Genomic DNA, 115343 nt, shown 5'->3' with positions numbered 1-115343 from the left:
TTATAGGGATATGTTGTTGACGTTTGACAAAAAAATATAGGGGCGAATTGCAATTCGCCCCGACAAAAATTAAAATATTTGCAATTCGCCCCGACAAAAATTAAAAAATATGCCATACAATCCACAAAAACACCACCGCCAATCTATCCGGTTAAAAGGATACGATTATGCGCAGGCTGGATTGTATTTTATAACGCTTTGCTGTCAGGATAGAGCATCCTTATTTGGGCATATTGAAAATGGCAAAATGATTTTAAATTCATTTGGAGAAATTGCCTTGGCAGAATGGTATCATACAGAGCAGGTTCGTGATAATTGCGTGATTCATGAATCGGTAGTAATGCCCAATCACATGCACGGCATTATAGAAATTACCCATAAAAAAGAAACAGAAGATGAAATAGGAAAATTTCAATCGCCATCTCAAACCATCGGCTCCATCATTAGAGGCTATAAAATAGCCACCATAAAAAAGATTAAGGATTTAATTCTAGAAAATAATATCGATAATAGCTCGGGCGAATCGAAATTCGCTCCAAATAAAGGCGAATTGGATTTCGCCTTGAATAAAGGAGAATTGCAATTCGCCCTGAGTACGGGCGAATTGCAATTCCCCCAACCACCGCCCCGACGGCGGAAATAATTAAATCTTTAAATTTTAAAATCTGGCAACGCAATTATTGGGAGCATATCATCCGCAACGAAAACGCTTACCATCGTATTTCTAATTATATTATAAACAACCCACAAAAATGGGAAAACGATAAACTAAAAAAACAAAATGGCAAACTATAAAACTATCGCCGAATCCAACAATTTTATTGTTTTAGATAAATACACCAAATATTCAAAGGTTAATGAGGCACCAACAGCCTACCAATCCGAATCCGCTTTAGAACGTGAGTTCATCCAAGATTTAATCAATCAAGGGTATGAAAATGCTATCGATATTAAATCTATCGATACCATGTTAGCAAATGTACGTGTACAACTGCAAGCATTGAACAACATGACGTTTACCAATAGCGAATGGACACGTTTTGTAGAAGAATATCTCGATAAACCAAGTGATAACCTAGTAGATAAAACAAGAAAAATACACGATAATTATGTACACGATTTTGTGTTTGACGATGGGCATATCCAAAACATCTATTTAGTAGATAAAAGGAACATCACCCGCAATAAAGTGCAAGTCATTTCTCAATTCGAACAAAAAGGCACACATACTAACCGCTACGATGTAACCATTTTAGTAAACGGGTTGCCTTTGGTACATGTCGAACTAAAAAAACGAGGGGTGGCCATTCGTGAAGCCTTCAATCAGGTACACCGTTACTCAAAAGAAAGTTTTAATACCACCAATTCCCTTTTTAAATACATACAACTATTTGTTATTTCCAACGGTACCGATACCCGCTATTTTGCCAATACCACACAACGCAACAAAAACAGTTTCGACTTTACTATGAACTGGGCAAAAGCCGATAACGCTTTAATTACCGACTTAAAAGATTTTACAGTTACCTTCTTTCAAAAAAACACCCTTTTGAATGTATTGTTAACTTATTCGGTTTTTGATACAAGCGATACCTTGTTAATCATGCGTCCTTACCAAATAGCCGCTACCGAACGAATGTTATGGAAAATAGAAAGTGCTTATAACGCTAAAAATTGGTCTAATGTGGAAAGCGGAGGATATATTTGGCATACCACAGGTTCTGGTAAAACCCTAACCAGTTTTAAAGCCGCACGTTTAGCTACCCAACTGGATTTTATAGACAAAGTATTCTTTGTGGTCGATCGGAAAGATTTAGACTTTCAAACCATAAGAGAATACCAACGCTTTTCGCCTGATAGTGTAAATGGTTCTGATAGTACGGCAGGTTTAAAACGCAACATAGAAAAAGACGACAATAAGATTATTGTAACCACCATACAAAAGTTAAATAACTTAATGAAAACCGAAAGTGATTTGGCTATTTATCAAAAACAAGTAGTGTTTATTTTTGATGAAGCCCATCGCTCTCAATTTGGCGAAGCCCAAAAAAACCTAAATAAAAAATTTAAAAAATTCTACCAATTTGGATTTACAGGAACGCCTATTTTTCCGCAAAACGCTCTAGGTGCCGAAACTACCGCAAGTGTTTTTGGTCGTGAGTTGCATTCTTATGTCATTACAGATGCTATAAGAGATGACAAGGTTCTAAAATTCAAAGTAGATTATAACAATGTTCGCCCGCAATTTAAAAATATCGAAGCAGAACAAGACGAAAAAAAATTAACTGCAGCCGAAAACAACACCGCTTTGCTACACCCGAAGCGTATTAAAGAAATTTCGCAATACATTTTACAAAATTTCAGACAAAAAACGCACAGAACCAAAGGAGGCAACGCTGGATTTAACGCCATGTTTGCTGTAAGTAGTGTGGATGCGGCAAAATGTTATTACGAAGAATTAAACAACCTACAAAAAGAAAGCGAAAAACCGCTTAAAATAGCCACTATCTTTTCCTTTGCAGCCAATGAAGAGCAAAGTGCTATTGGTGAAATTTTAGATGAAACGTTTGAGCCAACAGCCTTGGATTTAAGTGCAAAAGAGTTTTTAACAAGGGCAATTCATGATTACAATGCCATGTTTAAAATGAATTTTAACATTGAAAGTGGCTTCCATGATTATTATCGTGACTTGGCAAAACGCGTAAAAAGTAAAGAAATTGACTTGATAATAGTTGTCGGAATGTTTCTTACCGGTTTTGATGCCCCAACCTTGAATACCTTGTTTATAGATAAGAATTTGCGCTACCACGGGTTGATGCAAGCCTTTTCACGTACCAATAGAATTTACGATGCAACCAAAACTTTTGGAAATATTGTAACCTTCCGCGATTTAGAACAAGCCACTATTGATGCTATTACCTTATTTGGCGATAAAAACACCAAAAACGTAGTACTTGAAAAAAGCTACAAAGAATATTTAGAAGGCTTTACCGATATTGTTACAGGGAAAGCACGTAGAGGATATAAGGATGTCGTGCATGAGTTAAATGAAAGATTTCCAAATCCAGAGGAAATCGTTACCGAAAAAGACAAAAAAGAGTTTGTAAAGCTTTTTGGGGAATACTTACGCGTAGAGAATATTTTACAGAATTACGATGAATTTACACATCTAAAAGCTTTACAACATATTGATACAAAGGATGCTGAAGCCATCGAAGCTTTTAAGGAAACCTACTTTGTAACGGATGAAGATATAGCCGTTATGCAAGAAATAAGTGTATTATCAGAAAGAACCGTTCAGGATTATCGTTCTACCTATAATGACATTCGTGATTGGTTACGTCGTGAGAAAAACGGTAGAGAAGCAGAAGAATCTAAAATGGATTGGGATGATGTAGTATTTGAAATTGATTTATTAAAATCACAAGAAATCAACCTTGATTATATTTTGGAATTGATTTTTGAACACAACAAAAAAAACAAAGATAAAGCAACGTTAATAGAAGAAGTGCGCCGTGTGATTCGGGCTAGTATTGGCAATAGAGCAAAAGAAAGTTTAGTTGTTGATTTTATTAACGAAACGGAATTAGACGCTATTGAAGAAAAAGCAAATATTATCGATTCATTTTTTAAGTATGCCCAACAAAAACAAAAAATAGCAATAAGGGAATTAATTGAAGAGGAAAATTTAAATGAAGAAGCTACAAAAAGATATATCAAAGCTTCATTAAAACGAGAATACGCCAGTGAAAACGGTACAGAACTCAATGCTATTTTGCCTAAAATGAGTCCGTTAAATCCTCAGTATTTGACCAAAAAACAAAGTGTGTTTCAAAAAATAAGTGCATTTGTGGAGAAGTTTAAAGAGGTAGGAGGTGAGATATAATATATAAATAAAAAAGGAAAGATGATTTTTTTGGATTTTCAGGAGCTCCCTTGTTTGTGTGTGAAACGAAGTTCTGCGAAGCTAATCCATTCGCGTTCGTTTAGTCAGTTTACAGCAAGATTATAAATATTATTTAAAAAATACCCCAATGTAAATCCAAAAGCTTTGGACATAAAACCAAAAAGGGAAGAAGAAAAATGGTGGAAATAGATTACCAAAGTGTAAAAATTATAAAACAAGTATAAAAGAAAAAAAACTATAAGCTAACATTTAACTAGAAGCGACTTAAAAAATGAAACTAGGACGATTAGAAAAAATAGACTTACGTAGCTACTGGAAAAAAGAAGCTACTGATTTTACTCCTTGGTTAGCAAAACCTGAGAATATTCAGTTATTGGGTGAAACTATTGGTGTTGAATTAGAACTACAAGGACAAGAAGAAAAAGTAGGCCCGTTTAGTGCAGATATATTATGTAAAGACACTCTCAATGATCATTATGTTTTGATTGAAAATCAATTAGAACGCACAGATCATACCCATTTAGGGCAGTTGCTAACCTATGCCGCAGGACTCGATGCGGTAACAATTATTTGGATTGCACAAAAATTTACGGAGGAACATAGAGCGGCATTAGATTGGTTAAATAGAGTAACCGATGAAACGATTAATTTTTTTGGAATTGAAATAGAGTTATACAAAATAGGGGATTCATTACCTGCTCCTAATTTTAAATTAGTTTCAAATCCTAACGATTGGACTAAACAAGTTAAAAAATCAGCATCTAGCCAAAACGTGACTGAAATAAAATTGTTACAGCAAGAATATTGGCAAAGTTTAAAAAACTATATGGAAGAAAACCGCAGTTTTGTTAAAATGCAAAATCCGTTAATGCAACATTGGACGAATATTGCTGTTGGTCGTAGTTATTTTAACATATCTCCTACGGTTAATTCTAGAGATAATTCTATCAATATTTGGCTTTATATTAATGGTGATAAAGCAAAGGAAAACTTTGATAAATTGCATTCTAGCTATTACGAAAAATCTTTATTAGAAATACACCCTGATATTATTTGGGAAAAACTAGAAGGTAAAAAATCTAGTGTCGTGATTTTAAAAACTTCTGGAGATTTTACTGATAGAAATGATTGGACTAATCAATTCAAATGGTTTAAAGAATATATTGAAAAATATTCTACTTTTTTTAGACCTAAAATTGCAAAACTGTAATTTTTTAATAAAGGATTAAGAAACCCCGGATCGAGCGCGAACAAGGACATTAAGTTAAACCTCTCGTTTCATCCCGACGCAAGGAGAAATCACATAAAGTAAACAACACAGCAGGCTCAAAAATTGAATTAGATTATGCGACTCCTCCTTGCGTCGGAGTGACAAACAGAACGGTGATTTATTCAAGAAAATTTTCATAATCTTGTCATTTCGACACAAGGAGAAATCACATAAAGTAAACAACACAGCAGGCTCAAAAATTGAATTAGATTAAGCGACTCCTCCTTGCGTCGGAGTGACAAACAGAACGGTGATTTATTCAAGAAATTTTTCATAATCTTGTCATTTCGACATAAGGAGAAATCACATAAAGTAAACAACACAGCAGGCTCAAAAATTGAATTAGATTAAGCGACTCCTCCTTGCGTCGGAGTGACAAACAGAACGGTGATTTATTCAAGAAAATTTTCATAATCTTGTCATTTCGACATAAGGAGAAATCACATAAAGTAAACAACACAGCACGCTCAAAAATTGAATTAGATTAAGCGACTCCTCCTTACGTCGGAGTGACAAACAGAAGGGTGATTTATTCAAGAAAATTTTCATAATCTTGTCATTTCGACATAAGGAGAAATCACATAAAGTAAACAACACAGCAGGCTCAAAAATTGAATTAGATAATGCGACTCCTCCTTGTGTCGGAGTGACAAACAGAAGGGTGATTTATTCAAGAAAATTTTCATAATCTTGTCATTTCGACATAAGGAGAAATCACCGCTCGTGCGCGAATCCTTTCGCGTTCGTTTGTCAGTAATGAAATATCTAAGAGAAGCTGAAATCAAATATTCAACAAAGTGAAACGAATTTAGCTAGACAGATAAAAAATTAAAAAAGAAACTATCCCATAAAATGTGTAAGTCAAAAAATAAAGGCTCAGATTGAATGTCTGAGCTTTTTTCATATAACCACTCATTTTAAACAGATTATTAGACTGTTTTAGATTCTTTTAGATTCTTTTAGATTCTAATTATACCTTCTGAGGTTCTAATTAATCCCTTTTAGGTTCTAATTAATCCCTCTTAGATTATAATTATACCTTCTGAGGTTCTAATTAATCCCTTTTAGATTCTAATTATACCTTCTGAGGTTCTAATTAATCCCTTTTAGGTTCTAATTAATCCCTCTTAGATTCTAATTATACCTTCTGAGGTTCTAATTAATCCCTTTTAGATTCTAATTATACCTTCTGAGATTATAATTAATCCCTTTTAGATTATAATTATACCTTCTGAGATTCTAATTATACCTTCTGAGGTTCTAATTAATACCTTTTAGGTTCTAATTAATCCCTTTTAGATTATAATTAATCCCTTTTAGATTATAATTAATCTCTTTTAGATTATAATTAATCTCTTTTAGATTATAATTATACCTTCTGAGGTTCTAATTAATCCCTTTTAGGTTATAATTATACCTTCTGAGGTTCTAATAATACCATTTTAGTTTTGAAATTACCTAAACCAAAACTCACTACAGAATATACGAATCAAGAGATATTACACGATATTATTACAGTAAATTTGAACCTTAAATGATATTACTTCGTCTATTCGCTACGCTCGGGTCTAATGCGTAATCTGGGTTTAAAAATAGTACCTCTACAAAAACAACAAAAATGAGTGTTCGTTCTCGATGCGCTTCGCACTCAGTGTCATTAAGTTAAGTCTCTCGTTTCATCCCGACGGAAGGAGAAATCACATAAAGTAAACAACACAGCACGCTCAAAAATTGAATTAGATTAAGCGACTCCTCCTTGCGTCGGAGTGACAAACAGAACGGTGATTTATTCAAGAAAATTTTCATAATCTTGTCATTTCGACATAAGGAGAAATCACATAAAGTAAACAACACAGCACGCTCAAAAATTGAATTAGATAATGCGACTCCTCCTTGCGTCGGAGTGATAAACAGAACGGTGATTTATTCAAGAAAATTTTCATAATCTTGTCATTTCGACGTAAGGAGAAATCACATAAAGTAAACAACACAGCAGGCTCAAAAATTGAATTAGATTATGCGACTCCTCCTTGCGTCGGAGTGACAAAAAGAAGGGTGATTTATTCAAGAAAATTTTCATAATCTTGTCATTTCGACATAAGGAGAAATCACATAAAGTAAACAACAGAGCACGCTCAAAAATTGAATTAGATAATGCGACTCCTCCTTGCGTCGGAGTGACAAACAGAACGGTGATTTATTCAAGAAAATTTTCATAATCTTGTCATTTCGACATAAGGAGAAATCACATAAAGTAAACAACACAGCAGGCTCAAAAATTGAATTAGATTATGCGACTCCTCCTTGCGTCGGAGTGACAAACAGAAGGGTGATTTATTCAAGAAAATTTTCATAATCTTGTCATTTCGACGTAAGGAGAAATCACATAATCTTTTTAAAATCATCAATATAACAAAGTGATTTTTGAATTAAATTTCCTTAACTTAACGACATTGGCTTCGCGCTCAAACTAATGATCATTTCAATTATAGACTCAACCGTCTGTTCGAGTTCTTTTTAAAATAAAAAAAAACGTATCGAGAACTTCCTTTTTAATCCAGTATATTTTAAGTCTAAATGGTATTAATCCCTTTTGAGGTATAGAACAAAAAAAGACCCCATTACTGGCGTCTCTTTCAGTTAATAAATTAAAAAATCAAGAATTATTCGGTTTTCTTTTTACTGGGTCTTTTCATAAAACGCTGACTCAAATCCTCATAAATAGGTTTGGCCGTAGCAATTCCTCTGTTGCTAGCTTCTTTCACCTGACCGTAATACAACATTGAGGCTTGTAGTGCCTCACTACCCGCTAACATCACCGTGTCATTAACATCGGTGGTTAACTGCGAAGCTAAATTGGCAATAGGACTTAAAACAGTCACTAACGCTTCGTCTTTTAAAAATTCCGTTTTGTCCATATAAGCCGGTACAAACTCAGGATTGGTATCTACATACGATTTTGTTTTTTGGACGGTAGCCACCGTTTTGTCCCCCATTTTAAATAAAGAAGAACGCTCCTCAATAGTTAATCCTTGCAAATAAGGTGCTAAAGCGGTTTTGCATTCTTGTAGTTTTTGAGTTACCGATTCAATCACTTCCTGTGGAATCGCGATGCTAATTTGATTTTTTACTGCCATTTTTTAGTTATTATTGTTTACAATTATTTCTACAAGTAAAGTATTTTTTGATTAAAAACCGATTTATTTAACAAATTTTTTAAAATATTTTTGCATATAAGACATAATTTTTGTAAATAACAAATCGATCATACATTACCATTTCAAATAATTTAAAATACCTTCGATGCGATCCAATGATACAATCCTATACAAACCACCGTATCAAATGATATCCGAAATGCAAAGATTAGTTACCGCCGTTTAAAAATCTTATGATCTTGTGGCAAAAGCATTTATTATGTCTTTAAAAAATACGATTATAGCCCGATTATATAACAAAATATTTGTAGCATGATAGCACTTTAGAAATGAATTTGAAAGAAAATAAAAAGGAATAGAGGAGGCTTTGCCAATTTATTTAGAGTCTAATGCTGAATTTGGTTTGAACCATTCGTAAGAACAAAAGGAATAATGAACAAGTTTTAGGGAAAAATACACTACTATTTTAAGGTTACTTAATTGTAACTTTGTAAATAAAATAAGGATTATGGAAAGCAAAGAATTAAATTGGGTAGAGATCATTCGACTGGCTACTAAAGGAAATTTAACGCCCGATAAAAAGATGGAAAGAACGGATGAGGAATGGAAACGTATGCTAACAGAAGAACAATTTCATATAACAAGAAGAAAAGGTACCGAAGCACGTTTTTCGGGAGCGCATTGTGCTCATTACGAACCGGGGATATATAGTTGTATAGGGTGTAATACCCCCCTTTTTGATGCCACAGAAAAATTTGATTCAGGAACAGGATGGCCAAGTTTTACACAACCAATAAAACAAAACACAATTCAATATATAAAAGACAACTCTTTTGGTATGATTCGAGTAGAAGTAATGTGTAATATATGCAATAGTCATTTAGGACATGTTTTTCCTGATGGTCCAGGACCTAGCGGATTGCGCTATTGTATAAATTCTATTTCATTGTATAAAAATCCAAAATAAGAAAAAAATAAAAGATGCGCAAAATAGAAATAGCTACTTTTGGAGGAGGATGTTTTTGGTGTGTTGAAGCAATAATTCAAAGACTAAAAGGGGTACAAAAAGTGGTATCAGGTTATACCGGGGGCAAAATAAAAGATCCTACTTATAAAGAAGTTTGTAGCGGTAGCACAGGTCATGCAGAAGTCGTACAAGTTACTTTTGATGCCGAACAGTTATCTTATACCGAATTATTAAATATTTTTATGACACATCATAATCCAACAACACTCAATTACCAAGGAGCAGATTATGGTACTCAATACAGATCCGTTATTTTTTATCATAATGAACAACAAAAAATAGAGGCAGAAGAAGTTATAAAACAATTAAACCCGATGTTTGAAAATAAGATTGTTACAGAATTAGCTCCTGTTCCTATTTTTTATCCAGCAGAAGATTATCATCAAGACTATTATAATAAAAATCCATACCAAGGATATTGTCAGGTTGTTATTTTACCTAAAATAACAAAATTAAACGAAATGTATACAAATAAACTCAAAAGAGATAATGAAAATGATTAATTAATATTTTAAAAAAAAGTTATATGGAAACACAAAAATGGCATAGCATAAAAACAGAAAGAGAAGTACTTGATATTATTGAAAAATCATACCATAAGCCACAAGTTATTTTTAAAGATAGCGTAACATGCGGTATTAGTGCATTTGCAAAAGAACGATTAACAAATGGTTTTAACTTAATAGAAAATATATGCGATTTTAATTATTTAGACTTGCTTGCTTATAGATCGGTTTCAAACTTTATAGCAACAACATTAGACGTAATTCATCAATCGCCTCAAATCATCGTTCTTATAGATGGAAAAGTAATTTATAGAGACTCGCATCATACTATTGAAGCACAAAAAATAGCCGATAAAATAAGTACATTCATAAAACAATAAGAAAAACGATTACAAATTGAGGCAGAAGTGTATCAAAATGTAAAAGAGACAGTCTTAAAAAAGCATTGAAATAGTTCTTAAAAAAATAAGAAAAAAACCTAAATAAAATATCTTTTTTAAGATAATGAATAACTCAATATGCTTTTAGACTGTCTCTTCATCAAAAAATTATTATAATTTTAGTAACTATAAAATGACAATTCTATAAGGTATAATAAAGACCTACGTTAAATCTATTACCTAAAGAATTAATGTCAAAATTGAAGCTGTTTTTTTCTTCCTTACTATTTGTGTCTTTATTTTTTGAAGTGTGAGATGAAAATCCTAAAACACCTAAAGACCCCACAACAGTCACTTTAGGAGAAAGTGCATAAGCAAATCCAGCATTTAGATTTGTGTTAAGTTCAAACGTATTATTTTTAATTTCAGTATTACCTAAAATTGTTTTTGTAGTATTAGTAGAATTTCCGGTAATAATCCTAAATTAACACCTACAAAAGGTCTAAAAGATTTACTGCCTTCACCAAAGAAATAACGGCTGTAAATAGTACCTCCATATTGATTTTCTTTCACTTCTGTATTTCCATACTCCTTTGTAGAACCTTGCGTTGTAAATCCAACGCCTAATTGTACATTATTAGTTAAGAAAGTACCTACTTCAGGTGAAAAGTTCCATGTAGAACCGTCAAAAGTCGTATTACCTTCTACTTTTGCTTTAGTGCTAGAATACCCCATTTGTCCTCCCACATAGAAACTTCCTTTTTGAGCAAATAAACCAGAAGTAAGTAATAAGGCACTTGCAATTAAAAAATTTTTCATAAAAACGATGTTTTAAAAATTAATAGAAAACCTTTTTTCAAATTTTATTCCAAAAAAAAAGTTAAAATAATCTTATGGTGTTTTTTTATTTGTTTTTTTTATTCTTTTTTAACTTAAATATAACAAAAATTGGTTTTATTAAAAAATAACCTTTATTGATAAAAAAATATTTTAATTATATGTTATTTGTTTTATATATATAACAAAATATGTTTTTTACAGTGTTTAATTTTTTTATTATGTCATAAAGTGATATTTCATGAATAAATGGCAGGAAATTGTGACAGTATAAGTTTTTGTTCTAAAGAGCTAACCCCAAATAGGTATTAGACTGGAAGTAGATGAACGAAACTTGATTTATTGTGTTTTGTTTTTTCAAATTCAAGCAGGTATTCCATTTTAGTTTACCCCAGATTACGCCTTAGACCCGAGCGTAGCGAATAGACGAAGTAAATCTATTCCACTTTATTTTTCTTCCAAATGCAAAAAAGAGGGGTGAAAAAGTTAAAAAGGAATGTAAATAATAATAAAGAGTTACTGATAAAAAGAAATATGAATATAAAATTCCCCTTTATTTAGAACTTAAAAAGACTATTTAAAAAGGAATAAGAATACAGAAAAGAAGGCTAAAAGAGTGTGTAAAATTATGGTTAAACTCCTAAGTAATTTTTTATCTTTGTCATTGGTTTAAAAATTTGATAAATATTCAAAATGAAGATTTCATATAACTGGTTAAAACAATTTATTAAAACAGATTGGAGTTCTGAAAAGACAGCTGAATTATTAACTGATTTAGGTCTTGAAGTAGAAGGAGTTGAAAAGTTTTTTTCAATAAAAGGAGGATTGGAAGGTTTAGTAGTAGGACATGTGTTGACTTGCGAAAAGCATCCAAATGCAGATAAACTTAAAATTACGACAGTAGATTTAGGAAGTGGAGAGCCTGTTCAAATAGTTTGTGGTGCTAGTAATGTAGCAAAAGGGCAAAAAGTAATAGTAGCTACAATAGGCACCCAATTATATGATAAAGAAGGAAATTCTTTTGAAATAAAAAAGGGTAAAATTAGAGGAGAAGAAAGCCATGGAATGATTTGTGCCGAAGATGAAATAGGAGTAGGTGATAGTCATGAAGGAATTATAGTTTTAGATGAAAATATACAAGCAGGTACATTAGCTTCAACTGTTTTTAATGTTGAAATTGATGAGGTTTTTGAAATAGGATTAACTCCTAATCGCGCAGATGCTATGAGCCATTGGGGAGTAGCTAGAGATTTAAGAGCAGGTATGATACAACAAGATATTAATACCGAATTGATTACGCCATCTGTAAGCTCCTATAAAGTTGAAAAAAGGACGTTAAAAATAGATGTAAATGTAGCAAATACAACATTAGTACCAAGATATTGCGGTGTTACTATTTCAGATGTAAAAGTCGGGCCATCCCCTGCATGGTTGCAAAACAGATTAAAGGCAATAGGACTTACCCCTAAAAATAATATTGTAGATATAACGAATTACGTTTTGCACGAATTAGGCCAGCCCCTACATGCTTTTGATGCGTCTAAAATACAAGGCAAAATAATAGTAAAAAATGCTACAGAAGGCGAAAAGTTTGTTACACTAGATGATGTAGAAAGAAATTTACATAAAGAAGACATCATGATTTGTGATGAAAAGGGGCCTTTATGTATTGCGGGAGTAATGGGAGGTAAAAATTCAGGAGTATCCGAAAGAACAACTTCTTTATTTTTAGAAAGTGCTTATTTTAATCCTGTTTCGGTGCGAAAAACAGCCAAACGTCATGCCATTAATTCAGATGCTTCTTTCCGTTTTGAAAGAGGAATAGATCCTACTATTACAGAATATGCTTTAAAACGTGCCGCAATCCTTATATGTCAAATTGCTGGAGGTGAAATGACTTCTGATATCATAGAAGTTTATCCTAAAAAAATAGAAGACTTTCCCGTTTTTTTAAATTTAGAAAAAGTTAAAAAAATTATAGGGCAAGAAATTCCTGATGAAGAAATTAAAAATATTCTTGTTTCATTAGATATAAAAGTAAACAGTATATCAAAAGTTGGTTTAGGTTTAACAGTTCCAGCTTATCGTGTAGACGTCATTCGTGAAATAGATGTAATTGAAGAAATTTTAAGAGTTTATGGTTATAATAATATAGAATTTTCACAAAAATTAAACGCTACAACTGCACATTCATCTAGAACAGAAGATTATAAGGTGCAAAATATTATTGCCAACTTGTTGGTAGGGAATGGGTTTAATGAAATGATGGCCAACTCATTAACAACTCCAAATTATGTGAATTTAAGTGATAGTTTACATGAAAAGAACAATGTTTTGATGCTGAATCCATTAAGTAATGATTTGTCGGCTATGCGTCAATCGATGTTGTTTTCAGCCTTAGAAACCGTTTCTTTTAATGTAAACCGTAAAAATGCAGATTTACGTTTGTTTGAGTTTGGTAAAACATATCACAAACAATTAGCTGGACATGAAGAAAAAATGCACCTAACGTTGACAATGACAGGAAATCGTTCTAAAGAATCTTGGACAAAAAGTCAAAAAGTAACAGACTTCTTTTTGTTTAAAGGTTATATTTTGAATATTTTGGAAAGATTAGGAATCAAAAATATCGTTACTATGCCAATGGAAAATGATATTTTAAGCGAAGGAATGATTTATGAATTAGGCACCTCTCGTTTGGTAGAATTTGGTACTGTAAAAAAATCAATACTAAAACATTTTGATATAAAACAAGAAGTCTTTTTTGCGGACTTTAATTGGAGTGCGATATTAAAGCATTTGTCAACAAATGTAAAATTTGTAGAAATTTCTAAATACCCAGAGGTACGCCGCGATCTTGCTTTATTAGTAGATGAAAAGGTTGAATTTGCAAAAGTTCTGGATTTAGCTAAAAAAACAGAAAAAAATTTATTAAAAGGAGTTGATTTATTTGATGTTTACCAAGGTAAAAACTTACCAGAAGGAAAAAAATCATACGCTATAAGCTTTTTATTACAAGATAGTACCAAAACGCTAACGGATTCACAAATTGATAAAGTGATGAGTAAATTAATGCAAAGTTTTGAAAGTGAATTAGGGGCTACTTTAAGATAATGTAATTAAAAAGTAAGAAATACAATATTAATAAAAAGAGGTTTTAAAACCTCTTTATTTCCCTAGTTAAAACCCCGTTTTAGAGTAAATCTAAAACGGGGTTTATTTTATATATAGCTTTTATAGCGATTACTGTATCAAAAAGTAAAAAAGGATGATTTTATTTTTTAAACTCTGATTATGCGTTAGAGATTTTCAAAAAACACATTTTATTGATTGTTAGTACTATATGGGATTAAGTACTAGAATTATCAAATAAATAAACCCTTTTATTTTAATAAGTTATAAAATTTGTTTTTTCTAATACTGAATTTGGGTTAAAGTGTAAAATAACCATTTGCCTTATAGATTCATAACTTTTTTTTGAAACAAATTTTATTTTTTTACTTCGTTGAGATTTTTCGTTTAATTATTGAGATTGAATGATAAAAAGATTTTATCTTCTAAATTTGTTTGTTGTGATGATGCTTTTTAGTTGATTCTTTAAACTTTCTCCGGAATCATATACCATTTGCTCATTAGTAGGAAAAGGAACGACTCTATGAGTAAAATATTTTAAATAGCTATCATCACAAGCTCTACGATCACCATTATAATTTGCATAAATATTTTCAAATACAAAAGTATTGCTTAAAGGGAAACTGTTTGTTAATTGATTCGTATTTAGATTTATATAATCAATTTTAGCTGTAATATTACATGATTTGTATTGTCTATATTCATAAATAGTGCTTCTAATAGTAATCATATTATCAATCATGATTACATTTCCTTTTTCATCTTTTACAGGTTGACCATTTGAGTTTAATTGAGGTTTTGTACCATCTTTAATTAATTTTTCTTTTGAGAACTCTCTTTCAGAAGTTTTTTCAGGTGTAATATTAATGGCTCTAAAGCTAATAAGTAATGCAAAATCATAATTAGTATCCTTTTGTTTGGTGCTGTGGTACACGGTCCAGATATCGTTTAATCCCAAAGTGCTAAAATCTAAAAGATCATTTTGCAAACGGGAAGGAATGATCATATTAGTTTCGTTTTTAGTATAGACATGCACAAAATCAGTTCCTTTATAATGGCATTCATCCATTAAATTTTTAGAGTCCTTATATCCGGGGTTTATATTATTTAGGTATTCAAAATCATAAAAAGCACGACGAAAACTCATTTTATCTTTTGTTTTCATTAGTTTTGACGCATTTTCGTATAGAAAATCCGACAGTTTAGCCTTAGTGCTGATTAAAGAATTGGAGTAGTTTTCAAAAGAAAATTGGGCATTCCTACCTTCTTTTATTAAGGATAAAGGTAATAAAGGTTGTATTTTTTCCTGTCTATTTTGTAGTTTAATATAAGTGTTGTATATCTTTTCTAAATGATTAGGATTACCTTCTTTTTCCCAAAGAGAAATAGCGTCTAAGTCACGTTGTTTGGCTTTAGCAAAAGCATCTTCTAATAAGAAGATGTAATCTTGTTTTCCTTTGGAATTTTTATTTGTTTTTAAGTGATCAATGGATAGCGAAATGGCTCCGTCGTAATTGCCTTCATTTAGCATTGATTGTGTTTTTTTAACACCGCTACAGCTAAAGAAAGTACTAATGAATACTATGATTATGGGAGTAATTTTTTTCATACAATTAAAATTTAAAATGAATTAGGCAAAATTCAAGCCAAAAAATACTCCGAAAGGTTCGGAGTATTAAAAAGTTTTATTTTGTAGGAATGGGAGGTAATAGTTTACTTGAAACTTCACCAAATCCAATTCTTGTGTTTTCATTTTGACAGTAACCTCTCATGATTACAGTATCTCCGTCATTAATAAATTTTCTTTCAGAACCATCTTTTAAAGTGATAGGATTTTTGCCTCCCCACGTTAGTTCTAACATAGATCCTAGCGAATCTTCAGTAGGACCTGATATTGTACCGGATCCCATCATATCACCAGAATTTATACGACAACCATTAATTGTATGATGTGCTAACTGTTGCGTCATAGTCCAGTACATATATTTAAAGTTTGTATTGCTAATGATTGTTTCGTCTGCATTTTCAGGAGCGATACCGACTTGTAATCGGATGTCAAAAGCATAATCTCCTGTTTGTTGTAAATAAGGTAGCGGAGTAGGTTCCTGAACAGGGGATGCGCAACGGAATGGTTCTAGAGCATCCATAGTTACGATCCATGGAGAAATAGAACTTGCAAAATTTTTAGCTAAGAAAGGGCCTAGCGGAACATATTCCCATTTTTGAATATCACGAGCACTCCAGTCATTTAATAGAACCATTCCAAAGATATAATCTTCTGCTTCGCCTACTGGAATATTTTCACCCATTAGATTGGCATCTGTAGTAATGAAAGCGGTTTCTAATTCAAAATCGACTAAACGAGAAGGGCCAAAAACAGGAGCGGTTCCATCAACAGGCATGGTTTGTCCCATAGGTCTATGTACAGGAATTCCTGAAGGAATAATAGTAGAGCTTCTTCCATGATATCCTACAGGTATATGTAACCAATTTGGTAGTAAAGCATTAGCTGGATCACGAAACATTTTGCCTGTATTTGTAGCATGTTCTTTACTGGAAAAAAAATCAGTATAATCACCTACAAATACAGGTAATTGCATTTCTACATCTTCAATTTTAAAAATAACGACATCACGATGTTTGATGTTATCTCTTAAATCAGCATTTTCAGCGTCAAAAATATCAGCAATACGATTACGAACTAATCGCCATGTTTTTTTCCACAAGAAATAAATTCGTTTAAAGCGTCTTGAAGAAATACGTCGTCTGTTAAATCAATTCCTTCAAAATAGCCCAATTGATGTAATGCACCTAGATCGATAGCATAGTTTCCAATGCGAGTACCAACGGTTACAATATCGTCTTTTGTTAAAAAAATACCAAATGGAATATTTTGAATAGGAAAATCGCTAGTAGAAGATACTTCTAACCATGATTTTCTCTCAGGATTGTTAGCTGTAATAGGCATATTATATTTTTTTGTGATTTTAAATAAATTTTACACCTCAAATATAGTTTCTATTGGGATTATACCAAACACTTTTTGTATTTTTGACAATTATTTATAAAAAATATTCAAAAATGTTACGCGACGAACAAATATTCGATTTAATTCTTGATGAACAAGATAGACAAATTCACGGTATTGAATTAATTGCTTCAGAGAATTTTGTAAGCGACCAAGTAATGGAAGCAGCAGGTTCTTGTTTGACTAATAAATATGCAGAAGGATACCCTAACAAAAGGTACTATGGAGGTTGCGAAGTAGTAGATGTGGTAGAACAAATTGCTATTGATAGAGCAAAAGCTTTGTTTGGAGCAGCGTATGTTAATGTACAACCTCATTCAGGCTCTCAAGCTAATACAGCTGTTTTTGCAGCTTGTTTACAACCAGGTGATACAATTTTAGGTTTTGACTTATCACATGGAGGACACTTAACGCATGGATCTCCTGTGAATTTTTCAGGAAAATTATACCGACCTGTTTTTTATGGTGTAAATCAGGAAACAGGGATGTTAGATTATGACAAAATTCAAGAAGTAGCCACTAAAGAACAACCTAAATTAATTATTGCGGGGGCTTCTGCTTATTCTCGTGATATGGATTTTAAACGTTTTCGTGAAATAGCAGATTCTGTAGGCGCTATTTTAATGGCAGACATTTCTCATCCAGCAGGTTTAATAGCAAAAGGATTAATGAGTGATCCTATTCCTTATTGTCATATTGTAACAACAACTACTCATAAAACTTTACGTGGGCCACGTGGAGGTATGATCATGATGGGAGAAGATTTTCCCAATCCTTGGGGATACACAACGCCTAAAGGGGATGTAAAAATGATGTCTAATTTATTAGATATGGCTGTTTTTCCAGGAAATCAAGGCGGTCCTTTAATGCACATTATAGCTGCTAAAGCAGTTGCTTTTGGCGAATGTTTATCGGATGAGTTCTTTACTTATGCTATGCAAGTACAAAAAAATGCAAAAGCAATGGCAGAAGCATTTGTAAAAAGAGGTTATAACATCATATCAGGAGGAACAGATAATCACATGATGTTGATAGATTTACGTAACAAAGGCATTACAGGAAAAGAAGCTGAAAATGTATTAGTAAAAGCGGAAATTACTGTAAATAAAAATATGGTTCCTTTTGATGATAAATCACCTTTTATAACTTCTGGTATTCGTGTTGGAACACCAGCTATTACTACTCGTGGTTTAGTAGAAACAGATATGGACAAAATCGTAGATTTTATAGATCGAGTATTAACGAATCATACCAATGAAGAAGTTATTGAGCAAGTAGCTAATGAAGTAAATGAAATGATGAGTGAACGCGCTATGTTTGTTTTTTAGTTTACGATATTAATATTAAATAAGGCTGTTTTAGATAGACAGCCTTAATTTTTTGGAAATTTTTATAAATTTTCTATATAAACATATCTAAACTAAAAAACATTCTTTTTAAATATAGGTTAATAATAAGGAATCGAATGGCAGGAAATTCTTTTGGAAATATATTCAAAATAACCACTTTTGGAGAATCACATGGTCAAGCTTTAGGTGGGGTAATTGATGGATGTCCATCAGGTATTGAATTAGATATGGGACTTATTAGTCAAGAAATGCAAAGGCGTAAACCGAGTCAATCTTCTATTGTCACACAACGAAAAGAAGAAGATGAAGTACAGTTTGTATCTGGAATTTTTGAAGGAAAAACAACAGGAACCTCTATTGGTTTTATAATTCCCAATACCAATCAAAAATCAGATGATTATAGCCACATAAAAGATACTTATAGGCCGAGTCATGCTGATTATGTTTATGATCAGAAATATGGTTTTCGTGATTATAGAGGAGGAGGTCGTAGTTCTGCAAGAGAAACTGCTTGCAGAGTATTGGCAGGAGCTGTAGCAAAACAAATAATTTCTGAAATAAAAATCAATGCTTTTGTTTCTTCTGTAGGCGAAATAAGTATTAACAAACCTTATCAAGAATTGGATTTTTCTAAAATAGAATCCAATCCTGTTAGGTGTCCTGATTTAGAAGTTGCAGGATTAATGGAAGCTCATATTAAAGAAATAAAAAAACAAGGCGATACAATAGGTGGCACTATAACTTGTGTTATTCAAAATGTACCAATAGGTTTAGGAGAACCTGTTTTTGATAAATTACATGCAGAATTAGGTAAAGCAATGTTATCAATAAATGCTGTTCATGGTTTTGAGTATGGAAGTGGTTTTTGTGGTGCTAAAATGAAAGGAAGTGACCATAATGATCGTTTTAATTCAGACGGAACAACTCAAACAAATTTGTCAGGAGGAATACAGGGAGGAATAAGTAATGGTATGGATATTTATTTCAGAGTAGCTTTTAAACCCGTGGCAACTCTAATTCAAAAACAAGAAGTCTTAACTATTAATGGTCAACTGATAGAACAACAAGGTAAAGGAAGACATGATCCTTGTGTAGTGCCTAGGGCAGTACCTATTGTTGAGGCAATGGCTGCTGTAGTAATGGCAGATTATTATTTATTAAATAAAATTTATCAAATTTAAATAATGGAAATAACTAAAAACGAAGTTTCTAAGAAATCTATTTTTTCAAATCTGACTGTCCAAATCTTATTGGCAATGCTTTTAGGAGCAGCGTTAGGGATTTTTATACATAATAATTGTGACGATACTACCGCTAAGGATTTTAGTGGCTACATAAAAATGTTAGCTACAGTTTTTATTCGCTTAGTTCAAATGATTATTTCACCTCTTGTTTTTACAACGTTGGTTGTAGGTATTGCAAAATTAGGCGATATAAAAGCAGTTGGAAGAATAGGAGGGAAAGCCCTAGGATGGTTTTTTACTGCTTCTTTTCTTTCTTTATTAATAGGAATGTTTTGGGTAAATATTTTACAACCGGGAGCAGGGCTAAACCTAAGTGGAGTAGATGTAACTACAGCAGCGGAAGTAACAGAAAAAACACAAAATTTTTCGGCACAAAATTTCGTTGAACATATAATTCCCAAAAGTGTTGTAGAAGCAATGGCAACCAATGAAATTTTACAAATTGTAATCTTTTCAATCTTTTTTGGTTTAGCAGCCGCTTCTTTAGGCGATCATACAAAGTCTGTTATAAATGCTTTAGATAAAACATCGCATATTATATTAAAAATGGTGAATTATGTAATGAAATTTGCCCCACTAGGTGTTTTTGGAGCAATAGCAGGCGTATTTGCTATTCGTGATTTAGGTGAGCTTTTATTAACTTATGCTAAATATTTTGGTTCCTTTTTAGTAGGAATTACTTCGTTATGGATTGTATTATTAATTATTGGTTATTTGTTTTTAGGGAAAAGAATTAAAATTCTCTTAAATCATATTATTTCACCTTTGGTAATTGCATTTGGTACAACTAGTAGTGAGGCTGTTTTTCCTAAATTAACAGAAGAATTAGAAAAATTTGGTATAAAAGATAAAATTGTATCATTTATGCTCCCATTAGGTTATTCTTTTAATTTAGATGGAAGTATGATGTATATGACTTTTGCAAGTATTTTTATAGCACAAGCTTATGGCGTTTCATTAGACTTAGGAACTCAATTAACGATGTTATTAGTTTTAATGTTGACAAGCAAAGGAATAGCAGGAGTGCCAAGAGCTAGTTTAGTAGTTGTGGCAGCTACTTGTGGTATGTTTGATATTCCTGTAGAAGGTATTGCCCTAATATTGCCAATAGATCATTTTTGCGATATGTTTAGAAGTGCAACAAATGTTTTAGGAAATGCTTTAGCAACGTCTGTAGTTGGAAATTGGGAGAAGGAATAATGATAGTAAAAAATTAAGAAGATCCTAATTCAAATTTCAAATAGATAGATTGTATCATTTTTGATAACCCCATTTTCAGTGTTTTATCTGAAAATGGGGTTATCTGCATTAAGAACAAGAAATAAATTATTTCGATTCAACCCAAAATCCGCATTAGATTTTTTATCTCTAAAAAAATAATTTCACAAAATCGCCTAAACCCCTAATTGATAAGGCTTTTGAATGATTTTATATTTAAAAAGTTCTAATGCGTAGCGTTAGAACTTTTTAAGCCGTATCCCTTGATATGACAGGGATTCACACTTCTAATGCGTAATCTGGGTTCAACCCAGATTCCGCATTAGACTTGGTTGTGAAACAAAATTTTTCAATAAATTCAAGTGCTCACGGAAAATTTTAGAAGAAGAAATAAGAAACTATTTTGATGATTAAAAATTGAGTACGTGCTTGAATTTGAAGAAAAATAAAGTGGAATAGATTTACTTCGTCTATTCGCTAAGCTCGGGTCTAATGCGTAATTCTATCTAACTTAATTTAAGGAATTGATAAAGAAGTAGTTTCGATTCCGTATTTTTTAATCATTTTTTTAATTTGTATCGTTTTTTTATTCTTCATTTCTTGAATATATTGGTCTGTATTTATTGGTATATAATGTTGTTTTTTGACTATCATATTCCAAATTATAACTGCTATTTTTCTTGCTGTTGCTGTAATTGCAGCACCTCTTCCTTTTTTAAAAGAAATCCTTTTAAAGAACATAACGAGGTAACCTTCTTTTTTTCTTTCAATTGTATTTGCCGCATTTCTTAATGTCAATGCAAATTTATTTTTCCCTTTTGGAGTTCTGCTACTCAAAACCTTACCTCCACTAATTTTATTATTTGGAGCTAACCTGAGCCAATTCACAAATTGCTTGGAGGTCTTGAATTTATATATATCGGTGCCTATTTCGGCTAAAAAACTAGTAACGGTTCCTGAGCAAACTGATTCTATAGCAAAGAGATCTACTCCAAAAAGTTTTAAACTATATTTCTGTACATCAAATTTGGGTTGGTTTTTCCCTTTATTCTGTTTCTTTACCAATTCGATATCTTCTGATAAAACAATTTCTCTGGTTTGATTTTTCAGCACTTGATCAATACGAGTATCGGTGTTTTTTATTTTATCTTGAATAAGTCTGTAAATATCATAACAATCGGAAAGCTCATGTAGGTATTCATTGTTTATTTTACCTTGCAAAGCGTCGGCTATTTCTTCTTTGCTTTTTTTAACTCGTTTGTCGCAATATTCAGCTAATTTTTCACCTGAAGTTTCACCTGATAGTATCATCTCAATTACTCTTATTCCAGAAACTCCTGTGATGTCACTTATCACAACGTCGAGTCTGAAGTTCATTAAACGTAATGCTTTTTGCATTTTGTTTACAAAGCTTGAACTTTGTTCAATCAAACTAGAACGATGTCTATGAAGTGTTCTTATCTGCAAAGTGCTTTCAGAGGGCAAAAAGAACCTCGTAATAGCCCTAAAGAATGAAGTTTCTGTATCCATTGTGCATCTTTCACATCTGTCTTTGCTTTGAGGTTTTTTGTTTGAGTCCCTTGAACCAAAAGAACTTCAAAACCATTTCCCTGCAAGATCATAAACAAAGATTGCCAATAACTCCCTGTGGACTCCAAAGCAACACTACGAATCTTGTTCTCTTGAAGATAAGCTACCAAAGCGCATAATCCTGATTGATAAACATTAAATTCTCTAATTTGATTTTCATCCTGTCCTATGGCTACAAAATGAGAACGTGACCCAACATCAATTCCTGCAGCATTGGGATTTACAATTTGCATTTTTTCGAAACTTTTCATAAAATATTTTTTTATTAAAATGCGAGGAAATGTAATATCTTTGCTTAAATTATTCTATACGAGATAACATGGTGTTTCATCATTGATTGTCTCAAAGGGCTTCCAAATGGAAGCCTTTTTACATTTCAGCCAAAATCTGGGAGGGGATAAATTCACCATTTTATACATAGGCTTCGCTCGTAAGTACAAGTTAGCTCTCATTTGTCAAAGAACAATACTTTCTTGAAATCTGGGTTCAAAGTTCTTTTTGTTTGTAATAAACTTCTAAGGAATAATAAGGGATTGAAGATATTGGTAGACCTATTTAATTATTATTCTATAATATTTTTGAAGTTAAATTCTGATTTTAGGATAGCATAAATGACAGAATCCCAAAATTTACCCTCAAAATATTCATTTTCACGTAAATGACCTTCTTTTACAAAACCTAATTTTTCTAATACGCGTGCAGAAGCTTGATTTTTTGGATCTATTACAGCTTCTATAGAATGAAGTCCCATTTGATTAAAACCATATTCTAATATAAGTTGGACAGCTTCTGTAGCAATACCTCTGCCGTTATATTCGGGTAATATCATATAGCCTATTTCGGAACGATAATTTTCTTTTTGTATACGATAATAACCTAAAAAACCTATTAATTTATCATCTGGTTTTTCAGTAATAGCCCAATTGATTCCTTCATTTAATTCAATTTTATTATTTATAGTGTCTATAAGTTCTATAGCCTCTTCTTTATTTTTTAATAGCGGACGCGGTATAAATTGCATATTATCAGGATTACTTCGTAATGCAAATACTTGATCCACATCTTTATGGGTCATTTTTCTTAGTATTAATCGTTCCGATTCTAAATTTTGAAATGGTAAAAATGTAAAGGATTTCATAAAAAAATGCAAATTGTTGTAAAAAATGATTAAATTTATAATATCTCAGACCTATAAAATAAGTGTAAATATATGGAAACAAAATTTGAATTGATAGAAAAAGAATTAATAGAAGACTTAAATTTCCCAAATGAAGAAGTTTTAGAAGAATTAAAAGATAGAGCTCAATTAAAAGTAGAGTTGGAACGAGCGCAGGTATTAGGAAATTTAGAACATGCTAAAATTAAAATTTATTTTGAAGATGCCATTTCAAAAAGAGTAGTGGATACAACAATTTGGGGAGTAACAGATCAAGAGATAATTCTAAAAAGGGAGTTACTATTCCAATAAATCGTATTTATAAAATAGTATAAGAATTTAAATTTTTACAAAAAATGATATTTGTAACTTCTGTTAGACTTTTAGATTAACAGAAGTTTTTTAGTTTTTAATCAAAATTCCGCATTAGAGATTTTTAAACCCTGATTAAGCGTTAGAGATTTTAAAAAAACATATTTTATTGATTGTTAGTACTATATAAAATTACGAACTAGAATTACCAAATAAATAAACCCTTCTATTTCAGTAAGTTATAAAATTTATTTTTTCTAATGTGGAATCTGAGTTTAACCCGCATTTCATTATTTTGATTCAATGCGTATAATTTGAGATAAAGAATTTTGGTAATAAAAAAAGTATACATAATGATAGGTAAATAATACTTTGTCAGAATATCGAAAATGAGTTATATTTGGAAGAAAAGGAATATAAAAAGTAGAAATATTATTTTGAAGCAAAAAATAATTTTTAGAATACTTTTTAAAAAAATATATTCAGATGAAAAATAAACACCAAAACCTAAAAATACTGATTGTTTCTTTGAGTTTAATATTATTATTAATGTCTCTTACACAAAATGCTTATTATATAGCTGAAATGAAGGATTCAATAGGATCATTTGGGTTGACATCTTTTTTATTAGGTTGGTTCGATATTTTTGGACCAGGAATATCTTGGCTAGCTAATCCGTTATTGATTATTTCATGGATAGTATTAATTTTTAAAAATTCTAAAATATCTTTATACTTAAGCTTTATGGCTGTTGTCTTCTCATTATCTTTTTTGTTTTTTAAAGAGATAATAGTAAATGAAGCTGGAGAAAAAAGTGAAATTATAGTATATGGAAATGGATATTGGTTATGGTTGTCGAGTTGTGTATTAAATTTTTTCGGCAATATAATAGTATGTTATAAATTGAAAAAGATTCATTAGTAACTAATATTTTGTTGTGTAAGCAGTGTAATCATGAAATGCTTATATAAAATGGAATAAAGGTTATTGAAATTAAATCTAAATGGGAAAAAATAAAAGAAGAAAAATAAAGCTCTTATTTAGTTTAGATTGTAAGTGCTTGAAAAATTAAAATGTCAAGCATATTAAAGAAAATCCGCTTAGCTTAACTTGGGACGTGTACTGTTTTCTACTATATTTACCCAACAAAATTAAGATACTAAAAAAATTATACCAGCTAAAAAGACTGTTTAGAGAGAAATGAGTGAGATATTGAGAAGTCAAATAGAAAGAATTACACCATTAACAGACAAAGAATTTGAATATATTTTGTCTCACTTTACTATAAAAAAATTAAAAAAGCACCAATATCTGATTCAAGAAGGGGATTTTGTACAGAATGATCATTTTGTAACGAAGGGACTTCTAAAGGCATATTATGTTAATCAAGATGGAAAGGAACATATCATGCAATTTGCCATGGAAGATTGGTGGATTACAGATTATCAAGCTTATTTTAACGAAACAAAGTCGATATTAAATATTGATTGTATTGAAGCAACAGAAGTGCTTTGTTTATCCTTGTATAATAGAGAAAAATTGTGTGCTGATATGCACAAAATAGAACATTTTTTTAGAAAAAAATCCAATTCGGGTTACATGGCTTTACAAAGAAGAATACTTTCTTTTTTAAATAGTAACGCCAAAGAAAGATACGAGCAACTTCGTGAAAATTATCCTATATTATTTCAAAGAGTCCCCAAAACACTAATTGCTTCTTATTTAGGCGTTTCTAGAGAAACACTTAGCCGTTTGAGTTCCTAATTGTGATATAGCGCACAAAAAAGATGTGATTTACTTCCTATGTAAAAATAGAGAATGTCCTGAAATTTGCATAATCAATTTATAATAGTGTAGCCATGAGCAAACTATTCAAAAAAGTTTTAACAGGAATTATAGTAATTGTAATTTATACCATTTTTGGTGGTGTAAACCAAGCAAATGCGCAAAATTTAAATAGGAAAAAGATGAACAAAAAAATTTTATTTGTGGTGACTAGCCACGACAAATTAGGAGAAACAGGAGAATCTACAGGTTATTATTTAGGTGAAGTAACTCATCCTTGGGCTGTTTTAAGTGATGCAGGATATGAAATAGAGTTTGTTAGCCCTAAAGGGGGGCATCCATCCTATTATGGAGAAAATAATGAAGATCCTATTGACCAAAGATTTTTAGCAGATGAAAAATACCAAGCTAAAATTCAAAATACTATGAAACCATCCGATGTTAATCCATCTGATTATGTAGCTATCTTATATGCAGGAGGGCATGGAACAATGTGGGATTTTGCAGATAATGTAGAATTAGCTTTAATTGCTCAAAAAATATATGAAAATAATGGTGTAGTAAGTGCCGTTTGTCATGGACCAGCAGGTTTGGTAAATATTAAACTTAATAATGGAAAATATTTGGTTGACGGAAAAAAAATCAATGCTTTTACCAATGAAGAAGAGAGTGCTATAAAATTAGAAAATGTAGTACCATTTAGTTTAGAAACTAAACTTATAGAACGTGGTGCAAAGTTTGAAAAATCAGGATTGTGGCAATCTCACGTGACGGTAGACCAAAGAGTCGTAACAGGACAAAATCCACAATCAGCTCATGGAGTAGGAGAAGCTGTTTTAAAAGAACTTCAAAAACTTTAATCTAAAATTTAAAAATTATTTAAGGCAACTATTTTGTTGCCTTAAATGCGTTTAAGTATATATGTTAAAAAAGGTTCATCATATAGCTGTTATTTGTTCAGACTATCAGAAGTCAAAATATTTTTATACAAAAATTTTAGGATTAGAAATTATAAAAGAAGTATATAGAGAAGATAGAGAGTCTTATAAGTTAGATTTAGCATTAGATGGAGTTTATGTTATAGAATTATTCTCATTTCCTAATCCCCCGTAAGAGTTTCAAGACCAGAAGCCTGCGGACTAAGACATTTAGCTTTTGAAGTTTTAGATCTAAAAGAGGCGATAGAAAAACTAAAAAAACACAATATTATAGTTGAACCTATAAGAACTGATGCGTTTACTCAAAAAAGATTTACATTTCTTCAAGATCCTGATGAATTACCCATCGAGTTATATGAAAATTGAAGTATACTTAAGCGAATTATAACTTAATTAGTTCTTTAAATAAAATCAATTAAAACTCTTTTTAATAAGTATTTAAAAAGCTTTTTGTAAAGTAAATTTTAAAGTTTATTTTTAGAAAACTAGAAGCCATAATTAAAGAGATCATATTGCCTTTGAAAATAAATGTTGAATAATAAATCAGTATGTATTTTTAAATTATAAGGATTAGATGCGTTATTTACTAGGCTCAAATTAAGAATAGAAAATAAAATTATTATTTATAAAAATAAGTCTCTATTAAATATATATATCATTTTTTTCTACCGTAACCTAATTATATTTTAGGTAAAAATAAGATTATTGATACCATGTATATTTTTGTTTTTTCATATAAATTGTATGACTTTATTTAATCCAAATAGGATATTAACTTCGTTATGAAACAAAAAACAATAAATTCAAATACTTGCAGAAAATTTTAGAAGAAGAAATAGAGGATTTTTTGGTGATTAAACTTCAATTCCGCATTAGACTTCGTGGTAAAGATAAAATGCGAGGATAAAAGTTTTGATTTAATGCCTTGTTTGTCACTTCGATCCAAGGGAGAAATTACATTTATTTAGCGTGAGTTGGACTTAATAAAACTTTTAACTTGCTAATAAACAGTTCTTTCGATTTCTTTGAGGAACTTTTTGTAATAGCTATACGACGAAAACACAAAGAAAGCCCTAACGGAAGCACAAATATTCTATGTAATGTGCTAAAAATCAATATTTTTTATATCGAACTCAGGTTGAAATAATATTATACAAAGGATCTTGTTTAAAAACTTTCAATTAGCTTAATAGTAAATAAATTACAAGAGCTTTCTTAAGTAATACACCTATTTTTGGTATATTTGAGTTATATAATGAACGAAACTTTTCATTATCATTACAATCCTTACCGTATATTTTGAGGTGAAAAAAATAATGTAAAAAGTAAAAATATGGAATATTTAGAATTACCTGTTTGCTACTTAAGTTAAGTTTACACTTTTATAAAAGTAATTATTCAATCTGTAAATAATTTAAAAACGGTTAATATCTATAGATTATAAATGAAAAATAAATAAAATTTAAACTGAAAAAATTATGAACAATTCAAAAGAAGGAAAATGCCCTTTCCATCATGGTGCTAATACAGAATCGCAGAACTCTGTTATAAATAAGTGGCCCAATGCACTTAATCTTGATATTTTAAATCAACATGATAGAAAAACCAATCCGTTTGATAAAGATTTTAATTATGCTGAAGAGTTTAAAAAACTTGATTTAGAAGCTTTAAAAGAAGATCTAAAAAAACTGATGACTGAAAGTCAAGATTGGTGGCCTGCTGATTGGGGACATTATGGAGGTTTAATGATTAGGATGGCATGGCATGCGGCAGGGACATATCGTTTAGCAGATGGAAGAGGTGGCGCAAATACAGGAAATCAACGTTTTGCACCTCTTAACAGTTGGCCAGATAATGGTAATTTAGATAAAGCTCGTAGGTTGTTGTGGCCTATTAAGAAAAAATATGGGAACAAGATTTCTTGGGCAGATTTAATGATACTTGCAGGAAATATGGCTTATGAATCAATGGGGTTTAAAACATTTGGTTTTGCAGGAGGTCGTGAAGATATATGGCATCCTGAAAAAGATATTTATTGGGGAGCAGAAAAAGAATGGTTAGGTAAAGAAAGATATTCAGATGATACTGATAGCGAATCTCTAGAAAATCCTTTAGCAGCAGTACAAATGGGGTTAATTTATGTTAATCCAGAAGGTGTTGATGGTAAACCAGATCCGTTAAAAACAGCTCAAGATGTTCGTACTACTTTTAAACGTATGGCTATGGATGATGAAGAAACTGTAGCATTAACAGCGGGAGGGCACACTGTCGGAAAAGCGCACGGAAATGGGAATGCTTCCATTTTAGGACCTAATCCAGAATCATCAAATATTGAAACACAAGGTTTTGGTTGGATGAATCCAGAAGGAAAAGGTAATGCTGAGGATACTGTAACCAGTGGATTGGAAGGAGCGTGGACAACAACTCCAGATAAATGGAATCACACCTATTTTCATCTTCTCTTAAATTATGAGTGGGAATTAAAGAAAAGTCCAGCAGATGCTTGGCAATGGGAGCCCATTAATATTAAAGAAGAAGATAAACCATTGGATGCTCATATAAAAGGAGTACGTAGAAATCCTATCATGACAGATGCTGATATGGCTATGAAACTTGATCCTGAATATAAAAAAATAGCAGAAAAATTTTATAATGATCCGACTTATTTTGAAGATGTATTTGCAAGAGCATGGTTTAAATTAACACATCGTGATTTAGGTCCCAAAAGCCGTTATCTTGGAGCTGATGTGCCAAAAGAAGATTTAATTTGGCAAGACCCAATTCCAGTTGTTGATTACAAATTGAGTGATAAAGAAATAGAGGACTTAAAAGAAAAAATTTTAAATTCAGGATTGACAAAAACAGAACTTATTAATACAGCATGGGATAGTGCAAGAACATTCCGTAGTTCTGATTTTAGAGGAGGAGCAAATGGAGCAAGAATTCGTTTAGCACCTCAAAAAGATTGGGAAGGTAATGAGCCTCAAAGGTTAGAAAAAGTATTAAATAAACTTTATGAAATTCAAAATGAATGGACGAATAAAGTGAGTATAGCAGATTTGATTGTCTTAGGAGGTTGTGCGGCCATCGAAAAAGCAGCTAAAGAAGGAGGCGTAAATATAAAAGTACCTTTTGATGCAGGACGAGGAGATGCAACAGAAGACACAACGGATATTGAGTCTTTTGCGGTTTTAGAACCAATTCATGATGGATATAGAAATTGGCTTAAAAAGACTATGCCGTTACTCCTGAAGAATTACTTTTAGATAGAACACAATTGATGGGACTTACAGCTCCAGAAATGACCGTATTAATAGGCGGTATGCGAGTTTTAGGTACTAACTATGGCGATACGAAGCATGGTGTTTTTACAGAAAGAGAAGGTGTTTTAAGTAATGATTTTTTTGTGAATATTACAGATATGAATTACACTTGGAAGCCAGTTTCGGAAAATCTTTATAATATTGTTGATAGAAAAAGTGGAACGACAAAGTGGACGGCTACACGAGTTGATTTAGTATTGGGATCAAATTCTATTTTACGTGCCTATGCTGAAGTTTATGCGCAAGATGATAATAAAGAAAAGTTTGTGCATGATTTTGTTAAAGCATGGGCAAAGGTAATGAGTTCAGATCGCTATGATTTAAAATAATAGCGTATAATACTTAAAAATAGAGAGTGTCTAAAAGTTTTTTACGATTGTTTCAAATAAATTGATAATACTTTTTAGATACTCTCTCTCTTTTATAATAAATTAGGTGTATAAGAAAAGGTGCCAATGCTATCAAATCTTATTTAGTTGGTTCCAAAATATTTTTCTGAAACCATTTTAGATTTTATCTAACTCCATTAAATGATTTCTTAAAGTATTATTTTAAGATTTTTTACCTTCCTTGATAGATTTTAAAAAAAAAATACTTATTTAATTCATACTATGCGTTAGAAAATTATTATAAAATTTCGATCCAAGAAAGGTTGTAATGTAAATAAGCAAAATATAGTACTGATAATGTCATTTCAATAGAAGAATTGATAAATGATAATTTCTAACGCAGAATTTTGGGGTAAGTATACCCGCATTTGATAAAAAATCAGTGTATTCTTATTTTTTACTTTTTCATCTTCATTACAAAGTTTATTATGTAATCTGAGTATAATTCATATTTTGTTTTAATAAAATAACATGGTATAACTACCTATTGTTTTTGTATATTTTATTTGTATTAAAATGTTGATTTTTAGTTTTTTTTTATCATCAACCTATCATTTTAATTTAAGTTATGTTGTCGTTTTTTTACAATTTTAAAAAGAATGGATAATTTAGTTTTGTACCCAATAAAATAATAATATTAATATGTCTTAAGGGAACTGCAATAGATATAAGAAATAAAAAAATAATATTTAACGTAAAATAAGATTGTAAAGCGAAAAGGAGCTATAAGCTGTAAACTTGTGTTAATCATACGAGATAATGATCTAATTTGTTTTCTTGAATAGAATTTAAGTATACTGTTAATTATTTTTTCTATAAAGGATTAAAAAACTGAAATAGAAACAATTCTAAAGATTTAGAATGTTGGGGGGAAGATTTTGTTTTAATTGTAGATTAAGAAATGATTCATAAATGAATAATTGTATTTTAAACTTAATATAAGATCTAATTTTCTAAAATAATTCTATTATAGTTCATTTTTAATTATCGACTATTCGTTTGAGTATCAATTTTTTTAGAAACGTAAGTTTGTAAAGTTATCCTTCTGCTTATTAATTAGAATAATTTAAAAATAAATGAAAATGTATGATTTTTTAGAACAATTTGGAAGTGATTGTGAAACGATACCCGGTTTTTTACGTGTAGCCATTTCAGAAGTAAATAGTGGAATTTGTTTATATGCTAAATCATCAATTCCGGTTTTGATGCAGAATTAGCTTCATCATTTAATTTACAAGTTGTTAAAGCCAAATTGAATGCTATTGAAGCCTTTCATTTAAATCAATCTATTGAAGATATTTTGATTACATTGACAGAAGAGGTTCATATCTTAGATATATCAAAAGATAATACTTATTTTATTTATTTAGCAATTGACTCTTCTCAAGCTAATTTGGGTATGACAAAAGCCTTGTTAAATAGATATAAAAAACAGTTAGAAGGGAAGTTGTAATCAAGAGATATTTAAAAGGTGTTTAAAATGGATATTATTCCTCGTTAAATTATATAAATATATTAGATTTTATAAATCTCCCTTTGCGAAAATTATTTAATAAAAACTAGTTTTATTAATAGAGTTATTTATTTGCGTTTTCATGATTGTAGTGCATAAGTGAGTTTGTTACTTAGATAGAAAGAGGATATTATCAGTATTATACCATTTAAGGTTTAAATTTACTGTAATATCTTTTCATTCGTGTGTTTTGTAGTGAGTTTTGGTTTAGGTAAATTCAACCCAGAAATGGTATTATTCAAAATAAATAAAATAAAAAATGGAACGAAATAATTTTCGTTCCATTTTTTATCATGATATTTAAAAACTAATTTTAATATAAGTTAGGGAACTTACTAGGATTAGATTCGTGCATAATGTCATATACTTTTTCGAAAATATCTTCTATTGATGGTTTTGAAAAATAATCACCATCAGTGCCATAAGCAGGTCGATGTGCTTTTGCTGTAAGAGTTTCAGGTTGGCTATCTAAATGTTTATAGGCTTTTTGTACTTCTATGATTTGTTGTAAAATATAGGCAGCTGCACCACGGGAACATCTTCGTCTACAATTAATAAACGATTTGTTTTAGCAACTGATTTTGCTATATCGTGGTTAATGTCAAAAGGAAGTAATGATTGTATATCAATAATTTCAACATCAATACCTATTTCTAGTAATTCTTTAGCTGCTTGTTCAACTAAACGCAAAGTAGAACCATAAGATACTATGGTTATATCTTTTCCTTCTTTTATTGTTTCTGTAATACCTATAGGTGTTTTGAATTCACCTAAGTTGGTAGGCATTTTTTCTTTTAAGCGGTAGCCATTTAAGCATTCTACTACTAATGCAGGTTCATCTGTTTCCAATAAAGTGTTATAAAAACCAGCTGCTTTTGTCATGTTACGAGGTACTAATACATGAATTCCACGAATTGCATTGATGATCATTCCCATTGGGGATCCTGAATGCCAAATACCTTCTAAGCGATGACCACGAGTTCTGATGATTAGAGGTGATTTTTGACGACCTGCTGTACGGTATTGTAAGGTGGCTAAATCATCGCTCATGATTTGAATAGCATACAGTAAGTAGTCTAAATATTGAATTTCGGCTATAGGTCTTAATCCTCTCATAGCCATTCCTATTCCTTGGCCTAGGATAGTAGCTTCGCGTATACCTGCATCACTTACACGCATTTCACCATATTTTTCCTGCATCCCTTCTAACCCTTGGTTTACGTCTCCAATATTTCCAGAGTCTTCACCAAAAATTAAGGTTTGTGGGTATTTTGTAAAAAGGGCATCAAAATTATCTCGTATAACTAAACGTGCGTCTACTTCCTCTGCATTTTCGTCGTAAGTAGGTTTTATTTCATTGATAGTTAATACATTATTTTTTGATTGAGAAAATAGATGAGAACTAAATTTAGGTTGGATTTGTTGAGTATACTGTGTGATCCAATTGGCTAATGTAGTTCTGCCGTTTTCTTGTATTAGCATTCTGAGTACTTTTCGCGCAGTTGTGATTATATCTTTGCGAATAGGTTCTTTAATGCTATTTAAATCATTAGCATATTTTTCTATAAATATCTTATTGGTTGATTCAGATGCTATGTTTTGTAAAACTGTTATTAATTCATCTCTTTCTGATTTGATGGGATTTGAAAAATTGGCCCAAGCTGTTTTTTTACCTTCTAAAACATCTTTTTTGGCTAATGTATCAATTTCATCTAATTCTTCTGTTGTGGCTAAGTTATTTTCTAATAGCCATTTACGCATTTGAGATAAGCAATCAAATTCTGTTTCCCAAGCTAAACGTTCAGTTGATTTATAGCGTTCATGTGATCCGGAAGTAGAATGACCTTGTGGTTGTGTTAATTCGTTTACGTGGATTAATACAGGTACATGTTCTTCTCGAGCTATTTTAGACGCTTGTTGATAGGTTTCTACTAGAGCAGGATAATCCCAACCTTTTACATTTAGTATTTCAAAACCTTTATTTTTTTCATCTCTTTGAAAACCTTTTAGGATTTCGGAAATGTTTTCTTTTGTTGTTTGATAACGAGCATGGACTGAAATACCGTATTCATCGTCCCATACACTCATTACCATAGGAACTTGTAAAACACCAGCAGCATTAATTGTTTCAAAGAACAATCCTTCTGATGTAGAGGCGTTGCCAATAGTTCCCCAAGCAACCTCATTCCCTTTTACAGAAAATAGGGTAGTGTTTATTCCTTCTACATTTCTAAAGATTTTAGAAGCCTGTGCTAAGCCTAATAAACGGGGCATTTGTCCTGCTGTAGGAGAGATGTCAGCGCTTGAGTTTTTTTGCTTAGTTAGGTCATTCCAATTACCGTTTTCATCTAGTGAATGTGTAGCAAAGTGACCTCCCATTTGACGACCAGCACTCATAGGATCGAATGCTAAATCAGTATGTCCGTAAAGACCCGCAAAGAATTGCTCAATTGTTAAAGCACCTATAGCCATCATAAAAGTTTGGTCACGATAATAACCTGAACGAAAATCACCATTTTGGAATGCTTTTGCTAAAGCAAGTTGGGGGATTTCTTTTCCATCTCCAAAAATTCCGAATTTCGCTTTTCCTGTTAAGACTTCTTTACGACCTAATAAACTACACTCGCGACTAATGCGAGCAATTTTGTAATCATTTAAAACTTCTGTTTTAAAATCTTCAAAAGTTAATTCTTTTTTTCTTCTACTTGTGCCATTTTCTTAAATGTAAGTACGCAAATTTAATTAAAAAGCGGTTATGTTGCGCTTTATTTTGAAAAAATAAAATTTAATTATTCGTATTTTTATTTAGATATAATCTTTTTAATTATTTATTTTTTATTAAAATAAAGTTTTTTATAATGAAAATTTATTAAAATATTCTTTTTTTTGTTTTAAAACCATTTTCTATTGAAAATACCTAAAAGTGTTTTCGGATTAATAGTAAATTGGAAACGTATTTTTTCAGTATAATTTTTTTGACCGATTTCCCATCCATTTTTTGAATAGATAGGGCAGAATATCTCAAAATAATCAGGAACTATGTTTAAATGAATTCCAGAATCGTAAATAAAATTAGGATCATTGTATTTGTTTTTGTATAATCCTATATCGCCATATAGCTGAATCCATTTCCATAAAGAAGAAGTTATATTGAGTGCTGCAAGCCATTGATTAGCATAAGGATTGTTAAATTTAGATTTAAATCCTCCCTCAGCTATTATGATTTGTTGACTAAAAAAACCTGATTTTTCACTTCTCCCATAGAAAGAGTAATCAAAAAGATAGTCTTTTGGACGATCTAATCCAAAATCATAATAAGAAGAATTGGTGTTTTTGTAGAGAAACAAGCCTCCGTAAAAACGAAATCCAATTTGATAATTGTTTTCAAAAAGTTTTCTGTAACTAATTTCATTAATGTATTTAGCAAATTCATTGCTTATTTGTAGCTGATTTGATACATGATATCCTTTTGCGGTTTCGTTATTTCCAAATGAATAACGAGCGTTAAATACAGAATAGTTTAATGGGGATAAGGTGTCTTTCGATAGAGGGCTGAATTCCTTTTTACAAAAACTTGCCTGAAAGAAAGGCTTTTGTATTCATTTTTGGTAATGTCAGCATTTCGGAATCGAAAAGTAAGTGCTGGTATAATTCTAAAATAAGAAGCGTTTTGAATATAATGAAAATAGGAACTAGATAAGGTAAAACGGGTTTGAAAGTTATCTTTAGAAGGTTTGTTTAATGAATAACCTATAAAACCACTACCTGTTAATGATCGGGTATTGAATGAATAACTTGGATTTATTTCATAATTAAAAGGACGTGCTATAAAACTTTCATTGTTTAGAATTAAAGATGCTAATACGCCATCATATACGTTGTAATCAATATTGGGGTAATAAAATATTTGATTGCGTTTAGAATCTTCTAAATCTCTAAAAAAAGTGAAATGGATAGGCCGATTGGGTTTTAAAAAACCAGTAGTTTTGTAGTTGTTTTTTTTGTTTAATTCTGGATAATAATTATTTTGATTAATGACAAATTGGTCTAATTCTTTTTTATTAAAAGTTAAAATAGTATCTTTTTCAAAGTTAGGAATAATCCATTTTTCAAATATTTTGTCTTTGTTTTTATAACCACTTAAGGTGAAAGGGAGGTTCGTGTTTTGATTTTTTTTAATTTCTAATTGAATTTGATTATCTCGATTTTGAATTTTCCCAAAATAAAAATCAACGGTTTCTTTAGAAGGTACTAATTCTTGAAAAAACCAATTTATATCTTTTTGTGTGTTTTTTTTTAAAATGTTTTCAAAATCAATATTACTACAAAATTTTTCTTGATTAATCTTTAAAAATTCTTGGATGCTTTTTTTTAAAGATTGATCTCCTAAATAGTTTTCAAGATATTTAAAAGCTAATCCTGCTTTGTATTTAAGGGCAATTTGTTCGTTAAATTTGCTTAATTTATTTTTAGGTGTAGTAAGAGCTTGATCTAAAGTTTTTCTGGCCATCATTAGATAAGCGTGATAATATTGTTCGTTGAATTTAGCGTTTATTAGTTCGTAACCTCTTAGTATCTTAAATCGGTTAAGAGTTCCTGCTAAATTGGCATTAGGGTAATATTCTTCTATATATTGGATTAAATAGTAGTATTGAATAGCATCTAATAAATAATGGTCTTTTCGCCAGTCGATATTTAAATTAGATTTTAAAAAATTTTGTGAGTAAACTTTTAAAAATTTTAGTTCATATAAAAAACTATTAGAAAAAGGACTTAAAATGCTTGGTAGTTGATTGAGACCATAAAAAGGATTTCGATCATAATCAATTTGAGAAATAAGAAGGCGTTTTGTCTTAGATTTTCCTAAATGAGTTTGAAAGTAGTTGGTAATTCTATCAATAATAAGGAATTTTTGAATATCATTAACGTTTTTACTATCTAAATTGGTTATGATGGAAATATTGTCGTTAGATAATGTTTCGAAAGTTTTATTTTTTTCTATTATAAATTGATATTCTTTTAAGTTTTTGCTTTTAAAAGTTTTTGAATCTATTGAATCTAAATTAGAAGTAATGCTGTATTGATTGGGTATGTCAAATGAAAAAAGTAATTCGTTAACCGTTTCATAGGTTGCATCTTCTGTGTTTTCATTACTATATAAAATGCCTGTATGCCTGTCTATTTGTTTGTTGATTAGTAAAAAACAATCTTTTAGATAAAAATCTTCTTTGTTTGTTCCCCATCGGGTAAATTTACTATTAGGTATTTTTAGTTCATAGTCCAATTGAATTTTTATAGAATCTCCTGATTTTAAAAGAGGGATATCTATTGAAAATAAATCTATTTGATTGGGGATCCTTTCTGGTTTGATCTCTGTATTATTTACTGTAATAGAATTTATATAGGTTTCACCTCTTTCATTTTTATTAGATAAGTGGAAATTCCGAACAAATTGATCCGATAGTTTTTTTCCAAGTGGTGTTTGCCTATTAGAAAAACTATTATTCCAATCATTAAAAATTAATCTATCAATAGAATAAGGGTATTGGTTTTTATATGTAATTTTTGATGAACAATTATTTTTTTTTGAATGAGGCTCTAAAGAGACTTTGCAATCTAATGATTGTTGACTGTATAGAGAGTTTACATTCGTTAATGTAAAAAATAAAATAATGAATAAGAGTTGTTTCTTCAAAGTTTTGGTTTTATTGCAATATAAATAAAGAATTTCAAATTATATAAATTATATAGATAGTTGAAATTAAATTTTAGTTATCTCTTGTTATTATAAAAGCTTTCTTGTTTTAAAAATATGAATTATTCCTGTTTTTGTGTGGATTTTAAGATGCTTTTATGATTAAAAATAGATGTTTTATAGCGTGTTTGTTTTAAAAGAGGAGATGAATAGTTATTTGAACGGAGAAATGAAAGTAAAAATCATGTAGAATGATATACATAGTAAAAAATTGCAAATAGAGATAAAACGACTATAAATCCAGATTATGTGTTAGAAATAAAAAGAACTTTGAATCTAAAAAAATACACTTTTATGTTCTTAATTAGGTTGTTTTAAAAGTTTGTAATCTTGTCATTTATAGAAAAAGAGAAATCATATAAATAATTAATAATGTGAGTTTTTGCTTTGATGGAAGTAAAGAAATGACGCGTTAAATCAATGCTTTTTCCCTACATCTGCAAGAAGAAAAGGTTATGTATTTTTTACCTTTTTATCTTTATCATGAAGGCTAATGCGGAATTGGGATAATTAAGGGAGTATAAAAAGTGCAAAGGAAGACAAACTTTGTTTAATAGGGAGGACTTGGTTGTATTTGAGAATATTATATAAAGAATAATATTGTCTAAAAAATGTAATAAAGGTGTCCGAAAAGCAACAATCTAGTATTTAATTTATTGTTTTGATGCGATAGAAAATTTTGCGATCAGGATTTTATGATTTATTTACCTGTTACACTTTCTTTTGATCAAAAGAACAAGATTGCTATTTTTTAGGACACCCCTTTATAAAAACAAAACCAACCTAATTAAATTTTATTATATCAGTATCCAACTTAATATGAATTAAAATCTTATGAATGGTTATCAAATAGTATGCCAAATCTATAATTTGCTTTTTAAATAATGTCCTGTAATTGATTTTTTGTTATTTGCAATTTCTTCAGGTGTGCCAAAGGCAAGTAATTGTCCTCCATTTTCGCCGCCCTCAGGTCCTAAATCTAGAATATAATCAGCACATTTAATCATATCAAGATTATGTTCAATAACTACAATAGAATGTCCTTTTTCGATTAGTGCATCAAATGATTTTAATAGTTTTTTGATATCATGAAAGTGGAGACCTGTTGTGGGTTCATCAAAAATAAAAAGAGCTTTGTCCTTGGTGGCTCCTTTAACTAAAAAAGAAGCCAATTTAATACGTTGTGCTTCACCTCCAGAAAGAGTAGATGAAGATTGTCCTAATTGAACATAACCTAAACCAACATCTTGTAAGGGTTGTAATTTTTGAATGATTTTATTTTGGTTTTTTGCTTTAAAAAAGTCTAACGCATCATCTATAGTTAGGTTTAATATATCATCTATGTTTTTACCTTCAAATTGAATTTCTAGAATTTCTTTTTTAAAACGTTTGCCATTGCAAGTTTCACAAGGTAACGAAACGTCTGCCATGAAAACCATTTCTACATTTATTGTACCTTCTCCTTTGCAGCTTTCACATCTACCTCCGTCTACGTTAAAAGAAAAATGTTTAGGTTGATATCCTCTTAGTTTAGAAATTTTTTCTTTAGCAAATAAATCACGAATGTCATCGTATGCTTTTATATATGTTACAGGATTAGAACGCGAACTGCGACCTATTGGATTTTGATCTACATATTCTACATGTTTGATATGAGAATAACTACCTGATATTTCTGTAAATTGTCCTGCTTTTTCACTTACACCTTCTAACTGTTTTTGTAATGCAGGGTATAATATTTTTTTTACTAATGTGCTTTTACCTGATCCTGATACTCCTGTAATGATTGTTAATACGTCAAGGGGAATTGTGATATCTAGATTTTGTAAATTATTTTCTCTAGCACCAATAATCTCTATATGATTTTTAAATTTTCTTCTTTTTTGAGGTATATCTATCGTTAATTTTCCATTTAAATATTGGGACGTGAGGGAATTGGATTTTAATATTTCTTTATATGTACCTTGTGCTACTAAATTACCTCCATAAGTTCCAGCTTCAGGGCCAATATCAATGATCATATCAGCTGATTTCATGATATCTTCATCATGTTCTACTACTATTACGGTATTGCCTAAATCACGTAATGATTCTAATACTTTGGTTAGTTTTTCAGTATCTTTTGGATGTAATCCTATACTGGGTTCATCCAGTATGTACATAGAGCCAACTAAACTACTTCCTAATGATGTAGCTAGGTTGATACGTTGTGACTCGCCGCCAGAAAGAGTAGCGGAATTTCTGTTGAGAGTTAGATAATCCAGTCCTACATTTTCTAAAAATGCCAAACGGCTATTGATTTCAATAAGTAGTCTTTTAGCTATTTTTGCGTCATATTCTGATAAATTTAATTCTTTAAAGAAAGGGATTAATTTACGGATAGGTAAGTCTACAAGTTCAGGTAATGTTTTGTGATTTATTTTTATATAACTTGCTTCAGGTCTTAGTCGTTTTCCTTTACAACTAGAACATTTTGTTTTACCTCTATAACGAGATAATAAGACTCGATTTTGAATTTTGTAGTTTTTTTCTTCTAATTCTTTGAAAAAACTATGAAGCCCTTCAAAGTATTGATTACCCTCCCAAATTAATTGTTTTTGTGATTCTTCTAATTGAAAATAAGGTTTGTGAATGGGAAAATCAAATTTATGTGAATTATTAACTAATTGATCACGATACCAACTCATACTTTCTCCTTTCCATGGAGCAATACAGTTTTCATATACTGATAATGCCGTATTAGGTATTACAAGATCCAAATCTATGCCTATTATATTGCCATATCCTTCACATACAGGACAAGCACCATAAGGATTATTAAAACTAAATAAATGAATATTAGGTTCTAAAAAGGAAAGACCGTCTAATTCAAAATTAGCACTAAATGTTACTTTTTCATTCGTATTAAATTCTTGCAGATGACAAAACCCTTTTCCTTCATAAAAAGCTGTTTGAACAGCATCCGCTAATCTATTATAAAAATCTTCTTCATGGCGTATTACTAAACGGTCTATTATTAATGAAATTTCGCTATCAGCATAGTGTTTTTTTGCATTTGCTTCTTCGGATTCAATAAATTCATCTAAACGAATAGTTTCATTATTAATTAAGATTCTACTAAAACCTTGTTGTAAAAGTACTTTTAATTTGTTTTCTAAAGATCTTCCTTCTTCTAAATGAATAGGGGATAAAAGTAAATAACGACTTCCTTCATCTAATTTTTGAATGTGTTCTATCACATCTGTTACAGTGTGTTTTTTAACTTCTAAACCAGAAATAGGAGAATACGTTTTACCAATTCGGGCAAATAAAAGTTTTAGATAGTCATAAATTTCAGTAGAAGTACCTACAGTAGATCTTGCATTGGTGGTATTTACTTTTTGTTCTATTGCTACGGCGGGAGCAATTCCTTTAATATAATCCACTTTTGGTTTATCTAGTCTACCCAAAAATTGTCGTGCATAGCTAGATAAACTTTCTACATATCTGCGTTGTCCTTCTGCATATAGTGTATCAAATGCCAAGCTTGATTTACCAGAGCCTGATAATCCAGTAATAACAACTAACTTGTTTCTGGGAATTGCAACATCTAAATTTTTTAGATTATGGATTTGCGCTCCTTTTATAAGTATATTTTTTTAGGGTCTAGAGTTTGGATATCTTGTATCATTTTAAGAAAAACGAATTTTTACAAAGGTAAATAAATATAGTTTTAAAATAAGAATGTATAAAGTTTCATTTTAGTAACGTTTTAAAACTATAAAAGAGTATTAAACTTTTAGTTAAGATTAGTTGTCTTAATTTTTTATTAATAAGGGATTAATTTTTTAATAAGTATTGTTAATTCTTAATATGAAATGTATTTAACGGATTTTTTTAAGTTTAACCCAAATATGCGGTAGGAATTTATTACAATAAATAAGAACTTTAAATCTAAAAAGCGTACTTTTTTATTGCATTAGGGTTGTCTTAAAGGTTCACCATCTTGTCATTTATAGAATGGGAGCGAAATCACATACTATAAATAATGTGACTTCTCCCTTGGGTCGAAGTGACAAACTACGACTAGATTACGGCTTTTGCTCCCTATCTAGAAAAAAGAATTGTTCATTTTTTGTCTTTTCATCTCGAACATGAAGTCTAGTACAGAATTTAGGTTTAAAATATTTGTTGATTGAAAACTAAAATATTGTTGTATACTGGTTGATGAGTTGTTTTTTATAATGATTAATTAACTACTTTAATTTATGTGCTATATAATTTTTATTTTCAATTGTATAGCTATCGTTATTTCTATTTTTAAAATAGTATTTTATGACTTGTTGAATTTATCATTTAAAAGTAGTTAATTGATATTTTTAGTTGAGTTCATGCTTAGAATTAAAAAGTTTAGTGGATAAAATAATTTTTGTTTTTTATTAAAATAAAAGCTTGCCAAATGGCTAAACATACAAAGATTTTTGGGATATAATTTTGTAAGGGCAATTGAGTGTAATTTACAGTTTTATCTAAAAAAACAATCAAACTAAGCATACCTATAAAGGTTCCTAACGAAGCACCTATAGTATATGATAGTATTCCGTTTTGTTGAAAATTGGCATATTTTTCATTAAGTATATATAAATTCCAGCTAAGCCAAAAGGGGATTTGACTAAAGTTAAGACTACTTAAAATTATTCCAGTAATAAAAGGATAGTTTATTATTTGTATTACAAGAGGATTATGGGATTCTTCTGGAGTAGCTGATTGTTTAGCTAAATAGGATAGAAGTAGTAAAAAAGCAATACTAAATAATGATATTTTGGTTTTTAAATGAGGGGTTAAATTAATTTTAGAAACGCCTTTGGCCGTAAAAAAAATAACTAAACTTTCTATGATTACAACACCTAATAAATAAAATAATGTAGAAGTTATAAGATCTTGTTTAAAATAATGTAATCCCATTATGTTTAGATAGCCAAGAGGTATGGAACCTATGAAACTTATAGAAAATCCTACAATGCTATTTTTAATTTTTAGATACATTTTTGTTATTTATAGTCAATAATTATTTGTAACTAAACTTGAGTTAGTCTGTAAAAATGTTCTTGATGTTTACGGTATTCATTCATACCTTCTTTATGATTGAGGTAAGGAATACCCTTTATATGATTTTGTTGGCTAATTTGAAACATATAACGAATATGTCGGGCAATTTCTTTCCAAGCAAAAAAAAGAGAATGATTGGGGTCATAAATGTGAGTAGGTTCACTTGCTGAACCGTTTAACTCTACAATCATAAAGTTTTTCCCTTCTTCTAACTCTTCCCAAGTATTATACATTAAATCCATACGACCATAATAAAAACCATCTATTTCTTGACACATAGTATCAATTACTTCTGTTAGCTTTTTAGAAATTTTATGACTTATATCTAAAAATTTTGTTCCTCTGGAATGGTTGCCAAAAGGGACAAGATTATAGTTTTTTCCCTTTGGTAAAATATCATGAATTTTGCTGCCCAATTCTTTTTGTAAAGCATTTAATTGTAACTCATAGCGTGGATTTTGTTTGATAAGATTTTCAATAGAGCTTTTTCCATCACCTGTAATAATCATAAATTCTTTTGATACAATTCCTGTAATACGTCCTTTTTTTTCATTAGGTAAACGAACGTAAAATATTCCCACTTCATTAGTATAAGGAATTAAATCTTGAATAAGATAATCAAATTCAACACTTTCGTGATAACTTTTTAGTTCTTCTAAAGAATGAACACGTTTTACAGCACTTCCGCGTAAACCTATGTCAGGTTTTACGATGAAGGGATAAGAAAGAGGGTACTCTTTAATACTTTTAATAGAATTTTTATGATTTATTAAATAAGTTTTAGGATAGTATTGCTGTGGAATTAAAAGGTATATATCATTTTTACTTTCATTAAAAAAACCACCGTTTTTAATGGTTGGGTTCACAGTATTAAAAAGAATAAGGTACGTGAACGTAAAGCATAATAGAGCCACAAAAAATAGATAGGTATATAAACAATTTGGAATGGCCAATATTCCCAGTGCGTTAGTTTATGTATAAAAAGTTTCATTATAACATTAAAAAATTGTTGTCGTAAGTTTTATCATTAATCAAATCTTTATGGCTGAAAATCATTTTGTTTTGATTAATAACTGTTTGTGTAATACTTTGCGTGATTAAGGTGTTATTTCGGTTAATAATAAGTCCGTTTTCTTTGTCGTCTGAATTTGTATGTTCATGAAAATCTGCTATATCCTTGGCTTTAATTATATTTTTACTTTGAGTAAATGTCTTGAATAATAGTTCTCTTTCTGTTCTAATATTATTAGAATATAGGGTGGATGAAGACCAAATATAACTTTCTTGATTATTTAATTCTTTAGTATTCTTTACATTTCCATCCCACCGTAATTGATAGAGCCTTTTATTTGCATAAGCAATTAGAGTAAAGGGTTCGATATCATCAAGATTTATTTCAAACCATTTATTTATACAATCACAATTATCAAATATTTCAAGTAAGATTAAACCTCTACTTTTTCGGTATTTTTCTTTTGGTGTGTGTTTTTCAAATGCACCATTTAGTAAAACCATAATGTTTCCTTTGTCATCTAATACATACCAGGTACCACCTGCTTTTGAATCTTTAGGAAAAAACATTTTCTTACGTTCCCCCATATACGATTTGGGAACCAATGCTTTAGGTCGTGCTATTTTTTCATCTCTATTTGAAGTAATAATGACCTTATTATTGCTAAAAACATAACTTACTGTACACATATTTTGCGAAATTCAATGGTAGATGGTGCCACACCAAAAGTTTCAGAAATTGAAATATATTTAAAATTTAATAAAGCAACTTTTATTAGAGCTTGATGATGAATACAATGTTCTAAATTGTAAAGTACTTCTCTAAAATAATTGGTTTCTATAAGAGTTGGGACTCTAGAAATAAAATGATTTATGACGAGATTTTTATTTTCTTTTTCAATTTGATTAATAATTATATCAATAGCAGAAATGGCTTGAGTTCTTATAGTTTGTATACTAATTTCTCTTTCTCTATTATCATAATTAATAATACCGTTATCATATCCTTTTAAAAGGGCTTGATATAATTCAATAATATGTCGAGAATGTTGTCCTATAGTGGCATTGCTTAAAGAAAGGATAGGCTTAATATAATCAGGATCATGTAATTGTGTAATAATTTCTTTTAGTTCTAAAAGGGTATTTTTAATTGCGGTAAAATTCATAAAAATGTTTTTTTAAATTGATTATAATCTTTTATTAAATCGTTTTTATATAAAAGAGAAAAATAGGCACTTATTGTAAAACAAATACAGGCTAAGATATAAAGAACTCCTCCGTCATTTATAATCACAATTCCTAAAATACATAAATGCGATAATAAAGCAATGGTCATATTTATTAAAATAAGTAAAGAAGCATAAAACTTTGTTCTATCAATAAACAATAGAAATGGGCAAATTAATTCTATGATTCCAGAAAAAATCCTTCCAAAGGGTTCTATATGTAGTTTTTTAAAGATATAAATAGATTGAGGACTAGCGGTCAGTTTGTAAAATAATGTTTGAATTAATATTATTGTTAAAACAAGTTTTAATATAAAATGTATTTTAGAAGAGTCCATTTGTAAAAAATCAAGTTAATATTGTTTTTTGTTTTTCAAAACTTTTTGTTGTTTGAATATGAAACGGATGTTAATATAAGAGAATACAATCTGATTTCTGTTTAAATTTTTGGATAAGAAATGAATAAGTTGCTGTTTTTTTAATAAAAAAGTTTCGATTACAATGTGAGATAAACACTAATACTAAAAAAAATAAAAAGTTAACATATAAAAATGCTTAAAATAAGAAGGCTGTTCTAAAAGATTGTAATTTTGTAATCGATCGGAGGGAGGCTTCTAGGAAATGAATAGGTAAAGCAAATTGCATAGTGTTGAAATGTGATTTTTCTTTCATAAAAGTAAATGATAACCAAGATGTTAAGTGACTACTTTTTAGATGTTTATATTCATTTGATCCAATTCAATAAAAATGAGATATTTAGTAGATAGAGTTAAAAACAATAAAAAATTGTTTGTATTTTAATAAAAAATTTAACAGAGAGAAAAAGAAATAGTTTCTTTTCTCTCCATTAAAATGCTTAATAAAACGCTTGTTGAAAATTAATTAAAGTTTAGACTATTTGTTACTAAATCAAAACGACTTAATTATTTAATATTTCTTTTATAATAAGTTAAACCAAAAGGATTGTTTTCAACAGTAATATCTTGTTCATATACTAATTTATTCTGATTTACCTTATATGCTGATACAGTTGTTCCATTAGGTCCAGAATGCGTTGCGAAAACTTTACTTCCTTCTTTATTTAAAACTAAATTATGAGGTACAGGTTTATTAGTTGCAATAGGAGCATAATTTTCTGTTAGATCAGTTGTTTTAATAGAGTATATTTGTCCTCCCATTATATTAGTAACAAAGATATTATCTAAGTTAGGACTAGGGTATAACCCATGAGCACCGAGGATATGATTTTTGAGAAATGATTTGTAATTTTTCGCTGTCAATATTGTATACTTCGCCAGATTGACAAGGTACAATTAGCTTATTGTTATTAGGTAAATGAAATAAATGAGGATCTTTGCCTACATTAACTTCTTTTAATTTTTCATAATTACTAATAGAATACATATATATTTTATCAGGCATTGTTGAATCAGAGTTAATAATTGAAACATAAGCTTTAGTTCCGTCTTTTGTTAAGAAAACATCATGTGGCTTCATGTCTAAATTAATCGTTTTTATAACAGAACTAGTAGCTAAATCAATAACAGAAATGGTATTGTCTATATCATTATTAACCCAAAGTTGCTTACCTAATTCATCAGCCCACATGTGGAATACTCCATTTCCTACGTTTATTGAGCTTTCTAATTTTTTTGTACTAGGGTTAATAATATGAACCTGTTTATTTTTTCTATCCCCAACGTATAGTTTGTCTTTAGAAGGAACAAATACTAGATACATAGGTTCTGAATTGGTAATTTTCAATGTGCTAGTAACAACATTCGTATTGGCATCAAAAAAGCTTATTGAAGAGGAATTTCTGTTTGCAACAGCAACTGTTTCCTCGTATAAGTTATTTTGATTGTTATCATCATTACTCTTTTCACAAGATAAAATAAAAAAGCTACTAAGGAAAGCTTTTAATGTTAGATTTAAGAATTTGTTTTTCATATTGATTAAAATTTATTTTCGGTGGTAATAAATGGATTATATTTAGTCCGTTAGATTTTTTATAGATTATCTTAATTATATACGAAGTGTCTGAAAAGTCAAAATTTAACGTCTAATCTGTTACTTCAAGGATAAGAGAAATCACAAGATTATAACCTTTTGGAATACCTTTATCTAAGGACTATTTTATACAATAAATTAATTTAGTTTTTTAATAAGTTCTGCCTCGGTTATGAAACCTAAATTTTCCCAAATTAATTTTCCATTCTTATAATAGTGTAGAGTAGGAAGTCCTTCAACATTTAATTTTTGAGCTAATTCAGGATTTTTATCAGTATCTATTTTAATTAGTTTTATTTTTTTCTCTTTTGAAACTTTTTCTAAAATAGGTGCTAACTTTTTGCAAGGACCACACCATTTTGCATTAAAGTCAACAATTATTATAGAATCTTTAGATAATAATTGATTATATTTTTCAATAGTTAATTTTTCTAATTTTATTTTTTCCTGTTTATCTGATACTAAATTTTTAGGAGTTTGTCCGAAAAATGAAAAACTGATTAATAGTACAGCAATTGTGAAAGGTAATTTCATCTTTAATTTTTTTAATTTATAAGTTTTTTAATACGTTTAATAGTAATTTATCTGAAATACGATTTTTATAATCAGGCGCTATGTATTCAAAAATGACTTTGTTGTCTTCACCAATCACAAATAATGAAGATACAGGCAAGAAATTTTTGTTAACATTGTTAGAGCCTTTACTAATAATAGATTTGTATGTTAGAGGAGCCTCATAAGTAATTCCCATAGCAGTTAATAAATCTCCTTTACTATCAGAGTAAAGAGTATATTTTAATTTATCTTTATCAGAAGTTTTAACTAATGAACTAGGTGAATCAGGACTAATAGCAATTATTTGGTAGCCTAATTTAATAATATCATTTTCAATTGTTGCAACATTACTTAAATGCACATTACAATAAGGACACCATCCACCACGATATACAATTAATACGGTTTTCTTTTTATTTGTGATAGAATGAGTAGAAACAAAGCTACTATCTATTTTTTGAATTTGAGCATTAGGAATGGTTTCTCCTATTAAAATAGGATTGATCCCAGAAGAAGAAGAAGCTATATGTTTTTGTCCTAAAAGCGTTAAAGGAAAAAATAGTAAATAAAAAAATACATTTTTCATAATTCTCTTTATTTTTATTGTTACGATGTAAAATTAAGAGGAGTGAAAAATGTATTTTGTAAGATACTTTACAAAAGCCTAAAAATTATTGTAAAAGTTTAATATTTGAGATAATAATTTCTTTACGAGTATATTGAATAATTCCTTTTTCTTCTAATTCTATTAATAGTTTGGTAGCTGTAGGTCTAGAAGTACAAATAATTTGGGCAATATCTGTTTGAGTTAGATAATTTTCTAAAACAATGTTATTTCCTTCATTATTTCCTTCTCTTTCACACCAATCTAATAAAAATGTTTTAAGACGAGTTTTAGCATCCTTAGACATTAGGTTTGCATAATTATTTTTGATTCGCTTTAGTTTAAGCCCCACGAATTTCATATAACTTAATGCTAAATCAGGATGTTTGAGCATCAGATTTTCAAAATCAGATAATAAAAAGCTACATATAGACACTTCTTCTGTTAATGCAACAGCTAATTCATCAGATGTTTTATCGGGTTCTAAAGTTAATTCACCAAACAGATCTCCTTTTTGTATGATATCTTTTATGATTTCATTTCCGTCATGATCAATAGCAACAATTTTAATACTTCCTTTTTTTAATAAAAAAACCCGAGGACTTTCAGAATCAGAAAAATAAATAATTTCACCTTTTTTAGCCTTTTTAAAACCAACAATTATACACAGCTGTTTGAGCTGTGACATACTAAGAGTTTTGAAAAGTTTGTGATCTCTTAAATACCAATATTTTAGTTCTTCATACATAAATGTTAGATTGGAATTTAAAAATAATAAATTAGATTATCTTAAAATAAATGTTAACAAAATTTTATGTTTATTCTTGTTGACGTTAAAAAAATATATTTTAATAAGAATAAATCAGAAATTACTAAAAGTTAAATAAAGAGTTTAACCTAGATTGTGCATTAGATTTCGTTGTTAAGAAAAAATTTTCAATAAATTCAAGTGCTCACAGAAAATTTTAGAAGATGAAATAATCAACTATTTCGATGAATAAAAATGGAGTGCGTGCTTAAATTGGAAGAAAAATAAAGAGGAATAGATTTAGGCTTTTCCAATTCACTTCGTTCGAATTTGGGTTAAACATTGATAGATGTAGAATAAAAGTACCCTAATAATAGTTAATGGGATGTTTTTTTATATTTATAAAAGGAAATGAAACTATTGAAATATATAGAGAGAAGAGGCAATAAAAAGAGGCTATTTTTATATCTGTCAGGTTTTATTAAAACCTGACAGATATAAGGATTATTTTAAGATACCAGCACAAGCAATTCTGCCTCCAGCATTACCTGTTGGTTGAGTAGTAAAATCGTCTACACCTTTATGAACAATTAGACCTTTACCAGTTATGTCCCTTGCGGAATCACCACAACCAATGCACCATTCATTAGTTGAAAATGTAACAACAGCATTTCCTTTATCATCTGCAGTAAAGTTACCAATATCCCCTCTATGGTATTCTGCTTGTCCCCATTTACCATGTTTTTTAAAAGTAGGATTCCAGTGTCCACCTGTTGAATTTCCATCGGGAGCAGAACAATCAGCCTTTTCATGCAAATGAATAGCATGTTCACCCGGTGTTAAACCACTCATATTCGCTACCATTGTTATAATGCCATTTTTTTCAGAAAATACAGCAGTTCCAGTTACTCGGCTATCACTTTTTGAAGAAAGAGCCACGTTGATTTCATTTTTTGTTACGTGTGAACTTTGACAGCTACCATATAACGCTAAAATAGAAAGACCAAAGACAATTTTTTTTTTCATTATTTTAAAGATGTTTAAGATTAAGACTTAAAAAGTCCTTTATTTAATCCTTTTTGATTGAAAATCCTATACTTAAATATAGAATTAGGATATAATGCAAATTTAAAATATTGAAACAAGCCTGATGTTATTAACGATAGTTAAAATTTATATAAATATAAGTTAAACAAAACCTTATTTTGATTTTTCACCTACAAATTGATCATTTTGTGATTTAAATAATACGTTAAATGTTGTTAGAGTTCCGTAAATACGAGTAATATATTGTTGTAACTCAATTTTTTCAAATTCTTCCAATTTACTAGCATTAATTTTTTGTTCCATTACACGTAATCGGTCTCGTAACATTACTATTTTGTGAAAAAAAGTGTCAATTGGTATTTCTTTAGTTTGTAAACCAGCTTGTCCAGGAATTAATTTTAAAGAACCACCTTTCCATTTGTCACCAATAGCTACTGGTTGACCTAGTCCGTTCCATTTTTTTAAAATAGAAAGTAAACTTTGTTCTACATCATAAAAACTGACAGTATCGACTTCGTTTCTTGTTTCTTCAATAACTTCAAATTTGCTATCAATTAAGATGGTTTCAAGTCCACCTTCAATAAATGTGACCCAATATTCTTTTGAAGACACATTAGTTACTACACCTTTTCCTAATTCGGGATGATTGATTCGGGATCCTATACCTAATAGATTCATTTGTATTTATTTTATTAATTAAAAAAATAAGGGCTAACAATTAAAATATACAAATACAATACAAATAAAAAACCCCGAAAACCCCAATAAAACCAAGGCTTAACAACAAATTAAGCCTTTTTTGTACCCAAAATGAAACGTACAAAAACTACCATTTACTACCATTTAACTACCGTTTATTTAATTATTAACTACCATTAAGTAAGTATATACTACCATTAAGGGACAAAACCAACAAATAAACTACCACAACAACACACTAAAACCCTTAAAAACCTAATAAAACAAGCGTTTTAAGCACTTACAAGCAACCAACGCACCAAAACCAATACAAGGTGAAGCAAACCTCATTTAAACCCTTTTAAACCCTTTTTTAAAAACAATTTTAAAGCCTAAAAAAAGGTACGTTTTTTTATAGGGTGTAACATAGGGTGTAACGTAGGGTGTAACTTTTTATATAAAAAAAAACGCTGAATACCCCCCTATAATACAACATTGAAACACTATAAAGCCTAAAAATAGCATTTACACCCCCCCATAATAACACAGCTTAACAACTGAAAATACTATAAAAAACTAATTATCAAGTAGTTATAAAAAATAAAAATTTAGCAGTATATAATAAAAGGGTATTAAACCATTTATTACATTCCTATAAAAAGTGCATTTTCCTGTATATGAAAATGTTAGGTTTATAATGTTTATTATATTGATTTATCTTAAAAAGCAAAGTAAACTTTAATAAAATATACGGAAAAACCGTAAATACAATATAATTTAAAATATTACTTTAGCTGGCAAAATATTTTCATATTGTTAGCAAGAATCGTTAATTTAGTTGCTTAATTAAAATTTAAAAACTATGAGGAAATTTATCTTATTATTAAGCGTTTCACTGTTGTTAAGTTCTTGTACCTACCAGGATGTAGTAAATTACTTAATGGGAAAAGAAAGCAATTTAAACGAAGAACAAAAAGAACAAGTAAATAAAGGGGCTAATTCTGAACCCCCAAGCAGTTATACACAAATAGTTGATGAAAGAGACACAAATAATGGAAGACCAAGGTAAAATCAAACTAAGAATACTACTAAGTTTTATTGTTGTTTTATCCGCGATACTTTTAGTATCAGATGATTTAATAATAAAAAACTTTGATATTAAGTTTAAAAATAATTTTGGCTTTTCAAGTTCACAAAACTTAATCTACAACGTATCACAATCAATTAGCGGCATCATAATAGTTGCCTCTATTCTTATTAAGGTTAAGCCTTATAGAATATCTTATCTATTCATATTTTATATCCAGTGCTTACAGCTGTACTGGGTATTCTTTCATGTAACTAATACTTCTTATGAGTACTTTAGTTTTTCGGTAATCGGCTTAACTCTATTGTTTGCTTTATTAATTGTTGTAATTAATAGAGCGGTTAAAGATAATGAGTATAAAAATCAAAAAATTGATTATCTAAAATCAATGCTAGATTTGCAATTAATCTTGAGAAACAAAACAATATAACTTTCAAATTTGAATGGATAGAAAAGGATCTACATATTTAAAGTTATTTGTATTGGCTGAAGAGGCAAAAGCAAAATTTAATTCTGGAGAAATAACCCAAGAAGAACTTGATATAATAGCAACTGAACTTATTAAAGAAGGAGATAAAGAAGATAAAAGAATTCAAGAAAGTTTTTTAAATTCTTTTTTACAAAATCTAATTGAATAAGAGTTTGTTATCGTTCGATTGTTTTTTTGATTGGTAAGCTATTTATACTTTCTCTAAAGGCATCACGTGAAATAAACATGTGAATTTCGTTTATTTGTTTTTTCATCAAGCTATCACTTTCATCATTGCTCTTTTGATAATTAGACATAGTACTATATAATAATTCAATCTTTTGCAAGAAAGATTCTTTTTCTTGATTAAAATTAGTGATTATATCAATTTGGCTACTATTTTGGCTTTTGGTAAATAGATCTTTGTAATATTTTAGTTGCTCTTTCAATTCCTTATTAGAGTCTTTTAAAATATTAACTTGTTCAGATAACATTTCAATTTTCTCTTTTAAAAAATTATTTTTTTCGTTTTCTTCAAAATTTACTTTGGAAATAGAATTAGAGTTCTCGGCTTTTAATTTAGAAAAAATATTGTGCAATAATTCACTTTTTGTATCTGGGATAATTTCGCCTTTTTCATAATTTATAATGGTTCTCTTGGCAACACCTAAAAGTTTTCCAAGATCTGATTGAGTTAAACCATACTTCTTTCTGTTTTCTTTCAATATTGAGCCATCCATAATTATATATATAAAACGTTTTTAAAAGTGAAAAAATGCACTTTAATTTTTTGTAAAGTGAAATATTTCACTATATTTGCTTTAAATAAATGCAACAACATGTTTTGCATATACTAATACAAATATAGTAAAGATTTTCGATTATGGGAGCTTATGAAATGTTTGGAGAAAAAATAGGAGTTAAGATAAAGTATCTGATATCTGATATTGACAATGGCAAGAGCAAAAAAATTAAACATGAAAATTCTATTAGTGTTGTAAAATACGACACATTGCACAAAAGACTTGTATCTAAGACCTGTGTTGAAACAAAATTGCGTTCTGCATCATATACACAGGATGCTTTAGTAGAATTTGATACACTTTGTCAAGATTGGCGAAAAAGGCTTATTGAAACATTCGGAAACCCACCCGAGAAAATCCGTAAGAGTTTTTTACAGGAACGCTTTAAAAAGGATTATGAAGCGTTCAAATACTTCAACGATTACAGATACGGTAGTAACCAAAAATTACCTGACGAAATAATAGAGTTATATACTTATAATGCATCTGTTTTAAATGCGGTTATTCGTGCGAAAGACGACCGCCAAAAATATCGTAAAGCTCTTGCAACTACAAGAATGGAAAAGTTTGATATATGGCAATCTTTATCAAACGATGTAAACGACTTTAGGGATGTAGAGCATAATTTACCGCAAACAGCCGACACCTTAAGACATAAGGTAACAAAATACATAAAAGACAGTTATTACTCGGTTGTTTCAAAAAAATATGGAATGAGGAATGCCTCAAAAATAGTTTCAAAAGAACAAATAGCAGTTATTAAGCAATTACTGCGAGCGCATCAAAATCTGCAAGACACACAAATAGCTGAAATATATAATAAAATAGCTTCTGAGACCGCTTGGAAAACCATTGATGCTGTAACTGTAGCAGCGTATAGAAAAAAATACAGATTAGAAACAGTTGCAGGTGCCGAAGGGAAAAAAGCATTAAAACGCTTGTTAGAAATGGCTGTAAAACGTCAAAAACCTTCAACACCTATGTTGTTCTGGACGCTCGACGGCTGGGACGCAGAACTTCTCTTTCAAAAAGAAGAAGTAATAAAAGGAAAGAAAACAAGAACTTATCACAATAGACTTAATGTAGTTGTTGTTTTAGATCCTTTCACAAAATATCCTATTGGTTACGCCATAGGTGAAAAGGAGAACAGCCAATTAATTAAAGAAGCATTAAGAAACGCAATTAACCACACTAGAGAGTTATTTGGTCAGCGATATATTCCGTATCAATTACAAACGGACAATTTCGCTAAAAAAACAATGAAACCGTTATATGAAGAGGCTTCTAAATATTATATTCCTGCTAAGGTGGGTAATGCACAATCAAAAGTAATTGAGCGTTATTTTAAGTCGCTAAACAGTAAACTACAAGCCGAATTAACTCCTAACTGGTCGGGGCATAATATAATAGCAAAACCAGAAAATCAACCTAACGGCGACGTTTTAAATTTGATAAAAAAAGATTTTCCTGATGCCGTAGGCTGTGCAATGCAAATTATGGAGCTTTTAGAGGGAGAAAGAAAAGAAAAAAGAGAAGAGTATTTACAGGCTTGGGAAGAAATGGATGTTAATTATAAACAACCGCTATCTACTAATGATTTCTTAAGATACTTTGGCGAAACTACGGGCTATACAAACAAATTAACTGGAAGTGGTATAACACCTACTATTATGGGGCTCGAAAAGGCTTATGATACATTCGATTTATCATTTAGACAGCATGCATATATGGATTGGGCAATAAAGTATGACCCAATGGACTTAACAAAAGTTCTCGCAGTTAATGCAAAGAGCAAAGATGGGCGATGTCAAGAAATCATAGGAACTACAGAGTTCCTTTTAGAAGAAAAATATATACAACCTATGGCGCTTGCAGACCGTTTACCTAGCGATGCACAAGAGTTACACAAAATTTACAATTTTAACAATCAACTTCACAATCATATCATAGCAGATATAGAAGAAAACAATCAGATAATATCAGGATTAATTGCTTTGAACCCTCAATTACAAATACTCAACAAATTAATGATAACTAACTCGTTAGGAAAACATAAGGAGATTAAGCAATTAGAAACGGAAAAACCATTAAAAATAAACAAAAATAAACTTGTAGAGTTAAAGTCAACCGAATATCAAATTATAGACGATGTCCAATCTCAATACTAGACAATATGAACAGAAATGCAATCATTCAACTCGTAGAGCTGTGGGAAAAAAAGTTAGGTAGCCAAAAAAGGTGGCTGAAAAATGCGGAATAAACCACGGCGCATTAAGTACAATCTTAGCGGGCAAATACGGAGCAGACGAAAGCAAAATGCTAACCAAAATTGCGGTAGCATTAGGTTATAAAGAAAGTAACTGGCAAATAGTACCAACAATAAACAATTACAGAACCATTGCAAAAGTGGTTAATGATGCTAAAAATGAAAGTATGTGGTTTGCAATCTCTAATCCAGCAGGCTCAGGAAAAACAAAAACATTAGAGCATTTGTTTAATCAGGACGAAACTGGAAGCGTTATTTTAATACAATGCGAAGAATGGTCAGGGCGTCAATTCTTGATGCAATTGATAAAAAAAACAGTTGGTGAGGAGATAAAAGGAAAGTACAAAACCAATATGGAACTTATTCAATTGCTTTCAGATTTTTTTAACGAAAAGCAATTTGATAAGCCTGTGCTATTGATAGATGAAGCGGACAAACTTCGACCAGCCGCCTTCCGTGCTTTAATTCCATTGTACAACAAAACGGAGGATCGTCTAGGCGTTGTTTTGAGTGGCACGGAAAACCTAGAGAAAGAAATAAAAGCGGGTGTTAGACTAAATAAAAAGGATTCGACGAAGTTCATTCAAGAATAGGGAGAAACTTCATAACACTAAAAGGAGCTAATGAAAATGATGTAAATGCGATTTGTTTAGCTAATGGAATTACACCCGAAAAATACCAAGCTATTTGGTTTGAATTGGAAAAGGTCAATAAGATGGTTAGAGTAAGAACCGAACAAGGAGAAAAAGATGCAATAGTAGAATTTGCTACCGATTTAAGAAGATTATACCGAATTATAAAAAGAGAAAAAATAAAAAATGTCAGTTAAATTAAAAAGAGTCTCAACAACGGCAGACGTTCTGAATAAGAAATATGAAAATTATGAGATTAGAGACAGCACATTAAAGGACTGTTTTGGAACGATTCCAAAAAAAGGAGTTTGGCTAATCTGGGGGGGTCAGGGTCAGGCAAAAGCGCATTGAGTTTACAAATTGCAAAAGAATTAGCACTCATCATTGGTACAAAAGTGTACAATAATGAATTAGAAGAAGAAGATTCGGAGGATTATCAAAAAGATTAAAAACTTTAGGGATGCATGAGGTTAAAAACTTCTTTACAATTCACGATCCGCTGGATGAACTTAAAACTAGGTTACGAAAAAGTAAATCGGCAAAAATTGTTATAATCAACTCCGCAACTTATCAGTTTAAAGATAAAGAGGAATATTTTGAATTTGCGAACGAGTTTAAAAAAAAGAAATTAATAATAATTATTGCTCATGCAGATGGCAGTAAACCAGCCACAGAACTAGAGAGACGTATAATGTTTGATGCACATCAAAAAATTTTTTGTGAAGCCTATAAGGCAACAAACAGAGGACGAAGATTTAATAAGATAAACACATATATAATTTGGGAAGAAGGACATAAAAAATCAACAGGAAAATGACAAAATTAGAATTAGAAGCTAAAATCAAAGAATTAAACGAATGGCTTCAAAATCCTGAGAATCAAAAAAATTCTGATTATAAAAAAAAAGTACAAGCACGTAATTACTACGTGAATAGAATCATTGAAATAGAAGAATATGGAAAATAAAGTAGAAAATAAGTCTCTAAAGGAACTACAAGAAGATTTTTTAAGAGCAAAACGGCAAAAGCAAACTGATTATGAAAGTCTAAGAGCTACAGTGGTAACTAGTTTATCAGAAAAAGCAACAAAGTTAAATAAAGAAATGGTCGAGTTTCACATATTAGCATTTAAAGAGCTAGGAACTTTGTTTGAACTGTTAAAAGAATATTCAGAACGCCATGCACAAGGAGTTGGAAACTTTACAGCACAAGAGGGTAATTACAGGATAAAATATTCAAGACAAGGACAAGCATCATTTGACGAACGTGCAGCAATAGCTGAAGAATTTATCAAAGAATTTGTAAGTAATAGATTTAAAGAAGATACAGACACTCATGATCTTATCATTTCATTATTGGAGAAAAAAAATAATGATTTTGACATTAATCTGGTTCAAAAGCTTTACAAAATGGAAGATAGATTTGATGATAAAAATTGGAGAAAAGGTATAGCTCTTTTGAAAGAAAGTTACAATTATAGCTTAAAAAGAGATTACATATTATTTCAATATAGAGACCCATCAGGAAGTTGGAAAACGTTGAACTTGAATTTTTCAAATATTTAAAAAATAGGTTTTTTGGTTGGTTTCCCCACTAGTTTAAATGGTAAAACAGGACAATAGTCAAAATGCAGGTTCGAATCCTGTGTGGGGAGCAAAAAAATAAACAGAACATGACAACAAATACACTACAAGAACAACAAACGTGGGATTTATATTTTGAATATTGCTCAAAGTACTCGAGTAATTCAAATGAATTACAATTACTCTTAGCAAGTCCAGCGGTCAACAATTACTTCATGGCTCAATTGAATAAAATCAACAGGCTTTTAAATACTTTTAAAAGTGGTTTAAAACCACGTTTAAAAGAAATGATGATGAAAGATGTTTTGCAATTCTACAGCAGACCCTTGATAAATCAAGCTTTAAAAACAGAAGAAAAACACTTGTTTCCTTTAACATTTTTGAACTAATGATATCCATTCTACTAAAATCAAACATTCCCTTTATAGTGGTACGTTATAAGGTTGTTTTGAAATTTATATCTGATATAGCGCATTATGATTATGAGTTATTCATTTTGAAAAAAGATAAAAAACAAGTCGAAGAACTAACCCAGCGAAAAACCGTAACGGAGTTTGTAGACGAAATAGAAAGACACAGACTCCCTGACCAAAGGCTTTGCTGGATTCCTTTGCAAAAAGGAGATATTAAGGCTTTAAAAAAAATCTGAATCATTTTCACAAAAAGACTTCGATACAGACGGGTTGGTTTTAGAACCAAAGCCCCAACCATCTTTAAAGACCAAATTGAATGCGACTAGGAAAAACAAAAACAAAACCCAATGATGGGACCACCATTTTTGAAGAAATGAAACTAGCAAGGAAAAAAGCCTTGGAAATTTCTAAAAACAGAATTGAGACTAAACCTATAAAATACCTTTTAAAACGATGAAAACAAAAAAACCACCTATTTACGACCCAAACGGCGAAATAACGCCGTTTCAAATACAAAGCATACGCCAGCTATGCAATTTCAATGAAGAAGAAAAAAACAAGCTTATCCTCCAAGCAACTAACGGTAAAACATCTAGCTTAAAAGCTTTAAAACAAGCCCAAGCGATTGAAATCATCAAACAATTCTCAGGCAATGAGAATAAAACCATCGCTAAACAAGTTGTGACAGAATTTTGGGCGTATTATTATAAAGAAAACACACAACACAGATACATCTTATCCCTGCTTATCCAACTGGGTTGGAGCGTCAAAAGCAACAAATATGGAGAGATTGCTGATTTGAATAGATTTTCGGACTGGTTAAAAAGTCGCCGTTCGCCTGTTCAAAAACCGTTAAAATCAATGTCACCTGAAGAAATAAGTAAAATTATTTCAGCATTAGAAAGTATGATAGTTAAAAATTATGAATTACTGTAAAAATGATATTACCAAAATTTGTCCATGTCGCACTTACTGCGAAAATTACAACTGCAGTCCCATAGAACAAGAAAACTGCGACCATAAAGAAACTTATTTAAGCGTGCTAAATGCCACACACACCTGCGAAACCACCGCCCTAAAATGTTTGCATTGTGGCAAATTAGTAACTAATCCTAAAACAGACTGCAGATGAAAATCACGTTAAAAATAAATGCCGACAGCATATCGGCTGTCAATAAACTGACCCATCAAATAGTTTATAATTCTAGTCCTGATAAAGAAGTAAAGCTAGTACAAAGCATCTGCTTTGATCTAGCGAAGAAATTTCAAAAAGCTCATCAGAACTCAATCGAAAACAACAATCTTTTTAATAGTTCCAAAAAGCAAACTATCAATCTTAAATACCACGAAGCTTATGCACTAGAAAAAATGATAATGCTACTCATTCAATCTGTAAACGATGATTTAGCTCGAAATAGCTTAAATAAAATAAAGGACTTTATTAATCAAAAAATTGCATGACTTACTGCGAGCTTCGAAAACGAATAGAAAAAGTAAACCAAGAGCTACGCCAGCAAGGCTACAACTGGGATGCAATAGAGCTTTTTTGGGATGAAGTAATTGAAGAAACAAAAAATAAGAATGGAACAAAAAGAACAACTCACCATTTACACCATCAAGAGTAAAACCGATGGATTTATATGGCTGTTTAAATATGATTTAAACGGCGTTTTTAAAAGCTTTGAAATATTAGATGGCGAATTATCACCCAAGCAATATCAATGGCTTTTTTGCTCAGGTCGTTTCCACGGTAAACAAATGATCATTGAAGCTTGGAAACAACAGTTAAAATCCAATTTTGAAATCATAAAAGCAGAACCAGTTATCGATTTTGAAACCTTTTGGAATACGTACCCAAAAAACGAGCTATCAAAAAGAAAATAGCTCGCGACCGCTGGGAGAAACTCAAAGACGGTGAGAAAATTAAACTAATGATGAACCTACCCGAGTATAAGAAACTCAAAACTAAAGAAGGGACAGCCTTTCCTTATGCAGAAGTGTTTATCAATCAAAGGTGGTGGGATAAGTAAAAATTAAAACCAATGACAACAGACAAATATATCAATGATAACAAAACAAAAACCTTTAAAAAAGGAGATAAAGTTGTAATGCACTCTTGTATAGAAGCTAATTATCACCTGCATAAAGGTAAAATTTGGACAACTCAAACGAATAGTTACATCGATAGGCATCAGGACGAAGTAGTTCTTCTCGAATGCTTTAGTGGGAGTTTTTTAACGAAATATCTACAATTAGTAAATTTATAATTTAATCATATAGCAATGTCAAAATTAATTTTCAAAACAAAAAAGCCAAAAAAAGGCTATGTGAATCACGAATCATTTATGACTCACGAAACGGTAAATTTCATTGATAAATTACCTCCTTCTGAAACTCAAAGCGAAGCCCATAAAATTGTACAAGAATCAATGTGGGAGCTTATTAAAAAGCTCAAAGCACTGGGCTATGATGAAACGAGAGTAGGCTTTTTTATTCATTATTTAGATAACTAAAAAAATGGCACAATATTTTATAAGGGTCTCAAGAACCTACTCGACAAAGAATAAAATCCAAAAGATTTGCCTTAACGAATTAAAGGAATTAAACTTCTCCCTAGCGTCAGATTTACCATCGGCTAAAAAAGCCATAAAAACCGTTTTTGAACAAGCCTTAGAAAGTTATAGCGGGCGCGCCAAACATCCCGAACTAAAACAGTTTGATAAAGGCGATAAAGGCGTAACATCGTTCTATATTGAGGATGTCATTTATATCGATATTTACCCAGTTTTAAACGAAATATAAACAAAATGAAAGATATTTTATGTAATCTCAAAATTAAAATGTTCAAAAAATGTTCTGGAACACTTCAAACTACCTTTGCCATTTCCTTACTGATTATATTAACAGAAAGCTACTGAATTAGTAGCTTTTTTTATTATTTTTGAGTTATGAAAAAATAAATGATAATCAAATACGATATACTAGATAGTATTCATAATGGAATAAGAGAGGCTATTTGGGAATTATCAGAAATTAAACAAGTTAATCCTGTGTATATAAAAGTTGCAATGCCTATTTTTTTAAAAACAATGCTTGAAAAAAGAAATATGTATTTGCTAGGGAGTTATCCGGTTTCAAATTCAAATGCAGATTTGATATATGGTAAAGAAATTATACCTCATTATCAAAATGAAATTGTTGTCTTTGATGCAATGTATAATCCATTAAAAGAATTTACTTATAAGGTAATTAAGTTATGATAAAAAATATAGAGTTAAGATACGATTTAATAGAGGCTTATAATGCTCTGGTATAAAGATTCATCCTCAATTACAAATGAAAGAATTAGGTTATACTGTTTTAGATTTTGAGGGTGTACCAATAGCAGATTGTGCAATCATAAAAGTTGAGAGAATAATTACGCCTTTACCTAAGTATTTAACAATTGTAAAAACAAACTAGATAAAAATGAAAAAACTAATTTTACTTACAGCTTTATTAAGTTGTTTATTTTTGAATGCTCAATCAATTAATTTTAAGGGACTCGATTCTATTCAATTTGTTAATATTTGCTCAAAATTAATAACGGAATCAAAATTAAATTTAAAGAAAATTGAAACTGGAAAATTAGAGTGGAAGACTTATGATAAATATGTTGATAATGAGAATAATGTATTTTATATATTATACTTCACCCATAATCAAGGTGAAAATAAAGACCTAGGTGAAAAAGGTGTAAAAAAATGGACTATCGATTCTGTTGCAAGTAAATATTTAATAGTTTTTGACTTATATAAAAACCTATTTAATTCTAAAGCAGATAAAGAGAAAATACAGAAATTAGGGACTGATTGGGATAATAAAAATGGTAATCAAAGTTTAAGAAAAACTTCCCAAGAAGGTTTGTGGGAAATAAAGTCCAAAATTTAAGCTCGCAATTGCGGGCTTTTTTTTTGCAATTTATTTTGTTCTTTAGTATTTTTGCCTATATGTCTAAAGAACAAAGATTTGAACAACGAAATGCCTATGTAAGAGACTTGTTTTACAAGACAATGGCGAAATACCCAAAATGGCGTGTGGAATGCGTCATTGAGGAAGTTGCAAGCAAAGTGTTCTTATCTGAAAGGACAGTAAACGCCATCATTAGCCACGAGGGAATTTATGGCGGTAAAGAAAAGAAAAACAGCCAAGACCCTAATCAAATTTTAATGGCATTTTAAAAGGCTTTAAAAATTGGTTTAAAAATTGTATACTTGCTGTTATAAAACAGATTACTCTCACTCAGTATAAAAATGCAGCCTCGGCTAGTTCGAAGCAACCTAAGAAGCGGAAGCCCCATAAAAGGGGCTTTCGTCATTTTAAAACATTTAGTAAATAAATATAAGATTACATTTTACTTGCTAAAAATTCAGAAACAAGCTCTTTACTTTCTTTGACACCATCTGCATCAAGCCCTTTTTTATACGCATTTTCGGCAAATACTTTACCACTTAAAGCAGGATTGTTGGCAAATGCGCCTTTGCTTTTTATTTTTGAAATATCTTTGCTTACTTCTTCATCGGTTTGGGTTACATTACAACGGCATCCCCAGTCATTGGGTGGTAAATGTTTTTCCCAAAACGGGTGATTAATAGGTAAAACTAAACCGTCCCAAGCGCGGTGTTCTTCACGGGTTCGTCCGTCATTTACGGCGTTGTATTTTAAGTTCGGATATAAATCCGCGTCGGCTTCAAATTGTTGCCATTGTTGCGCCATATTCGCCACAGCCACCGTTTGGTGGTATTCCGTTTGCAACCAACGACGGTTGTAATCTAAATGCAAATCATCTGCTAATTTTTTAAACGCACTCCGGGCGCAATTTTACCATCTTGAATAAGTAAGGATTCTAATTGGTTTTTGAAACTTGTAGCCTTGAATGCTGAAAATTCTGCAATATTCTTCTTAAACGAAACCGCTAAAGCTTCATCATACATTTTAAATTTTGGCGAATACCCTACATCAACGGCTTTGGCTAGTTTCTGATAGTAGTAGTCAAATAGTTTTTTTTGCATTTCTGCAGTAACTTCTCTATCATCGAACAGTTGACGGATATAGCTTGTAATGAGCCTGCTTAAAAAATCGTCTTCAGCTGTATTATTAAGCTTCACAACTTCATGAGTACAGCAATTGGTACGATAGAATAATTTAAGCAGGCTTAATGCTTTTTTCCGTTGTTTGGTGTTGGTGCGCTCTGATTGGGCATCGATTCAATTTCTACGCCATACGTGCCTTCTATATAGTTTTGTGTTAATACATAACCATTAGTTAATAATTCGCTATCAATCATAATTTGCCTTTCAGGGTCTTTTTGTCTTTTCGATACTTATTTTTGCATTATCGGGTATTTGATACCCTAACAAACGCATAGTAGGAACAAGACGATTGTTTAAGAAAGCTAATTCCTTTTTTTCGTCTGCATAAACTAACTGCTCTAAAGTGTTTTCGTGTACTTCACCTTGCGATTTACTCGATCCGTTTTCTGTGGTCATCGTTTGATGCAATACTAATTTAGAAAGTTCAGCATCTAAGGCTTTTATTTTTTGAAAGAACACATTAAAAGCATCACTTTTGCTATTTTCCTTGATATCAATATCCGTTCCTGTTGGGAAAACGCCATATGAAGCTGATCCCATATCCTCCAGCCAACCCGCGACTTCATTTTTGACCTGTTCACTTTGCGAAGCTATTTTAGCGATCCGAATCGGTACACCAAATAATTCTTCAAATTCGTCCCAACTTCCCCAAGAATGACGCTTAAGAATTGTATAAACGGCTGCCTTTTCTAATAAGCCGATATTATCGTAAAACTGGGCGTATAATAAAATATTAATATCGGAATAGTCTATGCCTCTATCTCCATTTATGTCATATAACAATACTTTATGTTCAGGTACAACCATTCCCCTTGGAATAAGTGACACTTCTTTAATATTACCTTTTTCAAAGTCATTTATCCAAATAAGAGAATAGCCGTAATAGACCGATTCATGCGCCCATTGAATAATATTTTCAAACCATTCTTTATTCTTGATTAAATTAGTTAATTCATCGTTTTGGATACCATCAATGGTGAAAATATAATCCTTATTGGTAGTTCTTAACGTTCTATTGCTGGTAATACCTGTCAAATGACCATCAAGCATTACATCTTCATACAGTTCTTGCATAGGATATGTTTTCGGATTTTCGACACGAAATCGTGCATAACGTGCCGATTGCCAGTCCGTCAATTCCTTACGCCATAATCTACGATTTCGACGAATAACATCAATCATTAATTGCGTCACCTTTTCAACATTATGTACATCTTTGCCTGAAAGGGAAAAATTTTTGTTTAAAGTATTTCCTGAAAGGTGAAAACTTGAGCGTATTTTGCTTTTTAGGGTATTAAATAATCCTTCTTTCATCGGTTAAATATTTTGTCTAATTCTTTTCGAATCTTGTTACTAATTTTGGTATTTAAATAATGGGATTTACCCATAAATTGACGTTTCGGCATCCCGTCTAATCCTTCGTTATGGCGTTGTGCATACTCTTTATAAGTTGTAAAATGCACTTGCTTGCTACCTAAACTTACCCTATATCGGAAAGAGTTTTTTAATTTATCGCCACCTGTAGCGTGTCCAACTAATAGTGCTCTATCCTTTATTTTACTACCGTAGCGGTTCAAGTTCCCTACACGTCCAACTCTATTGGTTCTGTAGCGGGTAATATCTCGACCACGTTCGTCTTCTGTTTTGCGAGCTTCCCATTTTTTTGTACTGGTATCGGTGAAACCCCGGTCCTGAAAGTTCTTTTGTATAAAGTTCTTTCCTTCTGTGCCAATTACTCGTAAGGCTTTGTCAGGTATTTCTCTTGAAGCTTGTTCTAGTAGTCTTTGTAATTCTCGTAGGTCAGCCATTTAAAAATGATTTTGATATTTCTTGTTACTCCCTAATTTCAAGAAACTAGCAGGTGTATCGGCTGTGCCATCTGCATTGGTGTCAATTTTACGGATTGGTAAAGGCGGTTTTATTTTGCCTTCCGAAATCTTCTCCAACCAAAGCATTGCCTCATTATAACGAGTTTTAGCCACCTCGTTAAACGCCTTGGTACGACGGGTGTATATTTCGTGTATCACAATCCCTTTTAAATGTTTTAAAACCGATTTGTTTCGAGCTTTACCAGTCGCACTAAAAATAGCTTCCGTATCAAAATACTGATACAAATAACCCGACATTAAGTCTATGCTTTCGTCTATAATATCCGTAACAATGGTGTCGTCATTATTGATAATTTTGTTTATAATTTCATCCAGTGCTACGGTTTTTAATTCTGCTTTTTGTAAAAACATAATCAAGGATTTAGGGTTAATTTTCTTTTTTTATATTTGGGTGAAATGGTTCTGTAAATGTTTGTTGTAAATGTGAGTGTGTAGCTCATTATCGTATTATCTTCGTTATCTGCGGTTTCCTCACTCAATTCTAAAGGCGTAAAAGAATTACCTTTCAAGCCTTCAAGTTTTTCAACAAGCGTATCAATCAAATCAATTTCAGCTAATCCTGTATCAGCATCGCTAGTCCCGTTAAAACTATCCGTCCAACCATCTTTGCAGTATAAAGTTGCTTCCACGGTACAAACGCCTTCCTGTCTATCGTTAGTCATATTTTCCCAACGAATCGCTTTTACAGCTATGAGTACCGCCGTCCAATAGGTAGGATAGTTTTCTTTTGGGTTGGTGAATTGCTTTTTGTTCCAATCCACTAACTCGAAACTTCCCGATGCGTTTAACACATCACGCATCTGTATAAATATTTCTTTTCTCGGGGTCATACTCTTCGGGTTTTTTTTCGTTCGCCTATTTTAGGTTTTGTACTCTCTGTGTTATCAGTAAAGCCGAAATACGTTTGTGCTAACGTGATTCCTCTTTCTAGTGTATCCGCAGGGTCATCTCCAGTTGCCATCCCTTTTTCAAATGCTAAAATTAATTTCATAAAAAGAGGGAAATCTTTAGAACGTTCTTTTAAACTTTCGTCCCAAAGCAAAATTTTCCTAAATAACGCATTCCCTATTCCTGCCGCAATTCTATTATGTTTATCGCCTTCTTGATGTAGTCCAATTGGAATATTGGGACATTTGTTATCATCTGCAGATTGCAAAATAATAGGAGTGTAAACAACTTGTTGTGCCGCAGTAGCATCAAAAAATCCCATCATATTGTAGCCTTTCTTTAGGTACTTTCGATACCACTCAGCACGAACTTCCATTGCGGAGTTTATTTCGCACTTTTGGCAAAATACCTCTAGTACAAATAATTTTATCCCTTTAATCCCTAGTAGGACTCCAGCTTTGTAATCACCAAGTCCTGTATAGGATAAATCCCAATGGTCTAAAATTCCATCCCAAACTTCATTATCAGCTACACGAGTGTAAATAATGTCTTTTTCTTTAAATAGTTTTCCTTCTTCAATAGGATTATTAAAATCTTCTCTTTGCGAAGTGTAATAATCATCATCGCATATAATATCAATTACATCTTTTTTAGAATATCTTTCCCAAGAAGGTTTCCAATCTTTTACCTGCTTGTAAGTTTCTTTTGTTATGTTTTTTGTGGCTAAATCAACCTTACTCAAATCATAATGGGAACTTTCTTTGAATTGGTCTATTAAAAAGTCAATTATACCTTCTTTAACAATGTAATTGTTAGGAATAATTAAACGACCTCTCTCCTTATGAAATGCTTTCTTTAAGTCGCCCGAAATTTTCTCACCGTATTTCCTTATCATTGTTGGATTTTTCGCACGGTCTCTATCTTCACAATCATCGACACTTGCAAAGTCTGGACGGAATTGTCCAAAACGAAGCCCTCTAAAAGGTTGGTTTAAACCCAATGCTTTAAAAAAGCGACCATCTTTAGTTTGAAATTCTCCATCTGCCCAATTCCCGTAACTCAATTGAACTCCGAAATCTTTAATTATTCGTTCATTGCTTTCGAGATGTACCTGTAAATCGCTTAATAAAATTTTTGCTAATCCTTCATTAGCACCAATTAAAATGGCAAAAAACAGTTCGTTATTTTCTTTGAGATGTAAAATATTGCCTACATTGGTATGTATCGATTTTGCGGCACCTCTGAACCACATTCGGAACTGCCTAATTTTATTGTCATGATATACTTTTTCATAACTTGATTGATGAAACTTTGAACTAGGTGCATCAGCTAGAGGTAAACCAGAATTGACTCCAAAATAATAATCGAAGAAGTCGATGTAATTTTCTGGCATTAATAATCGTTTTATTCGTTCTTGTTGTTGGTCGGTATTTTCCTTTTCTAATGAATTCGAAGTTATTGTTTGAATCATTTTCGATTGTTGGAAATAACGTTCTTTTGCTTCTTTTAATTCAGTTTTAGTCATTTTGGAGCAGTTCAGTTACATACTTATCAAATAATGTTCGAATAGTTTTTAATTGTTCCAAAATTTCTTCTCTCTTTTTGCCCGAAGCATTACCAGCCATAACCATCATAAATTGACTAAAATCATCGAAGCTTTCCATGGTATAAACAGTTTTCTTTCGACTATCATTTAATCGGTCAAATGCGGCTGATACTTTGGCTAAATCGTCTGCTTTGTAAAGAGGTGTTTCGCCGTTTTTCAAGTCACGGACATATTCCAAAATCATCTTTTTAATTTCGGATGGGCGAATGTTATTCAGTTCCTTCTCTTTCTCCCAATCATTCTCATCACGCCAATTACCAAGCGTTTTGATACCTACGCCTATAATTTCAGATATGTTAGTAAGTGAAAAGCCTTTTATAAATAAATCCTTACCCTGACTTTTTTATAATCTCTTTCGGTAGCGGTCAAACGTCCGCCTTTATTTTTTGTAGTTTCCATCGATGTATAAATTACCGTTAGGCATAAACTTTACATTTTTTACTTGCATCCCATCGTATTCAAGGTTTTTCTTTATCTCTATTAATGTTCCCATATAGTCATCATCATTAAGCATTTGATTGATCCCTACGCCTAATTCAGGGAACTGTTTAAACTCTCCTTTGTGAGCCACGAGGATGTGTTCTTGATGCTGAGCATCGGAATTTCCGATATTAAAATCGCCAGCCGAAAAATCAAGGTCGCCGTCTTGGTCAAGTAGAAAATCTTGCATTTAAAAATGTATTAAAAGCGATTTAAAACCGCTATTGTTTCAACAAAATTCTACTATAAATACACCTAAAAAAATTGGTATCCAATACTTGTAAAATCACCACACAAGCCTTGTAATTACTGACTACAACGCTCGTGCAAGCATTTTTTTTTGGCTGAAAATCACCACAACTTTGCCTCAGAAATCAAACAGAAAATGACTTACGACTTTATCATAAATACTGAAAATGTAAACGAATACGGTTATCGCATTTTAACCGATGGTATCGACTATAAACAGTATATGCGTAACCCTGTGGTATTGTTTATGCACGAAAGGGAATACCAAAAAAACGGTAAAGAAAAAGGGAGTGCTGTTATTGGTCGCTGTATTAAACTAAACAAAAAGGGGACTGACTTAGTCGCTACTATCGAATTTGACGAAGCCGACGAATTTGCTCAAAAAATTGCAGGTAAAGTAGCACGTGGATTCATTCGCATGGCATCGATGTACGGCGATGTTAAAGAGTCGTCAATGGATGTAGAACTTTTGCTCCCTCGGGCAAACGTATGAAACGGTAACAAAGTGCAAACTGGTTGAAATTTCTATAGTGGAGATAGGTGGTAATGACGACGCTTTGAAACTTTCAAAATCGAAAGTGGACACTTTAAAACTTAAAAAAATTACAAATACTGTAGACATGAATTTAAAAACCATAGCCTTAGCGCTTAACATCCCCGCCGATAGTACGGAGGACGTTATTTTAAAAGAAGTGCAGGAATTACGCCTTGCCAAAACCAATGCCGAAACTCGTGCAACTAATGCAGAAACACAACTTAAAGGCATTCAAGAACAAGAAGCGACCCAATTGGTTGATAAAGCTATAGTCCTTGGGTTAATCCCAGAAGCTTTAAAAACGGTTCAGTTAGGTGCTTTTACAGGTGATTTTGATGGACAAAAAGCGGTATTATCTAAGCTTATTTTAGAAAAAGAAACATCGGAAGGACAGCAAGAAGTAAATCAAAAAATTAAAGAAGTGGTGTTGAACGGGAAACCAAATCAAGCATCAAATACACAAGAAACTTTTGATTATCTGCAAAAGTTTGACTCAATCAAACTGGCGAAAATTCAACAAGAAACACCAGAAGTTTACAAATCATTAGTAGCAGACTACGCTAAGGGCGTACGACATAAAAAATAATCTTAAAGCTAAAAGTATATGGCATTAACTAAAGAAATTTGGGTAGCGGATATTAAGGAAAATCCAATCCCTGACAATTCATTTATCAACGCATCAACGGATATGAGTATCCACGTTGATAATAACAAATTACACTTGGCTGAGGCTGGCGTAGAACCAGCGGTGTACGAGGATTACTTTACAGGTAATGAAACTGAATTACCTACACAAGCTATTACCGATATTCCATCGGAGGTAGTTTTGAAAACGTATAGTACAGCTCAAACACGTCACCGTAAATTACAAGAAGTAGAATTGCAATACGATAAGCGTGGTTCTATTATTAACCGTCATAAAATATCTTTAGCCAAAAACATTGGTAAAAGAGCGGCTCATTCATGGGCTCCTACACAAGCGAATTCGTTTAATAAAGTGGTGATTTTAGCTAATGGTGCGTCAGTGATTGAAGCTATTATTGATATGCAAGCATTTTATGCAGGTCTTGACAAAGCAGAAGGATTGCATATTTGTTTAACACCTGCTCATATGGCAAGTATTCGTAAAGAAAACAAAAATCTTTACAAGGATATTTTAAACGGTGAAAAACTGTATGGTTTCACAGTACACCAATATTCACAAAACCCATACTATTCAAGTACTGGAGTAAAGAATCCTTTTGGAACTGCTCCAATTGGTACTGATAAGCAAGCTTCTTTTACTTGGGCTGAGGACGAAGTATTCCGTTGTTTTGGTGACGTTGAAGTATTCCCAACTTTAGGACATTCAGGATTACAAGCCGATATCATATCGTTTGCTCAAAGAGCTTTAGTAGGAAGTATCAGAGCTTCTAATCCTAAATACGGAGGTGCAATATTATAGTATGGCTACACAAACAAGAGCGCAGGAGTATTTTCAAAATACTCCTGATGCAACAAAAGTTTATGAAACTTCGGATGGTTTCGTTTTTGATTGGATGCCTAATGCAATTGCACACGCAAACACTTTAGACGATAAGCAAGTCTTGACATTGGGAAGGGATGGTGATTTAATTTCGGATGATGTTGATGGTTTAGAAAACTTAACAGAAACTCAAATTGAGATTCTTAAAAATGGTTTGGATAAGAAAAACTACAATAGTATCAAAGAAATTGTAAAAGCATTAAACATCGAAACTACTGACCCAAAAGCAGAAACATTAATCAAAGCTTTAGAAGAATACAAACAAAATTTAAATAAGTAATGCGAAATATAAAATACATAGCCGTGCATTGCACCGCCACGGCACAGACTGCCACTATTGATAAAATTCAAACTTACTGGCGTGAACATCTAGGATGGCAATCGCCCGGCTATCATTTTATAATAAAACCCAATGGTGAGGCGGTCAACTTACTAAGCATTGAGAAAGTTTCAAACGGAGTTAAAGGCTTCAATCACGAAACTATTAATATCTCTTATATAGGCGGTGTTGATCCTAAAGGAAAGCCTTTTGATAATCGCACTAAAGAACAAAAGGAGACCCTTTTAAAATTATTGAAAGAATTTAAAAAACAATTTCCTAACGCTATCATTCAAGGGCATCGTGATTTTCCCAACGTAAAAAAAGCCTGCCCAAGCTTCGATGCAAAAAAAGAGTACAAAAATGTTTAAAAAAATAGGACTTGTAGTGTTGGTTTGTTGTCTCTCAATCGCCTGTCGTTCCAGTCGGCAGGTGATTCAAGAGAATCAAAAAACCACAGTAAAAGAAACAAAAGAGAGCTATAGAGATACAACGGTATTTGCTCCAAAGGCTCAAACAAGCCTAAAAATACCTGTAAGTGAATTAGGCATTAAAACAGATTTAAAAGGTATTTCAAAACCATTTAAAATCGAACAAAAAAAACGGTCAAGCTACCGTTAAAATCAAAGTGGTTCATGACACTATTTATGCCACTGCTAGCTGTGATAGTTTAGCAATCGTGGCGAAAATAAAAAGGAATTAATTCGCGACTATCATACTGATTTAAGTCAAAAAAGGAAGAGGTCAGGAAAAGTTTAGGTTTTAGTTTTTGGAATTTATTATTTGCTTTTATAGCTGGTTTCGCTGTTTGTTACACACTTAAATTATTTAGAATACTATGAATCTACCCAATATAAAATTTAATATTTCCAAAAATGGTTTGGGATTGTTACAAGCCGATATTCAAAAGATACCAGCAATAGTATTAACAGGAGTAACTGTAGCAGGAAGTAATAAGGTACAAGCGGGTACTTCGTATCAAATATTTTCTTTGAAAGAAGCTGAAAATTTAGGTATTGAAAGCACAGGAGCAAATGTCTTTGCCTACAATCAACTTAAAAATTTCTATGCTGAAGCTAAAACAGGCGCAGAACTTTGGGTTATGCTAGTTCCACAAACGGTAAGCATGACCGATATGGCAGACTTGACCAAGGCGTATGCTAAAAAATTACTTGCTGATTCCAAAGGTAAAATCCGTGTTTTAGGTTTTGTGAAAAAATCAAGCACAGGCGAAACCATTACTAACGGTTTAGATGCTGATGTAACGACTGCTGTAATTAATGCTCAGGCACTTTGTGAGGATTCGTCTGATCGTTATTTCCCTGTGCGTGCTATTATTTCAGGAAACAAGTTTAACGGTGTTGTGGCTGATTTGAAAGATTATCAAACAACTGCTTTGAACAAAGTTTCGATACTATTAGCAAATAACGATGCAAGTAATGAGGCATCAATTGGTTTGCTTTTAGGACGTTTAGCAAGTATTCCGACTCAGAGAAAAATCAATCGAGTTAAAGATGGTTCTGTGTCGCCGCTATATGCTTATTTCACCAATGGTAAAGAGATAGAAACGTTGGACACCGCTTGGAATGCGATACATAATAAGAATTATATCTTTTTACGAAGCTTTGCCAACCGTTCAGGTTATTTCTTTACAGGTGATGGCACTTTGACTAGTGCAACTGACGATTTTAACTCTTTGGCTCGTGGCTTAGTCATGGATGAAGCGGTACTGATTGCCTACAATACTTTAGTGGAAGAGTTAAGTGATGAAATAGCCATTACACCTACAGGAACTATTCATCCTGCCATTGTGAAAACGTGGCAGAATAACATCGAAAATCAGCTAAAAGGGCTGATGGTAGATAAAGGAAAATTATCAGGAGCAAAGGCGCACATTGATGAAAATCAAAACATTTTGAAAACAAACAATTTAAACGTTGACTTGAAATTGTTACCTGTGGGCTATTCAGATTACATAACGGTAAACATAGGCTTTACCACAAAAATGGAATAATGGCAACATTTAGCAGTAAGCAATATGGTTGGAAAGATATTACCATTGTTATCGGTGGTAGAATCTTGGAAGGTGTAACCGAGATAGAATACACCGAAAAGCAAGAAAAAGAAACGTTAAGAGGTCGAGGCGAAAAAGGACACGCTATTTTACGTGGGAATAAGGATTTTGATGGTAAACTAACCATTTGGCAAAGTGAATTAGAAGCGATGGTTCAGGATTCGCCCAATAAAGACATTTTAGCCTTGAATTTCGACGTGGTTATTTCTTACATACCGCCTGAAATTGGAATCCCAGTAATCGACATTTTAAAAGGATGCGAGTTTACAGAGGTTAAAAAGGAATGAAGCAAGGCGATAAAAATATGTTAATCGAATTACCTATCATTTTCCTAGACGTAAACCGTCAAGTTTAATAAGAAAACAAAAATACCGTCTTAGCTAGAGCGGACGGTATTTTTTAAAAAAAGACACTACAATATGGAACAACAAATCAACGAATGGAAAGAAAAGTACGGTGAAGTGTATGCACTTCCTGTAGAAGATAAAACGGCGTATTTGCGTGCGCCTAAAATGCTTGATTTTAAACGAGCTTTTACAGCCATGCAAAAGGATGGCGATTTAGCCTTTGGCGAAGTAATGCTCGAAGCCTTATTTATCGGCGGAGATGCTGAAATTAAGACAGACGATACTTATTTCTTTCCCGCGCGAAAAGAATTAGTAAGCTTCTTTAATTATGACGATGCAGAAGTTAATACGAAAGGACAAAAAAGCGAAATTATTATTAACGGTCATAGATGTCTAGTTCGTGTTATTACGCGTGATGATATAAAAACAGCCGAAAGGAGAAATCCAAGCGGCAAGCCTTTTGTTACTCAAGAAAAATTATTTGAAGCTATTTGCCTTGAAAAAGACGACGCTTATAATGATAGAAATAATGCCTCGGTAAGATTCCCTTTGTATCAGGCAATCGAAAAGTTGCAAAACACTAAAGTAGCAATCTTAAAAAAGCTTTAGAAGAGGCGGTTATTGATGCCGATGACGCCTCAGCATTTGAACTGGCTGAAAATATCAATTTAAGACTGTTCGATGCTTATTTACGGTATTATATGCACATTCCTAACCCTTCAAATTTGAATGATGAGGACTGGGCAATTGAAGTGCAAAACCTTCATTTTATTAGAAAAACAGAAAAAGAAAACTCACAAATTCCAACATAATGAACGCTTACGAATTTATTATAAAAATGCAAGATATGGCTAGTTCTTCACTTCAAAGAATGGCTAGTTCAGTAGGCGTTGCAGATAATAGAGCGAATAGATTAAACGATACGTTTGGGAAAGTAGAAAAATCATCAGCTAGTTTATCTAATCAGCTGAATAATATAAAAGGACTTATTGCCTCGGTTTTTGCCGTTGGCGCCATTATGAGCTTTGGCAATAAAGTCGTCGAAGCTCGGGCAGAATATGAAAAGTTTAATGCCGTTTTAACGAATACTTTTCAATCAGATAAGGTAGGTGCAGCTGCTTTAAATATGCTAACCGATTTTGCCACAAAAACACCATTCCAATTGAATGAGCTTACAGGCTCATTTGTAAAGTTGGTCAATCGTGGTTTTAATCCTACGGCGAACGAGTTAACGAAGTTAGGCGACTTAGCAAGCTCACAAGGGAAAGGTTTTGACCAATTGACAGAAGCAATGCTCGATGCACAAACGGGAGAGTTTGAACGTCTAAAAGAATTTGGTATTAAGGCTTCTAAAAATGGGGATAAAGTAATGCTTTCATTTAAGGGGGTGACGAAAGAAGTTAAAAACAACGAAAGTGCAATCCGTGATGCCCTGATGCAATACGGAGAAATGACAGGCGTGGCAGGTTCAATGAATGCAATATCTCAAACATTAGGTGGTAAAATTTCAAATCTTGCTGACCAATGGAATAATTTTCTTGTTGCTGTAGGCGGTGAATCGGGCGGGATTTTTACGGGAGTTATCTCCTTATTGAGTCAAGGCTTAGCATTCTTAACCACTTATTTACCTTATGTATCGCAATGGTTTGATATGCTATGGCAAACTATTAAACCTGTCTTTATTATGGTGGGTAAACTTATAACTGAATTTTTCGGTTTTGAATCTGCAGGTAATACACTACAAACCTTTGGTAACATTATGACAGGTGTTTTAATGGTGGTCGATTACTTCGTTACAGGCTTAATGTCGCCACTAGGTCAAGGATTGTTAAAACTTGTAGGCGGTTGGTATTTGTTGAACGGTGCGGTTGCGGTGTTTAACATGCTAATGGCGGTAAATCCTATCACTTGGGTGGTTATGGGTATTGTTGCTCTTATCACGGTTCTAGGATTGGTTATAAAATATACCGATGGTTGGGCACAAAGTTGGAAACACACGGTAAACGGAGCAAAACTCATTTGGCAGGTTTATGTCGATTATGTGAAAGCGCAATTTAACACTTTAGTAAACGGCTTAATGATTGGTATAGATAAAATCAAATTAGGCTGGTATAAGTTCAAGGAAGCGGTCGGTATGGGTGACAGCGGGCAAAATCAAAAAATGATTGCTCAGATTAATACTGATGTTGAAAATCAAAAGAAATCGTTTATAAACAGTTATAAAAAAATTGGAGAAACAGCTAGAAAAGCTAAAAATGAGTTTAGTCAAGTTGGTGTTACGTTTGACATGGACGGTGTTAAAAAAGATTGGAATAAGACAAAATCAATGTTCAGTGGCTTAGGTAAAAAAGATAGCAGTACATCAGCTTATGATGATTTTATAGCCAAACAAAAAAGCGGTGGTTTAATGGGTAAAGGCGGCGGAAAATCGGATGCCAAAAACCCTAAAAAATCGGATTCCATCGTTTCGGGTGGTTCTAAAATGACCCATATCACGGTTAATATTGAAAATGTAGGGACAGATACCGTAATCAATGTGGATAGTTCGGAAAAAGGCATCGACAAATTTCAAGAAAAAATTCAAGAAGCGGTATTACGAGTGTTTAACAGTATTAACCAAATGCAATCTATATAATGGAGTTTGATTTTAAAGAAATGACCGCACGTGCGCTTATTGATTATGTGGGTCCTCCATTTCCGCTTTGGTGGGCGAAAAATGGTCATAAATTCAATGCACCCGGATTGCATTTGATAAATGCGTTAAAGCTTGGTAAACCCTACTTCTTGCAACTTAAATTGTCGCATGAAGGCACGGAATATCAATTACCCAACGAGCCTTTAATCTCGTTTTCTTTAACAAAAACTATTGTAAAAACGGCAACGGTTGGAAAACGCAGAAAAGGCACGGTTAAGGAATATATTACAACAGAAGATTATACAATTACAATTCGTGGGTTATGTGTAAATGAAGATGACCCCGAAGAATACCCAGCCGAACAAGTGGCAATGCTGAAAGAGTTGGTTGATATTGATGATGCTTTGGATGTGGTAGATAATCCTTTTTTGAATTGTTTGGCATTCGACGCATCGTAATTGAAGATATAAATTTTGATGAAATGATGGGCAGACCAGGACAACAAGCTTATTCCATTAAAGCGATATCCGACCAAGATTTTTACGCCGATTTAAACGATAGAGATAACCAAAAAGCAAATCTTTTAAGCTAATGTTTCTATTAACGTGTAAGGTTGAAATAGGAAATTATGTATTTCATCAAGTTAATGAGATAGAAATCACCAAATCGGTTGACGAAATGAGTGATACGGCAACTATCAAGCTACCAAAACGCTTTAAAGTACGTGATAACGGTGAGGATAAAGTAGTAGAAACGGCGATAAAAATAGGTGATAAAGTGATCATCACTTTAGGTTATAAAGGACATTACTCAGGCGTTGAATTTGTAGGTTATGTCAAAAAAATAAGCGCAAAAATACCCGTCGAAATTCATTGCGAGGATGCCATTTGGCTATTGCGACGTAAAAATATTACGAAAAGCTGGGAGCATTGTACGTTACGGGATTTACTCGAGGAAGTGGTGAAAGATACGCCTTTGCAACTGGCAGACAATATTCCAACGGTCAAACTTGATAAATGGATTATAAAAAACGCCAATGGTGCGCAAGTTCTGGAGTCTGTAAGAAAAGATTTGCTAATGAGTATTTTTATCAATGATGAAGGTAAATTGTATTGTGGCTTAGAGCAATTAATTAACGTTGGACAAACGGTAGTTTATGACCTCAATTACAATCTAGTTTCAAACGATTTGGATTATAAAACAGAAGAAGACAGGCGTGTAAAAATAGAATACGAGTACATCGACCCAAAAACCAACAAACGCAAGTTTGTTGAAGTGGGCGATGCTGATGGAGAAAAAAGAAGTTTCAAAACAAGCAAAGTCAGTAACGAAGCCGATTTAAAGAAAATGGCTGAGTCGGAACTAAAAAAATGAAGTACGAAGGCTTTGATGGCGATGTGACCAGTTTTTTAATTCCGTATAGCACGAGAGGAATGAAAGCTAAGTTATTGGACAAAGAACGTCCGCAACGTGAGGGGAATTATTTTATAAAAAAAGTAGTAACCACTTTCGGAACTGCTGGCGCAAGGCGAAAAGTTTCGTTAGCAAATAAATTATAAAAATGGGGTTAGATTTAGAATTAGCAAGAGAAATACGACAATTAAAACAGCGGGATGTGGACACATTCCCTTGTGAAGTGGTTGCTGTTGATAAGACAAAAGGGATTTGTACGGTTAGTGATGAAACCTTACAATATACAGATGTACGGCTAACGGCAATTATCCAAGAAAACGCAAAGGCTTTTTTTCTTTATCCAAAAGTTGGAAGTCAGGTTTTGGTAAGTCCTATCAATGAAGATTTGACCAAGTTGTATGTAGAGGCTTACTCTGAAATTGAAAGTATGGAATTTTTAATTGAAGAAATGAAGTTCCAAATGGATGCAAATGGTTTTTTGCTTCAAAAAGAAAATGAAACATTAAAAGCATTGATAGTTGATTTAATTGATGCTATTGAAAATCAAAGCTACTCGGTAAGCACAACAGGAAGTGCTGCAGCGCAATCAGGAAGTACAACACTATTAAACAATAAGGCAGATTTTACAAAAATAAAGGAACGCTTTAAGCAGTTTTTAAAATGATTTTAAATGGGTTTTAAATGGAATTAGGAGTTTTTATCACATCAATTGTTGGTGCTGTAGGCAGTACAGGTTTTGTAACGTTTTTGTTTACACGAAGTAAATATAAAATTGAAGTTATCCAAGCCAAAGAAAATGCCGAAACCACGGCGATTGAAAATGATGTAAAATTATCGAATCATTACAAAGACATTTTAGATGACTTGCAAAAACGCTACGAAAACAAGTACCACGAATTTGAACAAATGATGGGGCGCAAGGTTCAAATTTTGGAAGAAGAAATAAAAATGCGAGATCGCAAAATAAAGCTTCTAGAGCGTGAGATTATAGAACTAAAAAGAGAAAACAAAAATTTGAAAAATGCAAAATCAAATCCAAATTAAACACAACCAAAGTTTATTGGACTTCACAGTACAAGAAAAAGGGACTATCGAAGCCTTGTTTGAGGTAGCATTATTAAACAATAAAAGCATTACAGATAATTTACTTGTTGGAAGCTGTTTAGAAAGTCCAAGTGCTACAATAGACAAACAAATAACGGATTATTTTAAGAACAAAAAATTAGTTCCTGCATCAGCACTAACCCAAACCCAAATCCAAAGCTTAGAACCCCAAGGCATAGGCTATATGACCATTGGTTTTGATTTTACAGTACAATAATATGGCAAGAAGCATCGAAGAAATACACGGGAATATGTTGGCAAACATTGCCAATCATCCCGACTTGCAAGAGTTAAACAGCACAAGTAAAACGGCAATTTACAGACTTTTTTGTTATATAGTAGCAGTAGCAATTTGGAGTTTAGAGCAATTGTTTGATACCCACAAAACCCAAGTTGACACAACAATTCATGAATATAAACCCGGATCGCCACGCTGGTACAGAAATATGGCGTTAGCCTTTCAATTTGGGTTTAATTTAAAACCAGACGATGACCAGTTTAATAACCAAGGAGCGACAACCAAACAAATTGAAGCTTCAAAGATTGTAAAGTACTGTTCTGTTAAGGAAGGCTTAGAAAGTAGTAAGGTGATTTTGAAAGTGGCAGGTGAGCAAGGTGATAATTTGCGCAAGCTTTCAGCAAATGAAATTGGAAGCTTCACCACTTATATGAAAGAAGTAAGTTTTGCGGGTGTGCAACTTTTAATTATCAATAATCCAGCGGACAAATTACTGTTAAAAATGGACGTTTATATCGACCCACTATTATTTGATAGCAACGGGACAAACGTTAGGCTTGGAAGTAAAACAGTAGAAATTGATTTAAAAAAATATTTAAAAAACTTACCCTTTGATGGTGAATTAGTGGTTAACGATTTGATTGCTCATCTTAGAAGTGTTGACGGGGTGATTAACGTAAACATAACTACCATTCAAAGTAGTTACTTAGATTTGACCACTAACACTTACACGCCTTTCACGGCTATAAATGTGAAAACGATCCCTTTGGCTGGGTATTTTGAAATAGATAATCAAAGCGTGTTTAAATATGTGGTTTGAGGTTGATTATAAGAAGTTAATAGTACTACTATTGCCTATAGCGTTACGAAAACGTAAAACGATTGCCTATTTACATTGCTTGGTTAAACCAATTGACGAGGTGTATTACCAATGGAAACAAAAAGGCAAAGTGATTGGTATATGTTAAACCATAACGGGCAAAGATGCAAGTTACGAAAGGTTTTAAATGACGAACTAGACACCCGACAAAGGCGTATTCGGATTGACGATGGTACATCATTCAAACGGAAATACATCTATACAAAAGCAGAAAAAAAGCCTATTTATTTAGGAAAGGTATTTATTAACAACAAAACGGAATTTGAAAATACAGGGGTCGACTTTGTGGTTTTTGCACCAAAAGAGATTGTAGAACTAAACATTCACAAACTGAAATTTTTAATAAAATATTACAAATTAGCAGGTAAACGATACAGAATAGAAAAGATATGAATAAGCAAAATTTCAATCAATCAGAGGGCTTTCCGTTGGAAACGGAAGTATTAAACGATATGCAAACCGCCTACAATATATTTAACAGTCTAGGGAATATAGCTGGAGATTTAGCTGTTATTTCAGGATGTGAAAATAATAATGGAGTAATATCAAATGGAGTAGTCTTTATAAATGGTGAAGTGTTGGAGTTTCGCGGGGGCAATCCTACGACTACCGTTATCATTGTTGAAACGCCCATAAAAAAAGAGTTTGAAAACGGCGAAGAAAAAGACGTTTTGTTTATTCGGTTTGCCACTTTTGGAATAGGAAATACGACTTACAACTGGTCGGATTTTAAACGCCCAAAATCAACTATTCAGTTGACAAAAGAGAAAGCAGAACAAACCGAGCTGGAAAAGCTAATCCAGCGTGTGAAACAATTAGAAGAAAGACCAATGGCAAACGTGCCTATAGGTATGATTGCTATATGGGGCAGACCATCTAACGAAATTCCCAAAGGTTGGGAAGAGTTTACACCCTTACACGGACGAATGCCACTGGGTTTTGACGGTAGTCAGTCAGATTATGACGCATTATTAGTTCCTTTAGGATCTCGCAAAAAAAAACTATCAAAAGAGCATATTCCAGAATTTAAATTCACAACGGGAACAATCGAACAAGAGGGGAACACAGATAGTTCTCCGGGCGGTGGCACCCCGTATTTCAAACCTTCACAACGAGATGTAAGTATTGGAACATCCGCGACCAATCAAATAGAGATTGATTTTTTAAACCCATGCTTGGTCGTACATTTTATAATTTATACAGGAAAATAAAATAATGATAGCAATCGATGTAATAAAAAGTTTTTTTAAAACAGGTTTGAAACCAACGCAAGACCAGTTTAGTGCTACGTGGGATTCATTTTGGCATAAAATGGACAAAATCCCTATTACGCAAATTGAAGGAATGGAACGAATTTTTGATGCTATAAACAATATTTCTCAAAACCAACAAAACATCCGCATCGTTCCAGTTGGGCAACTTCTAATATTTAAAGTTTCCCCAAATTCAAATAACAGCGTGTTAGAAAGAGGGGATTTTGTTAAAAGAATAATTGGCGATGTGTATATAGAGGGGGTGTATATAGACGGCGATATACATAATATATCCTCTTACGATATCGTAAATATGACAGAAATTAAACAATCATCTATTAAAATAATGTAAAAAATGAAACTATTGAATATATTTTGCGCTTTGGCTATCGGGATGATAGCAAACGCACAGACACACACTATTGTGAAACCCTTGAAATTGACCAGCGTACCCGCAGGCACAGGCTCAGAAAATATTTTAGTCCGTGATCATTCTGGAATGATCAAACAAGTCGATAAGCGTAGTATAATTGTCCCACCAACATTGCAAGGAATACTAACGACATCCTCTACATGCGAATATGGAACCGCCCTAGATAATAAAACAACATTTAAAGAAAATGGTCTTGAGTTTAGCGATTCATTTTCTTCTTTAGAACTGACAAACACGAAGATCTCTTTCCTAAACAAAGAAAAAAATAAACATATAGCGATCATTCCTAGCGATAACAACACGGAAGGGATTTTTAAACTTCCTAGCTTACAGGGTACCGCAATTGTATTATCTGTAGATAATGAATCAGCAACACAGGGGAACTTGTTTATAAAAACTATCGATGCCGTCCGCTATTTATGTTTAGGTTTAGGTGGGGAAATCATTAAAATAAAAATTGAAAAATAATGGGATTAATTTTTAAAAACTGGAAAACCACGTCGGCCGGCGTTGTTTCCATAGCATCAGGAGTTTTATTATTCGTGAATGATAAAACAAAAATTATTGAATCTTTAACGGCCGTACTTGCGGGTATTGGTCTAATCTTTTCGCAAGATGCAGTAAAGTAATTTCTTTCGGAGGGGAGAATAAAAAAAGTCCTCCAACAAAATAAATACTTCCTACGGTAATTTATTATAGCACAAAGCCACGACGTTGGAGGACAAAAAGTCTTCTATGTCGTGGCTTTACTATGTTATAAATTATCGTAGGAAGTGCAAAGGTAATCATCAAATTTAATTAATCAATCATCAATCAAAAAAAATCAAGAAATGAAAAAAGTTTTTTCAAGTGCACCCCTTCCTTTCATGGGGCAAAAACGTCAATTTTTAAAGAAATTCAAACCAGCTTTAAACGATTTCCCATCTGATGCAATTTATATAGATATGTTCGGCGGTTCGGGTTTACTTAGTCATACCGTTAAAGCGTTTTACCCAAATGCCACAGTAGTTTACAATGACTTCGACGGCTATAGCGAACGCTTGGCAAACATTGATAAAACCAACGTTTTACTAAGTGATATTAGACAAATATTAGCAAACCACCCAAAAGACAAAATCATTAAAGAAGAAGCGCGTAAGGAAATTTTAGAGCGGATCAAATTAGAAGAAGCAAAAGGATACGTTGATTACATAACGATATCAAGCTCAATTCTGTTTTCAATGAACTATGCAACTTGCTATAATGAAATTGAAAAGTCAACGCTTTACAATTGCGTGCGCCAATCCAACTATACCGCAGAGGGTTATTTAGACGCAATAGAAGTCGTTCAAATGGATTACAAAGAGCTTTTCAAAAAGTATAAGGATTGTAAAAACATTGTGTTTTTGGTCGACCCACCGTACTTATCTACTGACGCAAGCACTTATAAAGGCTATTGGAATTTAAGGGATTATTTGGACGTACTAAACGTGCTTGAAGGTTCGAATTACTTTTATTTTACTTCTAATAAAAGTCAAATTGTGGAGTTATGTGAGTGGATTGAAAGCCGTTCGACTTTAGCGAATCCTTTCAATGGCTCTAAAATGGAAACAATGAATACAAATGTTACTCATCAATCGAGTTATACAGATATAATGATTTATAAGCTTGCTGGATAAACTTAAGCCTTTTAAAGTAGATTTAAAAGGGCTTTAAGTCTTTTAAAATACTCACCGCATCGAATGAGTATAGTCCAGTAACACCATCCTCGAATAGCAATGTATATACTTCATCTTCTTCATTAGTTTTTATTATTATTCCAATTTCGCCTCGTTTATTTTTTGGGTCAGTTGTTAAGAATTGTAATACTTGTGCTTTCATATTTTCGTTTTTTTACACGGCAAGTATACGTTGGAAAAACAACACGTCGTAGTCTTTTTGAAAGTATTTTTTGATTTGGTTTATATTTTATTACCCCAATGTAGCTCTTTTTTTAGTACAGCAATAACACATTTAAATTTTTCGATTATAGTTCGTTATGTTTGCGGAATGAGTGTACCGCCATTGATAACTGCTAGAATTGCAAACGAAATAAGAAAGCAATGGTTTTAATCTAAAAGCTTTGAAGTAAGGAGTAAATATGCTTTGTTGTTAGATTCGTCAAGGTGATGAAGCATATAAGTATTTGTGTCTATCGTTGTTTGATATTTTGTAGAAAATTCTATCTCACCAATTTTAGAGAGAGTCTCAATAAAAACAGTAAATGAGTACTTAACTGTATTTAAGTCAATTAGCCACATACCAAATTCAAGATTGTCAATAGGAGTTATAATAAAGTTAAGTGCAGTCGTAATTATTTTGTTTCAACGATTCAACGATTTAAAGTTATAAAAAACCTCGTTTAAATAGATATTAAACGAGGTGAAATTTAAAAATGAACATAATGGTTTAAAAAGTTTAAATTTGTATATTTCATAAACATTTTTTGAACATTTTAATTTTGAGATTATAAAAACTATTTTGTAAGAAGTTACATTATTAATATTATCTAATTCTTTCCTTTAGTCAAAAAGATAAGACTAAGACCTTTTAGGACAGTCTCTAATTCTTTTTTATTTTCAAACTCAAATTCTATGAAAAAATTTCTTGCTTTTGAAAGATTGATAATTTTTTATTTCGACTTTTAAAATGGTCATTTTATTATTTTTAATTCCAGTATTTTATCTATAATAAAGTTGTTTAAAGAACGAAAATAGAATATGATGAAGCTGTTTTCTTTAAATAAGTTATAAAAATAATAAAAGAAGCTTATTTATTTTTAAGTGATATATTTTATTGTATAAGTAGAACGGAAAAGAAGGTAAATGCCCCATAAATTTTTATAATATCGTTTTTAGTTTTATGACTTTATTTATAAAAAAGGCCACTATTTAAAAAAATAGTGACCCTTTCAACCAAACTAATTAAAATTTAATTTTTAATAGCAATAGCTATTTTCTGCTACCATTTTTGCCGTAATTGTTTCGCGTAGTGCGACTACATTTGGCATATTGGTATATTTTGTAAAACGACGTAATCCCATTAGCATCATACGTTGTTCATCACCTTCAGCAAAAGAAACAATACCTTCCTTCCCTTTTTGAGAAACGATATCCACTGCTTGATATAAATACAATTGTGCCATTGCAATTTGCTCTTTTACATTTTCAGCTCCTTTGGTTTTTGCTAATTTTTCAGTACGTAAAATTCCAGATTCTGCCATGTATATTTCGATTAACATGTCAGAAGCACACATTAATAATTGTTGGTGTTTTTCTAAATCTGGACCAAATTTTTGTACAGCAGATCCTGCAACCATTAAGAATGCTTTTTTCAATTTGCCGATTAATTCTTTTTCTTCAGCAAATAATTCAGTGTAATCAGGAGTGTTGAAATCAGGAATACCCATTAATTCTTCGGCTACTTTCATAGCAGGGCCTAATAAATCTACTTGACCTTTCATGGCTTTTTTAACTAACATACCTACGGATAACATACGGTTAATTTCGTTTGTTCCTTCATAGATACGAGCAATACGAGCATCTCTCCAAGCTGATTCCATTGGTGTTTCTTCTGAGAATCCCATACCTCCAAAAATTTGGATACCTTCGTCAGTACAGCTTTGAACGTCTTCAGAAACCGCTACTTTAAGGATAGAACATTCGATAGCGAATTCTTCCACTCCTTTTAATTCTGCTTCTTGGTGTGTATTACCAGCTGCTTCACGTAATTCGATTCTTGTTTCGATATCTTTAGCTGCACGGTAAGATGCTGCTTCATCTACATAAGCATTAGTTGCCATATTAGCTAATTTTGCTTGTATAGCTCCAAAGTTAGCGATAGGTGTTTTAAACTGGATTCTTTCGTTAGCATATTTAACTGCTTCTGTAATAGTACGACGTTGTGCATCTAAACAAGCAGCTGCTAATTTGATACGACCTACGTTTAAGGCATTCATAGCAATTTTGAAACCTTCACCACGACCTGCTAACATATTTTCAACAGGAACAACAGTATCATTAAAGAAAACTTGACGTGTAGAACTTGCACGGATACCTAATTTGTGTTCTTCTTCACCTAAAGTAATTCCGTTAGGGTTTGCTGAGTCATATTCAACGATGAAACCAGTAATGTTTTTATCATCTTCAATACGAGCAAAAACAATCATTAAGTTACAGAAACCAGCATTAGAAATCCACATTTTCTGTCCATTAATTTTGTATGATTTTCCATCAGCAGATAATTCTGCCTTTGTTTTTCCTGAATTGGCATCAGAACCAGCTCCTGGCTCAGTCAAACAGTAAGCACCAAACCATTCGCCAGAAGCTAATTTGGGAACGTATTTTAATCTTTGTTCTTCTGTACCATATAAAGTGATGGGCATTGTACCAATACCTGTATGTGCTCCAAAAGCAGTAGAGAATGAGCCTGTCGCACCCGAAATATAATCACAAGTTAACATAGTGGAAACAAATCCCATGCCTAAACCACCGTAAGCTTCAGGAACTGCTACCCCTAAGAAGCCTAGTTCACCTGCTTTACGCATAGATTCTTCTGTATAAGCGTAATCTTTTTTCTCAAAACGAGGTTTTTGAGCCCATAATTCTTTATCTACGAATTCTTTGATAGAATCACGCATCATAATTTGTTCTTCTGAGAAATCCTCAGGAGTAAAAATATTTTCGCATTTCGTTTCTTTAACTAAAAACTGTCCGCCTCTTGTAATGTCTTCCATATTAGCCCCCTAACCCCCAAAGGGGAATTCCTACTAGGGGTAAGTAGGGTTTTAGAATAGCCCTCTAACCCCCCAAGGGGGAATTTAGAGGTTGTGTTAATAATGTTTTTAAGTTCCTTCTTATTCTATGTTAAGAATAAAGGTTTTAATTTATTTCTATATTAATGAACGTTTGGTGCTCCCCTCATTTGGAGGGGTTGGGGGAGGCTTATAATAATTCAAATACCCCTGCAGTTCCTTGTCCAGTACCTACACACATAGTTACCATACCGTATTTGTTACCGCGACGTTTCATTTCATCAAATAGTTGAACAGATAATTTAGCACCTGTACATCCTAGAGGGTGTCCTAAAGCAATAGCACCACCGTTTACATTAATGATTTCCGGATTTAAATTTAATTCGCGAATTACAGCTAATGATTGTGCAGCAAAAGCTTCGTTTAATTCGAATAATTCAATGTCAGAAATTTTTAAACCTGCTTGTTGAACTACTTTAGGAATTGCTTTTACAGGACCTATTCCCATAATTCTTGGTTCTACACCAGCAGATGCAAAGTTTACTAAACGGGCAATAGGTTCAAGGTTTAATTCTTTTACCATTTCTTCGCTCATGATTAGTACAAATGCAGCACCATCACTCATTTGGGAAGAGTTACCTGCGGTAACTGAGCCATCAGCAGCAAATACAGGTTTTAATCCTGAAAGTGCTTCAACAGAAGTACCTGCACGAGGTCCTTCGTCTTTCGTTACTACGTATGATTTTGTTTCTTTTTACCAGCTTCGTTAATAAATGTTTGTTCTACTGTTATAGGCGCAATTTGAGCATCAAATTTGCCTTCTGCTTGTGCTTTCAAGGCTTTCATGTGCGATTGGTACGCAAATTCATCTTGGTCTGCACGAGAGATGTTGAATTGTTTTGCAACAGCTTCAGCTGTTAATCCCATACCCCAGTAATAATCTTCGTTACCTGCGGCAGCTACTTTATAATCAGGAGTAGGTTTGTATCCGCCCATAGGAATATAACTCATGCTTTCAGCACCACCCGCAATGATACAGTGTGCCATACCTGCTTGTATTTTTGCAGTAGCCATACCAATGGTCTCTAAACCAGAGGCACAGTAACGATTAACTGTAACTCCGGTACATCGGTTACTTTTAATCCCATTAGAGAGATTAAACGTCCTACATTTAATCCTTGTTCTGCTTCTGGCATAGCATTACCTACCATTACATCGTCAATTCTAGACTTGTCGAAGTTAGGTAATTGAGCCATCATGTGTTCGATGGTTTCAGCGGCTAATTCGTCAGGTCTTTTAAAACGGAACAGTCCTTTAGGTGCTTTACCTACAGCTGTTCTATATCCTTTTACTATATATGCTGTTTTCATTATCAGCCCCCTAACCCCCGAAGGGGAATACCTATTAGGGGTCAATAGGTTTTTAGTTATTATTATGCGTTCCAAGTTCCCCCTTTGGGGGATAGGGGGCTCTAATTACGTAGAGGTTTCCCTTTAGTTAACATAAACTGGATACGCTCCAATGTTTTTCTCTCTGTACAAAGTGATAAGAAAGCTTCTCTTTCTAAATCTAACAAATATTGTTCTGTAACTAATGTTGGTTCAGATAAATCACCGCCAGCCATTACATAAGCTAATTTGTTTGCAATTTTTTGGTCGTGTTCAGAAATGTATTGTCCTGCCACCATTTGGTCAGTACCTACTAAGAACATACCTAAAGCTTGTTTTCCTAATACTTTAATGTCTTTACGACGAGCTGGTTGTGTATAGCCCGCTTCTGCCATTAACAATGCGTGTTTTTTAGCTTCTGCAATTTGACGGTCTTTGTTTACCACAACGATGTCTTTTCCTTTTTGTAAGATGCCTAAATCGTAAGCTTCATAAGCAGAAGTAGCTACTTTTGCCATACCAACCGTTAAGAAATACTCTTGTAAAACATTTAATTCAACGTCGTTTTTACGGAAAGTGTCAGCAGCTCTTAATGCCATTTCTTTAGAACCACCACCGCCGGGAATAACACCTACACCAAATTCTACTAAACCGATGTAAGTTTCTGCGGCAGCCACTACTTTGTCAGCGTGCATAGTTAATTCGCAACCGCCACCCAATGTCATGCCATGTGGCGCTACAACTACAGGGATAGATGAATAACGAGCACGCATCATCGTGTCTTGGAACATTTTGATAGCCATGTTTAATTCATCATATTCTTGTTCAACAGCCATCATGAAAATCATACCAATATTGGCTCCTACAGAGAAATTTGTTCCTTGATTTCCAATAACTAATCCGTTGTATTCTTTTTCAGCTAAGTCGATAGCTTTGTTGATTCCTTGTAAAACACCACCTCCAATAGAGTTCATTTTTGAGTGGAATTCTAAATTTAAAATGCCATCGCCTAAATGCTGAATGGTACTATCAGCATTACCCCAAACTTTTTTGCTTTCACGAATATTATTTAGGATAATGAAGGCATCTTGACTCGGGTACTTTTACTTGTGATTTTGAAGCCGTATTATAGTAATTTGTTGCGCCTTCTTTAACAGAGTAGAAAGATGTACTACCTGAAGCAACCATATCAGTAACCCAAGAAGCAGGTGTGTAGCCTTCTGCTTGCATCATTTCGATACCTTTTTGAACACCGATAGCATCCCAAATTTCGAATGGACCATTTTCCCAACCGAAACCAGCTTTCATAGCATCGTCAATTTTGTAAAAATCATCTGTAATTTCAGGCACTCTGTTAGAAACGTAAGCAAACATTGCTGAGAAGTTTTTACGGTAAAATTCACCTGCTTTATCCGTTCCTTTTACCAAAACTTTAAATCTATCAATTGGTTTTTCGATAGTTTTTGTCATTTCAAGAGTAGCAAATGACGCTTTTTTATTGGGACGATATTCCAAAGTATTTAGATCCAATGATAGAATATCTTTTCCTTCTTTTTTGTAGAAACCTTGTTTTGTTTTGCTTCCTAACCATTTGTTTTCCATCATTTTGTTGATGAAATCAGGCAACTTAAATAATTCGTGTGCTTCGTCATTAGGACAGTTGTCGTAAATTCCGTTGGCTACATGTACTAAAGTATCTAAACCTACCACGTCTACTGTACGGAAAGTAGCTGATTTTGGGCGACCGATTACAGGACCCGTTAATTTATCTACTTCTTCAATAGTTAGTCCCATTTCTTTTACTTGATGAAATAAACTTTGAATTCCGAAGATACCAATACGGTTACCAATAAATGCTGGTGTGTCTTTAGCAACTACAGATGTTTTTCCTAAAAATTGTTCGCCGTAGTTATTTAAAAAATCCAATACTTCTTGAGAAGTTTTAGGTCCCGGAATGATTTCAAATAATTTTAAATAACGAGCTGGGTTGAAGAAGTGAGTACCGCAAAAATGCTTTTGAAAATCTTCGCTACGACCTTCACTCATAAAGTGAATAGGAATACCAGAAGTGTTTGAAGTAACAAGAGTTCCGGTTTTCTATGTGTGTCAATTTGTTCAAAAACTGATTTTTTAATATCTAATCTTTCAACAACTACTTCAATAATCCAATCTACATCTTTAATTTTTGTTATATCATCTGTTAAATTTCCTGTCGTGATACGATTAGCAAATTTTGTATGATAAATAGGTGAAGGTTTAGATTTTAACGCATTTGTTAAACTATCATTTACAATTCGGTTTCTTACTACTTTATTTTCTAGTGTTAAACCTTTTTTTTGTTCTGCTTCTGTAAGTTCACGAGGTACAATATCAAGTAGTAAAACTTCTACTCCAATATTTGCAAAATGGCAGGCAATTCCTGAACCCATAATCCCTGAACCAACTACAGCAATTTTTTTAATTGTTCTTTTCATTTTGTAATTACTCTGGTTGATTGAATATTTTTTTATCTTGTATTAATTCATTTATTTTTTCTGTAACTTCTATAAAGTGCATTAGCTTTTCTTCGCTGATATGTTGTTTAATGACTTCATTAAACCTTAGAACTGTTTGTTTAGATAGTTCTCTCTTTAATTTTCCTTCTTTGGTAAGGTAAATTAAAACTCCTCTTCCATCTTTAGGATTTGGTTTTCTTTCAATTAATCCTTTTTCTTCTAATGATTTTAAGGTTCGTGTAAGGCTAGTTGCTTCCATTCCCATACGAGCACTTACACTTGTAGAAGGCGTTCCTTCTTCCTTATCGATACTTAAAAGAGCAAAACCAATTGCCATAGAACCTTCATATTTAGATCCTTCTTCATTATACATTCTAGAGACGGCTTGCCAAGTTGTTCTAAGTAAATAGTCTATTGTCTTATCTTTCATTTAGATTCTAAAATTCAAATATACAAAAAAAATAATATGCGCGCATATTATTTTTTTTTTCATGTCGCTTTTTTACAATTTTTAATCCTATAAAAGAAATAATTTTGTACTGTAAAATAAGTCTAGATTTATAATGTTTTGAAAATAAAATAATAAATATGAATAAAAATATAACCGTTACGATAAAACTGCAAAGTCAGTATGTATCATTTTTTTTAGAAATGGCTAAAGTAATGATAGAAAATACAAGAAAGGAAAAAGGTAATATTTCATATATGCTATATAATGAGTATAATGATGAATCAAGTTTTATCTTTGTTGAGAAGTTTTTAGACTCAGAAGCTTTTGAATTTCATCTAAACACAGATTATTATAAAGATTTTATTGAAAAATTAACTCCAATGTTAAGAGAGGATCCTGTTGTAAAATCGTATTTAGATAATAACTAAATAGAAAATAGTATATGGTTAAATGGTCAGTAAAACCTTCTATTCAATTACAACCTTATGTAGATAGGTATTTTTATGATGATTATACAGATCATAATGATACTTTTCCTTTCTTCTTGCCCGGTACGGGATTAGATCTTTTTTTTCATTTTGATGAAAGCGTTTCTAATTCTAAAACGGAGTTAGGCGACTCTTATTTGGTGTGTCCAAGAGATATATTGGATAAAAAAAGTATTCCAAAAGGAGAGTTTATAGGGGTTCGATTTAAATCAGGAATGTTTCGACATTTTTCTAATATACCGTATTGTAATATAATAAATCAATTTGTTACAGCAGAAGATGTTTGGGGGAATTATTTTAAAGAATTTCAAAAAATATTTTTAGAAGAAGTAACTGTATTGAATAAAATAGAACAGATTGAAAGTTTTTTAATTCAGTTGTTGTTTAAATTTAAAAAACAAGAATTGATTAATTGGGATTATTTTAATCAAAAGATTTATGATGAATATAGAGATTTAAGAATAGCTGATTTATCGGATTATTCAAAATTTTCTAAACGTACTTTTGAGCGAAATTTTAAAGAAACTTTTGGTATTACTCCAAAAGTTTTTCAAAAGTTAGTACGTCTTGAAAAAACAATTAAATCAATTCATCTTTCAGAAGGAAAATTATTAGATTCTTTAGAGTTTGGTTATTATGATCAAAGTCATTTTAATAAAGATTTTAAAGAATTTATTGGAATATCTCCTAAAGAATATTTTAATAAAAAGAATCCTCATTATTATTTTGAAAGTCTTAAGTAATATAAAATAAATATATAAACTATGAAAACAAAAATTTTATTTGTTTTAACAAGTCACAATGTTAAAGGGAGTACTGGTGAGCCAACAGGTTATTACTTATCAGAAGTAAGTCATTGTTGGGACGTTTTGGTTAATGCAGGCTATGAAGTAGATTTTGTAAGTCCTAAAGGAGGAGTTGCGCCAGTTGAAGGCTTTGATTTAGAAGATTCTATAAATGCTAAATTTTGGAATGATTCAACTTATAATCATAAAGTACATAATACCTTAAAACCTTCAGAAGTTAATATAAATGATTACTCTGCTATCGTTTATATTGGTGGTCATGGTACCATGTGGGATTTTGCAGATAATGTTGAACTAGCAGAAATAGCTGCAAAAATTTATGAAAATGAAGGTATTGTAGCAGGTATATGTCACGGTCCTTCAGGATTAGTAAATATTAAACTTAGTAATGGTAAATATTTGGTAGACGGGAAAAAAATAAACTCTTTTACAAATGATGAAGAAATTTCTATAAAATTAGAAAAGGTAGTTCCTTATATGCTTGAAACTAAATTAGTTGAAAGAGGTGCTATTTTTGAAAATTCTGGTTTATGGGAAAAACACATCACAGTAGATCAAAGAGTCGTTACAGGTCAAAATCCTGCATCTGCTAAAGGAGTAGCAGAAGCTATATTAGAATTATTACCTTAATCTTCATAATTACACTTACTGAATTACTTTAAGTGTGAGGTTGTCAGGAAATTAACAAATTTAACTTTTGATTGTTATTTTCCGACACCTCACACTTTTTGTGTTTTAATTGAAATATCTTTTTTGTTAAAATTATTTGGTTACTCTCAAATTATATGATCGGTTTTTCTGGATTAAAAGAGGTTTTTTATTTTTGTTTACGAAATAAAACTAATAATTTTGAGTTTTATTTTTAAAGTAAAAAGATGAAAATATATAAATTATTTAGTGTACTATTTTTAAGTTCAGCTAGCCTTTTTTCTCAGATAAAGAAAGAATTAGAAAATCAAACCAATGCCAAAGGCGAAAGGGTTGGTTTTTGGAAAGGGTACTATGAAGGATCAAACAGAATTCGTTATGAAGGAAATTTTAAAAACGGAGTAGAGGTTGGAGTGTTTAAATATTTTACAGATACAGATAAAAAAAAATTAAAGGCAACACGTGAGTTTGATGGTAAAGGAGGTGCTTATACCATTTTTTTAGATGAAAATGGATTAAAAGTAAGTGAAGGTAAAGTAGTTAATAAATTACGTCAAGGTACATGGAAATATTATCATAAAGGCTTGAATGTCATTATGTGTATAGAAAATTATATAGATGATAGGATAGAAGGGAATAAAAAAATATTTTTTACTGATGGTGTATTAGCGGAAGAGGCTATGTACAAAAATGGAGTTAAAAATGGAATTTCTAAAATATACTCCAAAGCAGGAACATTAAAAGAAGAAGCTGTTTTTTTACAAGGTTTTATGCACGGTGATTATAAAGTTTTTGAAGATAACGGAGTAGTTTTGATTCAAGGACAATACAAAGAAGGAAAGAAAAAAGGTCTTTGGAAATATTTTGATGCCAATAAAAATTTAGTAAAAGAAATAAATACCGATACAATTAACGGTTATAAGAAGCCTTCATTGATTAAAAAGAAATAATTACCTTTGTATGCAAAAATAAAAATAAATGAAAAGAGTTGTTGTTGGTTTATCAGGAGGAGTAGATTCAAGTGTAGCCGCCTATTTATTAAAAGAACAAGGCTATGATGTAATTGGGCTATTTATGAAAAACTGGCACGATGACTCAGTAACTATTTCTAACGAATGTCCTTGGTTAGAAGATAGTAATGATGCGTTATTAGTAGCGCAAAAATTAGGAATCCCTTTTCAAACAGTAGACTTAAGTGAACAGTACAAAGAAAAAATTGTTGATTATATGTTTGCAGAATATGAAAAAGGACGTACCCCAAATCCTGATGTATTATGTAATCGTGAAATTAAATTTGACGTTTTTCTTAAAATAGCAATGTCTTTAGGTGCTGATTATGTTGCTACAGGACACTACTGTCGTAAATCAAAAATGGAAGTAGAGGGAAAATCTATTTTTCAGTTACTAGCAGGGGTGGATGCTAATAAAGATCAATCTTATTTTCTTTGTCAATTATCTCAAGAACAATTGTCAAAAGCTTTATTCCCTATAGGTGAATTAACAAAACCCCAAGTACGTGAAATAGCTACTAAAATGGAATTGATTACAGCCGATAAAAAAGACTCCCAAGGGTTATGTTTTATCGGGAAAGTTCGTTTACCCGAGTTTTTACAACAACAATTACAACCTAAAGAAGGTTTCGTATACGAAATAGAGGCTAAAAATGAAATTTATAGTATACCAAATCCCGAATTTACTACAGAGGAAGAACGATTACAATCAGAAGCTTCATGTATACAATATACTCCAGAAATGGGAAAACTCGTAGGAAAACATCAAGGAGCCCATTATTATACTATTGGTCAACGTAAAGGGCTCAATATAGGAGGAACTAAAGAACCTCTTTTTATAATAGCAACCGATATTCAGCATAATATTATTTATACAGGTCAAGGTAATATGCACCCGGTCTGTTTAAAAAAACCTTATTTGTAGCGAAAGATGAAATTCATTGGATTAGAACTGATTTAGCTCTTAAAATAGGTCAGAAAATGGAAGTAAAAGCTCGTATTCGCTATCGACAAGAATTGAAAAAAGCTATTTTACATCAATTTGAATCCGGAATGTATGTAGAATTTGAAGAACCTATGTCAGCTATAACCCAAGGACAATTTGTTTCTTGGCATATAGGAGAAGAACTTATCGGTTCTGGTGTAATAGCTTACTAATAAGGCTTTTTTGTGTGTATTTGAAAGATGAATACAAAAACATGATCTTATAATTACTTTTTAGATTTTTATTAATTTCCAATGTTTTATTAATACAAGTAGAAGCATGGTTTTTTTAAAGAAAGCCAATGCTTCTATTTTTTTAATCTTTTATCAGCAGAACTTGTACAATGCTCATTAGTTAAAAAGAGTGTATAAGAAATTCGTTAGAGAATGAAGATGTGCCTTTACATAATGATAATTATCAGTTAAACCCAGATTACGCATTAGACCTGAGGGTAGCGAATAGACGAAGTAAATCTATTCGATTTTATTTTTCTTCAAATTCAAGCACGTACTCAAATTTTAATCATCAAAATAGTTCACTATTTCTTCTTCTAAAATTTTCCGTGAGCACTTGAATTTATTGAAAAATTTTGTTTCACAACAAAGTCTAATGCGTAATTCTATCTAACTTATTTTAAGTAATTGATAAAAATTAAAATCTCTAATTTGATTTTATCTTGTCCTATGGCTACAAAATGAGAACGTGATCCGACATTAATTGCTGCCACATTGGGATTTACAATTCGCATTTTTTCGAAACTTTTCATAAATTTTCTTTTTATTAAAATGCGAGGAAATGTAATATCTTAGCTAAAATTATTCTATACGAGATAACATGGTGTTTCATCATTGATTGTCTCAAAGGGCTTCCAAATGGAAGCCTTTTTACATTTCAGCCAAAATCTGGGAGGGGATAAATTCACCATTTTATACATAGGCTTCGCTCGCAAGTACAAGTTAGCTCTCATTTGTCAAAGAACAATACTTTCTTGAAATCTGGGTTAAATAAAAATTCTGCATTAGACTTCATGGTAAAGATATAAAGGCAAAGAAAATAAAAATACACGAAAATTTTTTCTTGCAGATGTGGGGACAAAAGCCGTAATTTAACGCGTAGTTTTTTATTTCAACCAAAGGGAGAACAACAACAAAGCAAACAAAAAGAAAATTAATTTAAAATAAATATTTTGAACAAAATAACATCACTTTTTAATATTAAATATCCAATTATTCAAGGAGGAATGATTTGGAATTCAGGTTATAAACTAGCAAGTGCGGTTAGTAATGCTGGCGGATTAGGATTGATAGGAGCAGGTTCTATGTATCCAGATGTTTTGCGAGAACATATTCAAAAATGCAAAAAAGCAACCAATAAACCTTTCGGAGTAAATGTTCCGATGCTCTATCCGAACATTGAGGAAATAATGCAAATAATTGTAGAAGAAGGTGTGAAAATCGTTTTTACTTCAGCTGGAAATCCTAAAACATGGACTTCCTTTTTAAAAGAAAAAGGAATTATAGTAGTGCATGTTGTGAGTAGTACAAAATTTGCATTAAAAGCGCAAGAAGCAGGTGTAGACGCTATTGTAGCAGAAGGTTTTGAAGCAGGAGGACATAATGGGCGTGAAGAGTCAACAACTCTAACATTAATTCCTATGATTAAAAAACAAATTACGATTCCATTGATTGCAGCAGGAGGTATTGCAACAGGTAGAGGAATGTTAGCAACTATGGTCTTAGGTGCAGATGGTGTACAATTAGGATCACGATTTGCAGCCTCTGTAGAAAGTTCAGCTCATGATAATTTTAAGAAAACAATACTTGCCACAGAAGAAGGAGGTACACAACTTACCTTAAAAGAATTAGCTCCAGTACGCTTAATTAAAAATAAATTTTACAATGATGTGCAAGACCTTTATACTAAATGTCCATCATTAGATGAATTAAAAACATTGTTAGGACGGGCTAGAGCAAAACGGGGTATGTTTGAAGGTGATTTGGAAGAAGGGGAGTTAGAAATTGGTCAAATAGCTGGTTTAATAGATAATATACAACCCGTTCAGGATATTGTAAACGATCTATTAAAAGAATTTGAACTGGCTAAAAATGAAATTTATAGTCTATAGATAAAACACCTAGAAAGAGGGTTATATCCCTCTTTCTATTAATTTTTTTATGCCTTCACTAGCACTTAAAGAAATTGTTTCAATAATATTTCGAGAATCCATTATTTTTGCAGGCTTGGGATCTATGTAATAAATAGGGACATGCTTTTTGGTATAGCGTATAAGACCAGCAGCAGGATAAACTTGTAACGAAGTCCCTATAATAATTAAAATATCTGTTTTTTCTAATAAAGGAATTGCTTCACTTATATTAGGAACAGCTTCGCCAAACCAAACAATATGAGGTCTTAGTTGCGATCCATCTGGAGCTGTATCACCTATATGTAAATCATCTGTCCAATCAATTACATAATGACTATTCTTTGTACTTCTTACTTTCGTTAGTTCTCCATGTAAATGAAGCACTTTTGAACTGCCAGCTCGTTCATGTAAATTATCAACATTTTGTGTTATGATTTGTACATCAAACTTTTCCTCTAATTCAGCTATTATTTCATGTCCTCTATTAGGATTAACTTCTTTAAGTTGAGCCCTTCGTTTGTTGTAAAAATCCAAAACCAAAGCAGGATTTTTTTGCCATCCTTCTGGAGAAGCAACTTCCATAATATCATGATTTTCCCATAATCCATTAGAATCTCTAAAGGTGCTAATACCACTTTCAGCACTCATGCCAGCTCCTGTTAAAATAACTAATTTTTTTTTCATTTATGATGATGTTTTTAGGATTATAAAAAGGGATGCTTTTTATGAATTCATTTATTCATAAAAAACATTCATAACTTTAATTATTTTTGCCAATATAATTAAAAACATTTACAATGCAATCCTTATTTCAAGATGAAAAATATTTAAATTATTTAGAAACATTTATAACAGAAAATAGAAAAGAAGGTTTTAAAAAGATTTTAGCTAACAGAACCAAACACTTTACTGTAGTTTGCGAAGATGTATATCAGTTACATAATACAAGTGCTGTTATGAGAAGTTGTGAAGTTTTTGGTATTCAAGAACTAAATGTAGTAGAACAACGCTTTGGAAAAAAAATTGATAAAGAAATTGCCCTAGGAGCTGAAAAATGGGTAGATATTAAACGTTTTTCTAATAATCAAGATTGTATTAATGATTTAAGAACAAGAGGGTATCAAATTATAGCAACCACTCCACACGAAAAAGATAGCATGTTAGAAGATTTTGATATTACCAAGCCATCAGCTATTTATTTTGGTACGGAAAGGTTAGGTATATCGGAAGAAGTTATAAAAAATGCAGATGGATTCTTAAAAATTCCTATGGTAGGATTTACAGAAAGTTTAAATATTTCCGTATCAGCTGCTATTATTATACAAAGTTTGAGTAATAGATTACGCCATTCTAATATTAATTGGCATTTAACAGATACAGAATTTTTAGAAAAACGAATTGATTGGACTCGTAAATCCATTAAAGATATTGATTTTATAACCCAAAGGTATCTAGAACAGATTGAAGTTAAATAGCTTTAACCTTAATTGCTTTAGGAATGTGAAAAAACAAAAAATAAAATGTAGTTATTTTTAAGCAATACATGTTGTTTATTTGATTTTTTTAAAAAAAATACAATAAAATAAATATAAAAAACAATAAAAGTGTTTTTTTATAACTTTTAAAGGCAACTTTTTTAGTATAAGATAAAAATTTTGAATTACTTTTGTATCAAATACATACGAAGCCTCAAAGAAATGAAAAAAAGATTATACCGTTTTATATTTTTTAAGTTAATGGGATGGAAAATAGTAGGAGACTACCAATCCTACATGATTGATATAAAAAAAAGTGTAATGCCTGTAGTTCCTCATACTAGTTGGCATGATTTTTATATAGGACTATTAACAAGAGGTTCTTTAGGTATTAATATAAATTTTGTTGCCAAAAAGAACTCTTTAAATTTCCCTTTGGTTATTATTTTAAATGGGTAGGAGGAGAGCCTCTTAATCGCTTTAAAAATGAAAATAAAGTAGATGCAATCGCTAAAATTTTTTCTCAAAAAGAAGAGTTTAGACTGTCTATTTCACCAGAAGGAACTCGAAAAAAAGTTTCAGAGTGGAAAACGGGATTTTATTATATAGCCTTAAAAGCCAATGTTCCCATTGTAGCCATTGGTTTTGATTGGAAAAATAAACAAGTAATTGCTTTTCCTAAAATGATACCTTCTGGCGATAAAGAAAAAGATTTCGCAATCTTAGAAAGCTATTTTAATGGTCTAGTAGGAAAAGTACCTGAATACAGTTTTACCAAATAGTAATTTATTCTCCATACATAAAGGAAAAATTACATCTACTATTTTTGTTAATTTGATTTTCACATTGTCTTTATTCTTAATAAAGAAAAAGAGTATTTTTTAAATTTAATTTTTAAAGGTATTTTTTTTCGAGGAAAAACTATGCGATTATCTTAAATTATTAAAAAATCAGATAAAAATGGATTTTTATTTAAAATATAAAGAAAAAAGTATTTCAGGACGTTATCTTACCAATACTCACTTAGAAAGAGTATTAAAAGAATTGAGCCCTCGTTTCCAAAAAACAATTTTAGGTCAATCAGTAGAAGGACGTCCTATTTATTCCGTTACGTTTGGAACAGGAACCACCAAAATATTTATGTGGTCGCAAATGCACGGAAATGAATCCACAACCACCAAAGCATTATTTGATTTTTTTAAATTTTTAGATTCAAATGATTCATTGGCCAAAGCAATAGCGGAAGCATGCACCTTATTTATTATACCTATTGTTAATCCAGATGGAGCAGCTGCTTATACAAGAGTAAATGCTAATCAAATAGATTTAAATCGAGATTCAGTAGCCTTAACACAACCAGAATCACAAATTCTACGAAAAGTATTTCAAGAATTTAAGCCCGATTTTTGTTTTAACCTTCATGATCAACGTACAATATTTGGAGTAGGTAATTTAGATAAGCCGGCAACAATTTCTTTTTGGCACCTTCTTTTAATGAAGCTTGCGAATATAATGAATGCAGATTAAAAGCAGTAAGAGTAATTTTAGCAATGAATACTGAATTACAAAAGTATATACCTGATCAAATAGGAAGATTTGATGATACTTTTAATTTAAATTGCATTGGAGATTATTTTCAGTATTCAGGAGTACCTACTATTTTGTTCGAAGCTGGGCATTATCAAAATGATTATGAAAGAGAAGAAACCAGAAAATATATATATATAGCATATATAGCAGGATTAAAATCTATTATTTCCTTAAAAAAAGAAGAAGTAGATTTAAAAGAATATTTGAATATTCCGCAAAATAAAATCAATTTTTATGACTTTATTTACAAAAATATTAGGTTAAAAGACGAATCTTTAGATATTATTACTAAATTTGCATCCCACTATAAAGAAGTCCTTTTTGAAGAAAAGGTATATTTTGAAGCCGAAATTGTGAAAATTGGTGACTTAGAAAGAAGTTTCGCACATCAGATTTATGACCTAGAAGGCGGGTTATATCAGGATGAATTTGGAAATTATCCCAAACCAGGAGGAAATATTGATTTTTCTGTAAATATTAACAATATTTTTGTAAATGGTGTACTTAAAAAGTGATATTTTTGAATTATTTTAAACAAAAACTAAAAAAATAAAACACAAACAAAGAAATAATTATATGAGTAAGTTTAAACTAGATGAGGTTGATCATCAGATTTTGGATATGTTAATTGATAATACGAGGATACCATTTACAGATATTGCAAAAAAGCTTTTAATTTCAGCAGGGACTGTTCATGTACGTGTTAAAAAATTAGAAGATGCAGGTATTATTCAAGGATCTTCATTAACATTGGATTATGAAAAATTAGGATATTCATTTATTGCCTACGTTGGAGTATTTTTAAATAATACATCACAAACCAAGTTTGTTTTAGAAAGAATTAATGAAATACCTTTTGTAACAGTTGCTCACGTGACTACAGGAAAATTTAATATTTTCTGTAAGATTAGAGCAAAAGACACAAAACATGCTAAAGATGTAATCTATATGATTGACGATATTGATGGGGTGTATAGAACAGAAACTATGATTTCTTTAGAAGAAAGTATCAATGATAAGAAAAGATTAATGCACACAATCTTTAGAGAAATGTAAATTATTAATACTGATAATTTTACAAAAAGAGTGTTGATTTTTTTCAATACTCTTTTTTTATTTATATCGATTGGTTATTACACGAAATCAATAGCCATTTCCCGTTTATTTTCTCAAAAATATAATCTGCATAAATGCCGTTATCGACACCTCTAATTTCAACAACTGCTTTATTATCTTTGAACTTAACCGTTTGGGTATAACGATCAAATTCTCTAGTTAAAGCATCTTTAGGATAGCGAAAATCAATAGTCTCATAAGCTTTTTTGTCTATTAATTTCTTTCCTGTGCCTGTTTCAGGATCTATCCATTCTTCGAGTACTAATGGAAATGTAACACGGCTTACTTGAAATACAGAATCTTTGCTAAAAGCATCAAGGAAAGACTTAAAATCATCATCTATAGATTTTGAATTGGTGTTTATTGAGGTTGGCGGTATCTTTTTGCCTCTTTTGGTGCTTCGATGGTAGTGGTTTCTTTTTTGCAACTGATGAAAAGTATAGCTAGTAATACTACAAAATAAGTTTTTAGCATATTTATTGGTTTATTGGGTTTAAGCAACTTTGCAAATATAATTTTTAACTAAAATTGAAACGCAATTAATTTTCTTTTACTACCTATTTAACAAATCATCCTCCAACTAAAATTTGTTTTAAACTTTTTAATTGTAGATTGTAGGATTTTATCTTAATATCCTTTTCGTTATATTTGGTTAAGTTAATAGAAATACAAAGTAAATATTTTTGATTAAAAAAGGGATTGTGATAAAAAATAAAACTAACAGATTTTAAGGTTAATTAATTTGGAAGCTATTTTATACCCTTAAAAATGAAAACATAGAATGATAAATAAAACAATAAATTCAGGGCCAGACGCACAAAACGGATTTGCTTTACAGAGAAACACTGCAATTTTTTTATTGTTGGATAATTATTTTAATAAGTTCCAAGATAAAAAATATTTCGTCTGTCTAGAACATCACGATGATTTTTTGTTTTGTTTTTTAAACGAAAATGATGAAGTAAATTTAATTGAAGCATACCAATCAAAAAAGAAAAATCCTAACATATGGCGATTGAATCCTGAGTTATATGAAATATTAACAAAATTATTGAAAACTGGAAAAGAATTAATTCAGGATAATATTCCTAAATCTTCAACATATAATCATATACTCTATTTTTCTTCTAATCAAATTATTGATTTAAAACATAATCCCAATCCGAAAGGCACAAAAAAGATAAAAGGTTAAAGGATATTTCAGTTTCTATAAAAGCAGACAATACAATTTCCAATTTTTCATTTTTACCCAATGAAATTAAAGAAAAAATAAAAAATAATATTACTGAAATTGATTTACATAATGAATTAGACAATTTAAGTTTTATTTATATCCCTTTTACTACAATCTCAAAAGAACAAGAAAATCAATTAGAAGGAAAAATCTCTGAAATATTTGGCAATAAAATATTCGACAAAAGAGCAGCTGTAAATGCTTTAATTTTTCTTTTTATAAAATAGAGAAAATTTATAATCAAGGAAATATCGTAAAATTATTAGACGAATCAAAAAGAGTAAGTAATCAAGAAATTGAAAATGCTTTTAAAATTTTAACTACAAAATCTAAATGTTTTGATTATTGGCATAAACAAGAAATTGAAATTGCAAAAACATTAAGAATTAGACCACTTGAAAGAGAGCAATTTCAGTTAGATTTCAATACTGCTTTTGATTTATTTAAGAGTATAAATGAACGTGAACATAAAAAGATTTTAAATTTTGTAAAAGACAATATTAATAATGTGACAACTTTTACAAATGAAGATAATATAAATGAGTTATTTGACTTATTTAAAAAATCACATTCAACTAATTTTAGTGATTTGCAATTAAAAGCCATTCTATTTGCAGCTCTTTTTGAAGTATTATATCTAAAAGAAAATTAATTATGAAATCTCAAGTAATTTATAAAAATATATTTATTTATTCCCAAGAAAAAAACACAAGTTTTTTTACAGATTTTAGTGAAAAAATAAACATTATTCACGGAAGAAACACATCGGGAAAGAGTACTTTAATTCAAGCTATCCATTATACTTTTGGCATTAATGATGAAAAACATAAATTAACAGAAATACTAAATGAAAACGTAATTTTTAGATTAGATTTTATTTTAAAAAAGAACAAAATGAAAATATTACAATTATTCGAGATAATGATTTTCTCTATATTAAAAGAGAAAATAAACCTTTAGAAAAATTTTCAGGAATTAATTCGAATAATTCCAAAGAGCATATTAAACTGAAGGAGTATTTTGATGATTTATTTGGTTTTAAATTACATTTAGAATCTTCTGGAGAATACAAACCTGCTTCATTAGAAGCAATGTTTTTACCTTATTATGTTGCTCAAGATTATGGCTGGGTTTTGGCTTTAAAATCATTTCGTGGTTTAGATTTTTTCAAAAATTTCAAATATGACTATTATGATTATTATTTAGGTATTTTAAACGAGTATGATAGAGTAGAAAAACAAAACCTTGAAAAAGAGAAAAAAGAGTTAGAAAATCAAATCAAATTTCTTACAAATGTAGAACAGCAAAAAGATGAATTAAAACTTTCAAAATTAATAGATGAATCGTTTATTTCTAAATCAATTGAATATTTAGAAACTTACAAAAAGAATAAAGAAGAATTAATTCAGAAAGAAAAAGAATATTTGCTAAAATGTAACGAACTAACTTTTAATGAAGAAAGATTAAAAGTTTTAAAAAAAGTAAATACTTCCTTAAAAAAGAAAACCCGCTAAATGACAATTGCCCAACTTGCAAACAAGGTTTACCAAGTTCTTTAGAAAATATTTACGAATATTTTCAGGACTTAAACAACACCGTTGATGAAATTAAAAAAATAAATGATAAAATTATTGGTTTTAAAGATAAAAAGGAAATAATCGTCAAGGACTGAAAAGTAAAATAAATAGTTTAGAAATTGAAATTAAGGAGTTAAAAGAGAAAGTTTCGAAAGATTATTCAATTTTAATAAAATATAAAATTGAAGATTTAACATTCGCGACTTGGTTAGATAATAAAACCAATGTCAAGCTTTCAGAAAACATTTCAAAAAATATAGGTGATATTACAATTGAATTAGGCAAAAAAATTAATAACTTAAAAAATTATAAAACAGATGAGGAAATAATTAAGATTAGAGATTCAAAATATTCTCATTTTAATAATTATTTTCAACTTTATATTAAAGAATTAGGCATAAAAGAATTTGAGGATTATAAATATACGAAGTTATTAATGGGTAGTTTCCCAAAACAAGGTGTAGAACTTCTACAAACAATGTTAGCTTATTATTTTGCATTTAACAAAGTAATTAAAGAAACAGAATATGTACATAGATTTCCATTTTTATTAGACGCTATTTTTAAAGAAGATATAGATGAAGATAATAGAAAAATTATTCTAGAATTTATATATAAGAATAAACCTAAAGATGAACAAATAATTTTTTCTATAGCCGAATCGAAAGATAATAAAATAACAGTGAATAATTATAACAAAGAATCAATGAATAATGAAGCAAAATTAATTTTAACCGACTTGACAAATAAAAGGTCAATTTTAAAACCTTTTAATATGGAACAGAAAAGACATTTAGAGGAAACAATGAAATTAATTGAATAAAAAATGCCCCGTCAGGGGCATTTCAATTTCTATAAATTAATTCCTCTTACATATTACGTCGGTATTGCCCTCCCACTTCAAACAAGGCGCTAGTAATTTGACCTAACGAACATACCTTAGCGGCATCCATTAGTTTTTCAAAGATGTTGTGGTTTTGGATCGCGGCTTCTTGAATGATCGCGATTTGTCCTTCTACTTCTTTGGCTTTGGCTTTATGTAAGTTTTCTAGGGTTTTGATTTGGAATTGTTTTTCCTCTTCCGTCGCACGAATTACTTCCGCAGGCACTACCGTTGGTGATCCTTTTGAACTTAAGAAGGTATTTACCCCAATGATTGGGAATTCACCCGTATGTTTCAAGGTTTCGTAATACAGCGATTCTTCTTGGATTTTCGAACGTTGGTACATTGTTTCCATTGCCCCTAGTACTCCACCTCTTTCAGTGATACGGTCGAACTCGGCTAATACGGCTTCTTCTACTAAATCAGTTAACTCTTCAATGATAAACGAACCTTGGATAGGGTTTTCGTTTTTCGCTAATCCTAATTCTTTATTAATAATCAACTGGATTGCCATGGCACGACGAACTGATTCTTCTGTTGGTGTCGTAATCGCTTCGTCATACGCATTAGTATGCAACGAGTTACAGTTATCATAAATCGCATACAAGGCTTGTAAAGTCGTACGGATATCGTTAAAATCAATTTCTTGTGCGTGTAACGAACGTCCAGATGTTTGGATATGGTACTTCAACATTTGCGCTCTTTCATTAGCACCGTATTTATTCTTTAAGGCTTTTGCCCAAATTTTACGTGCTACACGTCCTATTACCGCATATTCTGGGTCGATACCATTAGAGAAGAAGAACGATAAGTTAGGACCAAAGTCGTTGATGTTCATTCCTCGGCTTAGGTAATATTCTACATACGTAAATCCGTTGGCTAAGGTAAATGCCAACTGTGTAATAGGATTGGCACCAGCCTCGGCAATATGATACCCTGAAATAGAAACCGAGTAGAAATTACGAACGTTTTGTGTGATGAAATATTCTTGAACATCACCCATTAAACGTAAGGCAAACTCGGTCGAGAATATACAGGTATTTTGGGCTTGGTCTTCTTTTAAAATATCGGCTTGAACGGTACCACGCACTTGCGCTAAGGTTTTTACTTTGATGTCTTGGTACACATCGGCAGGTAACACTTGGTCACCGGTTAGACCTAAAAGCATCAACCCTAATCCGTCGTTACCTTCTGGTAATTCGCCGTTATAGCGAGGACGTTCTAATCCTTTAGCATCATAAACCTCTTTGAATTTTTTCTCTACTTCGGCTTCAAGACCATTTTCTTTGATGTATTTTTCACAGTTTTGGTCAATGGCAGCATTCATAAAGAAACCTAACAACATAGGCGCTGGACCGTTAATCGTCATCGACACCGAAGTGGCAGGATGGCTTAAATCGAAACCAGAGTATAATTTTTTAGCATCGTCTAAACAACAAATAGACACCCCCGCATTCCCAATTTTACCGTAAATATCAGGTCGGTGGTCTGGATCGTTTCCGTATAAAGTAACCGAGTCAAACGCTGTAGATAAACGTTTAGCTGGCATTCCTAAGGATACATAATGGAAACGGCGGTTGGTTCTTTCTGGACCTCCCTCACCCGCGAACATACGCGTAGGATCTTCGCCCTCACGCTTAAATGGATATAATCCCGACGCAAATGGGAATTCACCCGGTACGTTTTCTTGTAAGTTCCATTTTAAGATATCGCCCCACGCTTGGTATTTGGGAAGGGCTACTTTTGGAATTTGAGTATGTGACAGCGATTCCGTGTGTGTTTGAATCTTAATTTCTTTATCACGTACTTTAAAAGAATATATTGGATTTTTATACTTGTTTACTTTGTCGTCCCATGTTTGAATAATTTCCCAGTTGTACGGGTCTAAATTCATTTTTACGCGGTCGAATTCTTTGATTAATAAGCCTAAGAAATCTTTGTTACTTTCATTTATTTTTAAAGAAGATTCAATGATTCCTGCTTTATCGAATTGTGGCAGATTCCCATTTACCGATTCGATAGTTTTGAAAATACCGTATAACTTTTGTGCTACTTCCACTTGCGATAAAGCGGTTTCGTCATATTTGCGATTATTTTCGGCAATTTCAGATAAATAACGTGTTCTATGTGGCGGAATCACGAAGATTTTCTCGCTCATTTCACGTGTAATTTCAAAAGTCGATTTTAGGTCGGCACCCGTTTTCTCCACGATTTTATCCATAATCGACTTATACAAAGTATTCATCCCTCGGATCATTAAACTGTGAAGCAATGGTACCAAAAACCGGCATAGTATCAGGATCTACCTCCCATAAATTATGATTGCGTTGGTATTGCTTTTTCACATCGCGAATCGCATCAAGGGCACCTCGTTTATCAAATTTATTTAAAGCTACTAAATCGGCGAAATCTAACATATCGATTTTCTCTAATTGCGTAGCCGCACCAAACTCAGGTGTCATTACATACAACGATGCATCCGAATGGTCTAAAATTTCCGTATCCGACTGACCAATTCCCGAAGTTTCCAGAATAATCAAATCGTATTTAGCCGCTTTAAGCACTTGAATAGCTTCGGCTACATATTTAGACAAAGCCAAATTCGATTGACGTGTCGCTAACGAACGCATATACACACGTGGGCTATTGATCGCATTCATACGAATACGGTCTCCTAATAAAGCGCCTCCTGTTTTACGTTTGGAAGGATCGACAGAGATTAAACCAATAGTTTTTTCAGGAAAATCGATTAAAAAACGACGCACTAATTCATCTACTAACGAAGATTTTCCTGCTCCACCTGTACCAGTTATACCTAGAACGGGGACAAGCCCCCAGCCCCCGAAGGGGGTGCCTGAAATACTTTGTGAAAAGTATCGGGTTCGTTTTCTGCTAATGTTATAAGTCTTGATATGGTATTTACATCTTTTTCAGCCAATTTATCGTTTATCTCATTGGCTCCCCCTTCGGGCGCGGGGGGGCTGGTTCTGCTAGTGTAACCAACTCGTTAATCATTCCTTGTAATCCTAAGGCACGACCATCGTCTGGAGAATAAATTTTTGTGATTCCGTAAGCGTGTAATTCTTCAATTTCAGAAGGAAGAATTACGCCACCACCGCCACCAAAAATTTTGATATGACCTGCTCCTTTTTCTTTTAGCAAATCATACATATATTTAAAATATTCGTTATGACCACCTTGGTAAGAAGTCATGGCAATAGCATTAGCATCTTCTTGAATAGCCGTATTTACTACTTCTTCAACACTACGATCGTGTCCTAAGTGAATTACCTCTACTCCAGTAGCTTGGATAATTCGACGCATAATATTGATGGCCGCATCGTGTCCGTCAAATAAGGACGCTGCCGTTACTATTCTAATTTTATTTTGGGGTTGATACGGTTGTACTTGTTCCATTTTGATTTTTAGTTATCGGGTGCAATTTACTGATTTTGGGATAAAAAAAGAGGTGAAAAAAAGAAAGAAAATAAAAAAAATAAATTAGGCATATAATTTGTATATTTTTGAGTAACATAATTTAAAAATATGAAAAGAATATTTATTCTCGCTTTTTTGATTCCAAGTATGAGTCAAGCTCAATTGAAAGACTTTATAAAAAAAACAACGGAATCTGTAATGACTAATACCACAAAAAAAAATGTTTTCGATATTTCGGAAGGATTGAAAGAGGCATTAAATAAAGGAGTTACAAATCAAGTATCTAAACTTACTGCGGTAGATGGTTTTTATGGTAATGAATTAGTTAAAATTGTACTTCCTGATGAGCTGCAAAAAGTAGATAGTATGTTGCGAAAAATAGGAATGGGGAATTTAGCTGATGATGGTATTAAATCACTAAATAGAGCAGCTGAAGATGCAGTTAAAGAATCAACGCCTATTTTTGTAAATGCTATTAAAAATATAACGATAACGGATGCAAAAAATATTTTGTTAGGACGAGAAGATGCTGCTACAGCATTTTTGCAAACAGGAACGCGAAAACCTCTTTACTTAAAATTTAATCCTGTTGTGCAAAAGTCAATAGGAAAGGTAGGAGCTGATGCTGTTTGGAAAACAATTATAGATAAGTATAATAAGATTCCTTTTGTTTCTAAAGTTAATCCTGATATAACGGATTATGTAACAAATAAAGCACTTGATGGTGTTTTTACAATGATTGCAGTAGAAGAAAAGGATATTCGAATTAATGTTAATTCTCGTACTAGCGATTTGTTAAAGCAAGTTTTTGCTTTACAGGATAAAAAATAAAGGTATTTAATAAGTGACTTAACATTCAGTTTGTTACCTAAACGACAGGAAAAGTTCTAGATTATCAGTTTTTTAGAATATCCTCATCTAAAAAGAACTATTTGTATTTGAGCGTGTATAAAGGGGAAAAGGAACGGATTGATTACATATACAAATAAATTCTACTGAATTTAATGAGAATGTTATTTGTTTGAAAAAACTACTTATTTGTTTTAGAATTAAGACTTAATAGCTTTTTTGTGAATTATTTAGATTATTATTCTGTTTTAATCTTATTTTAATAGATTTATTTTCTTTTGTCTTATTTTTTGTTCTTTTGGCATGTATTTTGTTGGAAAGAGCGTGGTTAAATAATTGAAGAAATGAAGGAAAAAGTAATTTGGGGTCTTGCTATGATATTGATTATGGCATGTAGTAAAGAAGAACAGGTGTTAACAAATGGAGAAGTTATAACAGATTCAGGAGTTGTTAAAAATGCAGAAATAGAAGAGGAGGATTTGTATCAATATTATGGCATTAAAAAAGATCAAAATGTTGGACAGGTTACGAGTCAAATTGAAACTATAAAAGGATTAAAAGAAATAAATGGTAAAAAAATTGAAGTAAAAGAAACAGTATTAGAGTCTAAAGATGAAGAAAAAGGGATTGTTATAGTTAAATTTTTAGGAAAGGTAAATGATAAGAATTTTTCTAAAATAGTAACTTTTCAAGATTTGGTTAAAAAACCGAGTCAAGTAGAAATTGCTAGAAATTTAAATGTAGAATGGAAAAAAGAGTACAAGGATAACCCAGAATCATTGCCTATAGCGTTTGATGAATTATATAGATTAAAAAAAAACAGATAAGTTCACATTAGAGTATTTAAGTAAATGGATTGATTTTTATGTTGTTCCAAGGTCAGGAGCAAATTATTATTTAACTAATGAAGATTTAAAACAATCTACGATTTCGGAAGTGACGGGTTCTGATAGATTGATTAGTTTTAATTTTAGTTATAAGGGAACTAGAAATAACCCAGTTTCTGTTTCTTTTGATAAAAATAAGTATTATGAAAGATTCGTTTCCCTTAACAGAACTGAGACATCAAAATATTTTGCACAAGGTATTTTGACTGACTTTGGATCTTTCTTTAGAGGGTTTTTAAATTTAAAAGAGGAACAACTGTTTGAATTAGATTTTGATCAAGGTTCAGAACGTTTAATAGATAGGAATGAGGATAAAATATCTTGTAAATTGATTTTAAAAGATAAAAAAAATAAAATAATTGCGGATTTTTATTTTGAATTTGAAGGTTTTAAATCTTTAAAAAGATTAAAAACAGATTGGTATGCAGAAAGTTCAGGTGAATTGAATTTTTTTATGGCTAATAGAATGAGAGGAGTTAATGATGGCGATGTAACTAGTTTATTAGAAAGAACAATTGCTAGATGGGTAACAATGGTAAAAATGGGGATTATTCGAGATGATATTAATACGAATATTTTAGACCCTCAAAGTTATATATTGGTTTCAAATGGAGTTTATGCTCTAAAAATGATTAAAGAGGATGCGAGTACTACTTGGAAGCCTTCAACTCGTCGTGCGTTATATCAAGATGCCTTATGGTTACTTCCTAGATTCAAATTAATTAAAGCAATCAAGAAAGAAAATACTATTACTGTAACACTATCGTTTGTGCATGTAAATGAAGTGTCACTTTCTAATGTTCAAACAACGTTTAATATTGTATACTAATAAAATTTTGTAAGTATAATAAAGAGATGGGTGTTTGAAAAGTCAAAATTAAACCCAGATTCCGCATTAGACTTGGTTGTGAAACAAAATTTTTCAATAAATTCAAGTGCTCACGGAAAATTTTAGAAGAAGAAATAGTGAACTATTTTGATGATTAAAATTTGAGTACGTGCTTGAATTTGAAGAAAAATAAAGTGGAATAGATTTACTTCGTCTATTCGCTACGCTCGGGTCTAATGTGTAATCTGGGTTTAACGTCTAATTCATCACTTAGACGATAGGAGAAGTCGCATTATCGTATATTGTGATTTGTTTCAGCTATTAGAGCTTAGAGCTACGCTATTGGTTTTTTTATGGTTGAAATAAACAAGATGCTGTCCTTTTAGGTACCTTCTTTCTTTTTTTGATTGAAATGAAAGATTGCGATCTTTTAGGACAGCCTCTTTTTTATATTTATGACAATAGATAAAAAAATCTTAACCTCAGATTTTGTAATGAAGATGAAAGTAAAGAAATAAAAATACACGTAAGTTTTTCTTTCAGATGTGGGGGAAAAAGTAGTAGCTTAATCTATTGTTTTTCATTTTGACTAAAAGGAAAAGTCAAATTACGCCTGTTATGTGATTTTTCCTTAAAATTTACACTGAATTTCTAAAGAATGATCTAGGTTAAAGCTAAAATATTTCTACGATTAAAATACTATTTAGGAAATCAAGCGCCTCGTTTTTAAGGTGTTGTAAGAAGAGTAGTTGGAGTTTATAATTTTATTCTTTTTGCTTTTAAATTGAGAACAGTCCCTTCACTATTATAATGATATGCTTTTTAAGATTGTATTTATTAAAAAGATCCTTTATTTGTGAAATTTTTCCGAAAATGTTTACTTTTGCACATGCAACACAATGTACTTATTTTAGATTTCGGTTCGCAATACACACAGCTTATTGCACGCCGCGTTCGCGAGTTAAATATTTTCTGCGAAATTTTTCCTTTTAATCATGTTCCATCGGATTTAAGCAGTTACAAGGCTGTAATCTTATCAGGTAGTCCCTTTTCAGTTCGTGCTGAGGATGCTCCTCATCCTGATTTATCTCAAATTAGAGGTAAAATGCCTTTGTTAGCGGTTTGTTATGGAGCACAATATCTTGCTCATTTTAATGGGGGAGAAGTAGCACCTTCTAATATTAGAGAATATGGAAGAGCTAATTTATCTTTTATAAAAGATGATGAAGCTTTCTTTGAAGAGGTAAATATTAATAGTCAGGTGTGGATGAGCCATAGTGACACTGATTAAGCAATTACCACTAAATGGAGTACGCTTAGCCTCTACAAAAGATGTAGAAAATGCAGCTTATCGTATTGAAGGAGAGTTAACTTATGCAATTCAATTTCATCCAGAGGTTTACCATAGTGAGGATGGAAAACAGATGCTACAAAATTTTTTAGTTAAAATTGCTGAAGTACCACAAAATTTTACACCTAACTCATTTGTTGAGGATATTGTAGCGGAAATGAAAGATAAAATCCAAGATGATAAGGTAGTATTAGGGCTTTCAGGAGGTGTAGATTCAACAGTAGCAGCTGTATTGTTAAATAAAGCAATAGGGAAAAATTTATACTGTATTTTTGTTAATAATGGTTTGTTACGAAAAAATGAATTTGAAAACGTATTAAACCAATACAAAGGAATGGGATTAAATGTAAAAGGAGTAGATGCTTCAGAACGTTTTTTATCTGAATTAGCAGGAATTGAAGATCCTGAAACAAAACGCAAAATCATAGGGCGAGTATTCATTGAAGTATTTGATGATGAAGCACACCAAATAGAAAATGTGAAATGGTTGGCTCAAGGAACAATCTATCCAGATGTTATTGAATCAGTATCGGTTAAAGGACCTTCAGCTACTATAAAATCGCATCATAATGTAGGAGGTTTGCCTGATTTTATGAAATTAAAAATAGTAGAACCTCTGCGTATGCTATTTAAAGATGAAGTGCGTAGAGTAGGTAGAAGTTTAGGTATAGATGAAGAGTTATTAGGCCGCCATCCTTTTCCCGGCCCAGGTTTATCTATTCGTATTCTCGGGGATATAACCCCTGAAAAAGTAAGAATTTTACAAGAAGTAGATTTTATTTTTATACAAGGTCTAAAAGAACATGGTTTATACGATAAAGTATGGCAAGCAGGAGCAATATTATTACCAGTCAATAGTGTAGGAGTAATGGGGGATGAACGTACTTATGAAAAAGTAGTAGCCCTTCGTGCAGTAGAGTCTACAGACGGTATGACGGCTGATTGGGTTCATTTACCGTATGAATTTTTAATGAAAATATCGAATGAAATTATTAATAAAGTAAAAGGGGTTAATAGAGTTGTTTATGATATTAGCTCTAAACCACCAGCAACTATAGAGTGGGAGTAATTCTTATAGATGATATGAAAATAAAATGCCATGTAAAATAAAAAATACATGGCATTTTTATTTAAATTGGTGTTCTCAAAATAAATTACTAAACTTATGCTTAAATACCTACTTTTTATTTTTTTCTTTTTATCTCAATTTTATTACGCCCAACAAGAAAGAACACTCAAACACCTGATTCAAAAAAATGAAACATTAGAATCTATTGCTTTAAAATATAAAGTCTTAAAAGCAGATATTATAAAACTTAATACAGGAGCTGAAAAAGGAATTCAAGAAAATACAATTTTGATGATACCGAATGTACATTCTATTTCTTATATGTTAAAGAAAAATGATGTAAGCGCCGTACGTTATGATAAACATGAAGTCTTAAATAAGGAAACCTTATATAGTATAGCAAAACAGTATCAACTTTCAGTTGAAGAGTTAAAAGAAGCCAATCCATTGCTTACTCAAAATCCAATAAAAGAAGGTATTGTCTTAAATATTCCTCAACAAAGAATTCCTTATGAAAGGAAGGTAGTTTTTGATGGTAAATTTCATGAAGTACAATCACAAGAAACATTGTTTAGCATTGCACGCTTGTATAATGTTTCTGTAAAAGATTTAGAAGAAAAAAATGAAACTTTATTAAAAGAAGGACTTCAAATAGGACAAAAAATAGAAATTCCTAATAAAAAAAAGACAGTAGATGGGAGAGTGAGAATTATTAATAACGAAACTTTTTTTCATACAGTAGAAGCTAAAGAAACTAAATATTCAATTGCAAAAAAATATGGCATAACGATTGATCAATTAGAAAAACAAAATCCAGAGATTATTAGTGGATTCGTAATAGGAAATAAATTAGCTATTAATAAAAGTATTATTAAAGCACAAAATGAAAATGAAGAGTTAATGATTGCATTAGCAGAAAAACAAGCTATTGTTGAAAAATCAAAATCACAGACCGTAAAAATTGAAGATCTAGAAGATCGGTTGAAAGTTCAAAAAGAACTCAATAAAAAAATGGTTACGCTCAATAAATTAAATATTAATTTAAATGCTATTGATGAAACTAAAAATGGCTCTGTAGAACGATTACGATTGATTTTAGATGCTAATAAAAAAATTCAAGAAGTTTTGATTGCTAAATTAGATTCTTTAGTTGTTACAATGGAATATGATTTGAAAGAATTAAAAACAAAAAACATAGAATCTTTAGAAGAGTCTAAACGATTACAAAAAGAATCAGAACAAAAGCGGAAAGAAACAACGGACTTAGTACAACAATTAAAACAAGATTTAACGGAAAATCGTCGAATAATTGTAGGTGTTATGCAAAAAGTTCAAAAAATAAATCAACAAGAAAATCAAGAGTATAAGAAGAAAATACGAGAAAAACTATCAGATAAAGACCAAGTACGACTTAATGAAATAAAGAAAATAGATCAAGATTTGACAATAAAAGAAGGAAAAAAAGAAAACTTATTAGCTAAAATCAATGATTTAGAATCTGAGAAGAAAACAATTTTAAAACATAAAATAGCTAAAGCTACTTTTTATAGCATGGAAGCAAGAGAGTTTGATGATCGACTAGCATTATTAAAATTAGAACGAGCTCAAAAAAAAATTCCTGTAGCTCAAACTACTGATACCATAGTAACACTTGATCAGAAAAGAAAAACTTTAAGTGAAAATAATTCCAATGAAGAGTCTACTAAAATTGAAATAATTAATAATCTTCCCGAATTAGAAACAGGTTTTTATCTAGTAGCAAATACCTTTGCTGAATCAACAGAGCGTGATGCGTTTGCTCTTCGTTTAAGTTACTCAGGTGAGCGTCAGACAAAGTTTTTTTACAACATAAATAATTTGGACTATTATGTTTATACAAATAAATATCAAACATTAGAGGAAGCATTGTTTGAATATAAAGTAAAACCAAGATCTGATTTATTTAAAAAACTGTTCATTGTTCAAATCAAAAAGAACTCTAAATTTGACCTTGCAAGTAGTCTTTTTAAAAAAGAGTCAAATAAGATGAAATATATTTATTATCAGTTATTTATGAGTATGATTAAGATTCTTTAAATTAAGAAAATTGAATAAGAGATAGTTCAAAACGAAGATTGGTAGTGAAATACTAATTCTAATAATAATTTGATTAAGTAAATGCGTTAGATTTTATAATAAATAGGAAAAGATATAGAAGATAAAAATAGAGGGAAATTTTTTGAAAATAGAGTTTCACTACATTAAGAACAAAATCGGTATATTTTTTTAGATTCAAAATCATTTTAGGAACAATGAATTGATTTTATCTATTCACTTTGTTAAGATCTGATATTTAATTTTTTTTTAAACTTGCACTAAATATAATTTACACACATGAAAAAAATTTTTGGGATTTTATTTATTTTAGGAGGACATTTTGTGTCAGCTCAAGTGGCTATGATCAAACACAAAGTGATAAAAGGAGAGAGTATTTCTCAAATAGCGCAGAAATACGGAGTATCAGCCTCTGAAATTTATGATTTAAACCCTGATGCACGTACAAAGATAACAGACAATACGATATTAGTTATAGCTGTTAAAAAGAAAAAAGAAACCATTAAAAAAGAGGTTTTTAAAACCATTAATCATACCGTAATTGAAGGAGAAACTTTATTTAGCATTGCAAAAAAATACCAAGTTACACTTAGCGAGATTGAAAAACTTAATCCTACAGTTGTAAATGGATTAAAGATGGATGAAGTTTTGAAAATTCCTGTAAAAGGAGAGCTGAAATCTGTATCTAAAAATATAAATGCACAGCAAAAAATACTTATAGAACATA

At 31.5% G+C, this 115343-nt stretch carries 119 protein-coding genes, 1 tRNA gene and 12 pseudogenes (2 of these 132 running past the window's edge); 88 read left to right on the top strand and 44 right to left on the bottom strand.

Annotation, left to right across the window (positions count from 1 at the left end):
• From JJC05_RS01455 to JJC05_RS01440, 4 genes are all read left to right on the top strand, one after another.
• Window positions 1-40 carry the 3' portion of a restriction endonuclease subunit S gene (locus JJC05_RS01455; protein ID WP_235878025.1) on the top strand. Its footprint begins 1211 nt before the window's first position, so only the last 40 of its 1251 coding nucleotides appear in the window; the start codon falls outside the window, past its left edge; the stop codon is at window positions 38-40.
• Window positions 41-109: 69 nt separating this feature from the next.
• Window positions 110-643 carry a transposase gene (locus JJC05_RS01450; RefSeq protein ID WP_235878024.1) on the top strand — a complete coding sequence of 178 codons (534 nt, stop codon included), beginning with the start codon at window positions 110-112 and terminating at the stop codon, window positions 641-643.
• 138 nt (window positions 644-781) lie between these two features.
• Window positions 782-3886, top strand: a complete 3105-nt coding sequence (locus tag JJC05_RS01445; protein WP_235878022.1) for a type I restriction endonuclease subunit R — start codon at window positions 782-784, stop codon at window positions 3884-3886.
• A gap of 292 nt (window positions 3887-4178) precedes the next feature.
• Window positions 4179-5117: a DUF4268 domain-containing protein gene (locus JJC05_RS01440; protein WP_235878021.1), complete on the top strand. Its 939-nt coding sequence runs from the start codon at window positions 4179-4181 to the stop codon at window positions 5115-5117.
• A 2723-nt stretch (window positions 5118-7840) separates the two neighbouring features.
• Here JJC05_RS01440 and JJC05_RS01435 read toward each other — a convergent pair.
• Window positions 7841-8314 carry a hypothetical protein gene (locus tag JJC05_RS01435; RefSeq protein WP_105196374.1) on the bottom strand — a complete coding sequence of 158 codons (474 nt, stop codon included), beginning with the start codon at window positions 8312-8314 and terminating at the stop codon, window positions 7841-7843.
• A gap of 529 nt (window positions 8315-8843) precedes the next feature.
• Here JJC05_RS01435 and msrB point away from each other — a divergent pair.
• Genes msrB through ytxJ form a run of 3 tightly spaced genes read left to right on the top strand, consistent with a single transcriptional unit; the run spans window position 8844 to window position 10248 of the window.
• Window positions 8844-9302: a peptide-methionine (R)-S-oxide reductase MsrB gene (gene msrB, locus JJC05_RS01430; protein ID WP_235878020.1), complete on the top strand. Its 459-nt coding sequence runs from the start codon at window positions 8844-8846 to the stop codon at window positions 9300-9302.
• A gap of 14 nt (window positions 9303-9316) precedes the next feature.
• A complete protein-coding gene (gene msrA / locus JJC05_RS01425; RefSeq protein ID WP_105196375.1) occupies window positions 9317-9865 on the top strand; it encodes a peptide-methionine (S)-S-oxide reductase MsrA in 549 nt (182 codons plus the stop codon).
• Window positions 9866-9888: 23 nt separating this feature from the next.
• Complete coding sequence (ytxJ, locus tag JJC05_RS01420; RefSeq protein ID WP_088392643.1) at window positions 9889-10248, top strand: bacillithiol system redox-active protein YtxJ; 360 nt, start codon at window positions 9889-9891, stop codon at window positions 10246-10248.
• Window positions 10249-10683: 435 nt separating this feature from the next.
• On the opposite strand, the gene JJC05_RS01415 is transcribed toward ytxJ, so the two are convergent.
• Window positions 10684-11067 carry an outer membrane beta-barrel protein gene (locus tag JJC05_RS01415; protein WP_235878019.1) on the bottom strand — a complete coding sequence of 128 codons (384 nt, stop codon included), beginning with the start codon at window positions 11065-11067 and terminating at the stop codon, window positions 10684-10686.
• A 711-nt stretch (window positions 11068-11778) separates the two neighbouring features.
• On the opposite strand from JJC05_RS01415, the gene pheT reads away from it, so the two are divergent.
• Complete coding sequence (gene pheT / locus JJC05_RS01410; RefSeq protein ID WP_235878018.1) at window positions 11779-14199, top strand: phenylalanine--tRNA ligase subunit beta; 2421 nt, start codon at window positions 11779-11781, stop codon at window positions 14197-14199.
• A 436-nt stretch (window positions 14200-14635) separates the two neighbouring features.
• Here the strand turns inward: pheT and JJC05_RS01405 are convergent, their stop codons facing one another.
• Window positions 14636-15826: a hypothetical protein gene (locus JJC05_RS01405; RefSeq protein WP_105196378.1), complete on the bottom strand. Its 1191-nt coding sequence runs from the start codon at window positions 15824-15826 to the stop codon at window positions 14636-14638.
• A gap of 76 nt (window positions 15827-15902) precedes the next feature.
• Window positions 15903-17185: pseudogene (gene fahA, locus JJC05_RS01400) on the bottom strand (fumarylacetoacetase).
• Window positions 17186-17298: 113 nt separating this feature from the next.
• Between fahA and glyA the strand changes: the two are divergent.
• From glyA to JJC05_RS01385, 3 genes are all read left to right on the top strand, one after another.
• Window positions 17299-18573, top strand: coding sequence for a serine hydroxymethyltransferase (gene glyA, locus JJC05_RS01395; RefSeq protein ID WP_105196380.1), 1275 nt, complete (start codon window positions 17299-17301; stop codon window positions 18571-18573).
• A 137-nt stretch (window positions 18574-18710) separates the two neighbouring features.
• Window positions 18711-19775: a chorismate synthase gene (aroC, locus tag JJC05_RS01390; RefSeq protein WP_235878016.1), complete on the top strand. Its 1065-nt coding sequence runs from the start codon at window positions 18711-18713 to the stop codon at window positions 19773-19775.
• A 3-nt stretch (window positions 19776-19778) separates the two neighbouring features.
• Complete coding sequence (locus JJC05_RS01385; protein WP_127823129.1) at window positions 19779-21038, top strand: dicarboxylate/amino acid:cation symporter; 1260 nt, start codon at window positions 19779-19781, stop codon at window positions 21036-21038.
• A gap of 534 nt (window positions 21039-21572) precedes the next feature.
• Here the strand turns inward: JJC05_RS01385 and JJC05_RS01380 are convergent.
• The 3 genes from JJC05_RS01380 to JJC05_RS01370 all read right to left on the bottom strand — a co-directional run bounded on the left by JJC05_RS01380 (window position 21573) and on the right by JJC05_RS01370 (window position 23784).
• Window positions 21573-22454, bottom strand: coding sequence for a transposase (locus JJC05_RS01380; protein ID WP_235877352.1), 882 nt, complete (start codon window positions 22452-22454; stop codon window positions 21573-21575).
• A gap of 59 nt (window positions 22455-22513) precedes the next feature.
• Complete coding sequence (locus JJC05_RS01375) at window positions 22514-22897, bottom strand: IS110 family transposase (RefSeq protein WP_235877351.1); 384 nt, start codon at window positions 22895-22897, stop codon at window positions 22514-22516.
• Between the two features lie 311 nt (window positions 22898-23208).
• A complete protein-coding gene (locus JJC05_RS01370; protein ID WP_105196382.1) occupies window positions 23209-23784 on the bottom strand; it encodes a GNAT family N-acetyltransferase in 576 nt (191 codons plus the stop codon).
• Window positions 23785-23856: 72 nt separating this feature from the next.
• On the opposite strand from JJC05_RS01370, the gene JJC05_RS01365 reads away from it, so the two are divergent.
• From JJC05_RS01365 to JJC05_RS17855, 8 genes and pseudogenes are all read left to right on the top strand, one after another.
• Entirely contained in the window at window positions 23857-24114 is a 258-nt protein-coding gene (locus JJC05_RS01365) for a hypothetical protein (RefSeq protein WP_258929394.1), read from the top strand.
• Between the two features lie 486 nt (window positions 24115-24600).
• Window positions 24601-25035, top strand: coding sequence for a hypothetical protein (locus tag JJC05_RS01360; protein WP_105196426.1), 435 nt, complete (start codon window positions 24601-24603; stop codon window positions 25033-25035).
• A 279-nt stretch (window positions 25036-25314) separates the two neighbouring features.
• Window positions 25315-25878 (top strand): Crp/Fnr family transcriptional regulator, encoded by a 564-nt coding sequence (locus tag JJC05_RS01355; protein WP_235878014.1) that lies wholly within the window; start codon window positions 25315-25317, stop codon window positions 25876-25878.
• Between the two features lie 95 nt (window positions 25879-25973).
• Window positions 25974-26759, top strand: a complete 786-nt coding sequence (locus JJC05_RS01350; RefSeq protein WP_205728012.1) for a type 1 glutamine amidotransferase domain-containing protein — start codon at window positions 25974-25976, stop codon at window positions 26757-26759.
• A 61-nt stretch (window positions 26760-26820) separates the two neighbouring features.
• Window positions 26821-27203: pseudogene (gloA2, locus tag JJC05_RS01345) on the top strand (SMU1112c/YaeR family gloxylase I-like metalloprotein).
• A 1112-nt stretch (window positions 27204-28315) separates the two neighbouring features.
• A pseudogene (gene katG, locus JJC05_RS01340) lies at window positions 28316-30489 on the top strand (catalase/peroxidase HPI).
• Between the two features lie 1142 nt (window positions 30490-31631).
• The gene (locus JJC05_RS17860) at window positions 31632-31766 is read left to right on the top strand and encodes a hypothetical protein (RefSeq protein ID WP_309597385.1); all 135 of its coding nucleotides are present in this window, start codon (window positions 31632-31634) and stop codon (window positions 31764-31766) included.
• 35 nt (window positions 31767-31801) lie between these two features.
• Window positions 31802-32002 carry a hypothetical protein gene (locus JJC05_RS17855; protein ID WP_309597384.1) on the top strand — a complete coding sequence of 67 codons (201 nt, stop codon included), beginning with the start codon at window positions 31802-31804 and terminating at the stop codon, window positions 32000-32002.
• A 373-nt stretch (window positions 32003-32375) separates the two neighbouring features.
• Here JJC05_RS17855 and JJC05_RS01330 read toward each other — a convergent pair.
• The 16 genes and pseudogenes from JJC05_RS01330 to JJC05_RS01255 all read right to left on the bottom strand — a co-directional run.
• Window positions 32376-34750: pseudogene (locus JJC05_RS01330) on the bottom strand (alpha-ketoacid dehydrogenase subunit alpha/beta); the annotation flags it as partial.
• Window positions 34751-34953: 203 nt separating this feature from the next.
• Window positions 34954-35409, bottom strand: a complete 456-nt coding sequence (locus JJC05_RS01325; RefSeq protein ID WP_235878012.1) for a hypothetical protein — start codon at window positions 35407-35409, stop codon at window positions 34954-34956.
• Window positions 35410-35582: 173 nt separating this feature from the next.
• The gene (locus JJC05_RS01320; protein ID WP_235878010.1) at window positions 35583-37757 is read right to left on the bottom strand and encodes a gluzincin family metallopeptidase; all 2175 of its coding nucleotides are present in this window, start codon (window positions 37755-37757) and stop codon (window positions 35583-35585) included.
• Window positions 37758-38680: 923 nt separating this feature from the next.
• Window positions 38681-41487 (bottom strand): annotated as a pseudogene (gene uvrA / locus JJC05_RS01315) (excinuclease ABC subunit UvrA).
• Window positions 41488-42206: 719 nt separating this feature from the next.
• Entirely contained in the window at window positions 42207-42842 is a 636-nt protein-coding gene (locus JJC05_RS01310; protein ID WP_105196433.1) for a LysE family transporter, read from the bottom strand.
• 32 nt (window positions 42843-42874) lie between these two features.
• Window positions 42875-43771: an ATP-grasp domain-containing protein gene (locus tag JJC05_RS01305; protein WP_258929393.1), complete on the bottom strand. Its 897-nt coding sequence runs from the start codon at window positions 43769-43771 to the stop codon at window positions 42875-42877.
• Between the two features lie 124 nt (window positions 43772-43895).
• Window positions 43896-44606, bottom strand: a complete 711-nt coding sequence (locus tag JJC05_RS01300) for an NRDE family protein (RefSeq protein WP_235878008.1) — start codon at window positions 44604-44606, stop codon at window positions 43896-43898.
• Entirely contained in the window at window positions 44594-45082 is a 489-nt protein-coding gene (locus JJC05_RS01295) for a hypothetical protein (protein WP_105196437.1), read from the bottom strand. The genes JJC05_RS01300 and JJC05_RS01295 overlap by 13 nt, the downstream gene beginning before the upstream one ends.
• Window positions 45079-45480 carry a DoxX family protein gene (locus JJC05_RS01290; RefSeq protein ID WP_105196439.1) on the bottom strand — a complete coding sequence of 134 codons (402 nt, stop codon included), beginning with the start codon at window positions 45478-45480 and terminating at the stop codon, window positions 45079-45081. Before JJC05_RS01290 ends, JJC05_RS01295 begins: the two co-directional genes overlap by 4 nt.
• Window positions 45481-46065: 585 nt before the next feature.
• A complete protein-coding gene (locus tag JJC05_RS01285) occupies window positions 46066-46320 on the bottom strand; it encodes a hypothetical protein (RefSeq protein ID WP_235878006.1) in 255 nt (84 codons plus the stop codon).
• 34 nt (window positions 46321-46354) lie between these two features.
• Window positions 46355-47092 (bottom strand): YncE family protein, encoded by a 738-nt coding sequence (locus tag JJC05_RS01280; RefSeq protein ID WP_235878004.1) that lies wholly within the window; start codon window positions 47090-47092, stop codon window positions 46355-46357.
• Window positions 47093-47290: 198 nt separating this feature from the next.
• The gene (locus JJC05_RS01275; protein ID WP_105196441.1) at window positions 47291-47686 is read right to left on the bottom strand and encodes a thioredoxin family protein; all 396 of its coding nucleotides are present in this window, start codon (window positions 47684-47686) and stop codon (window positions 47291-47293) included.
• 16 nt (window positions 47687-47702) lie between these two features.
• Complete coding sequence (locus tag JJC05_RS01270; protein WP_127823120.1) at window positions 47703-48293, bottom strand: peroxiredoxin-like family protein; 591 nt, start codon at window positions 48291-48293, stop codon at window positions 47703-47705.
• An 85-nt stretch (window positions 48294-48378) separates the two neighbouring features.
• Complete coding sequence (locus JJC05_RS01265) at window positions 48379-48999, bottom strand: Crp/Fnr family transcriptional regulator (RefSeq protein ID WP_240668940.1); 621 nt, start codon at window positions 48997-48999, stop codon at window positions 48379-48381.
• A 564-nt stretch (window positions 49000-49563) separates the two neighbouring features.
• Window positions 49564-50085 carry a superoxide dismutase family protein gene (locus JJC05_RS01260; protein WP_235878003.1) on the bottom strand — a complete coding sequence of 174 codons (522 nt, stop codon included), beginning with the start codon at window positions 50083-50085 and terminating at the stop codon, window positions 49564-49566.
• A 174-nt stretch (window positions 50086-50259) separates the two neighbouring features.
• Window positions 50260-50784, bottom strand: coding sequence for a DUF8685 domain-containing protein (locus tag JJC05_RS01255; RefSeq protein WP_127823118.1), 525 nt, complete (start codon window positions 50782-50784; stop codon window positions 50260-50262).
• Between the two features lie 862 nt (window positions 50785-51646).
• Between JJC05_RS01255 and JJC05_RS01250 the strand changes: the two genes are divergently transcribed.
• The 3 genes from JJC05_RS01250 to JJC05_RS01240 are packed head-to-tail and all read left to right on the top strand — an operon-like array spanning window position 51647 to window position 52509.
• Complete coding sequence (locus JJC05_RS01250) at window positions 51647-51853, top strand: hypothetical protein (protein ID WP_235878001.1); 207 nt, start codon at window positions 51647-51649, stop codon at window positions 51851-51853.
• Entirely contained in the window at window positions 51837-52301 is a 465-nt protein-coding gene (locus JJC05_RS01245; RefSeq protein WP_235878000.1) for a hypothetical protein, read from the top strand. Before JJC05_RS01250 ends, JJC05_RS01245 begins: the two co-directional genes overlap by 17 nt.
• 13 nt (window positions 52302-52314) lie before the next feature.
• Window positions 52315-52509, top strand: a complete 195-nt coding sequence (locus tag JJC05_RS01240; protein WP_088395097.1) for a hypothetical protein — start codon at window positions 52315-52317, stop codon at window positions 52507-52509.
• A 7-nt stretch (window positions 52510-52516) separates the two neighbouring features.
• On the opposite strand, the gene JJC05_RS01235 is transcribed toward JJC05_RS01240, so the two are convergent.
• A complete protein-coding gene (locus JJC05_RS01235) occupies window positions 52517-53080 on the bottom strand; it encodes a helix-turn-helix domain-containing protein (protein ID WP_235877998.1) in 564 nt (187 codons plus the stop codon).
• A 143-nt stretch (window positions 53081-53223) separates the two neighbouring features.
• Between JJC05_RS01235 and JJC05_RS01230 the strand changes: the two genes are divergently transcribed.
• The 20 genes from JJC05_RS01230 (at window position 53224) to JJC05_RS01140 (ending at window position 62256) form a co-directional block, all read left to right on the top strand.
• Window positions 53224-55311, top strand: a complete 2088-nt coding sequence (locus JJC05_RS01230) for a hypothetical protein (RefSeq protein ID WP_235877997.1) — start codon at window positions 53224-53226, stop codon at window positions 55309-55311.
• Window positions 55312-55381: 70 nt separating this feature from the next.
• Window positions 55382-56002: an ATP-binding protein gene (locus tag JJC05_RS01225; RefSeq protein ID WP_235877995.1), complete on the top strand. Its 621-nt coding sequence runs from the start codon at window positions 55382-55384 to the stop codon at window positions 56000-56002.
• Between the two features lie 347 nt (window positions 56003-56349).
• Window positions 56350-56490, top strand: coding sequence for a hypothetical protein (locus tag JJC05_RS01220; RefSeq protein WP_235877993.1), 141 nt, complete (start codon window positions 56350-56352; stop codon window positions 56488-56490).
• Between the two features lie 11 nt (window positions 56491-56501).
• Complete coding sequence (locus tag JJC05_RS01215) at window positions 56502-56858, top strand: hypothetical protein (RefSeq protein WP_235877992.1); 357 nt, start codon at window positions 56502-56504, stop codon at window positions 56856-56858.
• A complete protein-coding gene (locus tag JJC05_RS01210; RefSeq protein ID WP_165764910.1) occupies window positions 56855-57007 on the top strand; it encodes a hypothetical protein in 153 nt (50 codons plus the stop codon). Before JJC05_RS01215 ends, JJC05_RS01210 begins: the two co-directional genes overlap by 4 nt.
• A complete protein-coding gene (locus JJC05_RS01205; protein WP_235877991.1) occupies window positions 56997-57605 on the top strand; it encodes a DUF3164 family protein in 609 nt (202 codons plus the stop codon). The genes JJC05_RS01210 and JJC05_RS01205 overlap by 11 nt, the downstream gene beginning before the upstream one ends.
• A 22-nt stretch (window positions 57606-57627) precedes the next feature.
• Window positions 57628-57694 (top strand) — tRNA-OTHER (locus JJC05_RS01200).
• Window positions 57695-57712: 18 nt separating this feature from the next.
• Window positions 57713-58012 carry a hypothetical protein gene (locus JJC05_RS01195; RefSeq protein WP_235877989.1) on the top strand — a complete coding sequence of 100 codons (300 nt, stop codon included), beginning with the start codon at window positions 57713-57715 and terminating at the stop codon, window positions 58010-58012.
• Window positions 58012-58272, top strand: a complete 261-nt coding sequence (locus JJC05_RS01190; protein WP_235877988.1) for a hypothetical protein — start codon at window positions 58012-58014, stop codon at window positions 58270-58272. Before JJC05_RS01195 ends, JJC05_RS01190 begins: the two co-directional genes overlap by 1 nt.
• Window positions 58273-58489: 217 nt before the next feature.
• Window positions 58490-58972 carry a hypothetical protein gene (locus JJC05_RS01185; protein ID WP_105195872.1) on the top strand — a complete coding sequence of 161 codons (483 nt, stop codon included), beginning with the start codon at window positions 58490-58492 and terminating at the stop codon, window positions 58970-58972.
• Window positions 58973-59164: 192 nt separating this feature from the next.
• Window positions 59165-59497 (top strand): hypothetical protein, encoded by a 333-nt coding sequence (locus tag JJC05_RS01180; RefSeq protein WP_235877987.1) that lies wholly within the window; start codon window positions 59165-59167, stop codon window positions 59495-59497.
• The gene (locus JJC05_RS01175; protein ID WP_181142854.1) at window positions 59494-59661 is read left to right on the top strand and encodes a hypothetical protein; all 168 of its coding nucleotides are present in this window, start codon (window positions 59494-59496) and stop codon (window positions 59659-59661) included. The genes JJC05_RS01180 and JJC05_RS01175 overlap by 4 nt, the downstream gene beginning before the upstream one ends.
• Entirely contained in the window at window positions 59618-59920 is a 303-nt protein-coding gene (locus tag JJC05_RS01170; RefSeq protein WP_235877986.1) for a hypothetical protein, read from the top strand. Before JJC05_RS01175 ends, JJC05_RS01170 begins: the two co-directional genes overlap by 44 nt.
• Window positions 59878-60066, top strand: coding sequence for an LvrA C-terminal domain-related protein (locus JJC05_RS19100; protein ID WP_508625123.1), 189 nt, complete (start codon window positions 59878-59880; stop codon window positions 60064-60066). The genes JJC05_RS01170 and JJC05_RS19100 overlap by 43 nt, the downstream gene beginning before the upstream one ends.
• A 12-nt stretch (window positions 60067-60078) precedes the next feature.
• Window positions 60079-60303, top strand: a complete 225-nt coding sequence (locus tag JJC05_RS01165; protein ID WP_105195870.1) for a hypothetical protein — start codon at window positions 60079-60081, stop codon at window positions 60301-60303.
• A gap of 15 nt (window positions 60304-60318) precedes the next feature.
• Window positions 60319-60549 (top strand): hypothetical protein, encoded by a 231-nt coding sequence (locus JJC05_RS01160; RefSeq protein ID WP_235877985.1) that lies wholly within the window; start codon window positions 60319-60321, stop codon window positions 60547-60549.
• 4 nt (window positions 60550-60553) lie between these two features.
• Window positions 60554-60838 carry a hypothetical protein gene (locus tag JJC05_RS01155; protein ID WP_235877984.1) on the top strand — a complete coding sequence of 95 codons (285 nt, stop codon included), beginning with the start codon at window positions 60554-60556 and terminating at the stop codon, window positions 60836-60838.
• 158 nt (window positions 60839-60996) lie between these two features.
• Window positions 60997-61296, top strand: coding sequence for a hypothetical protein (locus tag JJC05_RS01150; RefSeq protein ID WP_235877983.1), 300 nt, complete (start codon window positions 60997-60999; stop codon window positions 61294-61296).
• A gap of 208 nt (window positions 61297-61504) precedes the next feature.
• Window positions 61505-61966, top strand: coding sequence for a hypothetical protein (locus JJC05_RS01145; protein ID WP_235877982.1), 462 nt, complete (start codon window positions 61505-61507; stop codon window positions 61964-61966).
• Entirely contained in the window at window positions 61942-62256 is a 315-nt protein-coding gene (locus JJC05_RS01140) for a hypothetical protein (RefSeq protein WP_258929388.1), read from the top strand. Before JJC05_RS01145 ends, JJC05_RS01140 begins: the two co-directional genes overlap by 25 nt.
• 166 nt (window positions 62257-62422) lie before the next feature.
• Here JJC05_RS01140 and JJC05_RS01135 read toward each other — a convergent pair whose 3' ends face one another.
• The 10 genes from JJC05_RS01135 to JJC05_RS01095 form a co-directional block, all read right to left on the bottom strand.
• Window positions 62423-62857, bottom strand: coding sequence for a phage head morphogenesis protein (locus JJC05_RS01135; RefSeq protein ID WP_235877981.1), 435 nt, complete (start codon window positions 62855-62857; stop codon window positions 62423-62425).
• Window positions 62858-62865: 8 nt separating this feature from the next.
• The gene (locus tag JJC05_RS01130; protein ID WP_235877979.1) at window positions 62866-63183 is read right to left on the bottom strand and encodes a hypothetical protein; all 318 of its coding nucleotides are present in this window, start codon (window positions 63181-63183) and stop codon (window positions 62866-62868) included.
• A gap of 47 nt (window positions 63184-63230) precedes the next feature.
• Entirely contained in the window at window positions 63231-63362 is a 132-nt protein-coding gene (locus tag JJC05_RS16375) for a hypothetical protein (RefSeq protein WP_258929386.1), read from the bottom strand.
• Between the two features lie 10 nt (window positions 63363-63372).
• Window positions 63373-64482, bottom strand: a complete 1110-nt coding sequence (locus JJC05_RS01125) for a phage portal protein family protein (RefSeq protein WP_258929384.1) — start codon at window positions 64480-64482, stop codon at window positions 63373-63375.
• On the bottom strand, window positions 64479-64976 hold the full coding sequence (locus tag JJC05_RS01120; RefSeq protein WP_235877978.1) for a phage morphogenesis protein: 498 nt from the start codon (window positions 64974-64976) through the stop codon (window positions 64479-64481). Before JJC05_RS01120 ends, JJC05_RS01125 begins: the two co-directional genes overlap by 4 nt.
• On the bottom strand, window positions 64977-65408 hold the full coding sequence (locus JJC05_RS01115) for a phage protein Gp36 family protein (protein WP_105195863.1): 432 nt from the start codon (window positions 65406-65408) through the stop codon (window positions 64977-64979).
• Window positions 65409-65410: 2 nt separating this feature from the next.
• Entirely contained in the window at window positions 65411-65887 is a 477-nt protein-coding gene (locus JJC05_RS01110) for a hypothetical protein (protein ID WP_235877977.1), read from the bottom strand.
• Entirely contained in the window at window positions 65884-67470 is a 1587-nt protein-coding gene (locus JJC05_RS01105) for a hypothetical protein (RefSeq protein WP_235877976.1), read from the bottom strand. The genes JJC05_RS01110 and JJC05_RS01105 overlap by 4 nt, the downstream gene beginning before the upstream one ends.
• A complete protein-coding gene (locus JJC05_RS16370) occupies window positions 67463-67735 on the bottom strand; it encodes a hypothetical protein (RefSeq protein WP_258929383.1) in 273 nt (90 codons plus the stop codon). The genes JJC05_RS01105 and JJC05_RS16370 overlap by 8 nt, the downstream gene beginning before the upstream one ends.
• A 195-nt stretch (window positions 67736-67930) precedes the next feature.
• Window positions 67931-68221: an oxidase gene (locus JJC05_RS01095; RefSeq protein WP_088392179.1), complete on the bottom strand. Its 291-nt coding sequence runs from the start codon at window positions 68219-68221 to the stop codon at window positions 67931-67933.
• Between the two features lie 150 nt (window positions 68222-68371).
• Between JJC05_RS01095 and JJC05_RS16365 the strand changes: the two genes are divergently transcribed.
• From JJC05_RS16365 to JJC05_RS00990, 23 genes and pseudogenes are all read left to right on the top strand, one after another.
• On the top strand, window positions 68372-68773 hold the full coding sequence (locus JJC05_RS16365) for a hypothetical protein (RefSeq protein ID WP_258929382.1): 402 nt from the start codon (window positions 68372-68374) through the stop codon (window positions 68771-68773).
• 37 nt (window positions 68774-68810) lie between these two features.
• A complete protein-coding gene (locus tag JJC05_RS16360) occupies window positions 68811-69401 on the top strand; it encodes a hypothetical protein (protein WP_258929380.1) in 591 nt (196 codons plus the stop codon).
• Between the two features lie 18 nt (window positions 69402-69419).
• On the top strand, window positions 69420-70259 hold the full coding sequence (locus JJC05_RS01085; protein WP_105195858.1) for a hypothetical protein: 840 nt from the start codon (window positions 69420-69422) through the stop codon (window positions 70257-70259).
• A gap of 1 nt (window position 70260) precedes the next feature.
• Window positions 70261-70620 (top strand): hypothetical protein, encoded by a 360-nt coding sequence (locus tag JJC05_RS01080; RefSeq protein ID WP_105195857.1) that lies wholly within the window; start codon window positions 70261-70263, stop codon window positions 70618-70620.
• The gene (locus tag JJC05_RS01075) at window positions 70620-71030 is read left to right on the top strand and encodes an N-acetylmuramoyl-L-alanine amidase (protein WP_235877975.1); all 411 of its coding nucleotides are present in this window, start codon (window positions 70620-70622) and stop codon (window positions 71028-71030) included. Before JJC05_RS01080 ends, JJC05_RS01075 begins: the two co-directional genes overlap by 1 nt.
• Window positions 71023-71280, top strand: a complete 258-nt coding sequence (locus tag JJC05_RS01070; protein WP_235877974.1) for a hypothetical protein — start codon at window positions 71023-71025, stop codon at window positions 71278-71280. Before JJC05_RS01075 ends, JJC05_RS01070 begins: the two co-directional genes overlap by 8 nt.
• A gap of 217 nt (window positions 71281-71497) precedes the next feature.
• A complete protein-coding gene (locus JJC05_RS01065) occupies window positions 71498-72673 on the top strand; it encodes a DUF2586 family protein (RefSeq protein WP_235877973.1) in 1176 nt (391 codons plus the stop codon).
• On the top strand, window positions 72673-73020 hold the full coding sequence (locus JJC05_RS01060) for a hypothetical protein (RefSeq protein WP_258929377.1): 348 nt from the start codon (window positions 72673-72675) through the stop codon (window positions 73018-73020). Before JJC05_RS01065 ends, JJC05_RS01060 begins: the two co-directional genes overlap by 1 nt.
• Window positions 73021-73152: 132 nt before the next feature.
• Complete coding sequence (locus tag JJC05_RS01055) at window positions 73153-73689, top strand: hypothetical protein (protein ID WP_105195852.1); 537 nt, start codon at window positions 73153-73155, stop codon at window positions 73687-73689.
• Between the two features lie 202 nt (window positions 73690-73891).
• The gene (locus JJC05_RS01050; protein ID WP_235877972.1) at window positions 73892-75715 is read left to right on the top strand and encodes a tape measure protein; all 1824 of its coding nucleotides are present in this window, start codon (window positions 73892-73894) and stop codon (window positions 75713-75715) included.
• Window positions 75715-76307: pseudogene (locus JJC05_RS01045) on the top strand (DUF6046 domain-containing protein). The gene JJC05_RS01050 and the pseudogene JJC05_RS01045 overlap by 1 nt, the downstream one beginning before the upstream one ends.
• Before the next feature lie 86 nt (window positions 76308-76393).
• Window positions 76394-77089 carry a late control protein gene (locus JJC05_RS01040; protein WP_258929375.1) on the top strand — a complete coding sequence of 232 codons (696 nt, stop codon included), beginning with the start codon at window positions 76394-76396 and terminating at the stop codon, window positions 77087-77089.
• The gene (locus tag JJC05_RS16350; protein WP_258929374.1) at window positions 77086-77274 is read left to right on the top strand and encodes a hypothetical protein; all 189 of its coding nucleotides are present in this window, start codon (window positions 77086-77088) and stop codon (window positions 77272-77274) included. Before JJC05_RS01040 ends, JJC05_RS16350 begins: the two co-directional genes overlap by 4 nt.
• 2 nt (window positions 77275-77276) lie before the next feature.
• Window positions 77277-77792 carry a hypothetical protein gene (locus tag JJC05_RS01035; protein WP_105195848.1) on the top strand — a complete coding sequence of 172 codons (516 nt, stop codon included), beginning with the start codon at window positions 77277-77279 and terminating at the stop codon, window positions 77790-77792.
• Window positions 77793-77809: 17 nt separating this feature from the next.
• On the top strand, window positions 77810-78172 hold the full coding sequence (locus JJC05_RS01030; protein WP_088392205.1) for a hypothetical protein: 363 nt from the start codon (window positions 77810-77812) through the stop codon (window positions 78170-78172).
• Window positions 78150-78449, top strand: coding sequence for a hypothetical protein (locus tag JJC05_RS01025; protein WP_235877970.1), 300 nt, complete (start codon window positions 78150-78152; stop codon window positions 78447-78449). The genes JJC05_RS01030 and JJC05_RS01025 overlap by 23 nt, the downstream gene beginning before the upstream one ends.
• Window position 78450: 1 nt before the next feature.
• On the top strand, window positions 78451-79290 hold the full coding sequence (locus tag JJC05_RS01020; protein WP_235877968.1) for a nucleotidyltransferase: 840 nt from the start codon (window positions 78451-78453) through the stop codon (window positions 79288-79290).
• Between the two features lie 111 nt (window positions 79291-79401).
• Window positions 79402-79743: a hypothetical protein gene (locus tag JJC05_RS01015; protein ID WP_258929373.1), complete on the top strand. Its 342-nt coding sequence runs from the start codon at window positions 79402-79404 to the stop codon at window positions 79741-79743.
• On the top strand, window positions 79740-80561 hold the full coding sequence (locus JJC05_RS01010; protein WP_088420405.1) for a hypothetical protein: 822 nt from the start codon (window positions 79740-79742) through the stop codon (window positions 80559-80561). The genes JJC05_RS01015 and JJC05_RS01010 overlap by 4 nt, the downstream gene beginning before the upstream one ends.
• 4 nt (window positions 80562-80565) lie before the next feature.
• Complete coding sequence (locus tag JJC05_RS01005; RefSeq protein WP_088420403.1) at window positions 80566-80955, top strand: hypothetical protein; 390 nt, start codon at window positions 80566-80568, stop codon at window positions 80953-80955.
• Window positions 80956-80958: 3 nt separating this feature from the next.
• Window positions 80959-81504: a hypothetical protein gene (locus JJC05_RS01000; protein ID WP_146105907.1), complete on the top strand. Its 546-nt coding sequence runs from the start codon at window positions 80959-80961 to the stop codon at window positions 81502-81504.
• Window positions 81504-81665 (top strand): hypothetical protein, encoded by a 162-nt coding sequence (locus tag JJC05_RS00995; protein WP_165764164.1) that lies wholly within the window; start codon window positions 81504-81506, stop codon window positions 81663-81665. Before JJC05_RS01000 ends, JJC05_RS00995 begins: the two co-directional genes overlap by 1 nt.
• Before the next feature lie 201 nt (window positions 81666-81866).
• Window positions 81867-82694: a DNA adenine methylase gene (locus JJC05_RS00990; RefSeq protein WP_235877966.1), complete on the top strand. Its 828-nt coding sequence runs from the start codon at window positions 81867-81869 to the stop codon at window positions 82692-82694.
• A gap of 22 nt (window positions 82695-82716) precedes the next feature.
• Here JJC05_RS00990 and JJC05_RS00985 read toward each other — a convergent pair whose 3' ends face one another.
• From JJC05_RS00985 to JJC05_RS00965, 6 genes and pseudogenes are all read right to left on the bottom strand, one after another.
• Window positions 82717-82896, bottom strand: coding sequence for a hypothetical protein (locus JJC05_RS00985; RefSeq protein WP_105195842.1), 180 nt, complete (start codon window positions 82894-82896; stop codon window positions 82717-82719).
• 1096 nt (window positions 82897-83992) lie between these two features.
• Window positions 83993-85789, bottom strand: coding sequence for an acyl-CoA dehydrogenase FadE (locus JJC05_RS00980; RefSeq protein WP_105196450.1), 1797 nt, complete (start codon window positions 85787-85789; stop codon window positions 83993-83995).
• A 208-nt stretch (window positions 85790-85997) separates the two neighbouring features.
• Window positions 85998-86492: pseudogene (locus tag JJC05_RS16345) on the bottom strand (thiolase family protein); the annotation flags it as partial.
• Window positions 86493-86539: 47 nt separating this feature from the next.
• Window positions 86540-87177, bottom strand: a pseudogene (locus JJC05_RS16335) (thiolase family protein).
• Window positions 87178-87278: 101 nt separating this feature from the next.
• Window positions 87279-89669: pseudogene (locus tag JJC05_RS00970) on the bottom strand (3-hydroxyacyl-CoA dehydrogenase/enoyl-CoA hydratase family protein).
• Between the two features lie 7 nt (window positions 89670-89676).
• A complete protein-coding gene (locus JJC05_RS00965; protein ID WP_105196454.1) occupies window positions 89677-90120 on the bottom strand; it encodes a MarR family winged helix-turn-helix transcriptional regulator in 444 nt (147 codons plus the stop codon).
• A 158-nt stretch (window positions 90121-90278) separates the two neighbouring features.
• On the opposite strand from JJC05_RS00965, the gene JJC05_RS00960 reads away from it, so the two are divergent.
• The 6 genes from JJC05_RS00960 (at window position 90279) to JJC05_RS18640 (ending at window position 94251) form a co-directional block, all read left to right on the top strand.
• On the top strand, window positions 90279-90569 hold the full coding sequence (locus tag JJC05_RS00960) for a putative quinol monooxygenase (protein WP_105196456.1): 291 nt from the start codon (window positions 90279-90281) through the stop codon (window positions 90567-90569).
• A gap of 14 nt (window positions 90570-90583) precedes the next feature.
• Window positions 90584-91372 carry a helix-turn-helix domain-containing protein gene (locus JJC05_RS00955; RefSeq protein ID WP_235877964.1) on the top strand — a complete coding sequence of 263 codons (789 nt, stop codon included), beginning with the start codon at window positions 90584-90586 and terminating at the stop codon, window positions 91370-91372.
• Window positions 91373-91393: 21 nt separating this feature from the next.
• The gene (locus JJC05_RS00950; RefSeq protein WP_105196459.1) at window positions 91394-92065 is read left to right on the top strand and encodes a type 1 glutamine amidotransferase domain-containing protein; all 672 of its coding nucleotides are present in this window, start codon (window positions 91394-91396) and stop codon (window positions 92063-92065) included.
• Between the two features lie 245 nt (window positions 92066-92310).
• On the top strand, window positions 92311-93033 hold the full coding sequence (locus JJC05_RS00945) for a toxin-antitoxin system YwqK family antitoxin (RefSeq protein ID WP_105196461.1): 723 nt from the start codon (window positions 92311-92313) through the stop codon (window positions 93031-93033).
• A gap of 28 nt (window positions 93034-93061) precedes the next feature.
• Window positions 93062-94018, top strand: coding sequence for a tRNA 2-thiouridine(34) synthase MnmA (mnmA, locus tag JJC05_RS00940; protein ID WP_374226327.1), 957 nt, complete (start codon window positions 93062-93064; stop codon window positions 94016-94018).
• Between the two features lie 56 nt (window positions 94019-94074).
• Window positions 94075-94251: an aminomethyltransferase beta-barrel domain-containing protein gene (locus tag JJC05_RS18640; protein WP_374226326.1), complete on the top strand. Its 177-nt coding sequence runs from the start codon at window positions 94075-94077 to the stop codon at window positions 94249-94251.
• Window positions 94252-94706: 455 nt separating this feature from the next.
• On the opposite strand, the gene JJC05_RS00935 is transcribed toward JJC05_RS18640, so the two are convergent.
• Window positions 94707-94844: a hypothetical protein gene (locus JJC05_RS00935; protein WP_164849063.1), complete on the bottom strand. Its 138-nt coding sequence runs from the start codon at window positions 94842-94844 to the stop codon at window positions 94707-94709.
• A gap of 420 nt (window positions 94845-95264) precedes the next feature.
• Between JJC05_RS00935 and JJC05_RS00930 the strand changes: the two genes are divergently transcribed.
• The gene (locus JJC05_RS00930) at window positions 95265-96203 is read left to right on the top strand and encodes an NAD(P)H-dependent flavin oxidoreductase (RefSeq protein WP_088394720.1); all 939 of its coding nucleotides are present in this window, start codon (window positions 95265-95267) and stop codon (window positions 96201-96203) included.
• Window positions 96204-96224: 21 nt separating this feature from the next.
• On the opposite strand, the gene JJC05_RS00925 is transcribed toward JJC05_RS00930, so the two are convergent.
• Window positions 96225-96908 (bottom strand): SIR2 family NAD-dependent protein deacylase, encoded by a 684-nt coding sequence (locus JJC05_RS00925; protein WP_105196465.1) that lies wholly within the window; start codon window positions 96906-96908, stop codon window positions 96225-96227.
• A 113-nt stretch (window positions 96909-97021) separates the two neighbouring features.
• On the opposite strand from JJC05_RS00925, the gene JJC05_RS00920 reads away from it, so the two are divergent.
• From JJC05_RS00920 to JJC05_RS00905, 5 genes and pseudogenes are all read left to right on the top strand, one after another.
• A complete protein-coding gene (locus JJC05_RS00920; RefSeq protein WP_235877962.1) occupies window positions 97022-97699 on the top strand; it encodes a TrmH family RNA methyltransferase in 678 nt (225 codons plus the stop codon).
• 222 nt (window positions 97700-97921) lie between these two features.
• Window positions 97922-98481 (top strand): annotated as a pseudogene (locus JJC05_RS00915) (1-acyl-sn-glycerol-3-phosphate acyltransferase).
• A gap of 178 nt (window positions 98482-98659) precedes the next feature.
• On the top strand, window positions 98660-99226 hold the full coding sequence (locus JJC05_RS17850) for a M14 family zinc carboxypeptidase (RefSeq protein ID WP_309597383.1): 567 nt from the start codon (window positions 98660-98662) through the stop codon (window positions 99224-99226).
• Complete coding sequence (locus JJC05_RS17845) at window positions 99178-99804, top strand: M14 family metallopeptidase (protein ID WP_309597382.1); 627 nt, start codon at window positions 99178-99180, stop codon at window positions 99802-99804. Before JJC05_RS17850 ends, JJC05_RS17845 begins: the two co-directional genes overlap by 49 nt.
• 61 nt (window positions 99805-99865) lie before the next feature.
• A complete protein-coding gene (locus JJC05_RS00905; protein WP_014165284.1) occupies window positions 99866-100345 on the top strand; it encodes an Lrp/AsnC family transcriptional regulator in 480 nt (159 codons plus the stop codon).
• A 61-nt stretch (window positions 100346-100406) separates the two neighbouring features.
• Here the strand turns inward: JJC05_RS00905 and JJC05_RS00900 are convergent, their stop codons facing one another.
• Window positions 100407-100832: a DUF4348 domain-containing protein gene (locus tag JJC05_RS00900; RefSeq protein WP_235877960.1), complete on the bottom strand. Its 426-nt coding sequence runs from the start codon at window positions 100830-100832 to the stop codon at window positions 100407-100409.
• Between the two features lie 354 nt (window positions 100833-101186).
• Between JJC05_RS00900 and JJC05_RS00895 the strand changes: the two genes are divergently transcribed.
• The 5 genes from JJC05_RS00895 to JJC05_RS00875 all read left to right on the top strand — a co-directional run bounded on the left by JJC05_RS00895 (window position 101187) and on the right by JJC05_RS00875 (window position 104039).
• Entirely contained in the window at window positions 101187-101597 is a 411-nt protein-coding gene (locus JJC05_RS00895) for a DUF4297 domain-containing protein (protein WP_235877958.1), read from the top strand.
• A 550-nt stretch (window positions 101598-102147) separates the two neighbouring features.
• Window positions 102148-102291, top strand: a complete 144-nt coding sequence (locus tag JJC05_RS00890) for a hypothetical protein (protein ID WP_235877957.1) — start codon at window positions 102148-102150, stop codon at window positions 102289-102291.
• Between the two features lie 2 nt (window positions 102292-102293).
• A complete protein-coding gene (locus JJC05_RS00885; protein ID WP_235877955.1) occupies window positions 102294-102599 on the top strand; it encodes an AAA family ATPase in 306 nt (101 codons plus the stop codon).
• Window positions 102600-102730: 131 nt separating this feature from the next.
• The gene (locus JJC05_RS00880; RefSeq protein ID WP_235877952.1) at window positions 102731-103153 is read left to right on the top strand and encodes a hypothetical protein; all 423 of its coding nucleotides are present in this window, start codon (window positions 102731-102733) and stop codon (window positions 103151-103153) included.
• A gap of 499 nt (window positions 103154-103652) precedes the next feature.
• Window positions 103653-104039: a hypothetical protein gene (locus tag JJC05_RS00875; protein WP_235877951.1), complete on the top strand. Its 387-nt coding sequence runs from the start codon at window positions 103653-103655 to the stop codon at window positions 104037-104039.
• A gap of 46 nt (window positions 104040-104085) precedes the next feature.
• Here the strand turns inward: JJC05_RS00875 and JJC05_RS00870 are convergent.
• Window positions 104086-107516, bottom strand: a pseudogene (locus tag JJC05_RS00870) (methylmalonyl-CoA mutase family protein).
• Window positions 107517-107645: 129 nt separating this feature from the next.
• Between JJC05_RS00870 and JJC05_RS00865 the strand changes: the two are divergent.
• From JJC05_RS00865 to JJC05_RS00840, 6 genes and pseudogenes are all read left to right on the top strand, one after another.
• The gene (locus JJC05_RS00865) at window positions 107646-108368 is read left to right on the top strand and encodes a DUF4197 domain-containing protein (protein WP_235877950.1); all 723 of its coding nucleotides are present in this window, start codon (window positions 107646-107648) and stop codon (window positions 108366-108368) included.
• 362 nt (window positions 108369-108730) lie between these two features.
• Window positions 108731-109213 carry a hypothetical protein gene (locus JJC05_RS00860; RefSeq protein WP_235877948.1) on the top strand — a complete coding sequence of 161 codons (483 nt, stop codon included), beginning with the start codon at window positions 108731-108733 and terminating at the stop codon, window positions 109211-109213.
• Window positions 109214-109340: 127 nt separating this feature from the next.
• Window positions 109341-110102 carry a hypothetical protein gene (locus tag JJC05_RS00855; RefSeq protein ID WP_235877946.1) on the top strand — a complete coding sequence of 254 codons (762 nt, stop codon included), beginning with the start codon at window positions 109341-109343 and terminating at the stop codon, window positions 110100-110102.
• 889 nt (window positions 110103-110991) lie between these two features.
• Window positions 110992-112522: pseudogene (gene guaA, locus JJC05_RS00850) on the top strand (glutamine-hydrolyzing GMP synthase).
• 96 nt (window positions 112523-112618) lie between these two features.
• Window positions 112619-114598 (top strand): LysM peptidoglycan-binding domain-containing protein, encoded by a 1980-nt coding sequence (locus tag JJC05_RS00845; protein ID WP_235877944.1) that lies wholly within the window; start codon window positions 112619-112621, stop codon window positions 114596-114598.
• Window positions 114599-114895: 297 nt separating this feature from the next.
• Window positions 114896-115343: the 5' portion of a LysM peptidoglycan-binding domain-containing protein gene (locus JJC05_RS00840; RefSeq protein ID WP_105196974.1), read on the top strand. It continues 1469 nt past the right edge of the window; 448 of the gene's 1917 nt are visible here — the first part of the coding sequence; its start codon is at window positions 114896-114898; the stop codon falls past the right edge of the window.

It is taken from the genome of Flavobacterium davisii (assembly GCF_019565505.1).
Lineage (GTDB): Bacteria > Bacteroidota > Bacteroidia > Flavobacteriales > Flavobacteriaceae > Flavobacterium > Flavobacterium davisii.
The sequence above is the reverse complement of the archived record's forward strand: the minus strand, read 5'-3'. Positions and strand labels throughout refer to the sequence as shown.

Bases quoted from the DNA above. Each gene is read 5' to 3' on its own strand.
- JJC05_RS01450 (WP_235878024.1), top strand. From the start codon at position 110: ATGCCATACAATCCACAAAAACACCACCGCCAATCTATCCGGTTAAAA.
- JJC05_RS01445 (WP_235878022.1), top strand. From the start codon at position 782: ATGGCAAACTATAAAACTATCGCCGAATCCAACAATTTTATTGTTTTA.
- JJC05_RS01440 (WP_235878021.1), top strand. From the start codon at position 4,179: ATGAAACTAGGACGATTAGAAAAAATAGACTTACGTAGCTACTGGAAA.
- JJC05_RS01435 (WP_105196374.1), bottom strand. From the start codon at position 8,314: ATGGCAGTAAAAAATCAAATTAGCATCGCGATTCCACAGGAAGTGATT.
- msrB (WP_235878020.1), top strand. From the start codon at position 8,844: ATGGAAAGCAAAGAATTAAATTGGGTAGAGATCATTCGACTGGCTACT.
- msrA (WP_105196375.1), top strand. From the start codon at position 9,317: ATGCGCAAAATAGAAATAGCTACTTTTGGAGGAGGATGTTTTTGGTGT.
- ytxJ (WP_088392643.1), top strand. From the start codon at position 9,889: ATGGAAACACAAAAATGGCATAGCATAAAAACAGAAAGAGAAGTACTT.
- JJC05_RS01415 (WP_235878019.1), bottom strand. From the start codon at position 11,067: ATGAAAAATTTTTTAATTGCAAGTGCCTTATTACTTACTTCTGGTTTA.
- pheT (WP_235878018.1), top strand. From the start codon at position 11,779: ATGAAGATTTCATATAACTGGTTAAAACAATTTATTAAAACAGATTGG.
- JJC05_RS01405 (WP_105196378.1), bottom strand. From the start codon at position 15,826: ATGAAAAAAATTACTCCCATAATCATAGTATTCATTAGTACTTTCTTT.
- glyA (WP_105196380.1), top strand. From the start codon at position 17,299: ATGTTACGCGACGAACAAATATTCGATTTAATTCTTGATGAACAAGAT.
- aroC (WP_235878016.1), top strand. From the start codon at position 18,711: ATGGCAGGAAATTCTTTTGGAAATATATTCAAAATAACCACTTTTGGA.
- JJC05_RS01385 (WP_127823129.1), top strand. From the start codon at position 19,779: ATGGAAATAACTAAAAACGAAGTTTCTAAGAAATCTATTTTTTCAAAT.
- JJC05_RS01380 (WP_235877352.1), bottom strand. From the start codon at position 22,454: ATGCAAAAAGCATTACGTTTAATGAACTTCAGACTCGACGTTGTGATA.
- JJC05_RS01375 (WP_235877351.1), bottom strand. From the start codon at position 22,897: ATGAAAAGTTTCGAAAAAATGCAAATTGTAAATCCCAATGCTGCAGGA.
- JJC05_RS01370 (WP_105196382.1), bottom strand. From the start codon at position 23,784: ATGAAATCCTTTACATTTTTACCATTTCAAAATTTAGAATCGGAACGA.
- JJC05_RS01365 (WP_258929394.1), top strand. From the start codon at position 23,857: ATGGAAACAAAATTTGAATTGATAGAAAAAGAATTAATAGAAGACTTA.
- JJC05_RS01360 (WP_105196426.1), top strand. From the start codon at position 24,601: ATGAAAAATAAACACCAAAACCTAAAAATACTGATTGTTTCTTTGAGT.
- JJC05_RS01355 (WP_235878014.1), top strand. From the start codon at position 25,315: ATGAGTGAGATATTGAGAAGTCAAATAGAAAGAATTACACCATTAACA.
- JJC05_RS01350 (WP_205728012.1), top strand. From the start codon at position 25,974: ATGAGCAAACTATTCAAAAAAGTTTTAACAGGAATTATAGTAATTGTA.
- JJC05_RS17860 (WP_309597385.1), top strand. From the start codon at position 31,632: ATGTATGATTTTTTAGAACAATTTGGAAGTGATTGTGAAACGATACCC.
- JJC05_RS01310 (WP_105196433.1), bottom strand. From the start codon at position 42,842: ATGTATCTAAAAATTAAAAATAGCATTGTAGGATTTTCTATAAGTTTC.
- JJC05_RS01300 (WP_235878008.1), bottom strand. From the start codon at position 44,606: ATGTGTACAGTAAGTTATGTTTTTAGCAATAATAAGGTCATTATTACT.
- JJC05_RS01295 (WP_105196437.1), bottom strand. From the start codon at position 45,082: ATGAATTTTACCGCAATTAAAAATACCCTTTTAGAACTAAAAGAAATT.
- JJC05_RS01290 (WP_105196439.1), bottom strand. From the start codon at position 45,480: ATGGACTCTTCTAAAATACATTTTATATTAAAACTTGTTTTAACAATA.
- JJC05_RS01285 (WP_235878006.1), bottom strand. From the start codon at position 46,320: ATGGGAGGACAAATATACTCTATTAAAACAACTGATCTAACAGAAAAT.
- JJC05_RS01280 (WP_235878004.1), bottom strand. From the start codon at position 47,092: ATGAAAAACAAATTCTTAAATCTAACATTAAAAGCTTTCCTTAGTAGC.
- JJC05_RS01275 (WP_105196441.1), bottom strand. From the start codon at position 47,686: ATGAAATTACCTTTCACAATTGCTGTACTATTAATCAGTTTTTCATTT.
- JJC05_RS01270 (WP_127823120.1), bottom strand. From the start codon at position 48,293: ATGAAAAATGTATTTTTTTATTTACTATTTTTTCCTTTAACGCTTTTA.
- JJC05_RS01265 (WP_240668940.1), bottom strand. From the start codon at position 48,999: ATGTCACAGCTCAAACAGCTGTGTATAATTGTTGGTTTTAAAAAGGCT.
- JJC05_RS01260 (WP_235878003.1), bottom strand. From the start codon at position 50,085: ATGAAAAAAAAAATTGTCTTTGGTCTTTCTATTTTAGCGTTATATGGT.
- JJC05_RS01255 (WP_127823118.1), bottom strand. From the start codon at position 50,784: ATGAATCTATTAGGTATAGGATCCCGAATCAATCATCCCGAATTAGGA.
- JJC05_RS01250 (WP_235878001.1), top strand. From the start codon at position 51,647: ATGAGGAAATTTATCTTATTATTAAGCGTTTCACTGTTGTTAAGTTCT.
- JJC05_RS01245 (WP_235878000.1), top strand. From the start codon at position 51,837: ATGGAAGACCAAGGTAAAATCAAACTAAGAATACTACTAAGTTTTATT.
- JJC05_RS01240 (WP_088395097.1), top strand. From the start codon at position 52,315: ATGGATAGAAAAGGATCTACATATTTAAAGTTATTTGTATTGGCTGAA.
- JJC05_RS01235 (WP_235877998.1), bottom strand. From the start codon at position 53,080: ATGGATGGCTCAATATTGAAAGAAAACAGAAAGAAGTATGGTTTAACT.
- JJC05_RS01230 (WP_235877997.1), top strand. From the start codon at position 53,224: ATGGGAGCTTATGAAATGTTTGGAGAAAAAATAGGAGTTAAGATAAAG.
- JJC05_RS01215 (WP_235877992.1), top strand. From the start codon at position 56,502: ATGCATGAGGTTAAAAACTTCTTTACAATTCACGATCCGCTGGATGAA.
- JJC05_RS01210 (WP_165764910.1), top strand. From the start codon at position 56,855: ATGACAAAATTAGAATTAGAAGCTAAAATCAAAGAATTAAACGAATGG.
- JJC05_RS01205 (WP_235877991.1), top strand. From the start codon at position 56,997: ATGGAAAATAAAGTAGAAAATAAGTCTCTAAAGGAACTACAAGAAGAT.
- JJC05_RS01195 (WP_235877989.1), top strand. From the start codon at position 57,713: ATGACAACAAATACACTACAAGAACAACAAACGTGGGATTTATATTTT.
- JJC05_RS01190 (WP_235877988.1), top strand. From the start codon at position 58,012: ATGATATCCATTCTACTAAAATCAAACATTCCCTTTATAGTGGTACGT.
- JJC05_RS01185 (WP_105195872.1), top strand. From the start codon at position 58,490: ATGAAAACAAAAAAACCACCTATTTACGACCCAAACGGCGAAATAACG.
- JJC05_RS01180 (WP_235877987.1), top strand. From the start codon at position 59,165: ATGAAAATCACGTTAAAAATAAATGCCGACAGCATATCGGCTGTCAAT.
- JJC05_RS01175 (WP_181142854.1), top strand. From the start codon at position 59,494: ATGACTTACTGCGAGCTTCGAAAACGAATAGAAAAAGTAAACCAAGAG.
- JJC05_RS01170 (WP_235877986.1), top strand. From the start codon at position 59,618: ATGGAACAAAAAGAACAACTCACCATTTACACCATCAAGAGTAAAACC.
- JJC05_RS01165 (WP_105195870.1), top strand. From the start codon at position 60,079: ATGACAACAGACAAATATATCAATGATAACAAAACAAAAACCTTTAAA.
- JJC05_RS01160 (WP_235877985.1), top strand. From the start codon at position 60,319: ATGTCAAAATTAATTTTCAAAACAAAAAAGCCAAAAAAAGGCTATGTG.
- JJC05_RS01155 (WP_235877984.1), top strand. From the start codon at position 60,554: ATGGCACAATATTTTATAAGGGTCTCAAGAACCTACTCGACAAAGAAT.
- JJC05_RS01150 (WP_235877983.1), top strand. From the start codon at position 60,997: ATGATAATCAAATACGATATACTAGATAGTATTCATAATGGAATAAGA.
- JJC05_RS01145 (WP_235877982.1), top strand. From the start codon at position 61,505: ATGAAAAAACTAATTTTACTTACAGCTTTATTAAGTTGTTTATTTTTG.
- JJC05_RS16375 (WP_258929386.1), bottom strand. From the start codon at position 63,362: ATGATTGATAGCGAATTATTAACTAATGGTTATGTATTAACACAAAAC.
- JJC05_RS01125 (WP_258929384.1), bottom strand. From the start codon at position 64,482: ATGAAAGAAGGATTATTTAATACCCTAAAAAGCAAAATACGCTCAAGT.
- JJC05_RS01120 (WP_235877978.1), bottom strand. From the start codon at position 64,976: ATGGCTGACCTACGAGAATTACAAAGACTACTAGAACAAGCTTCAAGA.
- JJC05_RS01115 (WP_105195863.1), bottom strand. From the start codon at position 65,408: ATGTTTTTACAAAAAGCAGAATTAAAAACCGTAGCACTGGATGAAATT.
- JJC05_RS01110 (WP_235877977.1), bottom strand. From the start codon at position 65,887: ATGACCCCGAGAAAAGAAATATTTATACAGATGCGTGATGTGTTAAAC.
- JJC05_RS01105 (WP_235877976.1), bottom strand. From the start codon at position 67,470: ATGACTAAAACTGAATTAAAAGAAGCAAAAGAACGTTATTTCCAACAA.
- JJC05_RS16370 (WP_258929383.1), bottom strand. From the start codon at position 67,735: ATGATTTTGGAATATGTCCGTGACTTGAAAAACGGCGAAACACCTCTT.
- JJC05_RS01095 (WP_088392179.1), bottom strand. From the start codon at position 68,221: ATGCAAGATTTTCTACTTGACCAAGACGGCGACCTTGATTTTTCGGCT.
- JJC05_RS01085 (WP_105195858.1), top strand. From the start codon at position 69,420: ATGGCATTAACTAAAGAAATTTGGGTAGCGGATATTAAGGAAAATCCA.
- JJC05_RS01080 (WP_105195857.1), top strand. From the start codon at position 70,261: ATGGCTACACAAACAAGAGCGCAGGAGTATTTTCAAAATACTCCTGAT.
- JJC05_RS01075 (WP_235877975.1), top strand. From the start codon at position 70,620: ATGCGAAATATAAAATACATAGCCGTGCATTGCACCGCCACGGCACAG.
- JJC05_RS01070 (WP_235877974.1), top strand. From the start codon at position 71,023: ATGTTTAAAAAAATAGGACTTGTAGTGTTGGTTTGTTGTCTCTCAATC.
- JJC05_RS01065 (WP_235877973.1), top strand. From the start codon at position 71,498: ATGAATCTACCCAATATAAAATTTAATATTTCCAAAAATGGTTTGGGA.
- JJC05_RS01060 (WP_258929377.1), top strand. From the start codon at position 72,673: ATGGCAACATTTAGCAGTAAGCAATATGGTTGGAAAGATATTACCATT.
- JJC05_RS01055 (WP_105195852.1), top strand. From the start codon at position 73,153: ATGGAACAACAAATCAACGAATGGAAAGAAAAGTACGGTGAAGTGTAT.
- JJC05_RS01050 (WP_235877972.1), top strand. From the start codon at position 73,892: ATGAACGCTTACGAATTTATTATAAAAATGCAAGATATGGCTAGTTCT.
- JJC05_RS01040 (WP_258929375.1), top strand. From the start codon at position 76,394: ATGAGTGATACGGCAACTATCAAGCTACCAAAACGCTTTAAAGTACGT.
- JJC05_RS16350 (WP_258929374.1), top strand. From the start codon at position 77,086: ATGAAGTACGAAGGCTTTGATGGCGATGTGACCAGTTTTTTAATTCCG.
- JJC05_RS01035 (WP_105195848.1), top strand. From the start codon at position 77,277: ATGGGGTTAGATTTAGAATTAGCAAGAGAAATACGACAATTAAAACAG.
- JJC05_RS01030 (WP_088392205.1), top strand. From the start codon at position 77,810: ATGGAATTAGGAGTTTTTATCACATCAATTGTTGGTGCTGTAGGCAGT.
- JJC05_RS01025 (WP_235877970.1), top strand. From the start codon at position 78,150: ATGCAAAATCAAATCCAAATTAAACACAACCAAAGTTTATTGGACTTC.
- JJC05_RS01020 (WP_235877968.1), top strand. From the start codon at position 78,451: ATGGCAAGAAGCATCGAAGAAATACACGGGAATATGTTGGCAAACATT.
- JJC05_RS01015 (WP_258929373.1), top strand. From the start codon at position 79,402: ATGGAAACAAAAAGGCAAAGTGATTGGTATATGTTAAACCATAACGGG.
- JJC05_RS01010 (WP_088420405.1), top strand. From the start codon at position 79,740: ATGAATAAGCAAAATTTCAATCAATCAGAGGGCTTTCCGTTGGAAACG.
- JJC05_RS01005 (WP_088420403.1), top strand. From the start codon at position 80,566: ATGATAGCAATCGATGTAATAAAAAGTTTTTTTAAAACAGGTTTGAAA.
- JJC05_RS01000 (WP_146105907.1), top strand. From the start codon at position 80,959: ATGAAACTATTGAATATATTTTGCGCTTTGGCTATCGGGATGATAGCA.
- JJC05_RS00995 (WP_165764164.1), top strand. From the start codon at position 81,504: ATGGGATTAATTTTTAAAAACTGGAAAACCACGTCGGCCGGCGTTGTT.
- JJC05_RS00990 (WP_235877966.1), top strand. From the start codon at position 81,867: ATGAAAAAAGTTTTTTCAAGTGCACCCCTTCCTTTCATGGGGCAAAAA.
- JJC05_RS00985 (WP_105195842.1), bottom strand. From the start codon at position 82,896: ATGAAAGCACAAGTATTACAATTCTTAACAACTGACCCAAAAAATAAA.
- JJC05_RS00980 (WP_105196450.1), bottom strand. From the start codon at position 85,789: ATGGAAGACATTACAAGAGGCGGACAGTTTTTAGTTAAAGAAACGAAA.
- JJC05_RS00965 (WP_105196454.1), bottom strand. From the start codon at position 90,120: ATGAAAGATAAGACAATAGACTATTTACTTAGAACAACTTGGCAAGCC.
- JJC05_RS00960 (WP_105196456.1), top strand. From the start codon at position 90,279: ATGAATAAAAATATAACCGTTACGATAAAACTGCAAAGTCAGTATGTA.
- JJC05_RS00955 (WP_235877964.1), top strand. From the start codon at position 90,584: ATGGTTAAATGGTCAGTAAAACCTTCTATTCAATTACAACCTTATGTA.
- JJC05_RS00950 (WP_105196459.1), top strand. From the start codon at position 91,394: ATGAAAACAAAAATTTTATTTGTTTTAACAAGTCACAATGTTAAAGGG.
- JJC05_RS00945 (WP_105196461.1), top strand. From the start codon at position 92,311: ATGAAAATATATAAATTATTTAGTGTACTATTTTTAAGTTCAGCTAGC.
- mnmA (WP_374226327.1), top strand. From the start codon at position 93,062: ATGAAAAGAGTTGTTGTTGGTTTATCAGGAGGAGTAGATTCAAGTGTA.
- JJC05_RS18640 (WP_374226326.1), top strand. From the start codon at position 94,075: ATGGAAGTAAAAGCTCGTATTCGCTATCGACAAGAATTGAAAAAAGCT.
- JJC05_RS00935 (WP_164849063.1), bottom strand. From the start codon at position 94,844: ATGAAAAGTTTCGAAAAAATGCGAATTGTAAATCCCAATGTGGCAGCA.
- JJC05_RS00925 (WP_105196465.1), bottom strand. From the start codon at position 96,908: ATGAAAAAAAAATTAGTTATTTTAACAGGAGCTGGCATGAGTGCTGAA.
- JJC05_RS00920 (WP_235877962.1), top strand. From the start codon at position 97,022: ATGCAATCCTTATTTCAAGATGAAAAATATTTAAATTATTTAGAAACA.
- JJC05_RS17850 (WP_309597383.1), top strand. From the start codon at position 98,660: ATGGATTTTTATTTAAAATATAAAGAAAAAAGTATTTCAGGACGTTAT.
- JJC05_RS00905 (WP_014165284.1), top strand. From the start codon at position 99,866: ATGAGTAAGTTTAAACTAGATGAGGTTGATCATCAGATTTTGGATATG.
- JJC05_RS00895 (WP_235877958.1), top strand. From the start codon at position 101,187: ATGATAAATAAAACAATAAATTCAGGGCCAGACGCACAAAACGGATTT.
- JJC05_RS00885 (WP_235877955.1), top strand. From the start codon at position 102,294: ATGAAATCTCAAGTAATTTATAAAAATATATTTATTTATTCCCAAGAA.
- JJC05_RS00880 (WP_235877952.1), top strand. From the start codon at position 102,731: ATGTTTTTACCTTATTATGTTGCTCAAGATTATGGCTGGGTTTTGGCT.
- JJC05_RS00875 (WP_235877951.1), top strand. From the start codon at position 103,653: ATGGGTAGTTTCCCAAAACAAGGTGTAGAACTTCTACAAACAATGTTA.
- JJC05_RS00865 (WP_235877950.1), top strand. From the start codon at position 107,646: ATGAAAAGAATATTTATTCTCGCTTTTTTGATTCCAAGTATGAGTCAA.
- JJC05_RS00860 (WP_235877948.1), top strand. From the start codon at position 108,731: ATGAAGGAAAAAGTAATTTGGGGTCTTGCTATGATATTGATTATGGCA.
- JJC05_RS00845 (WP_235877944.1), top strand. From the start codon at position 112,619: ATGCTTAAATACCTACTTTTTATTTTTTTCTTTTTATCTCAATTTTAT.